The 115,343-nt window shown below is 71.3% G+C and carries 96 protein-coding genes, 1 rRNA gene and 1 riboswitch (1 of these 98 running past the window's edge); of the genes, 65 read left to right on the forward strand and 32 right to left on the reverse strand.

Translation table 11 applies throughout. From position 1 onward, the window contains the following. Positions 1-81 (forward strand): 5S ribosomal RNA (gene rrf, locus ACFVDP_RS28845); the annotation flags it as partial. 72 nt (positions 82-153) lie between these two features. Here the strand turns inward: rrf and ACFVDP_RS28850 are convergent. Next, complete coding sequence (locus tag ACFVDP_RS28850; RefSeq protein ID WP_383495745.1) at positions 154-759, reverse strand: TetR/AcrR family transcriptional regulator; 606 nt, start codon at positions 757-759, stop codon at positions 154-156. A gap of 168 nt (positions 760-927) precedes the next feature. On the opposite strand from ACFVDP_RS28850, the gene ACFVDP_RS28855 reads away from it, so the two are divergent. Continuing rightward, positions 928-2,640: an MFS transporter gene (locus ACFVDP_RS28855; protein WP_383495747.1), complete on the forward strand. Its 1,713-nt coding sequence runs from the start codon at positions 928-930 to the stop codon at positions 2,638-2,640. A 111-nt stretch (positions 2,641-2,751) separates the two neighbouring features. On the opposite strand, the gene ACFVDP_RS28860 is transcribed toward ACFVDP_RS28855, so the two are convergent. From ACFVDP_RS28860 to ACFVDP_RS28870, 3 genes are all read right to left on the reverse strand, one after another. Next, a complete protein-coding gene (locus tag ACFVDP_RS28860) occupies positions 2,752-3,549 on the reverse strand; it encodes a maleylpyruvate isomerase family mycothiol-dependent enzyme (protein WP_383495750.1) in 798 nt (265 codons plus the stop codon). A 29-nt stretch (positions 3,550-3,578) separates the two neighbouring features. Further along, positions 3,579-4,472: an effector binding domain-containing protein gene (locus tag ACFVDP_RS28865; RefSeq protein WP_383495752.1), complete on the reverse strand. Its 894-nt coding sequence runs from the start codon at positions 4,470-4,472 to the stop codon at positions 3,579-3,581. Between the two features lie 146 nt (positions 4,473-4,618). Further along, complete coding sequence (locus ACFVDP_RS28870; protein ID WP_383495755.1) at positions 4,619-5,374, reverse strand: DeoR/GlpR family DNA-binding transcription regulator; 756 nt, start codon at positions 5,372-5,374, stop codon at positions 4,619-4,621. A 49-nt stretch (positions 5,375-5,423) separates the two neighbouring features. On the opposite strand from ACFVDP_RS28870, the gene ACFVDP_RS28875 reads away from it, so the two are divergent. Beyond that, positions 5,424-5,837, forward strand: a complete 414-nt coding sequence (locus ACFVDP_RS28875; protein WP_383495757.1) for a DUF4406 domain-containing protein — start codon at positions 5,424-5,426, stop codon at positions 5,835-5,837. Further along, positions 5,834-6,511: an NUDIX domain-containing protein gene (locus ACFVDP_RS28880; protein ID WP_383495760.1), complete on the forward strand. Its 678-nt coding sequence runs from the start codon at positions 5,834-5,836 to the stop codon at positions 6,509-6,511. Before ACFVDP_RS28875 ends, ACFVDP_RS28880 begins: the two co-directional genes overlap by 4 nt. Here the strand turns inward: ACFVDP_RS28880 and ACFVDP_RS28885 are convergent. Beyond that, complete coding sequence (locus ACFVDP_RS28885; RefSeq protein WP_383495763.1) at positions 6,501-7,388, reverse strand: aldo/keto reductase; 888 nt, start codon at positions 7,386-7,388, stop codon at positions 6,501-6,503. The two genes, ACFVDP_RS28880 and ACFVDP_RS28885, sit on opposite strands and share 11 nt — an antisense overlap. Before the next feature lie 79 nt (positions 7,389-7,467). Here ACFVDP_RS28885 and ACFVDP_RS28890 point away from each other — a divergent pair, with 79 nt between their 5' ends. The 4 genes from ACFVDP_RS28890 to ACFVDP_RS28905 all read left to right on the forward strand — a co-directional run bounded on the left by ACFVDP_RS28890 (position 7,468) and on the right by ACFVDP_RS28905 (position 10,982). Then, positions 7,468-7,827, forward strand: a complete 360-nt coding sequence (locus ACFVDP_RS28890; protein ID WP_383495766.1) for a hypothetical protein — start codon at positions 7,468-7,470, stop codon at positions 7,825-7,827. Positions 7,828-7,888: 61 nt separating this feature from the next. Then, complete coding sequence (locus ACFVDP_RS28895) at positions 7,889-8,296, forward strand: MerR family transcriptional regulator (RefSeq protein WP_383495769.1); 408 nt, start codon at positions 7,889-7,891, stop codon at positions 8,294-8,296. A gap of 5 nt (positions 8,297-8,301) precedes the next feature. Further along, on the forward strand, positions 8,302-8,622 hold the full coding sequence (gene trxA, locus ACFVDP_RS28900) for a thioredoxin (protein WP_383495772.1): 321 nt from the start codon (positions 8,302-8,304) through the stop codon (positions 8,620-8,622). 110 nt (positions 8,623-8,732) lie between these two features. Further along, on the forward strand, positions 8,733-10,982 hold the full coding sequence (locus tag ACFVDP_RS28905) for a HelD family protein (protein ID WP_383495774.1): 2,250 nt from the start codon (positions 8,733-8,735) through the stop codon (positions 10,980-10,982). Here the strand turns inward: ACFVDP_RS28905 and ACFVDP_RS28910 are convergent. The 6 genes from ACFVDP_RS28910 to ACFVDP_RS28935 all read right to left on the reverse strand — a co-directional run bounded on the left by ACFVDP_RS28910 (position 10,979) and on the right by ACFVDP_RS28935 (position 21,627). Beyond that, positions 10,979-11,815, reverse strand: coding sequence for a hypothetical protein (locus ACFVDP_RS28910; protein ID WP_383495777.1), 837 nt, complete (start codon positions 11,813-11,815; stop codon positions 10,979-10,981). The genes ACFVDP_RS28905 and ACFVDP_RS28910 overlap by 4 nt on opposite strands. 78 nt (positions 11,816-11,893) lie before the next feature. Next, a complete protein-coding gene (gene glgB / locus ACFVDP_RS28915) occupies positions 11,894-14,107 on the reverse strand; it encodes a 1,4-alpha-glucan branching enzyme (RefSeq protein WP_383495780.1) in 2,214 nt (737 codons plus the stop codon). Between the two features lie 235 nt (positions 14,108-14,342). After that, positions 14,343-15,761, reverse strand: coding sequence for a phosphotransferase (locus tag ACFVDP_RS28920; RefSeq protein ID WP_383495782.1), 1,419 nt, complete (start codon positions 15,759-15,761; stop codon positions 14,343-14,345). Between the two features lie 374 nt (positions 15,762-16,135). After that, complete coding sequence (gene treS, locus ACFVDP_RS28925; protein WP_383495785.1) at positions 16,136-17,854, reverse strand: maltose alpha-D-glucosyltransferase; 1,719 nt, start codon at positions 17,852-17,854, stop codon at positions 16,136-16,138. A gap of 37 nt (positions 17,855-17,891) precedes the next feature. Then, the gene (locus tag ACFVDP_RS28930) at positions 17,892-20,213 is read right to left on the reverse strand and encodes a maltotransferase domain-containing protein (protein ID WP_383495789.1); all 2,322 of its coding nucleotides are present in this window, start codon (positions 20,211-20,213) and stop codon (positions 17,892-17,894) included. Between the two features lie 196 nt (positions 20,214-20,409). Then, positions 20,410-21,627, reverse strand: coding sequence for a S8 family peptidase (locus ACFVDP_RS28935; protein WP_383495792.1), 1,218 nt, complete (start codon positions 21,625-21,627; stop codon positions 20,410-20,412). A 201-nt stretch (positions 21,628-21,828) separates the two neighbouring features. Here ACFVDP_RS28935 and ACFVDP_RS28940 point away from each other — a divergent pair, with 201 nt between their 5' ends. The 3 genes from ACFVDP_RS28940 (at position 21,829) to glgP (ending at position 25,883) form a co-directional block, all read left to right on the forward strand. Continuing rightward, the gene (locus ACFVDP_RS28940; RefSeq protein ID WP_383495795.1) at positions 21,829-22,380 is read left to right on the forward strand and encodes a 1,4-alpha-glucan branching protein; all 552 of its coding nucleotides are present in this window, start codon (positions 21,829-21,831) and stop codon (positions 22,378-22,380) included. 148 nt (positions 22,381-22,528) lie between these two features. After that, positions 22,529-23,107 (forward strand): hypothetical protein, encoded by a 579-nt coding sequence (locus ACFVDP_RS28945; protein WP_383495798.1) that lies wholly within the window; start codon positions 22,529-22,531, stop codon positions 23,105-23,107. A 154-nt stretch (positions 23,108-23,261) separates the two neighbouring features. Next, complete coding sequence (glgP, locus tag ACFVDP_RS28950) at positions 23,262-25,883, forward strand: alpha-glucan family phosphorylase (RefSeq protein ID WP_383495801.1); 2,622 nt, start codon at positions 23,262-23,264, stop codon at positions 25,881-25,883. Here glgP and ACFVDP_RS28955 read toward each other — a convergent pair. The 4 genes from ACFVDP_RS28955 to ACFVDP_RS28970 form a co-directional block, all read right to left on the reverse strand. Beyond that, positions 25,769-27,508 (reverse strand): M4 family metallopeptidase, encoded by a 1,740-nt coding sequence (locus ACFVDP_RS28955; protein ID WP_383495804.1) that lies wholly within the window; start codon positions 27,506-27,508, stop codon positions 25,769-25,771. The two genes, glgP and ACFVDP_RS28955, sit on opposite strands and share 115 nt — an antisense overlap. Before the next feature lie 246 nt (positions 27,509-27,754). Further along, positions 27,755-29,827 (reverse strand): M4 family metallopeptidase, encoded by a 2,073-nt coding sequence (locus ACFVDP_RS28960; protein ID WP_383495806.1) that lies wholly within the window; start codon positions 29,825-29,827, stop codon positions 27,755-27,757. 528 nt (positions 29,828-30,355) lie between these two features. Beyond that, the gene (locus ACFVDP_RS28965; RefSeq protein ID WP_383495809.1) at positions 30,356-32,251 is read right to left on the reverse strand and encodes an ABC transporter ATP-binding protein; all 1,896 of its coding nucleotides are present in this window, start codon (positions 32,249-32,251) and stop codon (positions 30,356-30,358) included. Beyond that, positions 32,248-34,101 (reverse strand): ABC transporter ATP-binding protein, encoded by a 1,854-nt coding sequence (locus tag ACFVDP_RS28970; RefSeq protein WP_383495812.1) that lies wholly within the window; start codon positions 34,099-34,101, stop codon positions 32,248-32,250. Before ACFVDP_RS28970 ends, ACFVDP_RS28965 begins: the two co-directional genes overlap by 4 nt. Positions 34,102-34,450: 349 nt before the next feature. On the opposite strand from ACFVDP_RS28970, the gene ACFVDP_RS28975 reads away from it, so the two are divergent. From ACFVDP_RS28975 to ACFVDP_RS28995, 5 genes are all read left to right on the forward strand, one after another. After that, the gene (locus ACFVDP_RS28975; RefSeq protein ID WP_383495815.1) at positions 34,451-35,257 is read left to right on the forward strand and encodes a hypothetical protein; all 807 of its coding nucleotides are present in this window, start codon (positions 34,451-34,453) and stop codon (positions 35,255-35,257) included. A gap of 107 nt (positions 35,258-35,364) precedes the next feature. Continuing rightward, positions 35,365-36,300, forward strand: coding sequence for an ABC transporter ATP-binding protein (locus ACFVDP_RS28980; RefSeq protein ID WP_383495818.1), 936 nt, complete (start codon positions 35,365-35,367; stop codon positions 36,298-36,300). Then, positions 36,297-37,073, forward strand: a complete 777-nt coding sequence (locus ACFVDP_RS28985) for an ABC transporter permease (RefSeq protein ID WP_383495821.1) — start codon at positions 36,297-36,299, stop codon at positions 37,071-37,073. The genes ACFVDP_RS28980 and ACFVDP_RS28985 overlap by 4 nt, the downstream gene beginning before the upstream one ends. A gap of 35 nt (positions 37,074-37,108) precedes the next feature. Next, entirely contained in the window at positions 37,109-38,407 is a 1,299-nt protein-coding gene (locus ACFVDP_RS28990) for a sensor histidine kinase (protein WP_383495824.1), read from the forward strand. After that, positions 38,397-39,044, forward strand: coding sequence for a response regulator (locus tag ACFVDP_RS28995; protein ID WP_383495827.1), 648 nt, complete (start codon positions 38,397-38,399; stop codon positions 39,042-39,044). Before ACFVDP_RS28990 ends, ACFVDP_RS28995 begins: the two co-directional genes overlap by 11 nt. 24 nt (positions 39,045-39,068) lie before the next feature. Here the strand turns inward: ACFVDP_RS28995 and ACFVDP_RS29000 are convergent, their stop codons facing one another. Then, on the reverse strand, positions 39,069-40,106 hold the full coding sequence (locus tag ACFVDP_RS29000) for a haloacid dehalogenase-like hydrolase (protein ID WP_383495830.1): 1,038 nt from the start codon (positions 40,104-40,106) through the stop codon (positions 39,069-39,071). Between the two features lie 114 nt (positions 40,107-40,220). Between ACFVDP_RS29000 and ACFVDP_RS29005 the strand changes: the two genes are divergently transcribed. Next, entirely contained in the window at positions 40,221-41,426 is a 1,206-nt protein-coding gene (locus tag ACFVDP_RS29005) for a mannosyltransferase family protein (RefSeq protein ID WP_383496192.1), read from the forward strand. Between the two features lie 16 nt (positions 41,427-41,442). Here ACFVDP_RS29005 and ACFVDP_RS29010 read toward each other — a convergent pair whose 3' ends face one another. The 3 genes from ACFVDP_RS29010 to glgX all read right to left on the reverse strand — a co-directional run bounded on the left by ACFVDP_RS29010 (position 41,443) and on the right by glgX (position 45,860). Further along, positions 41,443-43,134 (reverse strand): hypothetical protein, encoded by a 1,692-nt coding sequence (locus tag ACFVDP_RS29010; RefSeq protein ID WP_383495832.1) that lies wholly within the window; start codon positions 43,132-43,134, stop codon positions 41,443-41,445. Between the two features lie 104 nt (positions 43,135-43,238). Continuing rightward, entirely contained in the window at positions 43,239-43,442 is a 204-nt protein-coding gene (locus ACFVDP_RS29015) for a hypothetical protein (protein WP_383495835.1), read from the reverse strand. Positions 43,443-43,568: 126 nt separating this feature from the next. Continuing rightward, positions 43,569-45,860, reverse strand: coding sequence for a glycogen debranching protein GlgX (gene glgX / locus ACFVDP_RS29020; protein WP_383495837.1), 2,292 nt, complete (start codon positions 45,858-45,860; stop codon positions 43,569-43,571). A 161-nt stretch (positions 45,861-46,021) separates the two neighbouring features. On the opposite strand from glgX, the gene ACFVDP_RS29025 reads away from it, so the two are divergent. The 10 genes from ACFVDP_RS29025 (at position 46,022) to ACFVDP_RS29070 (ending at position 57,876) form a co-directional block, all read left to right on the forward strand. Then, a complete protein-coding gene (locus ACFVDP_RS29025) occupies positions 46,022-47,230 on the forward strand; it encodes an Ig-like domain-containing protein (RefSeq protein ID WP_383495840.1) in 1,209 nt (402 codons plus the stop codon). Positions 47,231-47,428: 198 nt separating this feature from the next. Continuing rightward, positions 47,429-48,628, forward strand: a complete 1,200-nt coding sequence (locus tag ACFVDP_RS29030) for an Ig-like domain-containing protein (RefSeq protein WP_383495843.1) — start codon at positions 47,429-47,431, stop codon at positions 48,626-48,628. Between the two features lie 186 nt (positions 48,629-48,814). Next, positions 48,815-49,582 (forward strand): enoyl-CoA hydratase/isomerase family protein, encoded by a 768-nt coding sequence (locus tag ACFVDP_RS29035; protein ID WP_383495846.1) that lies wholly within the window; start codon positions 48,815-48,817, stop codon positions 49,580-49,582. A 284-nt stretch (positions 49,583-49,866) separates the two neighbouring features. Then, complete coding sequence (locus ACFVDP_RS29040; RefSeq protein ID WP_383495849.1) at positions 49,867-50,370, forward strand: ATP-binding protein; 504 nt, start codon at positions 49,867-49,869, stop codon at positions 50,368-50,370. 308 nt (positions 50,371-50,678) lie between these two features. After that, positions 50,679-51,470: a polysaccharide deacetylase family protein gene (locus ACFVDP_RS29045; protein WP_383496195.1), complete on the forward strand. Its 792-nt coding sequence runs from the start codon at positions 50,679-50,681 to the stop codon at positions 51,468-51,470. Further along, a complete protein-coding gene (locus ACFVDP_RS29050; protein WP_383495852.1) occupies positions 51,467-52,642 on the forward strand; it encodes a YncE family protein in 1,176 nt (391 codons plus the stop codon). Before ACFVDP_RS29045 ends, ACFVDP_RS29050 begins: the two co-directional genes overlap by 4 nt. A gap of 130 nt (positions 52,643-52,772) precedes the next feature. After that, complete coding sequence (locus tag ACFVDP_RS29055) at positions 52,773-53,690, forward strand: MerR family transcriptional regulator (protein ID WP_383495854.1); 918 nt, start codon at positions 52,773-52,775, stop codon at positions 53,688-53,690. Positions 53,691-53,745: 55 nt separating this feature from the next. After that, positions 53,746-53,961, forward strand: a complete 216-nt coding sequence (locus ACFVDP_RS29060; RefSeq protein WP_353944833.1) for an EF-hand domain-containing protein — start codon at positions 53,746-53,748, stop codon at positions 53,959-53,961. After that, positions 53,962-55,032, forward strand: a complete 1,071-nt coding sequence (locus ACFVDP_RS29065) for a helix-turn-helix transcriptional regulator (RefSeq protein WP_383495857.1) — start codon at positions 53,962-53,964, stop codon at positions 55,030-55,032. A gap of 132 nt (positions 55,033-55,164) precedes the next feature. After that, positions 55,165-57,876, forward strand: coding sequence for a M4 family metallopeptidase (locus tag ACFVDP_RS29070; protein WP_383495860.1), 2,712 nt, complete (start codon positions 55,165-55,167; stop codon positions 57,874-57,876). 1 nt (position 57,877) lies between these two features. Here the strand turns inward: ACFVDP_RS29070 and leuA are convergent, their stop codons facing one another. After that, positions 57,878-59,578 carry a 2-isopropylmalate synthase gene (leuA, locus tag ACFVDP_RS29075; RefSeq protein WP_383495863.1) on the reverse strand — a complete coding sequence of 567 codons (1,701 nt, stop codon included), beginning with the start codon at positions 59,576-59,578 and terminating at the stop codon, positions 57,878-57,880. Positions 59,579-59,771: 193 nt separating this feature from the next. On the opposite strand from leuA, the gene ACFVDP_RS29080 reads away from it, so the two are divergent. Together ACFVDP_RS29080 and ACFVDP_RS29085 are read left to right on the forward strand one after the other, a co-directional pair. Further along, entirely contained in the window at positions 59,772-60,461 is a 690-nt protein-coding gene (locus ACFVDP_RS29080; protein WP_383495866.1) for a FadR/GntR family transcriptional regulator, read from the forward strand. Positions 60,462-60,495: 34 nt separating this feature from the next. Then, positions 60,496-61,191: an NADPH-dependent F420 reductase gene (locus ACFVDP_RS29085; RefSeq protein ID WP_383495869.1), complete on the forward strand. Its 696-nt coding sequence runs from the start codon at positions 60,496-60,498 to the stop codon at positions 61,189-61,191. Positions 61,192-61,209: 18 nt separating this feature from the next. Here ACFVDP_RS29085 and ACFVDP_RS29090 read toward each other — a convergent pair whose 3' ends face one another. Then, positions 61,210-61,761 carry a glycoside hydrolase family 25 protein gene (locus tag ACFVDP_RS29090; RefSeq protein WP_383495872.1) on the reverse strand — a complete coding sequence of 184 codons (552 nt, stop codon included), beginning with the start codon at positions 61,759-61,761 and terminating at the stop codon, positions 61,210-61,212. Between the two features lie 236 nt (positions 61,762-61,997). Between ACFVDP_RS29090 and ACFVDP_RS29095 the strand changes: the two genes are divergently transcribed. Continuing rightward, complete coding sequence (locus tag ACFVDP_RS29095; RefSeq protein WP_383495875.1) at positions 61,998-62,987, forward strand: Ig-like domain-containing protein; 990 nt, start codon at positions 61,998-62,000, stop codon at positions 62,985-62,987. 33 nt (positions 62,988-63,020) lie between these two features. Here the strand turns inward: ACFVDP_RS29095 and ACFVDP_RS29100 are convergent, their stop codons facing one another. The 4 genes from ACFVDP_RS29100 to gcvT form a co-directional block, all read right to left on the reverse strand. Beyond that, the gene (locus ACFVDP_RS29100; protein ID WP_383495878.1) at positions 63,021-64,391 is read right to left on the reverse strand and encodes an L-serine ammonia-lyase; all 1,371 of its coding nucleotides are present in this window, start codon (positions 64,389-64,391) and stop codon (positions 63,021-63,023) included. 147 nt (positions 64,392-64,538) lie between these two features. After that, positions 64,539-65,816 (reverse strand): serine hydroxymethyltransferase, encoded by a 1,278-nt coding sequence (glyA, locus tag ACFVDP_RS29105; protein WP_383495880.1) that lies wholly within the window; start codon positions 65,814-65,816, stop codon positions 64,539-64,541. A gap of 7 nt (positions 65,817-65,823) precedes the next feature. Then, a complete protein-coding gene (gene gcvH / locus ACFVDP_RS29110) occupies positions 65,824-66,201 on the reverse strand; it encodes a glycine cleavage system protein GcvH (protein WP_383495883.1) in 378 nt (125 codons plus the stop codon). A gap of 67 nt (positions 66,202-66,268) precedes the next feature. Beyond that, complete coding sequence (gene gcvT, locus ACFVDP_RS29115) at positions 66,269-67,396, reverse strand: glycine cleavage system aminomethyltransferase GcvT (RefSeq protein WP_383495886.1); 1,128 nt, start codon at positions 67,394-67,396, stop codon at positions 66,269-66,271. Between the two features lie 138 nt (positions 67,397-67,534). Beyond that, positions 67,535-67,631: riboswitch (glycine riboswitch) on the reverse strand. 105 nt (positions 67,632-67,736) lie between these two features. On the opposite strand from gcvT, the gene ACFVDP_RS29120 reads away from it, so the two are divergent. The 12 genes from ACFVDP_RS29120 to ACFVDP_RS29175 all read left to right on the forward strand — a co-directional run bounded on the left by ACFVDP_RS29120 (position 67,737) and on the right by ACFVDP_RS29175 (position 81,556). Then, a complete protein-coding gene (locus ACFVDP_RS29120; protein WP_383495888.1) occupies positions 67,737-68,411 on the forward strand; it encodes an AAA family ATPase in 675 nt (224 codons plus the stop codon). A gap of 104 nt (positions 68,412-68,515) precedes the next feature. After that, a complete protein-coding gene (locus tag ACFVDP_RS29125) occupies positions 68,516-69,340 on the forward strand; it encodes an enhanced serine sensitivity protein SseB (RefSeq protein WP_383495891.1) in 825 nt (274 codons plus the stop codon). Between the two features lie 144 nt (positions 69,341-69,484). After that, positions 69,485-70,285 carry an enhanced serine sensitivity protein SseB C-terminal domain-containing protein gene (locus ACFVDP_RS29130; protein WP_383495894.1) on the forward strand — a complete coding sequence of 267 codons (801 nt, stop codon included), beginning with the start codon at positions 69,485-69,487 and terminating at the stop codon, positions 70,283-70,285. 399 nt (positions 70,286-70,684) lie between these two features. Beyond that, positions 70,685-71,689 (forward strand): ABC transporter permease, encoded by a 1,005-nt coding sequence (locus ACFVDP_RS29135; protein WP_383495896.1) that lies wholly within the window; start codon positions 70,685-70,687, stop codon positions 71,687-71,689. 107 nt (positions 71,690-71,796) lie between these two features. Beyond that, on the forward strand, positions 71,797-73,566 hold the full coding sequence (locus ACFVDP_RS29140) for an ABC transporter substrate-binding protein (protein ID WP_383495899.1): 1,770 nt from the start codon (positions 71,797-71,799) through the stop codon (positions 73,564-73,566). Positions 73,567-73,702: 136 nt separating this feature from the next. Beyond that, positions 73,703-74,704, forward strand: coding sequence for an ABC transporter permease (locus ACFVDP_RS29145; RefSeq protein WP_383495902.1), 1,002 nt, complete (start codon positions 73,703-73,705; stop codon positions 74,702-74,704). Next, positions 74,701-75,798, forward strand: a complete 1,098-nt coding sequence (locus ACFVDP_RS29150; protein WP_383495905.1) for an ABC transporter ATP-binding protein — start codon at positions 74,701-74,703, stop codon at positions 75,796-75,798. Before ACFVDP_RS29145 ends, ACFVDP_RS29150 begins: the two co-directional genes overlap by 4 nt. 26 nt (positions 75,799-75,824) lie before the next feature. After that, complete coding sequence (locus ACFVDP_RS29155) at positions 75,825-76,988, forward strand: ABC transporter ATP-binding protein (protein WP_383495908.1); 1,164 nt, start codon at positions 75,825-75,827, stop codon at positions 76,986-76,988. A gap of 231 nt (positions 76,989-77,219) precedes the next feature. Continuing rightward, a complete protein-coding gene (locus tag ACFVDP_RS29160) occupies positions 77,220-78,614 on the forward strand; it encodes a M1 family metallopeptidase (protein ID WP_383495911.1) in 1,395 nt (464 codons plus the stop codon). Positions 78,615-78,642: 28 nt separating this feature from the next. Then, positions 78,643-79,314 carry a trimeric intracellular cation channel family protein gene (locus ACFVDP_RS29165; protein ID WP_383495915.1) on the forward strand — a complete coding sequence of 224 codons (672 nt, stop codon included), beginning with the start codon at positions 78,643-78,645 and terminating at the stop codon, positions 79,312-79,314. Positions 79,315-79,376: 62 nt separating this feature from the next. After that, positions 79,377-80,273, forward strand: coding sequence for a thioesterase family protein (locus ACFVDP_RS29170; RefSeq protein ID WP_383495918.1), 897 nt, complete (start codon positions 79,377-79,379; stop codon positions 80,271-80,273). A 305-nt stretch (positions 80,274-80,578) separates the two neighbouring features. Then, positions 80,579-81,556 carry a helix-turn-helix transcriptional regulator gene (locus ACFVDP_RS29175; RefSeq protein ID WP_383495921.1) on the forward strand — a complete coding sequence of 326 codons (978 nt, stop codon included), beginning with the start codon at positions 80,579-80,581 and terminating at the stop codon, positions 81,554-81,556. Here the strand turns inward: ACFVDP_RS29175 and ACFVDP_RS29180 are convergent. After that, positions 81,516-82,367 (reverse strand): alpha/beta fold hydrolase, encoded by an 852-nt coding sequence (locus ACFVDP_RS29180; RefSeq protein ID WP_383495924.1) that lies wholly within the window; start codon positions 82,365-82,367, stop codon positions 81,516-81,518. The two genes, ACFVDP_RS29175 and ACFVDP_RS29180, sit on opposite strands and share 41 nt — an antisense overlap. Positions 82,368-82,385: 18 nt before the next feature. Beyond that, positions 82,386-83,009, reverse strand: coding sequence for a TetR family transcriptional regulator (locus ACFVDP_RS29185; protein WP_383495927.1), 624 nt, complete (start codon positions 83,007-83,009; stop codon positions 82,386-82,388). Between the two features lie 99 nt (positions 83,010-83,108). On the opposite strand from ACFVDP_RS29185, the gene ACFVDP_RS29190 reads away from it, so the two are divergent. The 3 genes from ACFVDP_RS29190 to ACFVDP_RS29200 all read left to right on the forward strand — a co-directional run bounded on the left by ACFVDP_RS29190 (position 83,109) and on the right by ACFVDP_RS29200 (position 84,843). Continuing rightward, entirely contained in the window at positions 83,109-83,264 is a 156-nt protein-coding gene (locus ACFVDP_RS29190; protein ID WP_383495930.1) for a hypothetical protein, read from the forward strand. A 32-nt stretch (positions 83,265-83,296) separates the two neighbouring features. Beyond that, positions 83,297-83,590 (forward strand): hypothetical protein, encoded by a 294-nt coding sequence (locus tag ACFVDP_RS29195; RefSeq protein WP_383495933.1) that lies wholly within the window; start codon positions 83,297-83,299, stop codon positions 83,588-83,590. Between the two features lie 83 nt (positions 83,591-83,673). Beyond that, positions 83,674-84,843, forward strand: coding sequence for a cysteine desulfurase family protein (locus ACFVDP_RS29200; protein ID WP_383495936.1), 1,170 nt, complete (start codon positions 83,674-83,676; stop codon positions 84,841-84,843). Positions 84,844-84,870: 27 nt separating this feature from the next. On the opposite strand, the gene ACFVDP_RS29205 is transcribed toward ACFVDP_RS29200, so the two are convergent. Continuing rightward, positions 84,871-85,608: an N-acetylmuramoyl-L-alanine amidase gene (locus tag ACFVDP_RS29205; protein WP_383495939.1), complete on the reverse strand. Its 738-nt coding sequence runs from the start codon at positions 85,606-85,608 to the stop codon at positions 84,871-84,873. 51 nt (positions 85,609-85,659) lie between these two features. Here ACFVDP_RS29205 and mnmA point away from each other — a divergent pair, with 51 nt between their 5' ends. Beyond that, positions 85,660-86,805, forward strand: coding sequence for a tRNA 2-thiouridine(34) synthase MnmA (gene mnmA, locus ACFVDP_RS29210; protein WP_383495942.1), 1,146 nt, complete (start codon positions 85,660-85,662; stop codon positions 86,803-86,805). Positions 86,806-86,809: 4 nt separating this feature from the next. Here the strand turns inward: mnmA and ACFVDP_RS29215 are convergent, their stop codons facing one another. Both ACFVDP_RS29215 and ACFVDP_RS29220 read right to left on the reverse strand, forming a co-directional pair. Continuing rightward, positions 86,810-87,226 carry a hypothetical protein gene (locus ACFVDP_RS29215; RefSeq protein ID WP_383495945.1) on the reverse strand — a complete coding sequence of 139 codons (417 nt, stop codon included), beginning with the start codon at positions 87,224-87,226 and terminating at the stop codon, positions 86,810-86,812. A gap of 75 nt (positions 87,227-87,301) precedes the next feature. Continuing rightward, positions 87,302-87,631, reverse strand: coding sequence for a DUF427 domain-containing protein (locus ACFVDP_RS29220; protein WP_383496198.1), 330 nt, complete (start codon positions 87,629-87,631; stop codon positions 87,302-87,304). Between the two features lie 75 nt (positions 87,632-87,706). On the opposite strand from ACFVDP_RS29220, the gene ACFVDP_RS29225 reads away from it, so the two are divergent. The 16 genes from ACFVDP_RS29225 (at position 87,707) to ACFVDP_RS29300 (ending at position 107,459) form a co-directional block, all read left to right on the forward strand. Further along, entirely contained in the window at positions 87,707-88,252 is a 546-nt protein-coding gene (locus ACFVDP_RS29225) for a TIGR00730 family Rossman fold protein (protein WP_383495948.1), read from the forward strand. A gap of 27 nt (positions 88,253-88,279) precedes the next feature. Then, on the forward strand, positions 88,280-88,978 hold the full coding sequence (locus tag ACFVDP_RS29230) for an SDR family oxidoreductase (protein ID WP_383495951.1): 699 nt from the start codon (positions 88,280-88,282) through the stop codon (positions 88,976-88,978). A gap of 37 nt (positions 88,979-89,015) precedes the next feature. Beyond that, on the forward strand, positions 89,016-90,023 hold the full coding sequence (locus ACFVDP_RS29235; RefSeq protein ID WP_383495953.1) for a methionine synthase: 1,008 nt from the start codon (positions 89,016-89,018) through the stop codon (positions 90,021-90,023). Between the two features lie 32 nt (positions 90,024-90,055). Further along, positions 90,056-92,272: an NAD-dependent DNA ligase LigA gene (ligA, locus tag ACFVDP_RS29240; RefSeq protein WP_383495956.1), complete on the forward strand. Its 2,217-nt coding sequence runs from the start codon at positions 90,056-90,058 to the stop codon at positions 92,270-92,272. Between the two features lie 229 nt (positions 92,273-92,501). Further along, positions 92,502-94,850, forward strand: a complete 2,349-nt coding sequence (locus ACFVDP_RS29245; RefSeq protein ID WP_383495959.1) for a putative bifunctional diguanylate cyclase/phosphodiesterase — start codon at positions 92,502-92,504, stop codon at positions 94,848-94,850. Between the two features lie 207 nt (positions 94,851-95,057). Continuing rightward, positions 95,058-95,354 carry an Asp-tRNA(Asn)/Glu-tRNA(Gln) amidotransferase subunit GatC gene (gene gatC / locus ACFVDP_RS29250; protein ID WP_018531282.1) on the forward strand — a complete coding sequence of 99 codons (297 nt, stop codon included), beginning with the start codon at positions 95,058-95,060 and terminating at the stop codon, positions 95,352-95,354. Positions 95,355-95,360: 6 nt separating this feature from the next. Beyond that, entirely contained in the window at positions 95,361-96,866 is a 1,506-nt protein-coding gene (gatA, locus tag ACFVDP_RS29255) for an Asp-tRNA(Asn)/Glu-tRNA(Gln) amidotransferase subunit GatA (protein WP_383495962.1), read from the forward strand. 5 nt (positions 96,867-96,871) lie between these two features. Then, positions 96,872-97,105 carry a hypothetical protein gene (locus ACFVDP_RS29260; RefSeq protein WP_018531284.1) on the forward strand — a complete coding sequence of 78 codons (234 nt, stop codon included), beginning with the start codon at positions 96,872-96,874 and terminating at the stop codon, positions 97,103-97,105. 16 nt (positions 97,106-97,121) lie between these two features. Continuing rightward, a complete protein-coding gene (gene gatB, locus ACFVDP_RS29265; protein ID WP_383495965.1) occupies positions 97,122-98,636 on the forward strand; it encodes an Asp-tRNA(Asn)/Glu-tRNA(Gln) amidotransferase subunit GatB in 1,515 nt (504 codons plus the stop codon). 117 nt (positions 98,637-98,753) lie between these two features. After that, positions 98,754-100,025: an SLC13 family permease gene (locus ACFVDP_RS29270; protein WP_383495967.1), complete on the forward strand. Its 1,272-nt coding sequence runs from the start codon at positions 98,754-98,756 to the stop codon at positions 100,023-100,025. A 172-nt stretch (positions 100,026-100,197) separates the two neighbouring features. Continuing rightward, positions 100,198-102,417 (forward strand): MMPL family transporter, encoded by a 2,220-nt coding sequence (locus ACFVDP_RS29275; protein ID WP_383495970.1) that lies wholly within the window; start codon positions 100,198-100,200, stop codon positions 102,415-102,417. Beyond that, a complete protein-coding gene (locus ACFVDP_RS29280; protein WP_383495973.1) occupies positions 102,395-102,964 on the forward strand; it encodes a GNAT family N-acetyltransferase in 570 nt (189 codons plus the stop codon). Before ACFVDP_RS29275 ends, ACFVDP_RS29280 begins: the two co-directional genes overlap by 23 nt. A gap of 35 nt (positions 102,965-102,999) precedes the next feature. Continuing rightward, positions 103,000-103,596: a hypothetical protein gene (locus ACFVDP_RS29285; RefSeq protein ID WP_383495976.1), complete on the forward strand. Its 597-nt coding sequence runs from the start codon at positions 103,000-103,002 to the stop codon at positions 103,594-103,596. 174 nt (positions 103,597-103,770) lie between these two features. Further along, entirely contained in the window at positions 103,771-103,962 is a 192-nt protein-coding gene (locus tag ACFVDP_RS29290) for a hypothetical protein (protein WP_383495979.1), read from the forward strand. 158 nt (positions 103,963-104,120) lie between these two features. Beyond that, positions 104,121-107,183, forward strand: a complete 3,063-nt coding sequence (locus ACFVDP_RS29295) for an AAA family ATPase (RefSeq protein WP_383495982.1) — start codon at positions 104,121-104,123, stop codon at positions 107,181-107,183. Between the two features lie 75 nt (positions 107,184-107,258). After that, on the forward strand, positions 107,259-107,459 hold the full coding sequence (locus tag ACFVDP_RS29300) for a DUF6191 domain-containing protein (protein ID WP_383496201.1): 201 nt from the start codon (positions 107,259-107,261) through the stop codon (positions 107,457-107,459). Here ACFVDP_RS29300 and ACFVDP_RS29305 read toward each other — a convergent pair. Together ACFVDP_RS29305 and ACFVDP_RS29310 are read right to left on the reverse strand one after the other, a co-directional pair. Next, positions 107,452-108,618 (reverse strand): PQQ-dependent sugar dehydrogenase, encoded by a 1,167-nt coding sequence (locus tag ACFVDP_RS29305; RefSeq protein ID WP_383495984.1) that lies wholly within the window; start codon positions 108,616-108,618, stop codon positions 107,452-107,454. The genes ACFVDP_RS29300 and ACFVDP_RS29305 overlap by 8 nt on opposite strands. A 129-nt stretch (positions 108,619-108,747) precedes the next feature. After that, on the reverse strand, positions 108,748-109,713 hold the full coding sequence (locus ACFVDP_RS29310) for an aldo/keto reductase (protein WP_383496204.1): 966 nt from the start codon (positions 109,711-109,713) through the stop codon (positions 108,748-108,750). Between the two features lie 124 nt (positions 109,714-109,837). Between ACFVDP_RS29310 and ACFVDP_RS29315 the strand changes: the two genes are divergently transcribed. The 3 genes from ACFVDP_RS29315 to ACFVDP_RS29325 all read left to right on the forward strand — a co-directional run. Next, complete coding sequence (locus tag ACFVDP_RS29315) at positions 109,838-110,776, forward strand: 2-hydroxyacid dehydrogenase (RefSeq protein WP_383495987.1); 939 nt, start codon at positions 109,838-109,840, stop codon at positions 110,774-110,776. Between the two features lie 510 nt (positions 110,777-111,286). Further along, complete coding sequence (locus ACFVDP_RS29320) at positions 111,287-114,085, forward strand: putative bifunctional diguanylate cyclase/phosphodiesterase (RefSeq protein WP_383496207.1); 2,799 nt, start codon at positions 111,287-111,289, stop codon at positions 114,083-114,085. A gap of 254 nt (positions 114,086-114,339) precedes the next feature. Continuing rightward, positions 114,340-115,343 carry the 5' portion of an acetolactate synthase large subunit gene (locus ACFVDP_RS29325; RefSeq protein ID WP_383495990.1) on the forward strand. Its footprint extends 862 nt past the window's final position, so 1,004 of the gene's 1,866 nt are visible here — the first part of the coding sequence; the start codon lies at positions 114,340-114,342; its stop codon lies beyond the right edge, outside the window.

The following is a 115,343-nucleotide window of genomic DNA, read 5'->3' on the forward strand; positions in this document are numbered from 1 at the left end:
ATTCCGAACCCGGAAGCTAAGCCTTATAGCGCCGATGGTACTGCAGGGGGGACCCTGTGGGAGAGTAGGACGCCGCCGAACAAATTTTGAGAAAAGCCCGGACCGGGAACGGTCCGGGCTTTTCTGCGTTTAAAGGGCCTTGCGGCCAAGACCTCAGGCCGTCGCCGCCAGGCGCTTCGCGTCCTTCGCCGGGTAGCCGGCCGAGGACAGCACCGCCACTACCGCCGCGCGGCCCGCATCCTCTGCCGGGAGGACTCCCTCGTTGACCGCTTCCATCAGGCCGAACAGGACCTGCTCATGAACATGGGCCAGAGCCTCGGCCGGTAGGGGTGAGTCGAACTCGCCGGTCTCCAGAGCCTGTTGGAGAAGTTCCGTGCACGCCTCGCGGACCGGGGTCAGGCGGGCCCTGATGCCCTCCATCGTGACGCTGCGCTGAGCGAGATGGACCAGGAGGCGGTAGCGGTCCGCGATCGGCCAGATCGCCAGGATCGAACGGGCCACCGCCTCCGCCGGGTCGGCGACGCCCTCGCGGCCGGCCCGATGCGCCTCGGCCACCGCCTGCGCCGCGTCGTCCACCAAGGCCTCGATCAGCGCGTCCCGGCTCGGGAAATGACCGTAGACCGTGCGGCGCACGACCCCCGCGGCTCGGGCGATCTGATCCATCGACGCGTCCGGATCACGCAACAGCTCCACCAGCGCGTCGTCCAGGATGCGGCGGCGGTTGGCGTCGGCTCGTACGGAGGCGGAAGCGGGAGTCACGCGTTCATTGTGCCTGGGCGCGGGAGCGGTGCGGCATGCGGCCGTCTCGGCCCCGCCATTTTGCACAGTGGTGTGCAACCACGTAGATTGCACACCACTGTGTAATTGCACAGGCGTGTGCAAGCTGCGCGTGTCTGTGCTGTCCTGCCTCTGGAGGGGTTCCGCGTCATGCGCCTCGTCATGAACGAGCCGGTCGACACCATGGACCGGCCGTACGCCCGCCGCTGGTGGGCGCTGCTCGTGCTCTGCCTGAGCCTGTTGATCATCGTGATGGCCAACACGGCGCTCACGGTCGCGGCGCCCGACATGACCCAGGACCTGGGTCTGAGCAGCGCCGATCTGCAATGGGTCATCGACGGCTACACCGTGCCGTACGCGGCCTTGATGTTGTTGCTCGGTGCGATCGGCGACAAGTACAGCCGGCGCGGGGCGCTGCTGCTGGGGCTCGTCGTGTTCGGGGGCGGGGCCGTCGCCGGGTCGCTCGTCGGCAGCTCCACCGGGGTCATCGCAGCGCGCGCCGTCATGGGCGTCGGCGCCGCGATGATCATGCCGGCGACGCTGTCACTGCTTGCCGCCACGTTCCCCCGGGCCGAGCGGGCCAAGGCGATCGTGCTGTGGACGGCGACCGCCGGACTCGCCATCGCCGCCGGGCCGTTGGTCGCCGGTGCGCTGCTGCGGGACCACGGCTGGGCGTCCACGTTCCTGATCAACGTGCCGGTCGCCGCCGTCGCGATCGTCGGTGCGCTCGTGCTCGTACCGCCGTCGAAGGCCGAGCGGCACGGGCGGATCGACTACGTGGGCGGCGTGCTGTCCGTGGTCTGGGTCGGGGCGCTCGTGTACATGATCATCGAGGGGCCGCACTTCGGCTGGGGCGTCAAGGCCGTGGGCGCCGCCGTGGTGGCGGGTGTGGCGCTGGTGGCGTTCGTGCTGTGGGAGCTGCGGCATCCGCGGCCGGTGCTGGACGTACGGCGGTTCACGAACCGTCGGTTCGCCGGGTCGAACCTCGCTGTCGCGCTGTTCTTCCTCGCGGTCTTCGGGGCCTTCTACTTCCTCACCCAGGATCTGCAGTTCGTGCTCGGGTACGACGCCTGGGAGACCGGGGTGCGGATGCTGCCGCTGGCCGGTGCCGTGTTCGTCGGGTCGGCGCTGACCGGGTATCTCACGCCGCGCATCGGGATGCGGGTCACCGTGACGGCCGGGATGGTCGGGGGGACGGCGGCTCTGGCGCTGCTGACGCGCGTCGACGCCGGGTCCACGTACGGGGACTTCGTGCTGCCGCTCGTCATCCTCGGGCTCGCCATCGGGCTCGCGCTGTCGCCCTGCACGGACGCGATCATGGGGGCGTTCCCGGAGAGCGAGCTGGGGGTCGGCGGGGCCGTGAACGACACCTCGCTGGAGCTGGGCGGGTCGCTCGGGATCGCCCTTCTCGGGTCGGTGCTCGCCGGGTCGTACTCGTCGCATCTCGCCGATGCCGCCGGGGGGACCCGGCTGCCCGGGGGCGCGCTGTCCACCGCGCAGGACTCCGTCGGTGCCGGGTATGCCGTCGCGCAGCGGATCGGGGAGCAGGCTCAGCAGCTTGCCGAGCGGGCGCAGGGGGCCGGTGATCCGGAGCAGGCCGCGCAGTGGAAGGCGCAGGCCGGTCAACTCGCCGACGGGGCGCGGGAGATGGCTGATGCCGTGGGGGCTTCGTTCTCCGATGCGGTGGCGCACACGAGTGTCGTGGGCGCGGTGATTCTCGGGGTCGGGACCGTGGTGGTCGGGGTGTTGCTGCCCGGGCGTGGCGCGGGCGTGGAGCCGGGCTCCACGGGTGAGGGCGATGTCGGCCTTCCGGCCGGGACCGGCGGCGAGGTGGGCTCCGCCGCCGGTGCCGGGAGGAGGTGAGCGGTTGGTCGGGTGCGGCTTTCGTCGTGGCTGGGCGCGCAGTTCCCCGCGCCCCTGGCGGGGCGCTTCCGCGGCGGGGCGTCATGCTCTGGTAGGGAGTGGGCCGGTGCGTTACTGCGTTGCGATCGTGAGGCAGGCGCGGAGTTCGGTCGTGGCGGCCTCGGGGCCGGTGACCGTGACTCGGGTTGCTTCGCCGGGGGTTCGGCGGTTCCACAGGTCCTGCAGGAGTGCGCTCGGTGGGGCGGAGAGGGTGAGGTCGGCGGGGGTGTCGCCGGGGCCGTCCTCCACCGTGAAGCGGGCCGGGCCCGTGCTGATCCGCCAGGCCGCCGCCTTGGTGCCGAGGGCATGGATCTCGACGGTGCGGCCGGGGGACCCCGCGAGGGTGTCCGTGAAGTAGTCCGGCCATCCCGACACCGCGTACTGCGTGAACACCTTCAGGAGTTCGTCGATGCCGTCGATCGCCAGGTCCTCCGGGACCGGGGCGACCTGCTGTCCGGCGGCCAGCTCGGCGTCGATCCGGTGGATCACCGTCTCCTGCGCCATCCGGCGGATCCAGAAGCCGACGGTCCGGTCCGGCGCGTACCAGCCGCCCGCCGGGTCCCCGGGATCCCGGGTCGTCAACTCCTCGCGCAGATCGGCGTACGCGCGGTCGAGGAGCGCGAAGGGCTCCGCGTCCTGCGTGCCCTTCGGCGGCCACTCGGTCTCCGCGCCCTCGCGGATCGCGTGCGTCTTGTCCACGTAGACCTGCCCGACATGGCGCACCAGGTCGGCGACGGTCCAGTCGGGGCAGGTCGGCACCGCCGCGCCGGGGTCGGCGGCGGTGGCGACGGAGCGCAGTCGGTCGAAGTCGGCGGCCAGACAGTCGAGATACCGCGCCGTGGACAGGGGAACGCGTACGTCGTGAGTCATGGCGCCAACCTAGCGGCCCCCACCGACAATCAGCCCCCGGAGCGTTCGCGCTCCACCGGCAGCCAGAGTTCGGCCTCCGCCGTCGGGCCGTCCGGGGACCGCGAGACGCGGGTGCGCAGCAGTTCGGGGCCGGGCCGGGTGCGGTACGGGTTCGACGGGAACCACTCCGTGTAGACGTCGCTCCACAGGCGCTGCACGGCCTCCGGCGCCGGGCCCGATGTCGTGAACACCGCCCAGGTTCCGGCGGGGACCGTCAGCGTGGGCAGGTTCTCGGGAAGCGGGGTGTCCGTGGGGACGGCCACCGCCTGGTAGTAGTCGAGTTCGCTGCCCTCGGCGCGGCCGGGGTCGAGGTCGTCGCAGACCGCGAGGACGCCCCGCGGCTCCGCACCGGAACGCTGCGACAGCTTTTCCAGCTCGTCCAGGACCCCGCGGTCGATGCCGCGGACGAACTCCTCGATCGCCGTGTTCGGCCCCAAGTACACCAGCGGTACCCGGGCCCTGGGCCCGACGACCGTGAACTCCGGGCGGTCCACCACTCGGTATCGCATGCTGCTGCTCCCTTCGACGGTGAGACGGAAGGTGAGGCGGGGCTGGGAGACGAGCGCGGCGCCCGTCCTGCGGGCCTCGCCGGGACCGATCCCGTGCAGGACGCGGAACGCGCGGGCGAACGCCTCGCCCGAGCCGTACCCGTAGCGCACGGCGATCGTCAGCAGCGGCTCCCGGGCCGCGAGCACCTCGGCGCCCGCGACGGTGAGCCGGCGCCGACGCACGTACTCCGACAGCGGCATTCCGGCGAGCGCCGAGAACATCCGCCGCAGGTGGTACTCCGACGTGGCCGCGATCCGGGCCAGTTCCGCGACGTCGAGGTCCTGGTCGAGGCGCTGCTCGATGCGGTCCATGGCCTGGTTGAGGCGGTCCAGCACCCCGGGCTCCTTCCCTTCCTGTCTTCACCGATGTGTTGTCGACGGCCGCGCCCCTCCCGGGCCGGCCTGCTCGATCCCCACGCTAGGAGTGGGCGAGGACGCCGGGCCCGACATCCTGTGCCCGTTCCTGTCCGGTCGTCGGGGCGTCAGGCCGTCACGACCTCCACCCCGTGCGCCGTCAGCCGCTCGATCACCGGGTGCGCGGGGTCGGCGTCCGTGATCAGGGCCGTGATGTCCTCCCAGGGCAGCACCCGGTACCGGGACGCCGTGCCGATCTTCTCGGACGAGGCGAGGACGTACGTGTCCGCCGCCCGGGCCGCCAGGGCGCGCTTCATCGCGGCCTCCTCGGCGTCGCCCGTGGTCAGACCCGCCTCCGGGTGGACACCGGTGACACCGATCAGGCACAGGTCCGCCGACACGTTCTGCGCCGCCTCCACCGCGGCCGCGCCGCAGGCCACCGCCGAGTGCTTGAAGATGCGGCCGCCCAGGAGGAACAGCTCCGCCCGGGGATGGTCGAGCAGGGCAGCCGCGATCGTCGGGCTGTGCGTGATCACCGTGCACGGCAGGTCCGGCGGGAGGTGGCGGGCGACCGCGAGCGCCGTCGTGCCGCCGTCCAGGATCAGGGCGCTGCCGGGCCGCACCAGCGCCGCGGCCGCCGCGGCGACCTTCTGCTTGCCGCCTGGCGCGACGGTCGTGCGGGTGGCGTAGTCCGCGACCGCGGGGGAGACGGGCAGGGCTCCGCCGTAGACCCGCTGGCACAGTCCTTCGGCGGCCAGGTCGCGGAGGTCGCGGCGCACGCTGTCCTCGGAGATGCCCAGGTCGGCGGCGACGTCCTTGGCCACGATCTTGCCCTCGCGGGCGAGCAGTTCCAGCAGGTGGTCGCGCCGTTCGGCAGCCAGCATCCGTAGTATCTCCTGTTCTTGCACGATTCTGCATGTATCGTAGCGCGACATGAACGATCAGCACTCCGAGCCGACCGACTCCTCCCGGCGTCCTCTGCTCGTCCTCATCGCCGGTCCCTACCGCTCGGGTACCGGCGGCGACCCCCGCGCCATGGCCGCGAACCTCGCCCGGCTCGAAGAGGCCGCCTGGCCCGTCTTCGCCGCCGGCCACATCCCGATGATCGGCGAGTGGGTCGCGCTGCCCGTGCTCCGCTCCGCCGGTGCCGGGCCCACCGACCCCCTCGCCGACCAGGTGCTGTACCCGACCGCCGAGCGGCTGCTCGCCCGGTGCGACGCCGTGCTGCGGCTCCCCGGGGAGTCGGCCGGCGCCGATCAGGACGTGGCCATCGCCCGCCGCCGCGGCCTGCCCGTCTTCCACGACGTCGCCGAGATACCGTGCCTGGCCCCGCGGGAGACCGCGTGAGCGCGGCCCCCGCACGCCCCGGCGTCGACGTCCCCGACCACCGCGGCCGCACCGGCCTCGACCAGGCCGGACGTGACCTGGACCGCAACCCCGATGTCGTCGTCCGTGACGTGGAGCTGACCTCGCGGGGCTGGCACGTGCTGCGTCGCACGACCTTCGACCACCGGCGCCGCGACGGGCGTTGGGAGACCCAGCAGCGCGAGACGTACGACCGGGGCAACGGTGCGGTCGTCCTGCCGTACGACGTCGAGCGCGGGTGCGTCCTGCTGACCCGGCAGTTCCGCTACCCGGCCTACGTCAACGGCCACCCCGACGGCATGCTCGTCGAGGCGGCGGCCGGGCTGCTCGACGGTGACGATCCGCTCTCCGCGATCCGGCGCGAGAGCGCCGAGGAGCTCGGGGTCGAGCTCGGCCCCCTCACGCCCGTCGCCGAGATCTACATGAGCCCCGGCTCGGTCACCGAGCGGCTGCACTTCTACGCGGCGCCCTACACGCCGGCCGACCGCACCGGCGCCGGTGGCGGCCTCGCCGAGGAGGGCGAGGACATCGAGGTGCTGGAACTGCCCTTCGCCGAGGCCCTCGCCATGGTCCGTGACGGGCGCATCGCCGACGGCAAGACGGTCCTGCTGCTGCAATGGGCCGCGCTGGACGGCCCGTTCGCCGTCAGCCGGTGACGGTGCCCAGGGCCCGTACCTCCTGCGGCGTGAGCCGGATCGTGCCCGCCGCCACGTTCTGGTCGACGTGGTCCGGGTCGCCGGTGCCGGGGATGGCCAGGACGTTCGGGCCCTGGTGAAGGGTCCAGGCGAGGCGGATCTGGGCCGGACTCGCACCGTGGGCTGCGGCGATCTCCGCGAGCGCGGCGGTGGCCGGGTTGCCCTCCGCGCCCTCGTGCCCGGCGCCGCCCGCGATCGCGAAGAACGGCACGAAGGCGATGCCCTCGGCCGTGCACGTGCGCAGGAGCTCCGCGTCCCCGGGCCGCGTCCGGCCCAGGCCGAACGGGTTCTGCACGCACACGATCGGCGCCTCCTTCCGCGCCGCGGCGAGGGCGGCCGCGTCCACGCCCGACACCCCGATGTGCCGGATCAGGCCCGCGTCCCGCAACCGCGCCAGCTCACCCACGTACTCCGCGATGTGCGGTGAACTCACCTCGTTCACCCGCATGTTGACGACGTCCAGCCGGTCGCGGCCCAGCTGGCGCAGGTTCTCCTCGACGTCGCCGCGCAGCTCGTCGGGGCGGGCCCAGGTCGCCCAGTCGCCGGCGCGGTCGCGGCGCGGGCCGACCTTGGTGGCGATGACCAGGTCGTCGGGGTAGGGGGCGAGGGCCGCGCCGATCAGTTCGTTGGCCGAGCGGCGGGCGGAGAAGTAGAAGGCGGCCGTGTCGATGTGGTTCACGCCGAGGTCGACGGCGCGGCGCAGCACGCGGATCGACCGGTCGCGGTCGGAGACGGACGAGTTGTCGAAGGCGACGCGGCCCGGGAGCCGCATCGCGCCGAGCCCGACGCGGCGGACCGGGAGGTCGCCGAGGAGCCAGGTGCCGGTGGTGCTGTTCATCCTTCTTCTCCTTGCTGAGTACGGAACGTGAGTAGGGATGCTCAGGTGCGGACATCCCCGGGCGGGGTTGGCTGAGGCCATGACCCAGGAACTCGCCGCCGCCCCCGCCGAGCCGCCCTCCCGGCAGTGGATCGCGCCGCTGCTCTCGACGCTGGCCACGCTGCCGGGCGCGTTCTTCGCCTACGTCTTCGCCGGCCTGTCGGGGATGGCCTGTGACTCCTGCACCGACGCCCAGGCCGACCGGTTCGACCCGAGCTTCGACCGGGCGTTCACCGTCTTCGGGTGGGGCCTCGTGGTGTCGCTGCTCGTGCTCGCGACGGCGTGGCTGCTGCCGTGGCAGCGGCGGTTCGCCGGGTGGCGGATCGGCCTCGCGGTGGCCGCGCCGTTCGTCGTGGTGTTCTCCGGCATCGCGTTCGGCGGACTCGTCGACTGGCCCTGAGCCGGATTCCGGGACGCCGGGGCTGGCCCTGACGTCAGGGTCAACGTTTACCGTCGTAGGCATGCGCATCGGAGAGCTCGCTGACCGCGCCGGGGTGACCCCGCGGACGCTCAGGTACTACGAGTCACGCGGGCTGCTGCCCGCGCGGCGCGGGGGGAACGGCTACCGGACCTACGACGAGGACGACCTGCGGGCCCTGCGGCAGATCCGCACGCTCCAGGACTTCGGGTTCGACCTGGAGGAGACCCGGCCGTTCGTGGAGTGCCTGCGGGCCGGGCACCCCGAGGGCGACTCGTGTCCCGCGTCGCTCGCCGTGTACCGCAGCAAGCTCGCCGAACTCGACGCGCTGATCGGCGAGTTGAGCGCCGTAAGGAACACGGTCGGTGCGCAGTTGGCGCGCGCCGAACAGGCGATGCAGGCGCTGGCGACGGAGGACGACTCCGCGCCGCGCTGCGAACTGAGGGAGTGATCACGATGGCGTTCCGGGACGTGACCGACGCGGACTTCGACGAGCAGGTGGTCAAGGCGGAGCGGCCGGTGCTCGTGGAGTTCACCGCCGAGTGGTGCGGGCCGTGCAAGCAGCTGGCGCCCGTGCTGCGGGCCGTGGCCGAGGAGGAGCGGGAGCGGCTCGACGTCGTCGCGATCGACGTCGACGCCAATCCGGAGACGGCCGTGAAGTACGGCGTGCTGTCCATGCCGACGCTGATGGTCTTCAAGGACGGGGAGCCCGTGTGGTCGCGGGTCGGAGCCCGGCCGAAGCGGCGCCTGCTGGAGGAATTGTCCGAGGCGCTCTGAAGAATTGGAATGAAGCCCCGCCCGGGGGTATATTCGGTGTTTCTGTGTGCCCACAGAAAAGGCCCCTCACTGGGGGCCAGTAAACACACCGTACCGGGCAGGGAGCAGTTTTGTCAAGCCGGGAATCCGCCGTATCCGAGAAGGAACTCCAAAAGGAACAGGAATTCATCGACCGGCTCTATGCGCGCGTCGACGCGCTGCGCGGCGAGGCCGCGGACTCGGTCACGAACGCCCTGACGCCGGTCGGCACCGGCCAGCAGGCCCGCCTGGAGCGGGACCTGCTGGTCGTGGAGCGCTCCGGTCTGCTCGCCGCGCTGAACGCGGTGGACGGCTCGCTCTGTTTCGGCCGGATCGATCTCACGAACGGCGTCGCGCACCACATCGGGCGTCTCGGAATTCGTGAGGACGACACCGAACTCACGCCGATTCTCATCGACTGGCGTGCGCCGGTGGCGCGCCCCTTCTATCTCGCCACCGGGCACACACCGATGGGTCTGCGCAGGCGCCGGCATCTCACCACCGAGGGCCGGACCGTCACCGAACTGCACGACGAGATCCTCGATCTCGGTGACGACGAGCGCACCGGTTTCGAGGACCCGTCCGGTGACGCCGTGCTGCTGGCCGCGCTGAACTCCGCGCGCACCGGCCGCATGGGCGACATCGTGCAGACCATCCAGGCCGAGCAGGACCGGATCATCCGCCACGACCACCGGGGTGTGCTGGTGGTCGAGGGCGGTCCGGGCACCGGCAAGACCGCCGTGGCCCTGCACCGTGCCGCGTTCCTGCTGTACGAGCACCGGGAGCTGCTCGCCAAGCGGGCGGTGCTGATCGTCGGCCCCAACCCGGCGTTCCTCTCCTACATCTCCGAGGTGCTGCCCGCGCTCGGCGAGACCGGCGTGCTGCTCGCGACCGTCGGCGAGCTGTTCCCGGGCGTCCACGCGACCGCCGTCGACACGCCCCGGGCCGCCGCCGCGAAGGGCGCCCGCGAGATGTCCGACGCGCTGGCCCTCGCGGTGCGCGACCGCCAGCAGCTCCCGGAGCCCGGCGCGCCCCTGGTGATCCGGCACGACGACGGGGACCTGATCCTCGACTGGGAGATCGCCTACGAGGCGCGGCAGGCCGCCCGGGACACCCTGCTCCCGCACAACCTCGCCCGCCCGACCTTCGCGTTCCACATCCTCGACGCGCTCACCGCGCAGCTCGCCGAGCGGATCGGCGCCGACCCGTACGGCGGGCCGAACTTCCTGGGCGCCGACGACCTCGCCCAGCTCGGCAAGGGCGTCGCCGCGAGCGCCGACGTGCACGCCGCGATCGCGGACCTGTGGCCGAAGCTCACGCCGGAGGAGTTCGTCGCGGACTTCCTGGCCGACCCCGTCCACCTGCCCGACGACGCGGCCGCCGCGATCCGCCGCGAGGTCACCGGGCCCGCCGACTGGACCCCCGGCGACGTGCCGCTGCTCGACGAGGCCGCCGAACTCCTCGGCTACGACGACTCCGCCGAGCGGGCCGCCGCCGAGGCCGCCCGCCAGGAGCGGACCGCCTACGCGCAGGGCGTCCTCGACCTGTCCAAGGGCTCGGAGTCCTACGAGTTCGAGGACGAGGACGAGTCCGAGGTGCTCGCCGCGCACGACATCGTCGACGCGGACCGGGTCGCCGACTGGTACGAGGAGGAGGACCACCGCAGCGCCGCCGAGCGGGCCGCCGCCGACCGGACCTGGGCGTTCGGCCACATCATCGTCGACGAGGCGCAGGAGCTGAGCCCGATGGCGTGGCGGCTGCTGATGCGCCGCTCGCCCACCCGCTCCATGACGCTGGTCGGCGACCCCGTGCAGACCAGCGAGGAGGCCGGCGTCGGCTCGTGGGCGGACATCCTCGCCCCCTACGTCGAGGACCGCTTCGAGCACACCCGGCTCGGCGTCAACTACCGCACGCCGAGCGAGATCATGGAGCTCGCGGCGGCCGTGATCCGCGCCGAGCATCCCGGTTTCGAGCCGCCGTCGTCCGTCCGCTCGACGGGCGTACGCCCCTGGGTGCGGGCCACCGACGACCTGCCCGCGGCCGTCGCCGCCGCGGTCGCCGAACTCACCCCCGAGGAGGGCCGCCTCGCCGTGATCGCCCCGCGCGACCTGCACGCCGACATCGCGGCGCAGGTGCCCGGGGTGACGGCGGGCGGGGCCCCCGACCTGACGCACACGGTCGTGCTGCTCGACCCGCGCCAGGCCAAGGGCCTCGAGTTCGACTCCGTACTCGTCGTCGAGCCGGGCCGGTACGGGACCAGCGACCTGTACGTGGCGCTGACCCGGGCCACCCAGCGGCTCGGTGTGCTGCACACCGGTGAACTGCCGCAGGCGCTGCGTTAGTTCACCGGGGGCAGGCCGGAGCACAAGGCGGACGGGAAGGCCGGTTCGACGCGGTGCACGTCGGTGCAGCCGCTCTTCGTGGAGCGGACGATGGGTACCCAGCCGGCCTTCTCGGCGCGGAAGAACCAGCGGTCGCCCCGGCTCGCCCCGCAGCCGGGGGCCTCGCCCTCGGCGCAGGCGGGGCCCATCCGCGAGGAGATGTCGAACACCAGCCACTTCTCGTCGCAGTGCTCGTCGCCGCGCCGGGTGTGGTTCGGGACGTCGAGTGCCATCACCGCCTGGTTGTACGAGGCGGGGGTGCAGCCGGTGGGGGCCGGGTGGCAGCCGCGCTCGCCGCACAGCCGCAGCTCCGGCAGGTCGGCCCCGTCCGCCGTGAACGTCGTGTGGACGTCCGTGGCCAGATTGCGGTGGCCGAGCGCGGACGGCAGCCGGACCTCGGCCGTGCCGGTCGTGGTCCCGGCGCAGTCGGCATGCGGGTCGCCCGTCAGGTGCGCGTACGACACCTGCACCCACACCGTGCGGTCCGAGGTGGAGGTGACGACCGCCTTGAGGTCGCGTACGCACGTCTTCCCGCCGTGGGGGATCTCGGCGACGACGCTGAGCGTGCGCCCGTCGTCCGCGAGCCGGGCGGCCGTCACCCCGAACGGCGCGTACGTCTGCCAGTGCGGCGTCTCCACCGGCGTCGGCGGGATGGCGCCCGACCCGGCGCTCAGCGTCCCGCAGGCGCCGAGCAGCAGCACGGCGACGGCGCTCAGCAGGACGGCGGCCAGTGATCTCCTGGACCGTGATCTCTTGGACTGCGATCTCTTGGAGCGCGATCTAAAGGACTGCATCGGTTCCGGACCCCCCGTGGATGATCGACCGGGCCGACTATAGGGAACGGCCCGGCCGTGGGGGAGCGGTGTTTCGCGTCAGGCCGGGCGGAACCACACCGTGGCGAGCGGGGGCAGCGTCAGGCGCACGCTCGCCGGGCGGCCGTGCGCGGGGACGTCGTCCGGTTTCACCGGCTCGGGGTTCGTGACGTCACCGCCGCCGTAGCGGCCCCGGTCGGTGTTGAGCACCTCCTGCCAGGCCGGCACCGCGTCCGGCACGCCGAGCCGGTACTCGGGCCGCACCACCGGCGAGAAGTTGGACACCGCGAGCAGCGGCGAGCCGTCGGCCGCGCGCCGCAGGAACGCGAAGACGTTGTCCTCCGCCGCGTCACCGGCCACCCACTCGAACCCCGCCGGATCGGTGTCCCGCTCCCACAGCGCGGGCGCCTCCCGGTAGACGGTGTTCAGGTCCCGTACGAGGTCGCGCACTCCGCGATGGTCGGCCTCGGCCCCGTACGCCGGATCGAGCAGCCACCAGTCCGGGCCGTGCGCCTCCGACCACTCGGCGCCCTGCGCGAACTCCTGGCCCATGAAGAGGAGCTGCTTGCCGGGGTGCGCCCACATGTAGCCCAAGTAGGCCCGGTGGGTGGCGCGTTGCTGCCACCAGTCGCCCGGCATCTTGGAGACCAGGGACTTCTTGCCGTGCACGACCTCGTCGTGCGAGATGGGCAGCACGTAGTTCTCGCTGTACGCGTACACCATCGAGAACGTCATCTCGTTGTGGTGGTACTTGCGGTGCACCGGCTCGTGGCTCACGTACTCCAGGGAGTCGTGCATCCAGCCCATGTTCCACTTCAGGCCGAAGCCCAGGCCGCCGTGACCGCCCGGCCCGGTGTGGTGGGTGGCGCGGGTGACGCCGTCCCAGGCCGTGGACTCCTCGGCGATCGTCACGACGCCGGGGACCCGCCGGTACAGGGTGGCGTTCATCTCCTGGAGGAAGGCGACGGCGTCGAGGTTCTCCCGGCCGCCGAACTCGTTCGGCGTCCACTGCCCCTCCTCGCGCGAGTAGTCGAGGTAGAGCATCGAGGCGACGGCGTCGACGCGGAGTCCGTCGATGTGGAACTCCTCGCACCAGTAAAGGGCGTTCGCCACAAGGAAGTTGCGGACCTCCTTGCGGCCGTAGTCGAACTCCAGGGTGCCCCAGTCCGGGTGCGCCGAGCGCAGCGGATCCTCGTGCTCGTACAGCGGCCGTCCGTCGAACTCCGCCAACGCCCAGTCGTCGCGCGGGAAATGGGCCGGGACCCAGTCCATGAGGACGCCGATGCCGGCCTGGTGCAGGGTGTCGACCAGGTATTTGAAGTCGTCGGGGGTGCCGAGTCGCGCGGTGGGGGCGTAGAAGCCGGTGACCTGGTAGCCCCAGGAGCCGCCGAAGGGGTGCTCGGCCACGGGCAGCAGTTCTACGTGCGTGAAGCCCAGGTCTCTTACGTAGGCGGGCAGTTGGTCGGCGAGCTGGCGGTAGGTGAGGCCGGGGCGCCAGGACGCCAGGTGAATCTCGTAGACCGAGAAGGGGGACTCGTGCGCGGGGCGGCCGGCGCGGTGCTCCAGCCAGTGTCCGTCCTGCCAGGTGTGGTGCGAGGCGTGGACGATCGAGGAGTTCGCCGGGGGGATCTCGGTGCGGGTGGCGAGCGGGTCGGCGCGCAGCGTCTTGCTGCCGTCGGGGCGGGTGATCTCGAACTTGTACAGCTCGCCCTCGCCGACGCCGGGCACGAACAGCTCCCAGATGCCGGACGAGCCGAGGGAGCGCATGCTGTGGGCCGCGCCGTCCCAGAAGTTGAAGCCGCCGACGACCCGGATGCCGCGGGCGTTCGGCGCCCAGACCGTGAAGCGGGTGCCCTCGATGTCCTGGTGGGTCATGGGGCGGGCGCCGAGCGCGGTCCACAGCTGTTCGTGGCGGCCCTCGGCGATGAGGTGCAGGTCGAGTTCGCCGAGCGCGGGGAGCAGGGAGTAGGCGTCCGCGATCGTCTGGACCGTGTCGCCGTAGGTGATCTCCAGCTCGTAGGAGGGCGGGACCTCGTCGAGGGGGAGCAGAGCGGAGAAGAACCCGTCGCCGTCGTCGTGGAGTTCGGCGCGCTTGCCCTGCGGGGTGCGGACGGCTACCTGCTGGGCGTAGGGGCGCCAGGCGCGGAAGGCTGTGCCGCCGTCGACCGGGTGGGCGCCGAGCACTCCGTGGGGGTTGTGGTGGGTCGCGCTGAGGAGCCGTGCGCGGTCTCCCTCGGGGACGGGGGCCGGGGTCGTGGCGGGGCGGGGGGTCACGGGGTGCGCCTCCTTGAGGGGCTTCGCGTGTGCCGGGCTGGCGTGCGGGGGCGTGTGCGGCTCTCGTTGTGGCTGGTCGCGCAGTTCCCCGCGCCCCTGGCGGGGCTGGGGGGCGGTGGCCGGTGCGGGTCTCGTCGTGGCTGGTCGCGCAGTTCCTCGCGCCCCTTGCGGGGCGATTTCGGTGGGCTTGTCGCGCTCACGCGGCGGAGCCGCATTTCGATACAGCCTCGCGCCCCTATCGGGGCACTTCTTCTGCCAGCCTTGCCAAGGCCGCCATCGGGACCGGGAGCCAGTCCGGGCGGTGGCGGGCCTCGTACAGGGCCTCGTAGACGGCCTTGTCCGTTTCGTAGGCGCGCAGCAGGACCGGGTCGGTGCGCGGGTCGGTGCCGGAGACCTCCGCGTAGCCGGCGCAGTACGCGGCGCGGCAGGCCTGTGACCAGGCCGCGTTCCAGGGGCGGGCGCTGCGGGCCGCGTAGTCGAAGGAGCGGAGCATGCCGGCGATGTCGCGGTGCGGGGGGTGCGGCATCCGGCGTTCCGCGAGGGGGCGGGACGGTTCGCCCTCGAAGTCGATGAGCCGCCAGGCGCCGCTCGCCTCGCGCAGGCACTGGCCGAGGTGCAGGTCGCCGTGGATGCGCTGGGCCTGCCGGGTGCGGCCGTCGGCGGCGAGGTCGTGGAGGGCGGCGAAGGCGGTGCGCAGTGCGGGGACGTGCGGGAGCAGGGCCGGGACCTGCTGGGCCGTCGTCTCCAGGCGGCGGATCATGGTCCCGGCGAGCTGTTCCGTCTGCGCGCGGCTGTACGTGACCGTGGGCAGGGCGCGGGCCAGGGCCGTGTGGACCTCCGCCGTGGCGCGGCCCAACTGTTGTGCCTCGTAGGTGAAGTCCTCTTCGTTGGTGAGGTGTTTCAGCGCCAGGTCCCAGCCGTCGGCCGCCCCCTTGAGGAACGGCTGGAGGACGCCCAGGGTGGTGGTCTCCTCCGTGTCCCCGCTGTCACCGGTGCGCGTCTCGAACCAGGCCACCGGCGCGGGCACCCGGTCGCAGCCCTCGCGGGCCAGGGCGAGGGGGAGTTCGAGGTCGGGGTTGACGCCCGCGACGACCCGGCGGAAGAACTTGGCGATGAGCCGGTCCCCGTACACGACCGACGAGTTGGACTGTTCCGCCTGCAAGGGGCGGGGGACCAGGCCGCGCGGCACCTGGCCGTGCGGGCCGCGGTGGAAGCGGAGGGCGCCGAGGGCGCCGGGTATCCGGAGCCGCTCCAGCAGCACGGACGCCTGGCGGGGATCCTGGAGGGCCTCGTAGGCGGTGCGGCCGGCCAGCGGGCCGCGGGTGATCGCGCCGATCGTCGCGGGCGCGAGCTGCTGGGGCAGCAACCCGGCGGTGCCGATGAGGAGTTGGTAGCGGTCCCCGGGGCCTTCGTCGTCGGCGGGCGGCTGGTGCGCGCGCACCAGCAGGTGCAGCAGGGCGGCGCCGGGCAGCAGCGGGGTGACGGAGTCGAGGGTGAAGCCGGTGACGGGCCGGCCCTTGCCGGCGAACCAGCGCTGGCGTGGCAGCCATTCGCGCAGCAGTGGCTCCAGGGACAGGAGGAGGCCGGAGGGGTCGTCCGCCGCGACTGCGGTGGGGTGGGCGGGAGCGGCGGGGCGGCCTGCGGCTTCCGACATGGCGTCGCGTCCTTTCCCCGGGCCGGGAACGCTCGACGACGGTGTGCGCGGTCCCGGATGCCGAGATGCTGTCCAGAGCTGTCCAGAGGGGACGTGCCGAGTGTGCGTGATCGGTGTGCGTGCGCCCTGGCACGGGCCGGGACGGTACGCGGCGGCGCCTGTCCCGCACGGTATTGGTGGAGAGTGCCCAGGGGGAGGGGACGGAAACCGGGATTGGCGGGTTCTTGGACATTCCCGGTGACGTGAGCGAGGCGCGCGGTCACCGGTCACCGGCGCCGGGACGCGCCGCGGGACCGGCCGGCGGGGCGCCTTTCGCGCACCGCCGGCCGCACCCCTCAGGAGGACGGGGCCACCTGCCGTTCAGAAGGACGGGGTCACATACCGTCCTTCCGCAGCCTGAACCAGTAGAACCCGTGCCCCGCCAGCGTGAGCAGGTACGGCAGCTCCCCGATCGCGGGGAAGCGGACCCCGCCGATCAGTTCCACCGGGTGCCGGCCGCTGAACGACTGGAGGTCCAGCTCGGTGGGCTGGGCGAAGCGGGAGAAGTTGTGGACGCACAGGACCAGGTCGTCCCCCTCCTCCCCGGTCGACGGCAGCTCGCGCAGGAACGCGATCACCGCCGGGTTCGACGACGACAGCTCCGTGTACGAGCCGAGGCCGAACGCCGGGTTCTGCTTGCGGATCTCGATCATCCGGCGCGTCCAGTGCAGCAGGGACGACGGGGACGACATCGACGCCTCGACGTTCGTGACCTGGTAGCCGTAGACCGGATCCATGATCGTGGGGAGGAACAGCCGGCCGGGGTCGCACGACGAGAAGCCGGCGTTGCGGTCGGGCGTCCACTGCATCGGCGTACGGACCGCGTCGCGGTCGCCGAGCCAGATGTTGTCGCCCATGCCGATCTCGTCGCCGTAATAGAGGATCGGAGAGCCGGGCAGCGACAGGAGCAGGGCGGTGAACAGCTCGATCTGGTTGCGGTCGTTGTCCAGGAGCGTGGCCAGGCGGCGCCGGATGCCGATGTTCGCCCGCATCCGGGGATCCTTGGCGTACTCCGCGTACATGTAGTCGCGTTCCTCGTCCGTGACCATTTCGAGGGTGAGCTCGTCGTGGTTGCGCAGGAAGATGCCCCACTGGCAGCCCGAGGGGATCGCGGGAGTCTTGGCGAGGATCTCCGAGACGGGATAGCGGGATTCGCGGCGTACCGCCATGAAGATGCGCGGCATGACGGGGAAGTGGAACGCCATGTGGCATTCGTCGCCGCCGGTCTGGTAGTCGCCGAAGTAGTCGACGACGTCCTCCGGCCACTGGTTGGCCTCGGCGAGGATCACCACGTCCGGGTACTGGGCGTCGATCTCCTTGCGGACCCGGCGCAGGAACTCGTGGGTCGCCGGGAGGTTCTCGCAGTTGGTGCCCTCCTCGGCGTAGAGGTAGGGCACCGCGTCGAGACGGAATCCGTCGATGCCGAGGTCGAGCCAGAAGCGCAGGGCGGCGAGGATCTCCTCCTGGACGGCCGGGTTCTCGTAGTTGAGGTCCGGCTGGTGGGAGAAGAAGCGGTGCCAGAAGTACTGCTTGCGGACCGGGTCGAAGGTCCAGTTGGAGGCCTCGGTGTCGACGAAGATGATGCGGGCGTCCTGGTACTGCTTGTCGTCGTCCGCCCAGACGTAGTAGTCGCCGTACGGTCCCTCGGGGTCCGAGCGGGACTGCTGGAACCACTCGTGCTGGTCGCTCGTGTGGTTCATGACGAAGTCGATGATGACGCGCATCCCGCGCTGGTGCGCGGCATCCACGAACTCCACGAAGTCGGCCAGGTCGCCGAATTCGGGGAGCACCGAGGTGTAGTCCGAGACGTCGTAACCGCCGTCACGGAGCGGGGACTTGAAGAAGGGAGGCAGCCAGAGGCAGTCCACTCCCAGCCACTGGAGGTAATCCAGTTTCGCCGTGATGCCCTTGAGGTCGCCGACGCCGTCGCCGTTGCTGTCCTGGAAGGAGCGGACCAGGACCTCGTAGAAGACGGCGCGCTTGAACCAATCCGGGTCCCGGTCCTTCTGTGGAGTGTCCTCGAAGGTGTCCGGGACGGGCTCATTCATGATCATGGTGTGGGTGACCCTCCGAATTCCTCTTCCAGAGAATTCATCGCGGCGTGGACGGTCGCAGGACGGTGAGAATGTGCGCGGGTGAACGGCCCGGATCGAGACGCACGTAGTTCGCCCTGCCCCAGTGGTAGCTGTCGCCGGTGAGCTCGTCACGCACCGCCAGGAACTCGTGCCAGCCGAGCCCCAGTTGTGGCATGTCCAACGAGACCGTCGCCTCCTGGGTGTGGTGCGGGTCGAGGTTCACGACGACCAGAACCGTGTTCGAGCCGCTGCGTTTCGAGTACACGAGTACCGCGTCCTGATCGGCGTGGTGGAAGTGCACGTCGCGCAGTTGCCGTAGTGCCGGGCTGCGGCGCCGGATGTCGTTGAGCGCGGTGATCAGCGGAGCGATCGTCCGTCCCTCCCGCACGGCCGACTCCCAGTCCCGCGGCCGTAGTTCGTACTTCTCGGAGTGCAGATACTCCTCGCTGCCGGGGCGTAGCGGAGTGTTTTCGCACAGCTCGTATCCGCTGTAGACACCCCAGGCGGGGGAGAGCGTCGCGGCGAGCACCGCGCGCAGTTCGAAGGCGGGACGGCCGCCGTGCTGGAGAAACTCATGGAGGATGTCCGGCGTGTTCGTGAAAAAGTTCGGCCGCATGGAGGCCGCTTTCTCGCCCGCCAACTCCTCGATGTACTCGGTCAGTTCCTGCTTCGAATTGCGCCAGGTGAAGTAGGTGTACGACTGCTGGAAGCCGACCTCGGCCAGAGCACTCATCATCGCGGGGCGGGTGAACGCCTCCGCCAGAAAGATGACATCGGGGTCGGTGCGGTTGATGTCCGCGATGACGTGTTCCCAGAAGACGACCGGCTTCGTGTGCGGGTTGTCCACGCGGAAGATGCGTACGCCGTGCTCCATCCAGTGGCGCAGGACGCGGGTCGTCTCCGCGATCAGGCCGGGCAGGTCCGCGTCGAAGGCCAGGGGGCAGATGTCCTGGTACTTCTTCGGCGGGTTCTCGGCGTACGCGATCGTGCCGTCGGGCCGGTGGTGGAACCAGTCCGGGTACTTCTCCACCCACGGGTGGTCGGGGGAGCACTGGAGCGCGAAGTCGAGAGCCACCTCCAGGTCCAGCTCCCGCGCCTGCGCGACGAACCGGTCGAAGTCCTCCAGGGTGCCCAGGTCCGGGTGGATCGCGTCGTGGCCGCCCTCGGGCGAGCCGATCGCCCAGGGGACGCCGACGTCGTGCGGGCCGGGGGACAGGGAGTTGTCGGGCCCCTTGCGGAACGTGGTCCCGATCGGGTGGATCGGCGGGAGGTACACCACGTCGAAGCCCATCTCCGCGATGGCCGGCAGACGGCGGGCGGCGGTGGCGAAGGTGCCGCTCACGGGTGGCTTTCCGGGTTCGACGACCGCGCCCTCGGAGCGCGGGAAGAACTCGTACCAGGAGCCGTACAGCGCTCGCTCCCGCTCCACGAGCAGCGGCAACTCCGCGCTGACGGTCAGCAGTTCGCGTAGAGGATGGCGGGCGAGGACCTCGTCCACGTCCGGGGCGAGGGCGGCGGCGAGGCGGGCCGCGGGCGGGCGGGCGGTGTCGCGCAGCGCGGCGACGGCCTCCTGTACGGGGGCGCCGAGCGGCCCTGGTATACCGGCGGCAGCCCGTTCGTACAGCAACGCGCCTTCCTCCAGTACGAGTTCGGTGTCGATGCCCGCCGGTACCTTGATCCGGGCCGTGTGCCGCCAGGTCGTCACCGGGTCGCCCCAGGCCTCCACGCGGAACGTCCAGGAGCCCGTCGCGTCGGCGGTGACCTCGGCGCCCCAGCGGTCGGTGCCGGGGGCCAGCTCGTGCATCGGCGTCCAGGGGCCCTCCTGGCCGTCCGGGCCGCTCAGCACGACATTGGCGGCGACCGCGTCGTGGCCCTCCCGGAACACGGTGGCCGTGACCCGAAAGGTTTCTCCCACCACGGACTTGGCGGGCCGTGCGCCTCCGGCGATCAGCGGGCGGACGTCCCGGATGGGGATGCGGCCCGTGCTGACCTGGACGGGGGGTGCGGGTGCCTCGGCCGGCAGGGGGGCCGGAGCAGGGACTCTCCGGGTGGTCCGGGTCACCGGCTTGGCGGTGGTCCCTTCCGGTGCGGCTTCGACCGGTGCGGCTTTGGCCGTGGCGGCCTTCTTCTGGGCCGCCTTCTTCTGCGGGGCCTTCTTCGCGGCCGCCTTCTTCCGTGCCGGGGCCGTCTTCGCAGGTGCCTTCTTCGCGGCCGCCTTCTTCGCGGGTGTCTTCTTCTGGGTCGGCTTCTGTGGTTCGGGGGCCTGGTGTTCAGGATCCGGCTGGGCCGGCTTTCGCTGTTCGGGGTTCGGCTGGGGGGACGAGCGCTTGGCGGGCATGACCGCTCCTGTCCGCGGAGGATTCGGGGGTTGCGGAGGCGCAATTCTGGTCAGAGGGCCGTGCGGGGTACCGGGTGAGCCTTCCACGGCCGATGGGTGGGCAATCCGGTGCTTTGTTAACTACTCGCGCGTAAGGGCACACACAAGACCGGTCCCGCCGTGAGCGACGGGACCGGCTCATGAACTCACCTTCCGCCTAAGGGTTGTTGACCTGCAACAGCTTGTTCGGTGAGCCGGGTCCGGCGCCGGTGATCCGACCCGAATCCGCCCGGCCCACGAGCGCCTTGCTCACATCCGCGGGGGTCGCCCACGCATGATCGGCGAGATACAGCGCGGCGGCGCCCGCGGCGTGCGGAGACGCCATGGACGTTCCGGAGTAGGTGGCTTTGCCTGTGTCGCTCGCGAACGACGCGGACGTGATGTCGACGCCGGGCGCGAACAGGTCTACACGAGTACCCCAATTCGAGAAACTCGCACGCGCGTCTTTCTTGTCCGTCGCACCGACCGTGATCGCCTCCTTGACACGGGCGGGGGAGTACAGGTTCGCCGGCAGCCCGTCGTTGCCCGCCGCGACGGTGTACGTGACGCCCGAGGCGATGGAATTGCGGACCGCTTGGTCGAGTTGCTCATTGGCGTAGCCGCCCAGACTCATATTGGCGACCGCCGGCTTCCGCGCATGCTTGGTCACCCAGTCGATACCGGCGATGACCTGCGCCGTAGTACCGGATCCTGCGTCGTCGAGCACACGCACTGCGACCACGTTAGCCTTCTTCGCGACCCCGTACTTCGTGCCCGCGACGGTTCCGGCCACATGGGTTCCGTGCCCGTTTCCGTCCTGGGCGACCGCGTCGTTGTCGACGAAGTCCCAGCCGGAACTCGCCCGTCCGCCGAAGTCCTTGTGCGTGGTGCGGATGCCCGTGTCGATCACGTACACGGTCACGCCCGCGCCCGCCGATTTCGGCCAGGTGTAGGACTTGTCGAGCGGCAGATCCTTCTGGTCGATGCGGTCCAGGCCCCACGAGGGCGGGTTCTTCTGGGTGTGGTCGTAGGTGACGGCGGTGTCCTGCACGACGGACGCCACACTCGGATCGGCCGCGAGCCGCTCGGCCCGCGCGTCGTCGGCCTTCACCGCGTACCCGTTGAGCGCGTTGCTGTAGGTGTGGCGTATTTTCGCCCCGTATTTCGCGGCAAGGTCCTTGCCCGCCTCGGACGGGGCCCTGGTTCCCCCCTTCAGCGTCACTATGTAGCTGCCCGCCACGGCGCCGGGTTCCCCGGCGCCCAGTATCCGTCCCTGCGCGGGGGCGGCCTGTGCGGGTGGCGTGACGGCCGAAAGCACCGCGACTGCCGCGAGCACGGTGAGTCCACCGGCTCCGCGCAGCCTTCGCTTCCGCGTCACTGGCACGGTCACTGCCATGTGTGAGTTCCCCTCCTCAACTCGGCGCAGAATCACGCCAGTTGGCAGCCTCTCGTGTGGTGTGAAGTGCCACAAGGTTGTACGAGGGGGCGGAATCGGCCATATCGCCCGTGGAGGTGGGGTGCCGGGCCGCGAGGGTTGCGGCGAAATCCGGCCGAAGGGGCCCGGGTCCGATCCGGCCGACTGCGGCAGGATGACCGCATGTCCATCATTCACCGCACCACCATCACGCCCACCAAGCTCGAACTGCTCACCGAGTGGCTGCCGAAGCAGTCCTGGTACCGGGGCGCGGGCACCCCCGAACTCGCCAAGGCCGGCGGCTTCCGCCTCGACGACCCGGCCGGAGAGGTCGGCCTCGAGTTCCTCGCGACGACCGACACCTCGGGGCCCGAGCCGGTGACGTACCACGTGCCGATGACCTACCGCGGCGCCCCGCTGCCGGGCGCCGATGCCGCGCTGATCGGGACGGTCGTGCACGGCGTGCTCGGCGAGCGCTGGGTGTACGACGGGGCCCAGGACCCGGTGCTCGTGGCCGAGTTGACCGCGCTGATGAAGGGCGAGGTGCCCGCGCACGCGCAGAGCGTCGACGGCGAGCTCGACCCGACCGTGCACGCCGCGCCCGGCGACGGGCGGCCGGAGATCGTGCGCGTACTGGAGCCCGGTTCCACCGCCCCGAGCGGCGTCAGCGCCGAGTGGGGGACGGTCGACGGGGACCGGGTGCGCGGCACTTTCGTGGTCGTGCGCGCCGACTGACCGGCGCCCCTTGCCGACGGGCCGCGCGGCCGGGATGTCGGACACCGCCGGGGCCCGCGGTGTCTGACATCGTGGCCACGTCACCGGAGATCACCTTCGGTGACGTGTCGTCACGCCGAGTGGGGGAGAAGCAGGGATGAGTTCACGGATGCGAGCACGGACGGACACCACCGCACGCGACGCCGGGCGCCCGAGGCGGCCCGGAGGCGGATGGCGGCGGGCCGCCCTCGCCGCGGCCGCGCTCCTGTCGACGGCGGCCGCGCCGGCCGTCACCGCCGCGCCCGCCCACGCGTACAGCCCCAATCCCGAGGTCCGCGCCGTCTACCGCGACACGGACAGCTGCCCGTGCGGCGGCGGCGCCCTCAGCGACCCCTACGGCGGCACCTCCTTCGCGCGCGACCCGGGCGGCTACGCGGTCAAGCTCGAGCTGAAACAGGGGAGTTCGTTCGTCGGCAAGGTCGAGTTCCACCCGAAGAGCGAGCAGCTGCGGGTGTACGACACGAAGAACGACGGCGACACCTTCTACGTACACATCACGTACACCTCGGGCCGCACCACCCACGATCTCGGCACCTACGCCGCGCCCGCCACTCCCGCCGCCGTCGACCACGTGACCAAGGACTTCGACATCCCGGAGGGCGCCGGTGTCGACATCTCCGTCTACGACGACGCACGACTGACCGACTACATCGGCGGCGCGCGCGGCACCGGCGGGGCCGTCGCCTAGGGCCTGGATCAGGTCGGGGGCAAGGGCGGATTCCGGGCGCCCCGCCGTGCGCCGTGGCTAGCGGCGTGGCCGCGCACTACCGTCGGAGGCCGGGCCGCACGTCGATGTGCCGGCCCGGTCCGCTGTGTCCCTGCGTACTTGTCGAGGTGATCACGTGAAGGCCATCCGTCGATTCACCGTACGTCCGGTCCTGCCCGAACCCCTCGCCCCACTGCACGAGTTGGCACGCAATCTGCGCTGGTCCTGGCATCCCGGGACCCGCGATCTGTTCGCCCTGGTCGACCCGGCGCGCTGGGCCGCGTCCGACGGCGATCCGATGCGGCTGCTCGGTGACGTGCCACCCTCCCGGCTCGCCCAACTCAGTACCGACGAAGCCTTTCTGGCACGGTTGAGCGAGGTCGCCGGCGATCTGCGCGGCTATCTCCACGACGACCGCTGGTATCAGAGCCAGAGCGGCGGCCCGGCGCGGCTGCCGTCCTGCATCGCCTACTTCTCGCCCGAGTTCGGCATCACCGCCGCACTGCCGCAGTACTCGGGAGGTCTCGGCATCCTCGCCGGTGACCATCTCAAGGCCGCGAGCGATCTCGGGGTCCCGCTGATCGGCGTAGGACTCCTCTACCGGCACGGATACTTCCGGCAGTCGCTGTCCCGGGACGGCTGGCAGCAGGAGACGTATCCGGTCACCGATCCCAACGAACTGCCGCTGTCCCTGCTGCGCGAGCCCGACGGCACTCCCGCGCACATCGCTCTGGCCCTGCCGGGCGGGCGCAGCCTCCTGGCGCGGATCTGGCAGGCCCAGGTCGGCCGGGTGCCGCTGCTCCTGCTGGACTCCGACGTCGAGCAGAACGACGTCCACGAACGCGAGGTGACCGACCGGCTCTACGGCGGCGGCAGCGAGCACCGGCTCCTCCAGGAGATGCTGCTCGGCATCGGCGGGGTGCGCGCGGTGCGCCTGTACTGCCGGCTGACCGGGCACGCGCCGCCCGAGGTCTTCCACACCAACGAGGGCCACGCGGGCTTTCTCGGCGTGGAGCGCATCGCCGAACTCGGCGCGCACGGGCTCGACTTCGACGCCGCGACCGAGGCGGTCCGGGCCGGCGCCGTCTTCACCACGCACACCCCGGTCCCGGCCGGCATCGACCGCTTCGACCGCGAACTGGTCGCCCGGCACTTCGGGGACGGGGCCGAACTCCCGTCGCTGGACGTGGAACGCATCCTCGGCCTCGGCATGGAGACGTACCCGGGCGGCGACCCCAACGTCTTCAACATGGCCGTGATGGGCCTCCGACTCGCGCAGCGCGCGAACGGCGTCTCGACGCTGCACGGCGCCGTCAGCCGGGGGATGTTCTCGGGGCTCTGGCCGGGGTTCGACCCGGAGGAGGTCCCCATCACCTCGGTGACGAACGGGGTGCACGCCCCGACCTGGGTCGCCCCCGAGGTGTTCCGGCTCGGCGCCCGCCGGATCGGCGAGCGGCGCACCGAGGACGCCCTGTCGGTCGGCGGCTCGGACCGCTGGGACGCCGTCGGCGACATCGCTGACCGGGACATCTGGGAGCTGCGCAGGTCGCTGCGGGGCCAGCTGGTGGACGAGGTGCGCGCGCGGCTCGCCGCGTCGTGGCGGCAGCGCGGCGCGGGCTCGGCCGAACTCGGCTGGATCGACGGCGTCCTCGACCCGGACGTCCTGACCATCGGGTTCGCGCGCCGCGTCCCCTCGTACAAGCGCCTCACCCTGATGCTGCGCGACCCGGACCGGCTGATGCGGCTGCTGCTCGACGAGGAGCGCCCCGTCCAGATCGTCGTCGCGGGCAAGGCCCACCCGGCCGACGACGGCGGGAAGCGGCTGGTCCAGGAACTGGTCCGCTTCACCGACGACCCGCGCGTGCGCCACCGCATCGTGTTCCTGCCCGACTACGGCATGGCGATGGCGCAGAAGCTCTACCCCGGCTGCGACATCTGGCTCAACAATCCGCTGCGCCCGCTGGAGGCCTGCGGCACGTCCGGGATGAAGGCGGCCCTGAACGGCTGCCTCAACCTCTCGGTCCTGGACGGCTGGTGGGACGAATGGTTCGAGCCGGACTTCGGCTGGGCGATCCCGACGGCCGACGGCACCGCCACCGACGAGAACCGCCGCGACGACCTGGAGGCGAACGCCCTCTACGAACTCCTGGAGAACCGGGTGACGCCCCGCTTCTACGAGCGCGGCCCGGAGGACCTGCCCGACCGCTGGATCGAGATGGTCCGCCAGACCCTCACCCACCTCGGCCCCAAGGTGCTGGCCGGCCGCATGGTGCGCGAGTACGTCGAGAAGCTGTACGCGCCCGCCGCCCGCGCCGACCGGGCGCTCACCCCGGACGCCGCCCGGGAGCTGGCCGCCTGGAAGTCCCGGATCCGCGCGGCCTGGCCACGGGTCGCCGTCGACCACGTGGAGGCGTCCACGACCTCGGCCGAACTGGGCGCCACCCTCGCCCTCCACGTCCGCGTCGCCCTCGGCGAGCTGGGCCCCGACGACGTCGAGGTCCAGGTAGTCGCCGGCCGCGTCGACGCCGAGGACAGCATCGCGGAGGCGGCGACGGCCCCGCTGAAGCCGGTCACGGGCCCGGACGAGGACGGCCGCTGGTCCTACGAGGGCCCCCTCTCCCTCGACCACCCGGGCCCCTACGGCTACACGGTCCGCATCCTCCCGGTCCACCGCCTGCTGGCGTCCCCGGCGGAGACGGGGTTGGTGACGGTGCCTTCGGAGGCGCTGGGGGAAGGGGCCGGAGTCCTCATGAGGTGACACGGCGAGGGGGCCCCCCCAGTCCGGGGTGGCGCCCCCCACACCCGTGAGCCCGCGCCCTCCCTTACGTTCCCGCCCGCCCAGGCCGCGTCCACGGCCTTGTACTCGGCCGAGTCCGCCCCGTACAGGTCGGTGGCCGCGCTCAGGGTCGCGGTGCGGGCCTTCGCGTAGTTGGTGCTCGACGTGAAGTACGTCGTCAGGGCCTTGAACCAGATCTGCTCCGCCTTGTCGCGGCCGATGCCGGTGACCGTCGAGCCGTCGGAGGTCGGGGAGTCGTAGTCGACGCCGTTGATGGTCTTCTTGCCGCTGCCCTCGCTGAGCAGGTAGAAGAAGTGGTTGGCGATGCCCGAGGAGTAGTGGACGTCGACGTTGCCGGCGCCCGACTTCCATGCGTCCAGGGACGCGCCGTCCTTGCTCGGCTTGTCCATGTAGCGCAGCGGCGAGCCGTCGCCGTTGATGTCGATCTCTTCGCCGATGAGGTAGTCGCCGACGTCCTCGCTGTTGTTCGCGTAGAACTCGACCGAGGTGCCGAAGATGTCGGAGGTGGCCTCGTTCAGGCCGCCGGACTCGCCGCTGTAGATCAGGCCGGCGGTCGCCGCGGTGACGCCGTGGCTCATCTCGTGCGCGGCCACGTCGAGGGCGGTGAGCGGGTTCTTGTTGCCCTCGCCGTCGCCGTACGTCATGCAGAAGCAGCTGTCGTCCCAGAACGCGTTGACGTACGCGTTGCCGTAGTGGACGCGGGAGTAGGCGCCCTTGCCGTCGCCGTTGATGCCGCTGCGGCCGAAGACTTCCTTGTAGTAGTCCCAGGTCTCCTGGGCGCCGTAGGCGGCGTCGACACCGGCGGTCGCGGGGTCGTTGACGGTGCCGTCGCCCCACTTGTCGTCGGCGTCGGTGAACAGCGTGCCCTTGCCGGACGAGCCGTTCTTGAGGTCGTACGTGGAGTGGCCGCCGCGGGTCGCGTCCGTGAGGGAGTACGACGAGCCCGACTGGGTCGTGCCGATCTCGACGCTGCCGCTGTACTCGGACTCGCCGGTGCCGGTCTTGATCTCGTCGAACTGCGTGATCTTCTTGCCGCTCGCGGCGTCCGTGACGACGTGCAAGCGGCTCGGCGTGCCGTCCTTCTTGGTGGACTTCACGACCTTCTCGTACGCGAGTCTCGGCGTGCCGGTCGCCGCCCAGACGATCTTGCGGGCGCCGGACGGGGCCGCCGAGAGGGAGGCGCCGGTGGTCGCGACCTCGATCGACTTCGAGGTCGCCTTGGTGACGCCCTCGCGCTTGCCGGACTTCGACTCGTGGACGACCAGGTCGCCGCCGATGACCGGGAGGCCGTCGTAGGTGCGCTCGTAGCGGGTGTGCGTGGTGCCGTCGCGGTCCTTGACCACGTCGCGGACGGCCAGCTTCTCCTTCGAGCCGAGCTTCAGCTCCTTCGCCGTGTCGGCGGTCTGTGCGCTCGCGTCCTTGATCAGGTCCGCCCGGGCGTTCGCGCTGAGAGCCAGTGGGGTGGCTCCGGAGGCGGACGGCTGGGCCGCGGCGCCGGTGGCGGTGAACGTACCGGCGATCAGCGCGCCGGCGGCGACGGCCGTGGCGATGGACAGGGAGGTGCGACGCGATATGTGCGGAGTCACGAAGAAAGCTCCTCAAGTGAAGTGGGGGGATGAGCTTTGCCGTGCGGGTCTGGCGGGGAAAACTCTGACAGTTGAGGACCGGAAGTGTCATGTACGCGATCGCAGGTTGGCCGGAATTCGTCCGTTGAGCGATAACTGACGTACGGATTGCGAACAGCCCGTGACCTCTCCATGACGCGAACGGGCGCGCCGCACCGGGGAGTTGAACCGCCGGTGCGACGCGCCCAGTTCGGGGAAGGGCGGTGCCTACGGGAACGTCAGCTTGAAGCTGTTGATGTAGCCCGTGTCCTGCGCGCCGAGGTCCTGGACCTTCAGCTTCCAGACGCCGTTCGCGGTCTCCGTCGAGGCGTTGACCGTGTACGTGGCCTGAATGTTGGGGGTCGGGTCGTACACCGACGAGTGCAGCCGGTACGTCTTCCCGCTCGGGCCGACCAGGTCGACCTGGAGGTCACCGCTCCAGGTGTGCACGATGTCCACGCCCACGGAGAGGTTCGTCGGCGCCTTCCCCGTGATGCCGGAGACGGTCACGGACGAAGTGACCGCGGCCCCCGGGTAGTCGGGGACGTTCACGTTGGCGTCGTTGGTGAACGTCTTGCCGGTCGGCGTGCCGCCGCCCGAGCGGGCGCCCACGTTGATCGCGGCGAACGCGTCCTGCACCGCCTTGTACTCGGTGGACGTCGTCCCGTACAGCTCACCGGCCGCCGCCAGCGCACCGGTGCGCGCACCCGCGTAGTTGGTCGTCGACGTGAACTTGGTGGTCAGCGCCTTGAACCAGATCAGCGCGGCCTTGTCGCGGCCGATGCCGGTGACGGGCAGGCCGTCGGAGGTCGGCGAGTTGTAGGTGACCCCGTTGATCGTCTTCGTCCCGCTGCCCTCGCTGAGCAGGTAGAAGAGGTGGTTGGCCGGACCGGACGAGTAGTGCACGTCGACCGAGCCGATCCCGGAGTACCAGGAGTCCTTGGACGCGCCGTCCTTGCTGGGCTTGTCCATGTAGCGCAGCGGGGTGCCGTCGCCGTTGATGTTGATCCGCTCGCCGATGAGGTAGTCGCCCACGTCGGAGGAGTTGGCGGCGTAGAACTCGACGGCCGTCGCGAAGATGTCGGAGGTCGCCTCGTTGAGGCCGCCCGACTCACCGCTGTAGTTCAGGCCCGCGGTGTTGGAGGTGACGCCGTGCGTCATCTCGTGCGCGGCCACGTCGATCGAGGTGAGCGGCGCCGCGTTCCCGGAGCCGTCGCCGTACGTCATGCAGAAGCAGCTGTCGTCCCAGAACGCGTTGACGTAGTTGTTGCCGTAGTGGACGCGGGAGTACGCGCCCACACCGTCGCCGCGGATACCGGTCCTGCCCTGGACGTTCTTGTAGTAGTCCCAGGTCAGCGCGGCACCGTAGTGGGCGTCGGCGGCGGCCGTCTCGGTGTTGGAGGCGGCGCCGTTGCCCCACACGTCGTCGCTGCCGGAGTACAGGGTGCCGGTGCCGGACGTGCCGTGGTTGAGGTTGTACGTCTTGTGGGCGCCGCGTGCCGCGTCGTTGAGGGTGTACGACGATCCGGACTGCGAGGTGCCGAGGGTGACGGTGCCGCTGTACTCGGTGTTGCCCGTGCCCGTCTCGATCGCCTGCCACTCGTGCAGCTTCTTGCCGGTGGTGGCGTCGGTGATCACATGGAGGGCGTTCGGGGTGCCGTCCTCCTGGAGCCCGCCGACCACGGTCTCGTACGCGAGTGTGGGCTGCCCCTTCTTCGCTCCCTGGCCGAGCCAGACCACCTTGCGCGGCGCCTTGTCGGCCTCGGTCTTCTTCGACCCGTCGGCCTTCGCGAGGCTCAGGGCCTGCGTCTCGGCGGTGGACGCCTTCACGTCCGCCGTCGTGTCCACGCTCTTGAGCTGGGCCTTCGACGCCTTCGTCACGCCCTTCTCGGCGCCGGACTTGGCGGTGTCGACGATCAGGTCGCCGCCGAGGACGGGCAGCCCGTCGTAGGTGCGCTCGTAACGGGTGTGCGTCGTCCCGTCCTTGTCCTGGAGCACGTCACGCACGACGAGCTTCTCCGCGCTGCCGAGACCGAGGTCCTTCGCGGTGTCGGCCTTGCCGGCGTTCGCCTCGCGCAGCAGCTCGGCCCGCTTGGCGGGGGAGAGCTTCGCGGGCAGTGCGCCCGGGTCGGCGCCGCGGGTGGCGTTCGCCGTGATGCCGGCCGCGGCCGACGCGGTGCTCTGGGTTGCGTCGGCGGAGGCCGGGCCCGACTGGACGGCGACGGCCAGCAGCGCGGCGACGGCGCCGGCGGCGGCTGCCGCGGTGGCGCGGCGTCTGTGGGAGGTGGAAGAGCTTCTCAACGCTGAACTCCTTCTGCATGACCGCGGATTGCGCGGCCAGTGGGGTACGGGCGGCGGGTGGCCGTCCGGGCAGAACGCAGTGCAGGCGGTGCGGGTGGAGCACATGGAGCACATGGAGCAGGTGAAGCGGCCGGAACGCCCGGATGCTGTGAAGCAGTTGTGCGGCGGCCGATGGGAAGAGTGGCAGCAGCAAGCGCCGACTGTCAGGAGCGCATCAAGAGGTTGGCCGGATTTGGTTCGGTGGGCGGGTGAGGCCGTCCGTTATACGGAGTGCGGGGCGGGGGTGAAGAGACGGTGAATTTGCGGTCCGTACCTGTCCGCCGGCCCGCCGCCGCACCCGTGCCGGGCGGTCACCGCTGAGGCCCACGGGGCCGGCCGCCGTCCCGTTCGGGGCGGCGGCCGGCCGAACGTGCCGTTCCGCTTCGCGTTCGCGGCGAGCACATCGCCGGTTCCCCGCGCCGGGATCGTCCGGCGACCGCATTCACGCCGTGGCTGCTTTTCGTCCCGGAGGCAAGCGGTGAAGATCGTTCAGCCCACCAGCGACTCCCGCCAGGCTCGGTGCAGCCCCGCGAACACCCCGCTCCCGGCGATGAGTTCACCCGGCGATCCGTCCTCCACGACCCGCCCGTGCTCCATGACGAGCACCCGGTCGGCGATCTCCACCGTGGACAGCCGGTGCGCGATCACCACGGCCGTCCGGCCGCGCAGCACCGTCCCCATCGCGCGCTGCACCGCCCGCTCCCCGGGGATGTCCAGGGAGCTCGTCGCCTCGTCGAGGATCAGCACCGCGGGGTCCGCGAGCAGCGCCCGCGCGAACGCCACCAACTGGCGCTGCCCCGCCGAGATCCGCCCGCCCCGCTTGCGCACATCGGTGTCGTACCCGTCGGGCAGCGCGACGATGAAGTCGTGCGCGCCGATCGCCTTCGCGGCCCGCTCGATCTCCTCCCGGCTCGCCCCGGGCCGCCCGATCGCGATGTTCTCGGCGACCGTCCCGGAGAACAGGAACGCCTCCTGCGTCACCATCACCACGCCCCGCCGCAGCTCGGCGGTGGACAGCTCGCGCAGGTCGACGCCGTCGAGCAGGACCCGCCCGTGGGAGGGGTCGTAGAAGCGTGAGAGCAGCTTCGCCAGCGTCGACTTGCCCGCGCCCGTCGAACCGACGACCGCCACCGTCTGCCCCGCGGGAAGCGTCAGGTCGAAGCGGGGCAGCACCTCGCCGCCGGTCCGGTAACCGAACGACACGTCGTCGAAGACGACCTCGCGGCCCGGCCGCCCGTCCGTGTCCGACCCGGCCGCGGGCAGCTCGCGCGGCGCCACCGGCTCCGGGACGGACGGCGTCTGCGCGAGCAGCCCCGCGATCTTCTTCAGCGAAGCGGCCGCGCTTTCATACGAGTTGAGGAACATCGCGAGCCGGTCGATGGGGTCGTACAGGCGGCGGATGAACAGCACCGCCGCGGCCAGCACGCCCAGCGCCAGCGTGCCGCCGGCCACCCGGTACGCGCCCCACAGCACCATGCCCGCCACCGCCGTGTTCGCGATGAGCCGGGAGCCGACGACGTAGCGGGCCATCTCGAGGAGCGCCGTGCCGTTGGCCCGCTCGTGCCGGCCGTTCAGCTCCGCGAAGTGCGCGTCGTTCGCGGCCTCGCGGCGGAACGCCCGCACCGGCCGGATCCCGTTCATCGTCTCCACGAACTTCACGATGACCGTCGCGATCGCCGAGGACCGCTCCCCGTACGCCTTCGCGGCCCGCCGCCGGTACGCCCGGATCAGCACGTACAGCGGCACGAACGACGCGGCGGCCAGCGCCCCGATGCCGAGGTCGAGCCAGAGCAGGCTCACCGTGATGTAGACCGACGCCAGAATGACGTTGACCAGTTCCTGGAGGCCCTCGCTGAGCAGCTCCCGCAGCGACTCCACGTCCGTCGTCGCCCGCGAGATGACCCGCCCCGACGTGTACCGGTCGTGGAAGTCGACACTGAGCGCCTGAGAGTGCCGGAAGATGCGGCCGCGCAGGTCCACCAGCACGTTCTGACTGACGCGGGCCGACAGCTGGATGTAGAGGTACTGGAACGCCGCCGACGCGCACGCGGTCAGCAGGAAGCCGATGCCGACCGCGATCAGCGGCCCGTAGGAGTGGTCGCGGAACGCCGGCACCGCGCTGTCGATCGCGTACGCGACGATCAGCGGCCCGGACTGCACGGCGCCCTGCTGGATCAGCAGGGCGAGCACCGTCAGACAGGCCGTACGCCGATGGGGCGCGAGCAGCGACCGCAGCAGCGCGCCCGTCGCGCCCTTCGGCGTGGGCAGGTCGTCCTGGTCGTACGGGTCGCCGGACCTGGCGGGCCGCGAATCCTCGTCCGGTGCGCCGACCTCGGGGGCCGACCGCCCCGAGGTCTCCTGTGCCGTCGTCTGTGCCGTCGTCATGCGCGCGCAGCCTCCCCCGCCTCGGCGGCGTCGTGTTCGTCGTCCCCCGACATCAGATGCCGGTACTCGGCACTGGTCCGCAGCAGCTCCTGGTGCGTGCCGACCGCCGTGATCCGCCCGTCCGAAAGCAGCGCCACCCGGTCCGCGAGCAGCACCGTGGACGGCCGGTGCGCGACCACCAGGGCCGTGCTGTCCGCGAGGACGCGCCGCAGCGCCGCCTCCACCGCGGCCTCCGTGTGCACGTCGAGGGCGGACAACGGGTCGTCCAGGACGAGGAACCGGGGCCCGCCCACGACGGTGCGGGCCAGCGCGAGCCGCTGCCGCTGTCCGCCGGACAGGCTCAGACCCTGCTCGCCGACCTCCGTGCCGGCCCCCTCCGGAAGCCGCCGCACGAAGTCGGCCTGGGCGATCCCGAGCGCCCGCTCCACGTCGTCCGCCGTCGCGTCCGGGGCGCCCATCAGCACGTTCGCCTCCACGGACGCCGAGAACAGCGTGGGCTCCTCGAACGCCACCGACACCAGCGTGCGCAGCTCCTCGCGTGGCATCGATGTCACGTCCCGCCCGTCCAGCGTGATCCGCCCGGCCGTGACGTCGTACAGGCGCGGCACGAGCGCGGTCAGCGTGGTCTTGCCGCTGCCGGTCGCGCCGACCAGCGCCATCGTCTCGCCGGAGCGGATGTGCAGATCGATCCGGGCCAGCGTCGGAACGGAGCCGGGGGCCGCGTCCGGGTAGCGGAACCCGACGCCCTCGAAGCGCAGTCCGCTGCCGCCCTGAGCGCCGACCCGCGCGCCCTGCTCGTGCACGCGCGGATCCTCCTCCTTCTCGTCCATCACCTCGAAGTAGCGCCGCGTCGCGGTCGCCGCCTCCTGGCTCATCGCGAGCAGGAACCCGATGGACTCGATGGGCCAGCGCAGCGCGAGCGCCGTCGACAGGAACGCCACCAGCGTCCCCGCCGACAGATCGCCGTCCGCGACCCGCACCGTGCCGAGCACCAGCGCCGCGCCGAGCGCCAGTTCGGGCAGCAGGGTGATGACGAACAGGATCCCGGCGAGCAGCCGCGCCTTGGTCAGCTCGGTGCCGCGCACGGTCTGCGACAGCTCCCGGAACGCCCGCGCCTGGCTGCGGTGCCGCCCGAACCCCTTGATGATCCGGATGCCGAGCACCGACTCCTCGACGACCGTGGTCAGATCGCCGACCTGGTCCTGCGCCCGGCGCGACGCCTCCGCGTACCCGTGCTCGAACCGGTAACAGACCGCCATCAACGGCACGGCGGGCGCCAGCAGGACGAGCCCGAGCCCCCAGTCCTGCACCACCAGGACGCCGAGGCCCGCCACGATCGTCACCGTGTTGACGATGAGGAACGTCAGCGGGAACGCCAGGAACATCCGCACGACCATGAGATCGGTCGTGGCACGTGACAGCAGCTGCCCGGAGGCCCACTTGTCGTGGAACGCCACCGGCATCCGCTGAAGGTGCCGGTACAGATCGGCCCGCATCCCCGCCTCGACCCCGGCGAGCGGCCGCGCCACCAGCCAGCGCCGCAGCCCGAACAGCAGCGCCTCCGCGACACCGAGCGCGAGCAGCACCCCGGCGCCGAGCCACACCCCGGACGGGTCCCGGTCGGTCACCGGCCCGTCGACGATCCACTTCAGCACGAGCGGGAACACGAGCCCGAGACACGACGCGACCACGGCGGTCACGGCCGCCCCCGCCCAGCGGGCCCGCACGGGGCGTACGTACGGCCACAGCCGCGCCAGCGTGCGCACGGCCGACTGCCTTACGGGCGGAGCCGGTTGGGGCGTACCGTCACTCCGGTCAGGATCCGTGGTCGTTGCATCTGTAGTCGTCATCAGAGGTGAGACTACGGTTCGGCACCGACAACGCCCACCGGGTTTCGGGCTGGATCCCGACGTCTCACAGGCGGGGCACGGTGTGCGGGGTCCGGGCGTGGATCCCGGTGCCGTCGAGCAGCGAGGCGCCGCCCGGGCCGGGAGCCGCGCATCCTGCTGCCGGCCACGTGGAAGCTAAGATCATCCGGGCCATGCGCGACCGGGGGCAGAGCGCGACCGTGAGGTACCCGGCCGCTGGTTCCTGCCGGATCGGGCCCCGAGGCCGATCCGTTCTCCTGATCGTCGGCACCGGTCGTTCAGCATGACCGGACGACAATTCTCGTAGCTCATGACTCCTGAGGAGCATCGATTGAGAACAAGGCTCGGCTTCGGGCTGCTGTCCGGAGCGATAGGGCTGGGCCTCGTCGGCACCACCGCCCTGACCGCTGAAGCCGCCACCTACGAGGGCGGCGTCTCCTTCTCGAAGGTCGTCTTCAACGACGGGAACCCGATCGTCGTCGGCACGACGAACGCGGTGACCGTGCCGCTGACGTTCACCGTGAAGAGCACGTCGACGCTCGACGCGTGGGAGGTGTTCGCCTACCGCGGCACGCTCGGCAAGAGCGATTACACGCTGGCCGGCAGCGAGACGGAGTGGAGCTGCTCGAAGTCGACGAGCGGCGGGGTGACGACCCGCGCCTGCAAGTGGTCGATCGACATCGACCCGCGCCACATGCCCAGCGGCAACGGCGGCTCGCTCGTCAACAGCGACGCCACCGCCTGGAAGACCGCCGGCACCGGCATCAAGCCGAACGGCAGCTGGGACACCGACGGCCTCTCCGGCACCGTGGCCCTCCAGCGGTACTCCCGGCTGACCGCCAACGCCTCGCCCGAACCCGCCGTCAAGGGCAAGAAGATCACCGTCACCGGTGTCGTCTCCCGCGCCGACTGGTCCGCGCACAAGTACGTGAACTACGGCGGCCGCAAGGTGTACCTGCAGTTCAAGCCCGCCGGTTCGGACACCTACACCTCGGTGAAGGCCGTCACCGCGAGCAGCACCGGGAAGCTGTCCACGACCGTCACCGCCGACAAGAGCGGCACCTGGCGCTGGAAGTACTACGGGAACTCCACCACCGGGGTCAGCACCTCCCCGGGGGACTCCGTCACGGTCGGCTAGCGACCGTCGGCGCCCCGAGTCGTACCGGCCCATCAACCGATCGGTTGATGGGCCTTCGAGCGTGATGGGCGATGTCCGGACCCCGGCCGCGCCGGGAGTCTTGAGGCATGACGACAGGGACCAGTACCACCGCCACGGCACCGCTCATCGAGGTGAGCGGGCTGCGCAAGGCCTACGACGGGCGGGCCGTCGTCGACGGGGTGTCCTTCTCCGTCGACGAAGGGGAGATCTTCGGGATCCTCGGGCCCAACGGGGCCGGGAAGACCACCACCGTCGAGTGCGTCGAAGGGCTGCGCACCCCCGACGCGGGGCAGGTCCGCGTCGCCGGGCTCGACCCGGTGCGCGAACACGCCGCCGTCACCCGCATCCTGGGCGCCCAGCTCCAGGAGAGCGAGATCCAGCCCAAGCTCACCGTGAAGGAAGCCCTGGAGCTGTACTCGGCGATCTACCCCGACCCCGTCGACTGGCGGCCGCTGGCCGAGCGGCTGCGGCTGACCGAGAAGCTCGGCACCCGGTTCGCCAAGCTCAGCGGTGGCCAGAAACAGCGGCTGTTCATCGCCCTCGCGCTCGTCGGCAACCCGCGCATCGTCGTCCTCGACGAACTGACCACCGGCCTCGACCCGCGCGCCCGCCGTGACACCTGGGCGCTGATCGAGGACGTACGGGACAGCGGCGTCACCGTGCTGCTCGTCACGCACTTCATGGAGGAGGCGCAGCGGCTCTGCGACCGCATCGCCGTCATCGACAAGGGGCAGGTCGCCGCGCTCGACACCCCGGCCGGACTGATCCGGCAGGCCGCGGGCGCGACCGTCATCTCCTTCACCCCCTCGGGCCCGCTGCCCGAAGGTGACCTGGCAGAACTGCCGGGCCTCGCCTCCACCGGCCACCGCGACGGCCGGATCACGCTCACCGGCAGCGACGAGACCGTCAACGCGGTGATCAGCCTGCTCGCCCGGCACCACATCACCGCCCACCAGCTGCGGGTCTCCGACGCCACGTTGGACGACGCGTTCCTCGACCTGACGGGAGTCGGCCAGTCATGAGCACCGCCGTCGTCACCAACACCATCGTCACCAACGCCCCGAACAAAGCCGTCCTGAAGGCCGAGTTCACCCTCTTCCGGCGCGAGGCCGGCAGCCTCATCGGCATCCTGCTGTTCCCCGTCGTCCTGCTGGTGATCCTCGGCTCCATCCCCTCCTTCCGGGAGGCCGACGCCGGACTCGGCGGGATCCGCCTCGTCGACGCGTACGTGCCCGTCACCGTGCTGCTCGCCATGATCGCGGGCGGCATCCAGTCCATGCCGCCGATCATCACCGGGTACCGCGAGCGCGGCATCCTGCGCCGGATGTCGACGACGCCGGTCCGCCCGTCCACGCTGCTCAGCGCCCAGATGGGGATCCACGGGGCCGCCGTCCTCGTCGGCGTCGCGCTCTGCCTCGCCGTCGGCCGCGCGGCCTTCGACGTCGCCCTGCCGCGCCAGATCCCCGGGTATCTCCTCGCCCTCGTGCTGTCCGTCGTCGTCGCCCTCGCCCTGGGCGCCCTGATCGCCTCCCGGGCCCGTACGACGAAGATCTCCAACGCGATCGGCACCGTCGTCTTCTTCCCCGCGATGTTCTGCGCGGGCGTGTGGGTCCCGGTCCAGGCGATGCCGGACGCGCTCGCGCACATCGTCGAGCTGACCCCGTTCGGCGCCGCCGCCCAGGCCCTGAACCAGGCGATGGCGGGGGACTGGCCGGGCTGGTCGCACCTGCTGGTGCTCGCCGTGTGGGCCGTCGGCCTGTCCGGCGCCGCCGCCCGCTGGTTCCGCTGGGAGTGAGCATGACGCACGGCGCGACCCGGCACACTGACGGCATGTCCCAAGGATCCGTACGCGACGCCACGGCCGCCGCCGAACTCGCCGACGCCGTCGCCACCGTCGAGAGCCCCTGGCGCGTCGTGCACCGTTACGGCGCGTACGTGCTGCTCGCGGTCGGGGTCGTGCTGGTGGCCGCCACCTCCGACGTGATCGGCATGAGCCGCACCGACTGGTACGTCGCGGGCGGCCTGTCCGCCCTGGCGCTCGTGCTCCAGCTGGCCTGGACCGTGGTGGAGCCGGAGCCGATGCGGGTGTCGGCCCTGAGCGCGGGCCTCTACTGGACGCGGTGGGCGATCGCGTTCGTCGTCACCATGGTCAACCCGTTCTTCGCGTTCTTCGCCGCGACCGGCTACTACGACGCCGACCGGTTGCTGCCGCGCTGGCAGCAGCGGCCCGGCATCCTCGCCTCGGTCGTCGTCGTGGCGGGCTCCCAGTCCGGCGGGCTGTGGCCCGACGGGCCGCTCGGCTGGGCCGTGTTCGGCGCGCTCGTCGTCGCCAACATGGCCTTCGTCGTCATCACCGGCCACCTCCAGGAGAAGGAGCAGGAGCGGGCCCGCGTCCAGGTCCGCACGATCCACGAGCTGGCCGAGACCAACGCGGCCCTCCAGGCGGCCCTCGACGAGAACGCCCAGCTTGCCTCCCAGCTCCTCGTCCAGGCGCGGGAGGCGGGCGTCGCCGACGAGCGCCGCCGGCTGGCCGCCGAGATCCACGACACCATCGCGCAGGGCCTGACCGGCATCATCGCCCAGATCCAGGTCGTCAAGAACGCCCCGACCCTGGAGAAGGCCCGCGAGCACCTGGACCGCGCCGACGCCCTCGCCCGGCACAGCCTCGGCGAGGCCCGCCGCTCCGTGCACAACCTCTCGCCCGCGGCCCTCGCCGACGCCAGCCTGCCCGAGGCCCTGAAGAAGACGGTCGCCGACTGGGGCGGACGCACCGGCGTGCGCGCCGAGTTCACCCTCACCGGCACCGCCCAGCCGCTCCACGACGAGATCGAGGCGACCCTGCTCCGGATCACCGAGGAGGCCCTGTCCAACGCCGCCCGGCACGCCCACGCCACCCGGCTCGGCGTCACCCTGTCCTTCATGGCGGGCGAGGTCACCCTCGACGTGCGCGACGACGGCCGCGGCTTCGACCCGCTCGCCCTGCCCGCCAGGACCGGCAGCGCGGGCTTCGGCCTCGACGGCATGCGGGCCCGCGCGGAACGCCTCGCGGGCGACGTCACGATCGAGTCGGAGCCGGGCAGCGGCACGGCGATCTCCGCTCGCGTACCTTTGGTGCCCCATGACCAGTGACAGCAGCGCCATCACCCTCCTGATCGTCGACGACCACCCGGTCGTGCGCGACGGCGTCCGCGGCATGTTCGAGTCCGCGCCCGGCTTCACGGTCCTCGGCGAGGCGGCGAACGGGGTGGAGGCGGTCGCCCGCACGGCCGAACTCGACCCGGACGTCGTCCTGATGGACCTGCGCATGCCGGGCGGCGGCGGTGTCGACGCCATCAGGGAACTGGCCCGTCGCGGGGCCCGCGCCCGCGTCCTGGTCCTGACGACGTACGACACGGACTCCGACACCCTGCCCGCGATCGAGGCGGGCGCCACCGGCTACCTCCTCAAGGACGCCCCGCGCGAGGAACTCTTCGCGGCGGTCCGCGCGGCGGCCGAGGGCCGCACCGTGCTCTCCCCGGCGGTCGCCTCCCGCCTGGTCACCGCGGTCCGCACGCCCGCCGCCCCCGCCGACGAGGCCCTCTCCGCCCGCGAGCGCGAAGTCCTCGTCCTGGTCGCCCGGGGCACTTCGAACAAGGAGATCGCGCGCGAGCTGTTCATCAGCGAGGCCACGGTCAAGACCCATCTCACCCACATCTACGGCAAGTTGGGCGTCAAGGACCGCGCGGCGGCGGTCGCGGTGGCGTACGACCGCAAGATCCTGGGCTGAGGCCCCCGGCCCCGGCCCCGCTCCTCAGGCGATCTGCTCCGGCGTCACCGTCACCCACCCGCGGTCGGCCGTCACCGGCAGCCCCAGCTCGCGCTGGCGCCGCGCCGCATCCGCCGTCAGCCGCGCCAGCTCCGCGCGCGAACTCGCACCCCGGTCGACCCACACCCGTACGCCCCCGCGCTCGACGTCCACCGACCGCAGCAGCATCGGACCGTCGCTCGCGGGCGTGTCCCCGGCGGCGAGCACCGGTCCGCGCCACGCGTCGATGTACGTACGGATGGCGGCCGGTTTCCCCTCGCACCAGGTCAGCGGGGCCAGCAGCGTCGACGTCAACTCCCTTTCAGCCAGCGCCTCCTGGTCGTAGGTGCCGGCCGCGAACTCCTTGCGGGAGCTCGTCACGTCGCCGGTCGCGGGGTCCCTGAGCAGAGCCCCGGCCCCGATCACGTTCTGCGGCGGCACGTCGTAGCCGTAGCGCGGATCGGCCAGCAGCATCCGTACGAGCTCCTCGGACGCGGCGCTCACCACGTACACCTCGATGCCGTGCGAGCGCAGCGCGCGGTACAGCTCCCGCATGCCGCGCGACAGCCGCGGCGGCCCGCCCCCGCCGGGCAGAGTGCCCTCGAACGCCATCAGCTCGTCGACGTACTCCTTGAGGCGGCCCAGTGTGAACCCGGAGAAGATCTGCGCGGACCACGGGTAGGCGACCAGGTCGTCGATGGCGCAGAGCCGGTCGTAGTACTCGGTCAGCGTCTCCCGGCGGTCCGCCGTGTCGCGGAACGGGACGACCGTGAGCGAGGGGTCCATCGTGTCCCGCGTCAGCACGCCCCGCAGCTCCAGGAAGGGCAGCAGCGACTCCTCCAGATCACCGCGGTACGTGGTGTTGTCCGCGTCGAACGTCGCGTACGCCCCCTGGTGTTCATGGGCCGCGATGACCCGGGCCAGTTCCTTGGCCTGCGGGCGCGGCCAGTGCGGCAGTTCGGCGGCGATCTCTTCCACGGCCGTGCCGGCGGCGGGGCGTACGGGATCGGCGGGGTGCGAGGTGCGGGAATCTATGCGGGTCACGCCGGGACATCGTAGGGCGCCGCCTCCCGGCGGCTCTTACCGGCCTTCTCCTGATGGAGCCGGATTCCCCGTTGTTCCGCCGCGCCCGGCGGCGACACGCTGACCGGCGTGGGTATGTCCTCCGTCACCGGGCGTCCCGACGACGTCCCGGCCCTGCGGCCGCCGCCGTCCACCTCGGTCCCGGCCTGGCGCCGGCGGCCGCGGCCCGCGGGGGTGCTGCGCGCGCTCGCCGTGTTCGCCGCCGTCCGCCTCACCGGCATCGTCCTCGTCGTCCTCCTCGACCGTTCCGTGGGGCGCTCGCCGGGCAGAACGCTGACGCATTCCTGGGACTCCAAGTGGTACTTGAGCATCGCCCGGCACGGATACGACTACCACTGGCGGGAGTCCGCGGCCGGGCTGATCCAGACCGACCGGGCGTTCTTCCCGCTGTACCCGGCGCTGATCAGAGCCGTCTCCACGGTGCTGCCGCTGTCGACCGATCAGGCGGCGCTGCTGATCGCGTGGAGCGCGGCGCTCGCGGCGGCCTACGGCGTGTACGCGGTCGTCCACCGGATCCACGGGGTCGCCGTCGCCACCGTCACCGTCGCGCTGTGGGCGATGCTGCCGCACTCGGTCGTCCTCACCCTCGCCTACACCGAGCCGCTGTTCTGCGCGCTCGCAGCCTGGGCGCTCTACGCGGTGCTCACCTCCCGCATGCTGCTCGCGGGCCTGCTGTCCGCGCTCGCGGGCCTGACACGGCCGAGCGGTTTCGCGATCGCCGCGGCCGTCCTGGCCGTGGCCGTCCACGAAGCCGTACGCCACCGGGGCCGGATCCCCCCGTCCCTGTGGGCCGGGGCGCTGCTGGCGCCCGCGGGCTGGGCCGGCTACGTGCTGTGGGTCGGCGCCCGCACCGGTGACCTGCTGCACGGCTACTTCACCGTGCAGGCCGCCTGGAACTCCCGGATCGACTTCGGCCTCCAGGAACTGCGCTTCCTGCGCGCGCTGTTCCTGCACGGCGGCAAGGTCGGCTATCCGTTGGCGCTGGTCATCGTCGCGGCGGCGCTGCTGCTCTTCGCCCTGCTGTGCCTGGACCGCCCGCCGCTGGTGCTCCTGGTGTACACGGGCGCGCTGGTGGCCCTGGTGGTGCTCGCGTCCGGCCCGTTCGGCTCCAAGCCGCGCTTCCTGCTGCCCGCGTTCCCGCTGCTGATCCCGATGGCCCGGGCCATGGTCCGCGGCTGGTGGGCGCGCCGGGCCCAGGTGGTCGCGGTGGCGACGGCGCTGGGCGCGGTGTCCCTCTGGTACGGGGCGTATCTGGTGGTGCTGGCCAAGCAGCCGCTGTGAGCTTTCGCCACACGTCCTACGACCCGGCTGAGGGCGGGCCCGAGCCGCGGCCGGTCGGGGAGAGGCCGGGGGACGCCGTCGCCGACCGGCTCGGGGAGGGTGCGTCCGACACCGAGGGGGACGCGCCGGGCGCCGGGGCCCCGGAGGCCGACGCGGACACCCGTGGCGCGGGCCGCCCGGCGGGCCGGTGCGGGGACGCCGTCGGTGTCTTCGGGTGCGGGGTGTGCCGGGCGACCCGCGCGGGCCGGGGCGCCGGTACCTCCCTCGGCGCGGGGGAGGGGCCGCGGGTCACCGGCGGCGCGTGGGGCACGGGACGCCGGTGCGCGGTCTGCGTCGCGTGCCGCACCCGCACGGCGTGCCCGAACAGCGGTGCGGACGTGTGCGGGGGAAGCGGCTCCGGGGTCCGCCCCGCCAGCCAGCCGGATCCGGTGCTGATCACCCCGGCCAGCGCGATCGAGCACACCGCCACCCGCAGGGGGCGGCGGCGGGCGGTCGCGGTGAGCGCCACCCGCCCGAGCCGGCGCAGCACCCGCGCCAGCAGCACGGCGATCCCGACCAGCGGAAGCAGCAGCAGGAACAGGCCGATCGCCGGGACCGCGCACGCGGCCGGATGCCCGCCGGAGGCGGCCGCCACGGCGGCTGCGTACTGGGCGGTGAGCGAGCGGGTGGCCGTCGCGGCGATCCGCGGCAGGTTCCACAGGCTGTAGCCGAGGTCGGTGACGACCAGCGGCACCAGCACCAGCGCCCACAGCCCGATCAGGGTGCGGGCACCGCGGGTGAGCGCCAGCGCGCCCGCCGCGCCGTGCGCTTTTCGGCGCCGGGGCAGCAGTCCGCGCAGCACCGGGCCGATCTGCCCGTACAGGTCGGGCACCCCGGCGACGTCGGCCAGGATGTAGTAGCCGTCGAGCCGGGCCGCCGGCATCAGCTGCTCGAAGATCTCGAAGTGCCCCAGATAGACGGCGGCCAGCAGGAAGTTCCAGCCCGTCGCGCCGTAGAGGCCGACGAGGCCGAGCATGAAGACGACGTTGAAGTACACCCCGCCCAGATCGGTGCGCAGCCGTCCGGCGCGGCCCGCCCGGTACACATCCGTCACGTCCGTGTACAGGGAGGGCCACGCCAGATAGAGCGCGCAGCCGATGCGGCCCGGGGTCGCGCCCGCGTACCGGCAGGCGGAGGCGTGGCCGAACTCGTGGAACACCAGCGAGGCCACCACCAGCCCGAACACCCCCAGGAGAGGGAGGGGTTCGTCGAGGGCGGTGAGCAGTGCGGGCACCGCGCCGTGCACGAGGAACAGCCAGCCGTCCATCGCGGCCGCGGCCAGCAGCACGGCCGCGACGACGAGCGGCCGGTGCACCGGGGCCAGGACGCGCGCCGCCGCCCGGACCGCCGGGGCGGGCACGAGTGTGCGCCGGCCCATCAGTCCGAGCAGCAGGTCGGAGCGCGGGGCGTCGGCGGGCAGCGCCGCGGACACGGCGTCGGGCGGTGCCGTCACTCCCAGGGGCTGGAGTTTGTGCTCCACCAGAAACCGGATGTTGTCCGCGCTGTCCTCTTTCCCGAATTCCCTGCCGACCCGTTCGGCAATCGCCTCACCATCACTTCTGCCGTCGATCTCGGACGCGGTGAGATACAGCAGATACGAGAGCCTGATCATCTGGCCGTCGGCGCGGCGGGCCAGATATACGGGTTCGGTGAGCCGCACCACCTCCATTTCTGGGCGGGCCTTTCTCTTTTGTTTCGATTTCTTTTCCTCATGACCGGTGCGGTCCCTGCCAGGAGCCGGGAAGAGACCGCACCGGCCGTCTGAGGCGGAGGTCAGCGGCGGCCGGGCTCGCCGTGGTGCACCGGCTGGTGGTGCACGGGCTCGTGGTGCGCCGGCGGGCCGTGGTGCGGCGGCTGCGGCAGGCAGCCGACGGAGTGCCGCACGGGGGTGCCGCAATGGAACTTCAGGACGCCGAGCGCCTCACGGCTCGGCAGCAGGCCGACGGACTGGCCCTCGAGCTCAGCTTCGCTGAGCATATCTTTCTCTTTCTCTTCGATGCCCGGAATATCCACCCCGAAAGAAAAGGCAAAGCGCTGCACTTGTGCCGGTGAATAAGATCGAAGTAAGTCAAGAATCGAGTAAGGGAATTCCGAAGAAAAGCCCTAGGCTCGTACTTGGAGGAGCAATACCGTGCGCGCCCCCACCATGACCGCGCTGCCCGCCGGATGCCGCACGCCGGGCGCCGCCGCCTGCGCCTCCTGCCCGGTGTCGACGACGACCTCGTACTCCCTGGCCCACGGCTCGCCGGGCAGCACGAAGCTCTCCGCGCGGTCGCCCGCGTGCAGCACCGCGAGGAAGCTGTCGTCCTCGACCGGCTCGCCGCGGGCGTCCCGGCCCGGGATGTCGCGCCCGGAGAGGTACATGCCGAGCGTCGCCGCCGGCGCGTACCAGTCCCGCTCCGTCATCTCCGTACCCCGGGACGTGAACCAGGCCAGGTCCCGCAGCCCGTCCGCCGAGTGCGCGCGCCCCGAGAAGAACGCCCGGCGGCGCAGCACCGGGTGCTTGTGGCGCAGCGCGATCAGCCGGGACGCCAGGTCGAACAGCGCCCGCCAGCCCGGCTCTTCGAGGAGGCTCCAGTCCACCCAGCTGATCTCGTTGTCCTGGCAGTAGGCGTTGTTGTTGCCGCGCTGGGTGCGCCCGAACTCGTCGCCCGCGACCAGCATCGGCACGCCCGTCGACAGCAGCAGCGTCGTCAGCAGGTTCCGCAGCTGCCGCCTGCGCAGGACCGCCACCGACGGCTCGGCCGGCTCGCCCTCGGCGCCGCAGTTCCACGAACGGTTGTCGTTCGACCCGTCGCGGTTGCCCTCGCCGTTGGCCTCGTTGTGCTTGCGCTCGTAACTCACCAGGTCGCGCAGGGTGAAACCGTCGTGCGCGGTGATGAAGTTGACCGACGCGTACGGCCTGCGCCCGCCCCACGCGTACAGGTCGCTCGACCCGGACAGGCGGTAGCCGAGATCCCGTACGTCGGGCAGCGCGCCGCGCCAGAAGTCCCGTACGGCATTGCGGTAGCGGTCGTTCCACTCCGTCCACAGCGGCGGGAACGCCCCCACCTGATAGCCGCCCGACCCCACGTCCCACGGCTCCGCGATCAGCTTCACGCGCCGCAGGACGGGGTCCTGGGCGATGACGGCGAGGAACGGGGAGAGCATGTCCACGTCGTGCATCGAGCGGGCGAGGGCCGCCGCCAGATCGAAACGGAAGCCGTCGACGCCCATCTCCGTCACCCAGTAGCGCAGCGAGTCGGTGATGAGCCGCAGCACGTGCGGCTGGACGACGTGCAGGGTGTTGCCGCAGCCCGTGTAGTCGGCGTAGTGCCGGGCGTCGTTCTGGAGACGGTAGTAGCCGCGGTTGTCGATGCCCTTGAGGGACAGCATCGGGCCCAGCTCGCCGGCCTCCGCCGTGTGGTTGTAGACGACGTCGAGGATGACCTCGATCCCCGCGTCGTGCAGCGCCCGCACCATCCGCTTGAACTCGCCCACCTGCTGCCCGCCCGTGCCGGCGGCCGCGTACGCCGCGTGCGGGGCGAAGTAACCGATCGAGTTGTAGCCCCAGTAGTTCTTCAGGCCACGGCGCAGCAGATGGTCCTCGTGGGCGAACTGGTGCACCGGCAGCAGCTCCACCGCCGTCACGCCCAGCTTCACCAGGTGCTCGATCGCGGCCGGGTGCGCGAGACCCGCGTACGTGCCCCGCAACTCCTCCGGTATCCCCGGATGTTGCCGCGTGAAGCCGCGTACGTGCAGCTCATAGATGACCGAGTCCGCCCACGGCGTCTTCGGCCGCCGGTCGTCCGCCCACTCGTCGTCGGGCGCGTCGTCGTGCACCACCACGCCCTTGGGGACGTACGGCGCCGAGTCCCGGTCGTCGCGCACGGTGTCCGCGACCTGCTGGTCCGGCCAGTCCCGTACGTGCCCGTAGACCTCCGGCGGCAGCCCGAACTCGCCGTCCACCGCGCGCGCGTACGGATCGAGGAGCAGCTTCGCCGGGTTCCAGCGGGCGCCCGTCCACGGGTCCCAGCGGCCGTGCACCCGGAAGCCGTAGCGCTGCCCCGGGCGCACCCCGGGCACGAAGCCGTGCCAGATCTCGTGCGTCAACTCGGCCAGCGTCGAACGGCTTTCGCGGCCCTCCTCGTCGAACAGGCACAGCTCCACCCGCTCCGCGCCGCCCGCCCACAGCGCGAAGTTGGTGCCCGCGACCCCGTCGGGGCCGACCCGGAACCGGGCCCCGAGCGGCATCGACGTCCCCGGCCACACCGGGCCCACCGGGGGTGTGAACTCCCGGTCCCGGCCCCGCCCGACCAGCGCGGACGGCACCGGCCGCCCCTGACCCGCCCGGCCGTCCGGCACGGCTGTTCCCGTGCCGGACGGCAGCGTCTCCTGTTCGGGTGCGCTCGACACCTGTCAGCCTCCCGCGGCTCCACGACTGGCGGGCCGGAGCCGGGCGTGCGGCGTCCCGGCCGCGCTCCCCTCAAGCCCTCCCCACTGTTCTGCCCAGAGCTTGGCTCGCACTCACGTTTCCCCAGCGGGGTGCCCGTCGTTGGCCTGGCGTGAAAACTGCTGTGAGGCGCGCGCGGCGCGCAGGGGCGACACTGGGCGCCGTACTGGCATGGGCAGGACTCGTCGGCGTAACCGCCGGCTGCGACTCGAACGAGGTGCTCGGCAAGCCGCGCTCACCCGAGGACATGATCCGGGTGACACCGGACGACGCGAGCAAGAACGTGAAGGGTGACGGGAGACTCCAAGTCGAGGTCCCCGAGGGCCGGTTGCAGTCCGTCAAGGTCGTCCGGATCCAGGACGCGCAGGAGGAGACGGTGCCCGGCCGGCTCGACGAGGACGGCACCCGCTGGCGGCCGACGGGACGGGACGCCGACGGGCTCGCGCTCGCCGCGCAGTACACGGTCGACGCGGTGGCGGTCGACGACGACGGGCGGCGGATGGCCCGCCACACCACCTTCGCCACCGCCGTCCCCGACGAGCGCTTCATCGGCTACGTCACGCCGGAGAACCGGGCCACGGTCGGCACCGGCATGATCGTGAAGCTGGCGTTCAACCGGGAGATCGAGAACCGGGCCGCCGTCGAGCGCGCCGTCCGCGTCACGTCCCGGCCCGCCGTCCCGGTCGCCGCGCACTGGTTCGGCAAGGAGCGGCTCGACATCCGGCCGCAGAAGTACTGGAAGCCCGGCACGAAGGTCACCGTCGATCTGAACCTGCGCGACGTGGAGGGGGCGTCCGGGGTCTACGGACTCCAGCACAAGACGTTCACCTTCACCATCGGGCGCAGTCAGGTCTCCACCGTCGACGCCGCCGCGCACACCATGAAGGTCGTCAGGGACGGCGAGCTGATCGACACCCTGCCCATCACCGCGGGGGCGCCGAGCTCGACCACGTACAACGGAAGGATGGTGGTGACCGAGATGCACGAGGTCACCCGTATGAACAGCCGCACCGTCGGGTTCGGCGGCGAGTACGACATCCCGGACGTGCCGCACGCGATCCGGCTCACCGACTCCGGCACCTTCCTGCACGGCAACTACTGGTCGGGCGGCGCCTTCGGGTCCACGAACGTCAGCCACGGCTGTGTCGGCCTGCGCGACGTCAAGGGCGGCAGCTCGCTCACCCCCGCCGGCTGGTTCTTCGACCACACGCTGATCGGCGACGTCGTCGAGGTGCGCAACAGCGCTGACAAGAAAGTGGCTCCTGACAACGGGCTCGGCGGCTGGAACATGGACTGGGGAACGTGGAAGGCCGGGGGCGCCGCGCGTTCGTAGCGACCGAGACGGAGAGCCGGTGCCCGGACGGCAGGAGTACGGCGGTCCGAAAGGGGCGCCGGGCACCGGTGGTTGGGACTAAACGGTGACATAGTTCGGGGCTCCGTTTTCCCAGGTCGTGTGGTTATCTTTCGCAGTGCGCGCGCGGACGCGCAGGGGTGCAGGCCCTGGACCCGGGCCTGGCGAGGGGAGAACATCTTGAACGGGCGACGGCCGATATCGGCGGCTCTGCTGGGCGCGGCACTGCTGCTGGTCACCGCTTGCGGTGGCGGGGGTGGTTCGGACGCGGGGAACGACGGCAAGGGGAAATCCGACAAGGCGGGTGAGGACACCAAGGCGTCGGCCGCCGTGGTGACCGTGGCGCCCAAGGACGGCGCGAAGAGCGTGGCCACGAGCGGCGCGCTCGAGGTCACGGCGGCGAAGGGCAAGCTGACCGCGGTCGAGGTCGCGGACAGCAAGGGCAACAAGGTCGACGGCAAGATCGCGGGGACCGGCACGTCCTGGGCCCCCGATCACCACTTGGCCGCCTCCACCACGTACAAGGTGCACGCGGTGGCGAAGGACAAGGACGGCCGGGAGTCGGCCAAGGACACCAGCTTCACCACGCTCACGCCGAAGAACACCTTCATCGGGACCTTCACTCCGGAGGACGGCTCGAAGGTCGGCGTGGGCATGCCGTTCTCGGTGCGCTTCACGCGGGGCATCACGCACCCCGAGGACGTCGAGAAGGCCATCTCGGTCACCACCGAGCCCGCCGTCGACGTCGAGGGCCACTGGTTCGGCAACGACCGCCTGGACTTCCGCCCTGAGAAGTACTGGGCGGCCGGCACCAAGGTCACCGTCAAGCTGAACCTCGACGGGGTCGAGGGCCGCGAGGGCGTCTACGGCAAGCAGGTCCGCACGGTGAAGTTCACCGTCGGGCGCAGCCAGGTCTCCACGGTCGACGTGAAGACGCACATGATGACCGTCAAGCGCGACGGCAAGACCATCAAGAAGATCCCGGTGACCACCGGCAAGCCCGGTTACGACACCTGGAACGGCCAGATGGTCATCAGCGAGCGCCTCAAGGTGACCCGCATGAACGGCGAGACGGTCGGTTACGGCGGCGAGTACGACATCAAGGACGTCCCGCACGCCCAGCGCCTCACCGACTCCGGCACCTTCATCCACGGCAACTACTGGGGCGGCGACGCCTTCGGCAACTACAACGCCAGCCACGGGTGCATCGGGCTGCGCGATGTGCGGGGCGGGTACGACGGCAAGATCGCGGCCGCCTGGTTCTTCGACCAGTCGATCACCGGTGACGTCGTGATCGTCAAGCACTCGAAGGACAAGACGGTGGCCCCGGAGAACGGCCTGAACGGCTGGAACATGTCCTGGGCGGACTGGAAGAAGTAGCCGGCTAGGCCCCGCGCCCCTGGGCGAGCGAAGCTCGCTCCCAGGGGCGCGGGGAACTGCGCGACCAGCCACGACGGTGCGTGAGCCGCGAATGGATCGCAACCGGCAACGGCGCTGAGGCCCGGGGCTCTGCCCCGGACCCCGCTCCTCAATCGCCGGAGGGGCTTGATGGGTACTGTGCGGAGCATGACCGCAACCCTCGAAATCGCCGACGGCGTAGGCACCATCACCCTGACCCGCCCCCCGATGAACGCCCTGGACATCACCACCCAGGACCGCATCAAGGAACTCGCAGAACAAGCCACGGCCCGCGACGACATCCGGGCCGTGGTCGTGCGCGGCAGCGAGAAGGTGTTCGCGGCCGGCGCCGACATCAAGGAGATGCAGGCCATGGACCACGCGGCCATGGTCGCCCGGTCCCGCGCTCTCCAGGACTCGTTCACGGCGGTGGCCCGCATCCCCAAGCCCGTGGTCGCCGCGATCACCGGCTACGCCCTGGGCGGCGGCTGCGAGTTGGCCCTGTGCGCCGACTACCGGATCGCGGGCGAGAACGCCAAGCTGGGCCAGCCCGAGATCCTGCTCGGCCTGATCCCGGGCGCGGGCGGCACCCAGCGCCTGGCCCGCCTGGTCGGCCCGTCCCGGGCCAAGGACCTGATCTTCACGGGCCGCCATGTGAGGGCCGACGAGGCGCTGCGGATCGGCCTCGTCGACCAGGTCGTCCCGGCGGACGAGGTGTTCACCGCCGCCCACGCCTGGGCCGCGAAGCTCGCGCAGGGCCCGGCGATCGCGCTGCGCGCCGCGAAGGAGTCCATCGACGCGGGTCTCGAGACGGATCTGGAGACGGGCCTCGCCCTCGAACGGAGCTGGTTCGCGGGCCTGTTCGCCACCGCCGACCGGGAGACCGGTATGCGCAGTTTCGTGGAGGAAGGTCCGGGCAAGGCGAAGTTCGCCTGACGGCCTGCGCGGACGGTGCGTCAACTCCCTTACAGGCAAGCAGAGTTGATCACGTCCCCCGTTGGGGCGCATTATCCCCGCCTTAAGGGAACCTTAAGCGATCTGCGCCGGTGACGATCAACGACCGCCCACGCACGGTAAGTCATCGCAGGTCAGTAGGGCTGTAACGGGCCTCCATCTGCCAGGAGCATATGCCAAAAGAGCCCTCCGGAATGAGGCGTTCCGGGGGGCTTATTCAGCCGGAACGGTCCCAAGAGCCCCGCTGTGCAGCCATCATGGTGGGCATGGCGGGGCTTGAGGGTGTCGAACAGCCGCGGAGGCACGGCGCTGCGACCGCGGCGCGCTGGTCTCCCGCGGTGGAGGACGAGCACGCGCTGCGGGCGCTGGAGCTGTTCGGAAATCCGACTGAGGCGGAGGTGCCGCTGCCGTCGCGTCCGGAATCGGCGGCGACCGCGCGGCGGCTCGCCCAGGTCGTCATCCTGCGGCACTGGGGCCTGTCCCCGAAGATGACCGAGGACGCGGTCCTGCTCGTCTCCGAACTCGTCGGCAACGCGGTGCGGCACACCGGAGCGCGCGTCTTCGGCCTGCGCATGCTGCGCCGTCGCGGCTGGATCCGGGTCGAGGTCCGCGACCCGTCCCGCGGTCTGCCCTGCCTCATGCCGGTCCATGAACTCGACGTCTCCGGACGCGGCCTCTTCCTCGTCGACAAGATCTCCGACCGCTGGGGCGTGGATCTGCTGCCGCGCGGCAAGACGACCTGGTTCGAGATGCGGGTCGCCGACCGCTGAGCCGCCCCGCCTCCGGATGTCCCGGAGACGCACGAAAGCCCCCGTTCTCGCCGTCGTGCGGCGCCGCGGGGGCTTTCGTGTGGTGCGCCGCGGACATGGGGGGTGAGTTCCGCGGCGGCTGTGGACGACCTGGCCCGGGTCAATGGGGGTCGATGTACCGATCATGGCAGATGACACCAGGAAGGACCAAATGAATCATTGGTGACGAGGGTCATCGACCTCGCAAATGAAGGAAATGTGCAGACGGTGTTCAGCAATCATTAAGGCCCCCGGGTCGGTAGGAGGCTTTCGCCCCGGATCGCCCTTAAATAAGGCGGGTGACTCAGGCAGAACCGATCCGACGCCGCTCGGCCCTGCGCGCGGGAGCCGGACTCACCGCCGCTCTCGCCGCCGGCTGCGCCCCAGCCGAGCAGGACGCCACCACCACCGCCCCGGCCCCGAAGCCCCACCGCACGGGCATCACGACCCGCGCCGCTCCCGGCCCCCGCCGCTTCCCCGGGCAGCCCGCCCAGATCGACCACGGCCCGCGCTCCGGCGATCAGGTCGCCCTCACCTTCCACGGGCAGGGCGACCCGGCCATCGCCCTCGCGCTCCTGAAGCAGGCGGAGCGGGCCCGCGCCCACCTCACCGTCCTCGCCGTCGGCACCTGGCTCGACCAACACCCCGAGCTGGCCCGGCGCATCGTCGACGGCGGCCACGACCTCGGCAACCACACCATGCACCACATCGGCATCAGCGAGCTGCCCGAGGCCGAGGCCCGCGCCGAGATCACCGGCTGCGCGGACCGCATCCGCCGGCTGACCGGCTCCATCGGCAGCTGGTTCCGGCCCTCGCGCACCAGGACCGCCACCCCGCTCGTCGCCCGCCTCGCCCGCGGCGCCGGCTACCCGCACGTCCTCAGCTACGACGTCGACTCCCTCGACTACACCTCGCCGGGACAGGAGGCCGTCGTCCAGAACGTCGTCTCGGCCGTGCGGCCCGGCTCGATCGTCAGCCTCCACTTCGGCTACCCGGACACGGTCAAGGCCCTGCCCTCCCTCCTCGAACACCTCGACCGCCGCGGCCTGTCCGCGGTCACCTGCACGGAGCTGCTCTCGTGAACCTCACCCGCCGTACCGGCCTCCTGCTGACCGCAGCCGTCCTCGCCGCGCTGACCGGCTGCGGCACCGAGACCACCGGGCACACCACCCAGGACGCGATCAAGCCGGTCAAGCCGGCCGTGCCACAGCGCCAGGCGGTGTACGGGCTGCCCGGCATGCCGCCCGTCCTCGACACCAAGGACGTCTACGCCGCCGACCGCCCGAACAAGCTGTCCCCGGTGGTCAAGGGCTTCCCCTCCCGGGTCTACGTCCCCAACACCGAGTCCGACACGGTCACCGTCATCGACCCGAAGACGTTCCGGGTGACCGAGACGATCAAGGTCGGCCGGCAGCCCCAGCACGTCGTCCCGTCCTGGGACCTGAAGACGCTCTGGGTCAACAACGACAAGGGCAACACCCTCACCCCGATCGATCCGAGAACCGGGAAGGCGGGCGCCCCGGTCGACGTCCACGACCCGTACAACCTCTACTTCACCCCCGACGGCAAGCACGCCGTCGTGATGGCCTCGCTCGACCGCGAACTGGTCTTCCGCGACCCGCACACCATGAAGATCCAGCACACCGAACCGGTCTCCTGCTACGGCGTCAACCACGCCGACTTCTCCCTCGACGGCCGCTACTTCATCGTGAGCTGCGAGTTCAGCGGCGAGCTGCTGAAGGTCGACACCGCGAAGATGAAGGTGGTCGCCCACCAGAAGCTCCCGTTCAACGGGGCGATGCCGCAGGACGTCAAGATCTCCCCGGACGGCAAGCGTTTCTACGTCGCCGACATGATGGCCAACGGCATGTGGGTGCTCGACGGCGACACCTTCACCACCCCGAAGCTGCTGCCCACCGGCAAGGGCACGCACGGCCTCTACGTCAGCCGCGACTCCAAGGAGATGTACATCTCCAACCGCGGCGAGGGCACCATCTCCGTCTTCGATTTCCCGCAGAACAAACTGACCAAGAAGTGGAAGCTCCCCCAGGGCGGCAGCCCCGACATGGGCGGCGTCTCGGCGGACGGCAACACCCTCTGGCTGTCCGGTCGCTACGACTCCGAGGTCTACGCGATCGACACCCGCACCGGCGTCCAGGTGGCCCGCATCCCGGTGGGCAACGGCCCCCACGGCCTCGCGGTCTACCCCCAACCGGGCCGCTACTCCTTGGGCCACACCGGAATCTTCCGCTGAGTAGCGCCCCGCCAGGGGCGCGAGGAACTGCGCGACCAGCCACGTACAAGCGGCACATGGCAGACGCGCCGGCAGCACCCCTCCGTGCCCGCTTGAGTCTCCACCCACTGGAGGGCCCAGACTCCCTGGCATGACCGACGACAGCCCCGAACTGCTCACGATCGGCCAGCTGGCCACCCGCACCGCCCTCACGGTCCGCACCATTCGCTACTGGTCCGACGAGGGCGTCCTGCACCCGGTGACCCGCAGCGACGGCGGCTACCGGCTCTACGACGCCGAGTCCGTGGCCCGCCTGGAGCTGATCCGCACCCTGCGCGAACTGGGCCTCGGCCTGGACGACGTACGCACCGTCCTGGCCGGGGAGCGGGACATCGCCTCGGTGGCCGCCGCCCACGTGACGGCCCTCGACGCGCAGATCCGGGTGCTGCGGCTGAACCGCGCGGTGCTGTCGACGGTCGCCAAGCGCAATTCGAGCGCCGAGGAGATGGCTCTGATGAACAGACTGGCACGGCAGTCCACCGCCGAACGCAAGCGGATCATGGACGAGTTCGCCGAGGAGATGCTGCACGGCCTGGACACCGTCGACCCCGCGATTCAGGAGCGGGTGCGCGGGATGAGCGAGGGACTCCCCGACGACCCGACACCCGAACAGGTCGACGCCTGGGTGGAACTGGTCGAGCTGTACCAGGACCCGGACTTCAAGGCGAGGATGCGCCGGGCCTACGCGTACAACGCGGCCGACCGCTCCCGCGAGGACGTCGCGGGCGCGTCCATGGAGTTCCTGGGCAGGCTGATCGGCGCGGCCGGTGCCGCCGTGCGCGACGGCGTCGCGCCGGACAGCCCCGAGGCGGACGCGGTCCTGCGCGAACTGCTCGGCGACGACGCCCACCGCCCGACGGTCCTCGACCGGCTGACGGCCTCGATGGACGACAAGGTCAACCGGTCCCGCGAACTGCTCTGCGTCGTCAAGGGCGGTCAGGCACCCTCCGCGTACCGCCCGGAGTTCGCGTGGGTGGTCGCCGCACTGCGCGCCCACCCGGCCGGTTAATCTGACCTCCGTCAATACGGCAGTACGAGCAGTACGTAAACGAGGGGTGGTCCCGGTGGCGAGCATCGAGGAAGCACGCAAGGCGTTCGACCGGTTCGACGCGGACGGCGACGGCTTCATCACGGCGGCCGAGTACAAGAGCGCCATGGCGCAGATGGGCGACTTCAACGTCACCGAGTCGGTGGCCGAGGTGCTCATCGCCCGGCAGGACACCAACGGTGACAAGGTGCTGTCCTTCGACGAGTTCTGGGCCAACCTGAACAAGGCCTGAGTGCTGAGAGACGAACCGCGTCCGCCGGGGGGGGACCGCACGGGTCCCGCCCCGGCGGACGCGTCGCTGCTCACCCTGCTCGGACTCGGACCCGAGGAGGACGCCGTCTACCGGCTCCTCGTCGACCGGCCGGACAGCGAACCGGACGACCTGGTCGGCCCGTTGACCCCGTACGAGGTGGCCCGCGCGCTCGACGTCCTGGTCGAGCGGGGCCTCGTCAGCGCCCGGCTCGGCGCCGCGGGAGCCGCCCCGCGCTATCGCTCCGCCTCCCCGATCCTCGCGCTCGGCCCGCTCCTCGAAGCCCGCCGCGGCGCCCTCCACCAGGTCGAGCACCTGGTCACCGAGCTGTCCGAACGGCATCGCGCCGCGCAGGTCCGGGCCTCCGGCGCCCCCGTCGAAGTACTCTCCGGAGCCGCCGCGATCCGGCGCAGGCTGCTCGCGATGGGCCGGGAGGCACAGACCGAGGTCTGCTCGCTGATGCCCACGCGCAGAGCGGCCGTGGCGCTCTCCGTCGAGGAGGGCATCGAGGAGGTCGAGCGCGAGTCCATCAGGCGGGGCGTCCTGCTGCGCTCGGTCATCGAGCGCGGCTGGTTCGACCGTCCCGACACCGCCGCCTCCGTCGCCCAGGTCGTGGCGCAGGGGCAGAGCGTCGCCGTCGCCGAGCGGGTCCCGATCAAGCTGGTCGTCGTGGACCGGCGCACGGCCCTGCTGCCGCTGGACCCCGAGCGCGACGAGACCGAGCCGATCGCGCTCGTCGTGCACCGCAGCGGCCTGCTCATCGCGCTCCAGTCCCTCTTCGACCAGTGCTACGCGCAGGCCACCCCGCTCCAGGTGGGCCGGGGGGAGGCGCCCCGTGCCGACGACCCCCTCGACGGACTCGACCGGAACATCCTCGCCCTGCTGCACGTCGGCCTGACCGACGCCGCCATCGCCCGCCAGCTGGGCCTCGGGCACCGCACCGTGCAGCGGCGGCTCCAGGCCCTGATGACCCGGGCGGACGCGGCGACCCGCTTCCAGCTCGGCTGGCACGCGGCGCGGGCCGGCTGGCTGGAGCAGGACGACTCCGGCTGAGGCGTGTTTACGCCAGGGCACGTATGCGCCACCGGTGATCCCTTGTAGCGGACACCTCGGGTGGCGAACCATCAACGCACCGATCGCGTGGGGCTCTTGGGCCCCACGTTTGTGTGTGATGGGGAGGACGTTGTGGCTAAGAGACCGATACGCCGGGTCGTGGCCGCGGGAGTGGTGGCCGCCGCCACCGGCTCCGCGCTGCTGACCGGGCCCGCCTGGGCCGCCGACGGGACGCCCGCGCCCGGGGCGGCCGCAGGCAGCCCGGTCCCGGTGGCGCCCGCCATGACCCAGGGCCTCGACAAGGCGGCCAGGAGCGGCACCCCCGCCCAGGCCGCCCGCGCCCACATCGCGGACCACGAGGACACCTACAAGGTGCCCGTGTCCGATCTGAAGACGGTCCGCACCACCCAGGACGGCGGCCAGACCACCGTCCGCTTCCGCCAGGAGCACGACGGCGTCCCGGTGTTCGGCGCCGAGTACGCCGTGCAGACCCAGAAGTCGGGCGACGACCGGCAGGTCACCTCCGCCACCGGCACCCTCTACACGGACCTCACGGTGTCCACGTCGCCCAAGGTCGACGAGGACACCGCGAAGCGACGGCTCTCCGTACTCGACGCCAACCTGCGGGGCGTGCAGGGCGCGAAGACCGCCTCCCACGGTCTGACCGTGCTGCCCGACGCCCAGGGCGGCCGCCTCGCCTGGCACTTCACCGTCACCGGCGCCAAGAAGGACGGCAGCCCGGTCCGCCAGGAGACGTACATCGACGCCCGCGTCGGCGGCCTCGCCCTCTCCTACAACAACGTCGACGCCGCCGACGCCTCGCCCGCGCAGGCCACCGGCGTCCGCGTCGACGGCAGCGAGGCGAAGCTGGAGGCCGACAAGGCGGCGGACGGCTCGTACACGCTGGTCGACTCGACGCGCGCCATGTACGCGACGGCCGGCGGCCAGATCCGTACCTACGACGCCCAGCGCAAGAGCTACCTCGACGTCCAGGGCGGCCCGGTCACCGACGACGTACCGCTGGTGAACTCGGCGACCGACCGCTTCGACGGCGCGAACACCTCGTCCGGCGCCGTCGACGCGCACGTCAACGCCGCCAAGGTCTACGAGTTCTACAAGGACGAGATCGGCCGTGACGGCATCGACGGCAAGGGCGGCACGATCACTTCCGTCGTCAACGTCGCCAGCAACGGCAAGGACTACGCCAACGCCTTCTGGGACGGCTCGAAGATGGTCTACGGCCACATGGACGGCGTACCGCTGTCCGTGGGCCTGGACGTCGTCGGCCACGAGATGACCCACGGCGTCACCGAACACAGCGCGGGCCTCGTCTACCTGAACCAGTCTGGCGCGCTCAACGAGGCGATATCCGACTACTTCGGCAACGCCATGGAGACCGCCGACAAGGGCATCGCCATGGACGACCCGACCTCCGGACTCATCGGCGAGTACCTCTGCAACGGCACCAAGCCGCTCGACGAGTGCGCGCTGCGCGACCTCAACGACGGCCGCAACGCCCAGAAGGACTACGAGCCGGTCCCGCTCGACATCGACAACGGCGGAGTGCACTACAACTCCACCATCGTCGGCGGCGCCCTGTGGGACCTGCGCAAGACGATCGACACGAAGCTCGCCGACCGGATCATCTACCGCGCCGCGCAGAACTACCTCACCCCGCTGTCCGGCTTCACCGAGATGCGCACCGCGGTGACGCTCGCGGCCAAGTCCCTGAAGGTCTCCAAGGGCGACCAGGCGAAGATCGCCGCCGCCTTCGACGCGCACGGCATCGAGAACGGCTGGGAGCAGAAGGGCGGCACCCACGACGGCACCACCATCGGCGCCGACGTCCTGCCCGCCTACGAGGTGTACAGCGGCATCGACGAGCAGGCCGCCCAGATCAGCGGTGACGTCTACGCCATCGGCCACGGCGACGCGGTCGCCTGGGACCGGGGCTCGGCCGCGTTCGGCATCACGGTGGGCCGGTTCAGCAAGCAGCACGGCAACTCCGAGCACGAACTCGCCCAGCGCGACGCCTACTTGATCGACCCCTCGCTCGACAAGAAGCGCATCGTCTTCACCCGGATCACCGCCGACGGCATCGGGATCTACGGCGCCGGCGACAAGGGCCAGGGCGCGATCAGGAAGATCGTCGACACCCCCGGCGCCGACGAGACCGAGCCGGTCACCGAGAACGGCGCTCTCGCCTACGTCTCCACCACCGCAGACGGCGAGCAGGACGTCATGCTGCGCAAGGCCGACGGCACGACGGTGAACGTGACGCCGGAGACCGGCACCCACGCCTCCCGCCTCGCCATGAAGAACGGCACGATCGCCTGGGCGGGCGGCGACGGCACCTGGCTCTACGTCTACGACATCGCCACCGGCACCACCCAGAGCAAGCGCATGGGCGGCTTCCTGTTCGGGCAGATCACCGACGTCCAGCTCACCTCGGACCGGGTCTTCTACCGCGGCACGCAGTCCTTCCTGATCTCCAGCGACTCCGTCGTGACGGCGCCGGTCGCCGACCTGACGCAGGCGAAGACCCTGAAGGACCCGTCGTCGACGTACCTCGGCCAGTTCTCGGTCACCGACGCGTACTTCGCGTACTCCTCGACGGACCTGTGGGGCGGCCTCGGTGCCTGGAGCGGCCCGTGGAAGGCGAAGGCGGCCCCGACCGCCGACGTCGTGAACGGCACCGCGGCCTTCAGCCGGATCTCCTGCTCCTCCGGCACCCAGCTGGCCCCGTCCCTCGGTGACGGCCAGCGCGTCGCCTGGCTGGACACCACGTCCGCCGCGACGGACGTGGTGACCCGCGAGACCTTCGCCGGTACCTGCGAGAACTAGCTCAACCGCGTTCCACAGCGGCCCGGTTCACCGCGGACAGCACCGCCTCCACGGAGGCGGCGAGCACCGAGGTGTGCCGGGCCGCACCCCATGCGCGTGCCTCGCCCACCCGGCAGCGTGCGAAGGCGACGGCCTCCCCGGTTGAGCCCCCGGCGAGCCCGTGCTGGGCGAAGGACTCGATGTCGACGTCGACGCCCGCGGCGCGCAGCGCGTCCCCGAACGCGGCCAGCGGACCGTTGCCCTTGCCCTCCCACTCCATCCGCTCGCCGTCGGCCTCGATCGTGCAGGTGAAGCGGTGCACCTCGGGCCCCTCCTGCCGGGCGGTCCAGTCGACGAGGACGACCGGTCCGCGGGCGTCCAGATAGACGTCCCGGAACAGCGCGTACAGCTCGTCCGGGCCCGCCTCGCGCCCGCTCGCGTCGGTCGCCTCCTGCACGGTCCGCGCGTACTCGGGCCGCATCTCGCGCGGCAGGTCGATGCCGTGGTGCTCTCTCAGCAGATACGCCATCCCGCCCTTGCCCGACTGGGAGTTGACGCGGATGACGGCCTCGTACGACCGCCCCAGATCGGCCGGGTCGATCGGCAGGTACGGGACCTCCCACGGCCCGTCCGGATGCGCGGCGCGGTGCGCGAAACCCTTGCTGATCGCGTCCTGGTGGGTGCCGGAGAACGCCGTGTGGACGAGGTCGCCGGCGTACGGGTGGCGGGGGTGCACGGGCAGCCGGTTGCAGTGCTCGACCGTCGCGCGCACCGCGTCGATGTCGGAGAGGTCGAGCTTCGGGTCGACGCCCTGCGTGTACAGGTTCAGGGCCAGGGTCACCAGGTCGACGTTGCCGGTGCGCTCGCCGTTGCCGAACAGACAGCCCTCGACCCGCTGCGCGCCCGCCAGCACGGCCAGTTCGGCGCAGGCGACGCCGGTGCCGCGGTCGTTGTGCGGGTGCACGGAGAGGATCACGGAGTCGCGCCGCTCCAGATGGCGGTGCATGTACTCGATCTGATCGGCGTAGACGTTCGGGGTCGCGATCTCGACCGTCGTCGGCAGATTGTGGGTGACCGGCCGGTCCGGGCTCGCGTCCCACAGCTCGGTCAGCCCGTTGCAGAGCTCCAGGGCGAAGTCCGGCTCGGTCAGGTTGAAGGTCTCCGGCGCGAACTGGAAACGGATGTGCGCGTCCCCGCGGGCGTCCGCGAGCCGGGCCATGTGCGTGGCGGCCTCCCGCACCAGGTCGAGGATCTCCGCGCGCGTCCTGCCCAGCACCACGTCGCGCCAGACCGGTGACGTCGCGATGTAGAGATGGACGACCGCGCGGGGCAGGCCCTCGACGGCCTCGAAGGTGCGCTCGATCAGGTCCGGCCTGGCGGGCGTGAAGACGACCGGGGTCACGTCGTCCGGGACGATGCCGCTCGTGACGAGGTGGCGTACGAAGTCGAAGTCCGTCCGGCTGGCCGACGGATAGCCGACCTCGATCTCCTTGAATCCCGTACGCACCATCAGCTCGAAGAAGCGCCGCTTGCGCGCACTGTCCATCGGCTCGGCCAGCGCCTGGTTGCCGTCGCGCAGATCGACGGGCACCCAGAGCGGCGCCTCGGTGATCCGCCGCTCCGGCCAGCTCCGGCCGCGCACCGGCACCTCGACGCGTTCGTGGTGGGGGCGGTAGCGGTGGAACGGCATGGGGGAGGGGGTCTGTGGATTCCAGCGGTACATCGGTGGGGTCCTTCTCGGCCGACGGTGACGACCGGCAGCACGGCACCCCGCGGCGGGGTGCCGGTCGCGTCAGGCCCCGCCGCGGCTGCCGAGAAGAAGGAGTCCGCGGGTCATGACCGGTAGACTAGCCACACCTCAGCTCCTCAGACAAGTACTCCTCAGACAAGTTCACTCAGTCAGGCAGGTGTCATCGGTGTCGTCCGTGGGTCCGCTCCGCCCCAGCCCCCTCGTCGAACAGGCCGCCGAGCGGCTGCGCGCCCAGATCGCCGACGGCACCTGGCCCGTCGGCACCCGGCTGCCCGGCGAGACCACCCTGGCCAAGGACCTCGGTGTCGGCCGCTCCACGGTCCGGGAGGCGCTGCGCGCGCTCGCCGGGGCCGGGATGGTGCGCCCGCGGCAGGGCGCCGGTGTCTTCGTGACGGCGACCCACCCGGCGGAGGACTTCCCGGCCCGGCTGCGCAGGGCGGCCGTCGCGGACGTGTACGAGGTGCGCACGCTCCTGGAGGTCCAGGCGGCGCGGCTCGCGGCCGGGCGGCGCACCGACGACGACATCGCCGCGATGCGGGCGGCGCTCGACGCGCGGCGGGCGGCCGTCGGCGGCCCCGGCGACGCCTTCATCGACGCCGACATCGCGCTGCACGCCACGGTCGTCGCCGCCGCCCACAACCCCGTACTGACCGATCTGTTCGCGGAGTTCGCCCCGGCCCTGCGGCAGGGCCTGATCGACCTGCTCGGACTCGTCGACGTGGCGGGGGCCGAGCGCGACCACGGCGACGCGGCGCACGCGGACCTGGTGGCGGCGGTCGCGGCGGGCGACGCGGAGACGGCGGGACGGGTGGCGCAGACCGAGCTGGAAGCCGTTCGGGGGAAGCTGGTGTCCTGAGGAATAGCCGCTCCGTCGCCCGGGTTCGCAATCGATGCACACGCATGAATCTCCGGAAGGACGAGACATGAAGATCGGCATCATCGGCGCGGGCAACATCGGCGGGAACGTCACCCGGCGTCTCACCGCCGTCGGCCACGACGTCCACGTAGCGAACTCGCGCGGCCCGCACACCCTCGGCGCCCTCGCCGAGGAGACCGGCGCCACCCCCGCGACCATCGAGGACGCGGTCCGCGGCGCCCAGGTCGTCGTGGTCACCATCCCGCTGAAGGCGGTCCCGAACCTGCCCGCCGGGCTCCTGGACACGGCCGCACCCGACGTCACCGTCATCGACACCGGCAACTACTACCCGCAGCAGCGCGACGGGAAGATCGCCGGGATCGAGGACGAGGGCCTGACCGAGAGCCGCTGGACCGAGCGCCAGATCGGCCACGAGGTCGTGAAGGTGTTCAACGGCACGTACGCGGCCGACATCGTCGACAAGGCCCGCCCCGCCGGCGCCCCGGACCGCATCGCCTTGCCGATCGCCGGCGACGACGCGAAGGCGAAGCAGGCGGTCACGGCCCTGCTGGACGAGATCGGCTTCGACACCGTCGACGCGGGCGGCCAGGACGAGTCGTGGCGCCAGCAGCCCGGCACCCCGGTCTACGGCCTCGCCGCCGACGCCGCGGCCGTCCGCAAGGCGCTGGACGCGGCGTCCCCGGAGCGCACGGCGGAGTGGCGCGCTTAAGGCGCGCCCGCACTCCCGTCAGGGCGTCGCCCAGTCGCGCAGCGTGCTCTCGCTCGTGAACGCGGCGACGTTCTTGTCGTGGGGGCTCGACGTGTACTGGTGGATCGTCCACTTCGCCTTGATGCGCGGCTTCCCGGCCGTCACGTAGTCGGCGATCCACAGACCGTCACCGGCGTACGACGTCGTGTCGACGTTGAGCCAAAAATCGCGGTTGCAGTACAGCAGGACCCGGTGGTTCGGCCGCAGTCTCTTCACCTCGCGGATGAAGTGGTCCTTGTCCGCGTTGCTCGCGCGGGTGCCGTCGCCGGTCGTCTCCCAGTCGACCGCGAGGAGGTCGCCGGCCTTTTCGGGGGCCTTGCCCACGAAGTACGCGGCCTGGGCGGCGATGTTCCCCGGCCACAGGAAGTGGTAGAAGCCCACGGTGCACTCGCCGTCGCGCGCCAGTTTCGTCTGGCTTGTCAGGCGCGGGTTGACGTAGCTGCGCCCTTCTGTGGCCTTTATGAAGACGAACGATTGGCCGTCCGTGTCGAAAGTGGACTGGTAGGAGCTGACGTCGATGCCGTGGAGCATGCGTGGGCCTCCGGTCGGTGGGGGCGACGAGGTTGAACTGTCATGGTCCCCGCATGCTCCCTGATCCGAACCTGCCTGCGGGCGGGTTTACGGGGAAGGCTCGGTCAGGAGGAGCCCGCGCAATCTTGGAACACGCTTTACGCGGGCGCATGCAACTAGGTCCACCGAAACCGAGGTCTGACACAGGGCCGGGCCCCGACTTCGGAGGGCGCGGATCGAGGAGAGTGGGGCAGGTCGTGGGACGGCGCAAGGGCAGCGGAATAGGGATCGCGCTCATGACGGTCGCGGTGCTCGTGGGCGCGAGTGCCTGTGGCGGGAGCGGCAGTGACCAGGCGGACGGGAGCGACGGGAAGGCGCCGGGGAAGCCGAGCGCGAGCGCCTCGCCGTCACCGACGAAGCCCAAGGGCCCGCCGATGCTGCTCGAGACGATAATGCCGCAGACCGGCGCCACGGTCGGCGTGGCCATGCCCGTCTCGGTGGTGTTCACCAACCCGGTCGCGGCCAAGGCCCGCGCGTCCGTGGAGAAGCACATGAAGGTCAGCGCCTCGCAGCCGGTGGAGGGCGCCTGGCACTGGTTCGGCGACAAGCGCGCCGACTGGCGCCCGAAGGACTACTGGCCCTCGGGGACGAAGGTGAAGGTCGTCGCCGACATGGAGGGCGTCAGCAACGGCAACGGGCGGTACGGCACGCACAGTTACACCCACACCTTCAAGGTCGGCGACGACGTCCGCGCCGACGTCTCCGTCACCGGCCACACCATGAAGGTCACGAAGAACGGGGCGACGGTACGCACCCTGTCCATCAACGCGGGCAGCGCCGAGTACCCGACCTGGAACGGCACGATGGCCGTCATCGACAAGCAGGAGAAGGTCCACATGACCTCCTGCAGCGTCGGCATCAGCTGCGACAAGGGCAACCCCAACTACTACGACCTGACGCTGCCCTGGGACGTGCATCTGACGCAGTCCGGTACGTACGTGCACTACTCGACCGGCGACCCGAACCCGGGCAGCGGCAGCGCCCGCGGCTCGCACGGCTGCGTCCACCTGTCCATGTCCGACGCCAAGTGGTTCTACGGCCAGGTCAAGCAGGGCGACCCCATCACCATCACCGGTTCACCGCGCGCCAAGGCCCCGGCCGACAACGGCTACGCGGCCTTCAACCTGAGCTGGGACCAGTGGCTCCAGGGCAGCGGGACCGGCGAGGGGACGACGGCGTCCCTGTGACCGCCGTCCCGGGTGCGCCCCTCGGGGCGACTCTCAGCACTCGATGATGTTGACGGCGAGGCCGCCCCTCGCCGTCTCCTTGTACTTCACCGACATGTCCGCACCGGTGTCCCGCATGGTCTTGATGACCTTGTCCAGGGACACCTTGTGCGAGCCGTCGCCGCGCATCGCCATCTTGGCCGCGGTGACCGCCTTCACGGCCGCCATGCCGTTGCGCTCGATGCACGGGATCTGGACCAGACCGCCGACCGGGTCGCAGGTCAGTCCGAGGTTGTGCTCCATGCCGATCTCCGCCGCGTTCTCCACCTGCTCCGGGGAGCCGCCGAGCACCTCGGCGAGCGCGCCCGCCGCCATCGAGCAGGCCGAGCCGACCTCGCCCTGGCAGCCGACCTCGGCGCCGGAGATCGAGGCGTTCTCCTTGAAGAGCATGCCGATCGCGCCGGCGGAGAGCAGGAAGCGGACCACGCCCTCCTCGTCGGCGCCGGGCACGAAGTTCATGTAGTAGTGCAGGACCGACGGGATGATGCCCGCCGCACCGTTGGTCGGAGCGGTGACGACGCGGCCGCCCGCCGCGTTCTCCTCGTTCACCGCCATCGCGTACAGGGTGATCCACTCCATGGCGTGGGCCAGCGGGTCACCCTCGGCGCGCAGCTTGCGGGCCGAACTCGCGGCCCGGCGGCGGACCTTGAGGCCGCCCGGCAGGATGCCCTCGCGGGCCATGCCGCGCGACACACAGGCCTGCATGACCCGCCAGATCTCCAGCAGGCCCGCGCGGATCTCGTCCTCGGTGCGCCAGGCCTTCTCGTTCTCCAGCATCAGCGCCGGGATGGACAGGCCGGTCTCGTGGGTGAGGCGGAGCAGTTCGTCACCGGTGCGGAAGGGGTACTTCAGGACCGTGTCGTCGGGCACGATCGGGTTATCGCCCGCGACGGCATCTTCATCGACGACGAAGCCGCCGCCCACCGAGTAGTACGTCTTGGTGAGCAGCTCGGTGCCGTCGGCGTCGAACGCCCACAGGCTCATGCCGTTCGCGTGGTACGGCAGGGCCTTGCGGCGGTGCAGGACCAGGTCGGCGTCGGCGTCGAAGCCGATCTCGTGCACGCCGAGGACGCTGAGCCGCCCGGACGTCCTGATCTCCTCGACACGCAGGTCGGCGTGCTCGACGTCGACGGTGCGCGGGGACTCGCCCTCCAGGCCGAGCAGCACCGCCTTCGGGGTGCCGTGCCCGTGGCCGGTCGCGCCCAGGGAGCCGTACAGCTCGGCGCGTATCGAGGCGGTGTGGGCCAGCAGGCCCTCGTTCTTCAGGCGCCGGGCGAACATCCGCGCCGCGCGCATGGGACCGACCGTGTGGGAGCTGGACGGGCCGATGCCGACCGAGAAGAGGTCGAAGACCGAGATGGCCACGGGGGACTCCAATGGTGGTGGCAGACGCCGTTGTCTGCCGGGACGGGCGGGGCAGGAAAGAGGTGGACGTGACTCGGGGCACCCCTGCTCACTTTCCAGTGTGCGGGGTGCCCCGAAAATTCGTACGTCTCAAAGCGTACGTAATTACTACAGGCCGGGGTACAGCGGGTGCTTCTCCGCGAGAGCGGTCACCCGGGCCTTCAGCGCGTCGGCGTCGTAGGACGGCTTGAGGGTCTCGGCGATGATGTCGGCGACCTCACGGAAGTCGTCGGCGTCGAAGCCGCGGGTGGCCAGCGCCGGCGTGCCGATGCGCAGGCCGGAGGTGGTCATCGGGGGACGCGGGTCGTTCGGGACCGCGTTGCGGTTGACCGTGATGCCGACCTCGTGGAGCCGGTCCTCGGCCTGCCGGCCGTCCAGCTCCGAGTCGCGCAGGTCGACCAGGACCAGGTGCACGTCGGTGCCGCCGGACGCCACGTTCACGCCGTGCGCGCGGGTGTCCTCGGAGGTCAGCCGCTCGGCGAGGATCTTGGCGCCCTCGATCGTGCGCTGCTGGCGCTCCTTGAAGCCCTCGCTCGCCGCGACCTTGAAGGAGACGGCCTTGGCCGCGATCACGTGCTCCAGGGGGCCGCCCTGGAAGCCCGGGAAGACCGCCGAGTTCAGCTTCTTCGCGAAGTCCTTGTTGCGGGCGAGGATGATGCCGCCGCGCGGGCCGCCGAGCGTCTTGTGCGTCGTGGACGTGACGACGTCGGCGTACGGCACGGGGTTGGGGTGCAGCCCCGCGGCCACCAGGCCCGCGAAGTGGGCCATGTCGACCCACAGGTACGCCTCGACCTCGTCGGCGATGCGGCGGAACTCGGCGAAGTCCAGCTGGCGCGGGTACGCCGACCAGCCCGCGATGATGACCTTGGGGCGGTGCTCCTTGGCCAGGCGCTCCACCTCGGCCATGTCGACCAGGCCGGCCTCGTCCACGTGGTACGCGACCACGTCGAACTGCTTGCCGGAGAAGTTCAGGCGCATGCCGTGGGTGAGGTGGCCGCCGTGCGCCAGGTCCAGGCCGAGGATCGTGTCGCCGGGCTGGGCGATGGCGAACAGGGCGGCCTGGTTCGCGGAGGCGCCCGAGTGCGGCTGCACGTTGGCGTACTCGGCGCCGAACAGCTCCTTCACGCGGTCGATCGCGATCTGCTCGGTGACGTCGACGTGCTCGCAGCCGCCGTAGTAGCGGCGGCCGGGGTAGCCCTCCGCGTACTTGTTGGTGAGGACCGAGCCCTGGGCCTCCATGACGGCGACCGGGGCGAAGTTCTCCGACGCGATCATTTCCAGGGTCGACTGCTGCCGCTTCAGCTCGGCGTCGACGGCCTGGGCCACCTCGGGGTCGAGAGCGTGCAGCGACTCGTTCAGTACGGACTTGTCGGTCTTCTCGGACATAAAGGTGTCAGCTCCCGGAGAACTCGGTGTACTCGTCGGCGGAGAGCAGGTCCTTCGGCTCCTCCGCGATACGGACCTTGAACAGCCAGCCGCCCTCGAAGGGGGCCGAGTTGACGAGGGCCGGGTCGTCGACGACGTCCTGGTTGGCCTCGACGACCTCGCCGGTCACGGGGGAGTACAGGTCGGAGACCGACTTGGTGGACTCCAGCTCACCGCAGGTCTCGCCCGCCGTGATGGTGTCGCCGACCTCGGGAAGCTGGACGAACACGATGTCACCGAGCGCGTTGGCCGCGTGCTCCGTGATGCCGACCGTCGCCACGCCGTCCTCGACGGCCGACAGCCACTCGTGCTCCTTGCTGTAACGCAGGTGCTGGGGGTTGCTCATGATGCGAATTCTCCTGTACGGGGGAAGGTGCTGATGACGGAGGGGGACGGCGTCGCTGGTACGAGCGTCACTTCTGGCGCTTGTAGAACGGCAGAGCCACGACCTCGTACGGCTCGTGGGTGCCGCGGATGTCGACCCCGACGCCGGCCGTGCCGGGCTCGGCGTGCCCGGCGTCCACGTACGCGATCGCGAGCGGCTTGCCCAGGGTGGGGGAGGGGGCGCCGGAGGTGACCTCGCCGATCACCTTGCCGTCGGCGACGACGGCCATCCCGGCGCGCGGCACCCGGCGGCCCTCGGCGATCAGGCCGACGAGCCTGCGCGGCGGGGCGGTCTCGGCGCGCTCGGCTGCGGCGACGAGCGCGTCGTGCCCGACGAAGTCCTCGCCGTGGGACGTCTTGTCGAACTTCACGACGCGGCCCAGACCGGCGTCGAACGGGCTCAGCTCCGTGGTCAGCTCGTGCCCGTACAGCGGCATGCCCGCCTCCAGGCGCAGCGTGTCCCGGCAGGACAGGCCGCACGGGACGAGGCCGTACGCGGCGCCCGCCTCGGTCAGCGCCTGCCACAGCTTCTCCGCGTCGGCCGGGGCGACGAACAGCTCGAAGCCGTCCTCGCCGGTGTAGCCGGTGCGCGCGATGAGCGCCTCGACGCCCGCGACGGTGCCGGGCAGACCGGCGTAGTACTTCAGGCCGTCCAGGTCGGCGTCCGTGACGGACTTCACGATGGCGGGGGAGTGCGGGCCCTGCACGGCGATCAGCGCGTACGCCTCCCGGTCGTCGCGGACCTCGGCGTCGAAGCCCTCGGCGCGCTCGGTCAGCGCGTCGAGGACGACCTGCGCGTTGCCCGCGTTGGCGACGACCATGTACTCCGTCTCCGCCAGCCGGTAGACGATCAGGTCGTCGAGGATGCCGCCGTCCGCGCGGCAGATCATCGTGTAGCGGGCGCGGCCGACGCCGACGGAGCCGATGTTGCCGACCAGCGCGAAGTTGAGCAGGTCCACGGCCCCGGCGCCGGAAACGGTGATCTCGCCCATGTGGGACAGGTCGAAGAGCCCGGCCTTCGTGCGCACGGCGGTGTGCTCGTCACGCTCGCTGCCGTAGCGCAGCGGCATGTCCCAGCCGGCGAAGTCGGTCATCGTGGCACCGAGGGAACGGTGCACGGCATCAAGTGCGGTCAGGCGGGAAGGCGTAGGGCTCATTGCTGGTGCTCCAGGGCATGACGGCGATGGCGAAGTGTCCTCCCCATCTGTCATCGGAACCTGAGAGGTTCGCCCCGAGGGGCTTGCACCTTGGGTGGAGCCGCCGTACGAGACGGGCGGCCCGCTTTTCAGATGTGCCTCGCCCGCGCGGTTCGGGGCCTGAGAGATTCAAGGGAGGGACTTGCTCCTTCGGCGTCCGGGCAGCGTGTGCCTGGAACTCTCCCGCGCGGATTCAAGCGGCCGGTATGCAGTTGGCGCGCACATCATTGCATGCCCGGGGAACGGGAAAACAGATCGGAGGGCATTACCTACTCTTTACACTTGGCGGGCAGGAAGTGGCGTGACCGGAACGGGGAGGACGATCACGGTGCACAAAGAGCTTGCGGGGGCGTACGCGACCACGGCGCCGGCGGTGGCGGGGGTACGGATTCCCCGGCAGCGCTCGGTGCGGGACCTGCGGGGGCGCGGCGGCCGCACCCCGCACCGGATCGGCTTCGCGGCGGGTGACCTGGTCGTGCTGTCGGGGCTGCCGGGCAGCGGCAAGTCCACGCTGATGCGGCGCGTGGTCACCGTGGTGCGGATCGACTCCCAGGACACCCGGGAGCGCTGGGCCGCGCGGATGCCGCGCCGACTGCCGTACGCGCTCTACCGGCCGCTGGTCCGCCTCGCGCACTACGCGGGCCTGCGCCGGGCGATCCGCTCCGGCGCCAGCGTCGTCGTGCACGACTGCGGCACCCAGGCCTGGGTGCGCCACTGGGTGACGCGGATGGCCGGGCGGCGCGGCGCGGCCGTCCATCTGATCCTGCTCGACGTGCCGGCGGACCTGGCCCTGGAAGGCATGCGCGACCGCGGCCGCGGCGTCTCGCGGTACGCCTTCGCCCGGCACCGCAGGGCGGTCACCGCGCTCGTCACGTCGACGGAGGCCGGTGATCTGCCGGCCGGCATCGAGTCGGCGGTGCTGCTCGACCGCGCGGCGTCCGACGCACTCGGCGGAATCACGTTCCTGGAGAGCTGAGCCCGCGAGGAGCGCCTTCGGCGCTGCCGCCGAACGGGTTATCGTCGGCCCGGACGACAGGCGCCGCGCGCGGTACAGCGGCAGAGCAGAGGTTGAAGGCAGCTATGGAGACGCCGGGCATCCCGGAGCAGGGGCACGAGCACTACGCGCAGGGTGAGGGCGGCGCACACGCCCACCCCCAGCCGCAGCACAGCTGGCCGGCCAACGAGCTGGAGGAGGTCCTCTCCGCGGCGCTCGGCCGCCCCGAGGCCGGCGGCCGCATCGTCGAGGTCCTCGGCCGCAGCCACCTGTGGATCCCGCTGCCCAAGGGCGGCGGTCCGGCCAGCCGCGACCTCGACCTGCCCACGATGGAGATCCAGGGCCAGGCGTACGTCCCGGTCTTCAGCTCCGAGCACGAGTTCATGCAGGTCACCGGCGGCCGGATGGACTGCACGGTGGCCCCGGCCGTGGAGTTCGCGCGCGGACTGCCACCGCAGGTCGGCCTCGCCGTGAATCCGGACGGCACGATAGGCGTCCCGCTCCCGCCCCCGGCCGTCGCCCAGCTGGCCCGCGGCGGCCGCACCCCGCTGGACGGACCGGCGAGCGGCGGCCGGGTCGTGCTGTCCGAGCCGGACTGGCAGGACGATCCGGTCGACTTCCTGACGGCGGTGCGCGAGGAGTTCGACGCGGCCGGCATCGTCCGCACGGCCCGCCGCTGTCTCGCGGTCGTCGAGGACGGCGCCCCGTCGCTGTTCATCGGCGTGGAGCTGACGGAGCATGAGGCGGCGGCGGGTCCGGCGCGGGACGTGTCCCTGGACGCGCTCGGCCGCGCGCTGGGCCGGACGCCGGTCGCCTGGCCGGTGAATCTCGTCTTCCTCGACGTCACCCAGGACCCGGTCGCCGACTGGCTGCGGGGCCAAGTTCGTCCGTTCTATGCACGAGAGGTATGACACCGTCCGTCAAGTCGGTGTCAGTAACGCCGCTTAAGCTGGTTTCATGACCTGACCGGGCGGTGTCACACCCACCGGTGAGGGGCCGATCGGGCGGATCGGCGAATCACAGACTGGCAGAAGTTCACGAAGGGGCGGTTACGGGTGAGTGCGTCGGGCACGGCCGCGGCCGGACAGGTCGAGCACATGCTGCGCCAGGTGACTCCCGGGCGCTACGACGCGTACGAGGCGCTGCTCAAGGCGCTCGCCGACCCCGCGGCGGGCCAGGTCTGGATGCTGCTCTGGCACGGCCAGGCCGGCTCCCCCGACGCCCAGTACGGGAACATGGAGGTCGACGGGTTCGGTTACGCCCCCTGCGTCACCTCCGCCCAGGAGCTCTCCGCCTCCGGCTGGTCGCGTGCGTACGAGGTGGTCGGCGGTGTCGACGCGGCCCGCACCCTCTACCCCGACCACTACGGCCTCTGGCTCAATCCGCACGCGCCGGGCGGCGGCGTCGGCATCCCCTGGCTCGACCTGCGCCGGATCGCGGGCGGCCTCGACCGCCAGCCGGCCGGTCCGCTGCGGCTGTCCGAGCCGACGATCGACCTCCCGCAGTTCTACGCCGTCCTCGCGCAGAACGCGCACCGCACCACCGCCGTGCGCGCCCTGCGCCGCGCCTGGGTGCAGCCCGCGCTCGGCGCTCCGTACCTCGCCATCGGCCTCGATGTGTACGACACGTCGCCCGCGTCGGTGGACTCGGTGCGCGCGATGATGCAGCAGTCCATCACGGCCGTGCCGGACGGTCTGCCGGTGTCCACGGTCGCGATGTCCGACGAGTACGACCCGGTGGCGATGTGGCTGCGGGCGAACGCCCGGGCGTTCTACGACCGCGAGGCGCACGCCGCTCCTGCCGGGCAGGCCGGTGGGGGCTACGGCTACCCGCCGCCGTACGGCGCGTCGTACTGACCGCTTTGTCCTCAAACGCCGGACGGGCTTGACCACCCGGCCCGAACCTCAAGTCCTCCTCAACTCCGCGTGTGCAGCGGTCATTTCGGGAAGGGACGGGTTGGGGGTAGAGAAGCAGGCTTGTGGCCCCAATGTCCACTATGCCGCCCCTTCGGCCCCAACTGCCCACTGTCCGCCCGTCGTTGACCGCCGTCCGGATAACGGAACCCCCCAGACAGCATCACGTTTAGGCATCCTTTCCCCGTCAAGTCTGGCAACAGATCGCACACAGGTTGAAGACTCCCGCTCCAAGGGGTTCGGCCTTGTGTACGAGCCCTCCGAGTACGACGGACTGAATCACGCCGCCACCAGCGGCAAGTGCGGGCCGGTCACCGCCGGTTGAGAGGGGTCCCTGCCACGATGACGGCACCATTGCACGACACGACCGCGGAGGCGGAGCCGACCGCGTCGGTCGACGCTGCCGCGAGCCAGTCAGGCGGCAAGGTCGAAGGACGGTCGCTGAAGCAGATCGCCTGGAACCGCCTCAAGCGGGACAAGGTCGCCCTGGCCGGTGGCATCGTTGTCGTCCTTTTGATCCTGGTGGCGGTCTTCGCTCCGCTGATCGTGGGCCTGCTCGGCCACCCGCCGAACGACTTCCACCAGGACAAGCTCGACCCGCTGACGAACCTGCCCACCGGTTCGCTGGGCGGCGTCAGCGGCGACTACCTGTTCGGCGTCGAGCCCAACAAGGGCCGGGACGTCTTCAGCCGCGTCGTCTACGGCGCCCGGATCTCGCTGCTCGTCGCGTTCCTCGCGGCCATCGTCGCCGTCGTGCTCGGCACGGTCTTCGGCGTGATCGCGGGCTACTTCGGCGGCTGGATCGACTCGATCATCAGCCGGGTCATGGACGTGCTGCTCGCCTTCCCCCAGCTGCTCTTCATCATCTCGCTGGTCTCGGTGCTCCCCGACGACATGCTCGGGCTGACCGGAACCGGTGTCCGCGTCGCCATCCTCGTGCTGGTCATCGGCTTCTTCGGCTGGCCCTACGTCGGCCGGATCGTCCGGGGCCAGACCCTCTCGCTGCGCGAACGGGAGTACGTCGAGGCGGCCCGCTCGCTGGGCGGCGGCAGCCGGCACATCCTGCTGCGCGAACTGCTGCCCAACCTGGTGGCCCCGATCGTCGTCTACATGACGCTGATGATCCCCACCAACATCCTCACCGAGGCCGCCCTGAGCTTCCTCGGCGCGGGTGTCCGCCCGCCGACCGCCTCCTGGGGCGGCATGCTCCGCGACGCGCTCGCGACGTACGAGCACGACCCGATGTTCATGGTCTTCCCCGGCGTGACGATCTTCATCACCGTCCTCGCGTTCAACCTCTTCGGGGACGGGCTGCGTGACGCACTCGACCCCAAGGGCACCCGCTAGGTCCCCAACAGCCCTCTTTTACAAGGCCCCTGTCGCATCGTCAGGCGGCGCACCCCACTGGTTCCCCGGCGACTTGCCCGGACCGCGATCTCGGAGGATACGAGAAAATGCCCACAGGTATTCCCAAGCGACGGCTCGCCGCGTGCGCGGCCCTCGTCGTCGGGGCGCTGGCGGCCACTACGGCGTGCGGTGGCGGCGACGGCGACAGCAAGGACGACGCCAAGGCTCCCGGCTTCAACGCCGCGCTGAACAAGGTCGTCAACGCGTCCGCCAAGAAGGGCGGGACGCTGAAGTTCGTCGGCAAGCAGGACTTCGACTCCCTCGACCCGCAGCGCTCGTACTACGGCATGACCTGGGACTTCATGCGGTACTACACCCGCACCCTGGTCACGTACGACACCAAGCCGGGCAACGGCTCCAACAAGCTGGTCGGCGACCTCGCCACCGGCCCCGGTGAGGTCTCTTCCGACGGCAAGACCTACACGTACAAGCTGCGTGACGGTCTGACCTGGGAGGACGGCTCCAAGCTGACCTCCAAGGACGTCAAGTACGGCATCGAGCGCATCTGGGCCACCGACGTCATCACCGGCGGCCCCGGCTACCTGCGCTCCACCCTCGACCCCAAGGGCGAGTACAAGGGCCCGTACAAGGACAAGTCGAAGGACAAGCTGGGCCTGAAGGCGATCGAGACGCCGGACGACCAGACCATCGTCTTCCACCTGCCCAAGGCCAACGGCGACTTCGAGCAGATGCTCGCCATGCCGACCGGCGCCCCGGTGCCGCAGGCCAAGGACACCAAGGAGAAGTACACCCAGAAGCCGGTGTCCTCGGGCCCGTACAAGGTCGCGAGCTACAAGGCGGGCAAGAGCCTGACGCTGGTGCGCAACACGGCCTGGAAGAAGTCGTCCGACCCGCTGCGCCCGGCCCTGCCCAACAGGATCACGGTCACCATCTCCTCGAACCTCGAGGAGAACGACAAGCGCCTGATGGCCGGCGACTACGACGTCGACGTCAACGGCACCGGCATGACGCAGTCCGGCCGCGTCTCGGCGGTCCAGGACCACCGCGGCAACGTCGACAACGTCCAGACCTCCTTCGTGCGCTACGTGGCCCTGGTTACCGCCACCAAGCCGCTGGACAACGTCGAGTGCCGCAAGGCCGTCTTCTACGGCACCGACTTCGCGAGCATCCAACAGTCGCGCGGCGGCAAGGTGGCCGGTGGCGAGATCGCCAACTCCACCTTCCCGACGTCCATCCCGGGCTACAGCGACTACGACCCGTACGGCATCCTGTCCCGCAAGGGCAAGCCGGACGTGGCCAAGGCCAAGGACGCGCTGAAGGCGTGCGGCAAGCCGAGCGGCTTCTCCACCAAGATCTCCGCCCGCAGCAACAACCCGGGTGAGGTCGACGCGGCCGAGGCGCTCCAGGCGTCCCTCGCCAAGGTCGGCATCAAGCTGACGATCGACTCGATCGACGGCGCCCAGGCCTCCTCGATCACCGGCTCGCCGAAGGTCGTCAAGTCCCGTGGCTACGGCATGACGATGAGCGGCTGGGGCCCCGACTTCAACTCCGGCCAGGGATACGCGCAGCCGCTGTTCGACAGCCGCTTCATCTTCCCGACCGGTAACTACAACGAGTCGCAGATCAAGGACAAGAAGGTCGACAAGTTCTTCGACGACGCCATCGGCACCACCGACCCGGCGAAGGCGAAGCAGATCTACACCGACCTCGACCACCGCATCCTGGACGAGGCGTACTGGATGCCGTTCATCTACGAGAAGAACATCTCGTGGCGCAGCACCCGCCTGACCAACGTGTACTCGTCCGCGGCCTACAGCGGTCGCTACGACTACGTGATGCTCGGCGTCAACAAGTAGTCGTAGTCCTTCCGGTCGATGAGCTGATCCCGCTCATGCCGTCGAAACCCGCCAGTCCGAAGGGCAGGTGATGGCCTCGGGGGGGGGGGGGGGGGGAAAGGACCCCCCCCCCCCCCCCCCCCCCGGGCCGCGCACAGTGCTTGCTTATCTCATCCGGCGCCTGTTCGCCGTCGTCATCATGGTGCTGATCGTGTTGTTCGCGACCTTCACCATCTTCTTCATGCTGCCCAAATGGGCGGGTCAGGACGTCGCCGTCCTCTTCGCCGGCAAGGCCACCAGCCCCGAGGCGCTGGACGGCATCCGCATCAAGCTGGGCCTCAACGACCCCCTGCTCGTGCAGTTCTGGGACTTCGTCCGGGGCATCCCGCTCGGCCGCGACTACACCAACGGCGGCGACATCACCCACTGCCCCGCCCCCTGCTTCGGGTACTCCTTCCGCACGGAGGAGCCCGTCTGGAACACGCTCAAGGGCGACGCGCCCATCACCGGCGCCCTGGCGCTCGGCGCCTGCGTCCTGTGGCTGGTCGGCGGTGTCGCCACCGGCGTGACCTCCGCCCTCAAGCGCGGCACCTTCTGGGACCGCGCCGCGATGACCACCGCCCTCGGCGGCGTCTCGCTCCCCGTCTTCTTCACCGGCATGGTCGCGATGGGCATCTTCGTCCACACCCTGGGCTGGGTGCACATCGCCGACTCGCTGTCCACGGACGACTCGATCGGCACCTGGCTCCAGACGCTGATCCTGCCGTGGATCGTGCTCGCCTTCCTCAACGCCGCGATGTACGCGAGACTCACCCGCGCCACCATGCTGGAGATCCTCGGCGAGGACTACATCCGCACCGCGCGCGCCAAGGGCCTCGGCGAGTCCGCCGTCATCACCAGACACGCGCTGCGCTCGGCGATGACCCCGATCCTCACCGTCTTCGGACTCGACCTCGGTGTGCTGCTCGGCGGCGCCGTGCTCACCGAGTCCACGTTCAACCTGCCCGGTCTCGGTCTCGAAGCGGTCCAGGCCATCAGCAACAAGGACCTGCCGTTGATCCTCGGCGTGACGCTGTTCGCGGCTCTCGCGATCGCCGTCGCCAACCTCGTCGTGGACCTTCTGTACGCCGTCATCGACCCGCGAGTGAGGCTGGGATGACCGACCTGCACAAGACCGGAGCGGCGGTCGGCGAACCCGTCACCGCCTCCGGGGCCCCCAGCGCCTTCCTGGAGGTCCGCGACCTCAAGGTGCACTTCCCGACCGACGACGGCGTGGTCAAGTCCGTCGACGGGCTCTCCTTCACCCTGGAGAAGGGCCGCACCCTCGGCATCGTCGGCGAGTCCGGATCGGGCAAGTCCGTCACGTCGCTCGGCATCATGGGCCTGCACACCGCGGGCCAGTACGGCCGGCGCAAGGCGCAGATCAGCGGTGAGATCTGGCTGGACGGCACCGAGCTGCTCTCCGGCGACCAGAACGCCGTACGCCGGCTCCGCGGCCGCGACATGGCGATGATCTTCCAGGACCCGCTCTCCGCGCTGCACCCGTACTACACGATCGGCAAGCAGATCGTGGAGGCGTACCGCGTCCACCACAAGGTGGACAAGAAGACCGCGCGCAAGCGGGCGATCGAGATGCTCGACCGGGTCGGCATCCCGCAGCCCGACAAGCGGGTCGACGCCTACCCGCACGAGTTCTCCGGCGGTATGCGCCAGCGCGCGATGATCGCCATGGCGCTGGTCAACAACCCCGAACTGCTCATCGCCGACGAGCCGACCACGGCCCTCGACGTGACCGTGCAGGCGCAGATCCTCGACCTGATCCGCGACCTCCAGAAGGAGTTCGGCTCCGCGGTCATCATGATCACGCACGACCTCGGGGTCGTCGCGGAGATGGCCGACGAACTGCTCGTCATGTACGGCGGCCGGTGCGTGGAGCGCGGCAGTGCCACCCAGGTCTTCACCGAGCCCCAGCACCCCTACACCTGGGGCCTGCTGGGCTCGATGCCGCGCATCGACCGGGAGCAGACCGAACGGCTCACGCCGGTCAAGGGCTCCCCGCCCAGCCTGATCAACCTGCCGACCGGCTGCGCCTTCAACCCGCGCTGCCCGTACGCGGACATCCCCGAGGACAACATCACCCGCACCGAGCGCCCCGAACTGCGCGAGGTCGGCTCCGGCCACTTCTCCGCCTGCCACATGTCGGCCGGGGAGCGGGAGCGGATCTGGACCGAAGAGATTGCGCCGAAGCTGTGACGGACGCCAAAGGACCCGAGACCGAGATGACGATCCCCCCGCAGGCGGACGGTTCCGTGACGACCTCCGCGGACCCGGCGCCCGGCGAACCGCTGCTCAAGGTCGAGAACCTGGTCAAGCACTTCCCGATCAAGAAGGGCCTGCTCAAGCGGCAGGTCGCCGCGGTCCAGGCCGTCGACGGGCTGACCTTCGACGTCCGCGCGGGGGAGACCCTGGGCGTCGTCGGTGAGTCCGGCTGCGGCAAGTCGACGATGGGCCGGCTCATCACCCGGCTGCTCGAACCGACGGCCGGCCGCGTCGAGTTCGAGGGCAAGGACATCACGCACCTGGGCACGGGCGCGATGCGACCGCTGCGCCGCGATGTGCAGATGATCTTCCAGGACCCGTACTCCTCGCTGAACCCGCGCCACAACATCGGCACGATCGTCGGCGCCCCGTACAAGCTCCAGGGCGTCAACCCCGAGGGCGGCGTGCGCAAGACGGTCCAGGAACTCCTGGAGCGGGTCGGGCTCAACCCCGAGCACTACAACCGCTACCCGCACGAGTTCTCCGGCGGTCAGCGCCAGCGCATCGGCATCGCCCGCGCGCTCGCGCTGCGCCCGAAGCTCGTGGTCGCCGACGAGCCGGTCTCGGCCCTCGACGTCTCCATCCAGGCCCAGGTCGTCAACCTCCTCGACGACCTCCAGAGCGAGCTCGGCCTGACGTACGTGATCATCGCGCACGACCTCTCGGTCATCCGGCACGTCTCGGACCGGATCGCGGTGATGTACCTCGGCAAGATCGTGGAACTCGCGGACCGCGACGATCTCTACGCGACGCCGATGCACCCGTACACCAAGGCGCTGCTGTCCGCGGTGCCGGTGCCGGATCCGCGGCGGCGCGGGGTCAAGAGCGAGCGGATCCTGCTGCGCGGTGACGTCCCGTCGCCGATCGACCCGCCCACCGGGTGCCGTTTCCACACGCGGTGCTGGAAGGCGACGGAGCTGTGTGCCACGAAGGAGCCGCCGCTGCTTCAGCTGGCCTCCGGGCACCAGGTCGCCTGCCACCACCCGGAGAACGCCCCCGACCAGGCGCCCGAGGACACCAAGCTGCTCGCGGTGGCCAAGGAGGCGATCGACGTGGTGACGGTGCCGGCGCCGGCGGACGCCGTCGACGACAAGCCGTCGCCGGAGGCCCCGGCGGGGGAGTAGTCCCGCTCGCTGTCGGCTGCGGGCCGGTGGGGCTTCTCGCGCAGTTCCCCGCGCCCCTGAGATGCGCACTCCGTGCGCCACCTCAGGGGCGAGCCCCGCCGCCGGGCAGGCGCTCCCAGCCGACGCCCACCACAGCCCCCACATGACCCAAACGGGGCATGTACATGTCGCTCCCTTCAGGACAGAGTCCTGCGTGTCCAGCACACAGGATCACGCTCGAAGGGACGCCACATGCTCTCCCGTTCGGCAAAGCTGGCCGCGCTCACCGTCGCGGCAGCCTCCTTCACCCTGATCGCCGCCGCCCCGGCCCCCACCCCCGGCTCCGCCGGCATCGGTGACCCGTACTTCCCCGAGCTCGGCAACGGCGGCTTCGACGCCCGCCACTACGACCTCGACGTCGCCTACAACCCCGACACCGACCGCCTCGACGGCCGTACGACCCTCACCGCGCGCGCCACCCAGAACCTCTCGTCCTTCGACCTCGACCTGCAGAAGCTCACGGTCACCCGCATAGAAGTGAACGGCAGACGCGCCGACTTCACCCGCACCGGCGACGAGATCGTCATCACCCCGCGCACCCCGGTCCGCAGGGGCCACACCTTCACCACGACCGTCACCTACAACGGCGTTCCCGAAGCCCTCAGCGGCCCCATCGTCTTCGGCTCCGACTACGGCTGGATGAAGACCGCCGACGGCGTCTTCGTCGCCTGCGAGCCGAACGCCGCGTCCACCTGGTTCCCCTCCAGCGACCACCCCGCCGACAAGGCGACGTACGACATCCGCATCAAGGCCCCCAAGGGCCTCACCGGTGTCTCGAACGGGCGGCTCGTCGGCACGTACGACACCGACAAGGGCACGCAGACCGTCCACCACTGGCGCGAGTCGAAGCCGATGGCGACCTACCTCGCGACCGCCAGCATCGGGAAGTTCGACGTCAAGAGCGGCCGCACCCCCGCCGGCACCCCCATCTACGTCGCCATCGACCCGGTCCTCGCGAACAGCAACAGCGTCGACGTGTACGCCGTTACCGCGGAGGCCACCGACTACTGGTCGCAGATCTTCGGCCCCTACCCCTTCGAGGAGACCGGCGCCGTCGTCGACGACATGCCCGAGGCCGGCTTCTCCCTGGAGACCCAGTCCAAGCCCAGCTACTCCGCCGTCCGCAACGAATCGACGATCGTCCACGAACTGGCCCATCAGTGGTTCGGCGACTCCGTCTCCGTCGAGCAGTGGAAGAACATCTGGCTCAACGAGGGCTTCGCCACCTACGCCCAGTGGCTGTGGACCGAGCACAAGGGCGGCGCCTCCGCCCACGACTCGTTCCTCGCGGGCTACAACTCCCGCCCGGAGACCTCCGCCTTCTGGCAGACGAAGCCCGGCGACCCGCAGCGCGACACCATGTTCGCCTCCGCCGTCTACCAGCGCGGCGCGATGACCCTCCAGGTGCTGCGCGAGCGCATCGGCGACAAGGCGTTCTTCAAGCTGCTGCCGCAGTGGACCAAGCTCCACCGGTACGGGAACGCCCAGACATCCGACTTCATCGCCCTCGCCGAGCGGGTCTCGGGGCGGCAGTTGGACGACCTGTTCGACACGTGGCTGTTCACGACGGGCAAGCCGACGCTGTAGGCGCGTACCCGACAGGTAAAAATATCGGGTGATCCAGGAACTGTTCACCCCCTCCGTCCAGCACTGGCTCGACCTCGTCGGCATCTTCGTGTTCGCCATCTCCGGCGCTCTGATGGCCGTACGCAAGAACTGGGACGTCTTCGGCATCGGCGCCCTGGCCGAGGTCACCGCGCTGGGCGGGGGGCTGTTCCGCGATCTGGTCATCGGGGCCGTGCCGCCGTCCGCCTTCACCGACCTCGGCTACTTCATCACCCCGCTGTTCGCCGCCGGCCTCGTCTTCTTCCTGCACCCCGAGGTCGAACGCACCCAGGTCGCGGTGAACGTCTTCGACGCGGCCGGCCTCGGCCTGTTCTGCGTCACCGGCACCACCAAGGCCTACGACTACGGGCTCGGCCTCACCGCGTCCGCCGCGCTCGGCCTCGCCACGGCGGTCGGCGGCGGCGTGCTGCGCGACATCATCGCCAACGAGGTGCCGTCGCTGGTGCGCTGGGACCGCGACCTGTACGCCGTTCCCGCGATCGTCGGTGCCGTCATTGTCGTGCTCTGCATCCGCTTCGACGCCCTCAACGGGCTCACCAGCGGCGTCGCCGTGGTGACGGCCTTCATCCTGCGGCTGCTCGCGATGCGCTACCACTGGCGGGCGCCGCGCGCGTGGAACCGCAGGTCCACGGCGGTGGAGGTGCCGGAGGAGACACCGTGAGCCGTGGGTGAGGCGGATCTCTAAAGCTACCGCTTAGTAATGAGCTGTCGTACCCTGCCTGCATGGCAGACGCAGCATCCACGCACGCACCCACCGGCGCACGTACCGGCACGGCGACGATCGGCGACAGCGAGTTCGACCGCGACACCGCCGTCACGCGGCGCGATCCCGCCGTCCCCGGGGTCTACGACATCGAGCTCTCCGCCGGCTGGACGATCATCAACGCCGTCAACGGCGGCTATCTGCTCGCCGTGCTGGGCCGCGCGCTCGCCGACACCCTGCCGCACGCCGACCCGTTCACGATCTCGGCGCACTATCTGACGGCGTCCGTCGCGGGCCCCGCGGTGGTCCGCACGGACGTGGTCCGCACCGGCCGCACCCTGTCCACCGGGCAGGCCTCGCTCTTCCAGTACGCGGAGGACGGCACCGAGGTCGAGCGGATCCGCGTCCTCGCCTCGTACGGGGACCTGGACGCACTCCCCGACGATGTCCGCACCAGCGCCAAGCCGCCCGCCATCCCGCCGATCGAGCAGTGCTTCGGCGCCGACGACGCGCCCAGTGACGGCCCGCGCATCCCGGGCAGCTCGGCCATCACCGACCGGCTCGCCGTCAAGCTGGACCCGGCGACCCTGGGCTGGGCCCTCGGCGCGCCGTCGGGCAAGGGAGAGATGCGGGGCTGGTTCGGCCTGGCCGACGGCCGCGATGCCGATCCGCTCTCGCTTCTCCTCACCGTGGACGCGCTGCCGCCGACCGCCTTCGAGATGGGCCTCAAGGGCTGGGTCCCGACGGTGGAACTGACCGCCCACATCCGCTGCCGCCCGGCCCCCGGCCCGCTCCGGGTCTCCATCACGACCCGCAACCTCGCGGGTGGCTTCCTGGAAGAGGACGCCGAAATCTGGGACACCCAGGACCGCCTGGTGGCCCAGTCCCGCCAACTGGCCCGCGTGCGCCTGCCGTAGCGCCTGTTTCTTCGTCTGCGGGCCCGGTGGGGGCTGGTCGCGCAGTTCCCCGCGCCCCTGAGGCAGGCGCTTCGCGCCGCCTCCCACTGAGGCTGCGCTTCGCGCGCCTCCACCCTGGGTGGGTGGCGCGCCTCTGATGGAGATGGCGCACGAAGTGCGCATCTCCAGGGGCGCGGGGAACTGCGCGAGAAGCGGCCACCGGCCCGCACCCGACCGACAACCCGATAAGGGGCGCGGGGAACTGCGCGACCAGCCCCAACGGACCGGCACCCGACAACGGTCCCGATCTGCGGCACGCTGACCCCGTGAAGTCCGACCGTCTGCTCTCCATCCTCCTGCTCCTACAGACCCGCGGCCGCGTCCCCGCCCACACCCTCGCCACCCGCCTGGAAGTCTCCCTCCGCACGATCTACCGAGACATCGAGGCCCTGTCCGCCGCGGGCGTCCCGGTCTACACGGAGCGCGGCCGCCACGGCGGCATCGCGCTCCTCCCCGGCTACCGCACCGACGTCACCGGCCTGACCGCCGACGAGTCCCGCGCCCTGTTCATCCTCGCGTCCCAGGGCGCCCACACCGCCCTGGGCCTCGACGCGGCCCTGGGATCGGCCCTGCGCAAGGTGATGGCGGCGCTGTCCGAACCCCACCGCCCCGCGGCGGAGCTGACGAGCCGCCGGATCCTCGTCGAGTCGTCCCGCTGGATGGGCCCACCGCCCCGCGAGGTCGACGTCGGCGCCGTGCAGGACGCGGTGTTCACCGACCGCCGCCTGCGGATCCGCTACCGGCACAGCGGCACCGACACACCCCGCACGTACACCGTCGACCCGTACGGCCTCGTCTCCAAGGCGGGCGTCTGGTACCTGGTGGCCGACCGCCGGGCGGTGCCCCGCCTCTTCCGCGTGGACCGCACCCGCTCGGTGACCGTCACGGACGCGCCCGTGAAACGCCGCCCCGGAATCGAACTCGCCGAGGTATGGGCCCTGTTGAAACGCCAGGTGGAGCAGCGCCCGGGCGGCATCACAGTGACCGCACGCGTCCACCGCAGCCGCTACGACCTCTTCCTGCGGATGGCCGGCAACTCCCTGATCGAGCACCCGGAGCCGGCCGAGGACGACGAGTGGATCAGGGTCCGCCTCGGCTACGAGGTGCTGGCGGCCACCCGCACCCTCCTGCCGTTCGCCGCGCACCTGGAGGTGCTCGAACCGCCCGAGGTGCGCGCGGAGTTGGCCCGGTGCGCGGCCGACGTCACCCGCCTCTACGCAGAAACTCCAGCAGCGCGGCCGTGAGCTCGGCCGGCGCGTCCTCCTGGACGAGATGTCCGGCGCCCTCGATGATCCGCAGCCCGGCGCCCGGGACCAGCGCGGCCAGCTCGTGCCCGCGGGCGACCGGGAGCCAGGTGTCCTCGGCGCCCCAGCACACCAGGACGGGCAGGTCCAACTCCCCGTAACGGCCCTGGATGTCGTCCGTGAACCGCTGGTCGTTCTGCTCGATCTGCCGGTAGAAGGCGTCCCGCCCGGCCTCGGTCAGCCAGGGGGCGACCAGCCGCGCGTGGGTGTCGGGGTGCAGGCCGGGACGGCTGCACGAGGCGATGTAGCGGTGCACGAGCGCTTCGTGCAGCTCGGCGGGCAACTGCCGGAACACGTCGGCGTGTTCGGCGAGCAGGCGGTACGTGGGTGAGCCCCAGGGCGCGAGCGCCACCGGGTCCACGAGCGCGAGCCGCGAGTAGGCGGCCCCGTGCAGCAGGTGGGCGCGCAGGGCGACGGCCCCGCCGACGTCGTGGGCGACGACTGCGGGCGCCCGGCCTCCGGGGCCCGGGCCCCAGTGGTCCAGCAGCTCGGTGAGCACGCGGGCCTGGCTGTCGAGGTCGACGCGCTGCCCGGGGCGCATCTCGGAGGCGCCGAAGCCGGGCAGGTCCCAGACGTACACGCGGTACCGGGAGGCGAGCGCCCGTGCGGGAGCGCGCCAGACGTAGGACGAGAACGGGGTGCCGTGGACGAGGACGACGGGCGGTGCGTCCGGGGCGCCGAGCGCGCTCCAGCGGACCTCACCGGACGAGCTGCGGAAGCCGCGATCGAGTTTCCAGCCGACGGTTGTCATGACCGTAAGGCTAGTAGCTCATGACGCGTCCAGCCAGTGTCTGCGCCCGAGACTCACCAGCCGCAACTGCCGCTCGGCGAGGGCCGCGACGCGGGGGGAGTCGGCCGGCGGCGCGGTGAGGAAGGCGGCGGCCGCCATCATCATGTGGTCCACGTACAGCCCGGCCAGCATCAGCAGGTCCTCCTCGCTCCAGCCCGCCGACTCGGGGTCCCGGCGCAGGGCCGCGCGCACCTCCTCGGCGAACTGCCCGAACTGGGCGGCGATCGCCTCGCGCACCCGCTGCACCCCGCCGTGCCGCTCCCGCGCGATGAAGCGCACATGGGCCGGGTGGGCCCGCACGTGCGCGGCGATCAACTCGACGGTGCGCGCGATGCGTTCGTCACTGTCCCAGGTCGCCGTCAGCAGCTCGGAGACGACCGCGTGCAGGCTGCCGACCGCCTCCTCGACCAGGGCCGCGCCGAGATCGGGGATGGAGTCGAAGTGCCGGTAGAACGCGGTCGGCGCCACACCCACGGCCCGGGTGACCTCGCGCAGCCCCAGGCTGCTGAGGCTCTGCTCCTCCAGCAGCTCCAGCGCCGCGTCGAGCAGCGCCTGCCGGGTCTTCTGTTTCTGTGCCTGACGGCTGCCGAGGGTGTGACTCATGTCATCCAGTTAACAACTGTTCTCCGTAATTGAACACCCGCGTGCACGCTAGACTCATCAGTCAGTGAACAGTTGTAACCCAACTCTGAGAGGTTTCCCGTGCTGTTCCTCGTAGCGGCCCTTCTGCTCCTGGGCTTCGCCCTCGGCACCGTCGCCCACGCACCGCTGTCCTTCACGCTCGTCGCCGCCGCCGTCATCGGTGTCTGGCTGACCGTCTTCGCCGTGCGCGAGCGCACCCGCCGTCACCAGCACTGAGCACGCATCCGTCGATTCAGGGGGTACCAACCATGCAGCTCACCGCAGAAGCACCGACCCGGACCCAGGCCCGTACCCGGCCCGTCGGTCGTCGTGACACCGACGGCATGGCCGTCGCCTCGTTCGTCCTCGGCCTCGTCGGCCTGCTTGTCCTGAACGTCTTCCTCGGCCCCGTCGCGATCGTCCTCGCGAGCCTCTCCCTGTGGCGCGGCACCGCCCGGCGCGGCCGTGCCCTGCTGGGTCTCGGCCTCGGTGTCGCCGACCTCGTCGTGCTCGGCGCCCTCGTCGCGGCCGACGGCACGTTCTCCTGGAGCATCACGGGCTGAGGCCCCTGAAGAGGCCACGTGTGGGAACGGGACCCCATGCGGCGGCCGAAGGGCTCCGGCGGGCTCGTAGAATCGTGCCCACCATGGCTTACCTCGACCACGCCGCGACCACCCCGATGCTTCCGGAGGCGGTCGAGGTGCTGACCGCCCAGCTCGCCGTCACCGGCAACGCCTCGTCCCTGCACGCCGCCGGACGCCGCGCCCGCCGCACGGTCGAGGAGTCCCGCGAGACCCTCGCCGAGTCGCTCGGCGCCCGCCCCAGCGAGGTCGTCTTCACCTCGGGCGGCACCGAGGCCGACAACCTCGCCGTCAAGGGCCTGTACTGGTCCCGCCGCGCCGCCGACCCGGCGCGCACCCGCGTCCTCGCCAGCCCCGTCGAGCACCACGCCGTCCTCGACGCCGTGCACTGGCTCGCCGAGCACGAGGGCGCCACCGTCGAGTACCTCCCGGTCGACGCGCACGGCCGCGTCCACGCCGAAGCCCTCCGGGAGGCCATCGAGCGCAACCCGGCCGATGTCGCCCTGGCCACCGTCATGTGGGCCAACAACGAGATCGGCACGATCCAGCCGGTACGCGAACTCGCCGACGTGGCGCACGAGTTCGACATCCCGCTGCACGCCGACGCGGTCCAGGCCTACGGCCAGATCCCGGTCGACTTCGCGGCCTCGGGGCTCGCGGCGATGACGGTGTCGGGCCACAAGATCGGCGGCCCGTACGGCATCGGCGCGCTGCTGCTCGGCCGCGAGCACACCCCCGTCCCCGTCCTGCACGGCGGCGGGCAGGAGCGCCACGTCCGCTCCGGCACCCTCGACGTCCCCGCCATCGCCTCCTTCGCGACGGCCGGCCGCCTGGCGCACGAGCACCGTGACCGGTTCGCCCGCGAGATCGGCGCCCTGCGGGACGACCTGGTCACGGCGGTCCGGACCGCGGTCCCCGAGGCGATCCTCGGCGGCGACCCGGCCCCCGACGGCCGCCTCCCCGCCAACGCCCACTTCACCTTCCCCGGCTGCGAGGGCGACTCGCTGCTCCTCCTCCTGGACGCCCAGGGCATCGAGTGCTCCACCGGCTCGGCCTGCACGGCCGGCATCGCCCAGCCCAGCCATGTCCTCCTCGCCACCGGCACCGACCCCGACCTGGCCCGCGGCACACTCCGCTTCTCCCTCGGCCACACGTCGACGAGGGCCGACGTCGAGGCGGTCGCGAAGGCGATCGGCCCGGCGGTGGAACGGGCCCGCACGGCCGGCCTGACCTGACCCGGCCCGAGCCGACCCGGCGGGGCCTCAGGCCTTGGCCGACCCGGGCCGCTTGGTCGGCTTGTTCGCCTTGTACGCCGCCCGTACGAGCTTCATGTACCGGTCCCAGTCCCAGTTCGGCCCCGGGTCCGTGTGGTCGGTGCCCGGCACCTCCACGTGCCCGATGATGTGCTTGCGGTCCACGGGTATGTCGTACCGTCTGCAGATCCCGGCGGTCAGCTTCGCGGAGGCCGCGTACATCGCGCCGGTGAAGTCCTCGGGCCGGTCCACGAACCCTTCGTGCTCGATGCCGATGCTGCGCTGGTTGTAGTCCTTGTTCCCCGCGTGGAACGCGACGTCCAGCTCCCGGATCATCTGTGCGATGTGGCCGTCCTGGCGCACGACATAGTGCGCGGACGCCCCGTGCCAGGGGTCCTTGAACACCTGCAGTGTGCCGCTGTAACTGCCCTGCGTGACGTGGACGACGACCATGTCGATGGGATAGTCCGAGGGCCGGTCCGCCCGCCGCCAGTTCGCCGAGGCCGCCGCCACCCACTCCGCGCCCTTGAAGTCCACCGCACCCGCGGTGCGCGGCTTGTCCACACCGGGCATCTGCCACCACATGCGGGCGAGGTCACCGCGTGCGAGCAGGCCCACACCGACGGCCGACGCCATTCCGCCGACGATCAAGGTCCGTCGGCTGATGCCCCGGTCGCGATCCTTGCCGCCCGACCCCTGCTTTCCCACGCGACGCCCCCCGTCCCGCCTTTCGCGTACATGTTCCATAACGGATATCGGAGCGATTCGGTTCCCGGCTCCCCGTACTCTGTTAGTGCTATGACTTCCCAGACCTCGCATGCCGCGCGCCCCGCCCAGGACCGTCCCCTCCGTGTTCTCGCCGCCATGTCCGGCGGCGTCGACTCCGCCGTCGCGGCGGCCCGCGCCGCGGAAGCCGGCCACGACGTGACAGGCGTCCACCTGGCCCTGTCGGCGAACCCGCAGTCGTTCCGCACCGGTGCCCGTGGCTGTTGCACCATCGAGGACTCCCGCGACGCGCGCCGCGCGGCGGACGTCATCGGCATCCCCTTCTACGTCTGGGACCTCGCCGACCGCTTCCGCGAGGACGTCGTGGAGGACTTCGTCGCCGAGTACGAGGCCGGGCGCACCCCGAACCCCTGCCTGCGCTGCAACGAGAAGATCAAGTTCGCCGCGCTGCTCGACAAGGCGCTGGCCCTCGGCTTCGACGCGGTCTGCACGGGCCACTACGCCCAGGTCCTGGTCAACGACGCGGGCGACCGGGAGCTGCACCGCGCCACCGACATGGCCAAGGACCAGAGCTACGTCCTCGGCGTCCTGGACGACCGCCAGCTCGCCCACGCGATGTTCCCGCTCGGCGACACGGAGACGACGAAGGACGAGATCCGCGCGGAGGCCGAGCGCCGCGGTCTCGCCGTCGCCAAGAAGCCCGACTCCCACGACATCTGCTTCATCGCCGACGGCGACACCCAGGGCTTCCTGGCCTCCCGTCTCGGCAAGGCCGAGGGCGACATCGTCGACGAGTCGGGTGCCAAGCTCGGCACCCACGAGGGCGCCTTCGGCTACACCATCGGCCAGCGCAAGGGCCTGCGCATCGGCACCCCCGCCGCCGACGGCAAGCCCCGCTACGTCCTGGACATCTCCCCGGTGGACAACACGGTGACGGTGGGCCCGGCGGCGGCCCTCGACGTGTCCGCCCTGACCGCGATCAAGCCCCGCTGGTGCGGCGCGGCCCCCACGGGCCCGGGCACCTACACGGCCCAGCTCCGCGCCCACGGCGGCGAGACCGAGGTGACCGCCGAGCTGGTCGACGACGAACTCCGCGTCTCCTTCGACGAGCCGGTCCGCGGCGTCGCCCCCGGCCAGGCGATCGTGCTGTACGCCGGCACGCGCGTGGTGGGCTCGGCGACGATCGCGACCACCGACCGCGCCACCGCGGTGGCCTGACCGACTAGCCCCGGCCCGCCAGATAGTGGTGGAGCACCGCCGTGAGATCGGTGCCCCACTGCGTCGCCAGGGAGCGGCGGCGGGCCCGGACCCGGCACTCGTAGACCGGGCCGTCCGTCATCACCGCGGTCACGTACAGGCCGTCCGGCACGGGCTGGAACCGCACCGTGCGCAGGTACGCCCACGGGAGGTCGATGGCGTGCGGCCCCTGCTCGAAGTGGACGCCGTCGGAGTCGACCACCAGGCCGTTGCGCTCGTCGGCGGCGATGAACTCGGGGCCCGGTCCGGGCCCGGGAACCGCCGCCGGGGGCACGGACGGCGGCGGAGGGAACACCGGCGGGTGGGCGGGCGGTGGCGGGACGGACGGGGGCGGGCCGAAGCCGCCCGTGGGAACGCCTTGCTGCCCGTCTCCGTGAGTCATGGCCGCCTCACCCTCCGCCTCGCGCTGTGTCTCCCCGTATCCCGTATTCGACCACGCCCGCGGGAGCGGTTTCGGCTAGGCGCCGTCGACCTCGGTCTCGTAGAAGCACAAGTGGTCCTTGACGGCGGCCACGTCGGCCTTCGGCTCCCGGTACGCCCACACCAGGTCCTGCGCGCCGGGCACCGACCAGTAGGAGGCGTGTCCCTTGAAGGGGCAGTACGTGGTGGTGTCCGACGGGGTCAACAGCTCGGTCCGCACGTCCTCCGGAGGGATGTAGTACCGCGCCGGACAGCCGGTTTCCTTCAGCAGCAGCGCCCGCGTGCTCTCGGCCAGCACCTCGCCGTCCCGGACGACGCGCACGCGCCGTGCATCCTGCTCGATCGTGATCGTGTGTCCTTGAGTCATGACTGTGTCAGCGCTCACACAGGGCGGGTTCTTCCCGGGACGGCCGCGCGATCGCGGGCCCGTACCGTGGTTCCCATGAACATCTGCGTCTTCCTCTCCGCCGCCGACCTCGACGACCGCTACACCGCACCCGCCCGCGAATTCGCCGAACTGCTCGGCAAGGGCGGGCACACGCTGGTGTGGGGCGGCAGCGAGAGCGGGCTGATGAAGGTCGTCGCCGACGGGGTGCACGAGGCCGGCGGGGGACTGGTCGGGGTGTCCGTGGAGTTCCTCGCCGCCAAGGCCCGCGCCGTGACCGCGCCCGACGAGATGGTCGTCGCCGCCGACCTCGCCGAGCGCAAGCGGCTGCTCATGGAGAAGGCCGACGCCGTCGTGGTCATGGTGGGCGGTACGGGAACGCTCGACGAGGCCACCGAGATCCTGGAGCTGAAGAAGCACGGGAAGACCGACAAGCCGATCGTGCTGCTCAACTCGGCGGGGTTCTACGACGGCCTGAAGGAGCAGTTCCGGCGCATGGAGGACGAGGGCTTCCTGCCCATCCCCCTCACCGACCTGGTGTTCTTCGCTGAGGAGCCGGTCGGCGCCCTCGCCTACCTGGAGGAGTCCCTCGGCCAGCAGTAGGCCGGACGGTAGTGCGAGCATGAGGCCATGACCAGCACAGCCACTCATGTGATCACCGGCGCCGGTTCCGGCATCGGCGCCGCCGTAGCCCGTCGTCTGCACGCGCGCGGGGACGAACTCGTCCTCCACGCGCGCGACGCGGGCCGCGCCAAGGAACTCGCCGCCGAGTTCCCCGGCGCCCGCACCCTGGTCGGTGACCTGGCCGACCCCGAAAAGCTGTCGTGGGCGTTCTCCCACCAGGCGCTGCCCGACCGGGTCGACTCGCTGCTGCACATCGCCGGCGTCGTCGACCTGGGACCGGTGGGCGAGCTGACCCCGAAGGCCTGGCGCCACCAGCTCAACGTCAACCTCATCGCCCCGGCCGAGCTGACCCGCCACTTCCTGCCCCAACTCCGCCTCGCCCAGGGCCACGTGGTGTTCGTGAACTCCGGCGCCGGACTGAACGCGGGCCCCGACTGGTCCGCGTACGCCGCCTCCAAGCACGGCCTGAAGGCACTCGCCGACTCGCTGCGCCAGGAGGAGCACGGCAACGGCGTGCGGGTCACGTCCGTCTACCCCGGCCGCACCGCCAGCCCCATGCAGGCCAAGGTGCACCACCAGGAGGGCAAGGAGTACGACGCGGCCCGCTGGATCGACCCCGAGTCCGTCGCCACCACGATCGTGATGGCCCTGGACCTCCCCCGGGACGCCGAGGTGAACGACCTGACGGTCCGCCCGGGACGCTGAGGACGGGGGCCCCGGCCCCGTTACGTACTCTTCCTGAGTGAGCGAAAAGAGCGACTTCAAGTGGGCCCCGGCCACCGGCGTCGGGTCGATGCCCGGCGGCGACGCCAGAGAGGCCGCCAAGACCGTCACCGGCAGCTTCGAGGACTTCCCGTTCCTCGCCGAGCTGCCCGCGCGCGGGCCGGGCGCCGACATGATCGGCAGGACCGCGGGACTGCTCGTCGACGTGTACGCGCGCGTGGAGCCCAGCGGCTGGCGGATCGGCGACCGGCCCGGCCGCGACACCAAGCGCGCCAGGTCGTGGCTGGGCGAGGACCTCGACGCGCTGGAGGAGTTCACCCAGGGCTACGAGGGACCGCTCAAGGTGCAGGCCGTCGGACCCTGGACCCTGGCCGCCGCGCTGGAGCTGAGGAACGGCGAGGCCGCGCTCTCCGACCCGGGCGCCTGCCGCGACCTCGCGGGCTCGCTCGCCGAGGGCCTGCGCACCCACCTCGCCGACCTGCGGCGCCGTGTCCCCGGCGCCCGGCTGGTCCTCCAGCTCGACGAGCCCTCCCTCATCGCCGTCCTGCGCGGGCACGTCAAGACCGCGAGCGAGTACCGCACCCACCGCGCCGTCGACCGGCAGGTCGTGGAGAGCGCCCTGCGCGACGTCATCGGCGTCCACGCCGACGGACCCGCCGTCGTCCACTCCTGCGCCCCCGACGTCCCGTTCGCGCTGCTGCGCCGGGCCGGCGCCGACGCGATCTCCTTCGACTTCTCGCTCCTCACCGAGCGTGACGACGACGCGATCGGCGAGGCCGTCGAAGGAGGCACCACACTCTTCGCCGGTGTCGTGCCCGGCGTGGACGCCGCGTTGTCGGACCCTGCCGGTAGCGTCATGGGTGTCAGGTCGCTGTGGCGCAGGCTGGGGCTGAATCCGGGGTCGCTCGCGGAGTCGGTCGTGGTCACGCCGTCGTGCGGACTCGCGGGCGCCTCGCCCGCGTACGCCCGCGCGGCGCTCGCCCACTGCGCCCGGGCGGCGAGATCACTCGCGGACAACCCTGAGTGACCGGGGACGAAGGTAAACGGGAGGACGAGAAGGTGGCTGCCGCAAGCGCTGGAAAGAAGGCGGAGACCGAGAGCTCCGTGCCCGCGACGGCGCGGGACGAGCACGCCAAGCTGGCCGAGCAGATCGAAGAGCACCGCTTCCGGTACTACGTGAAGGACGCGCCGGTCGTCTCCGACGCCGAGTTCGACAAGCTGCTGCGTTCCCTCGAAGCGCTGGAGGACACGTACCCCGAGCTGCGCACCCCCGACTCGCCGACCCAGAAGGTGGCGGGGAACTACGCGACGGAATTCACGTCCGTGGAGCACCGCGAGCGCCTGCTCTCGCTCGACAACGCCTTCGACGACCTGGAGTTGGCGGCCTGGGCCGAGCGCGTCCACAAGGACGTGGGCGCGTCCGGCTACCACTTCCTGTGCGAGCTGAAGATCGACGGCCTCGCGGTCAACCTGACGTACGAGCACGGGCGGCTGACGCGCGCGGCCACCCGGGGCGACGGCCGCGTCGGCGAGGACATCACGCCCAACGTCCGCACGATCGCCGAGATCCCCGACCGCCTCCAGGGTGAGCGCATCCCGGACCTCGTCGAGATCCGCGGCGAGGTCTTCTTCCCGATGGAGAAGTTCGAGGAGCTGAACGCACGGCTGGTCGAGGCCGGCGACAAGCCCTTCGCCAACCCGCGCAACGCGGCGGCGGGTTCGCTGCGCCAGAAGGACCCCCGGGTCACCGCGTCCCGCCCGCTGCACATGGTCGTGCACGGCATCGGCGCCCGCGAGGGCTTCGACATCGCCCGCCTGTCGGAGGCGTACGACCTGCTGCACGAGTGGGGCCTGCCCACCGCGAAGCACAACAGAGTGGTCGACGACCTCGACGGCGTACGGGAGTTCATCGCGTACTTCGGGGAGAACCGGCACTCGGTCGAGCACGAGATCGACGGCGCCGTCATCAAGCTCGACGAGATCCCGCTCCAGGGCCGCCTCGGCTCCACCGCGCGCGCCCCGCGCTGGGCCATCGCCTGGAAGTTCCCGCCCGAAGAGGTCAACACCAAGCTGGTCAATATCCGGGTCGGCGTGGGCCGCACCGGCCGCGTCACCCCGTACGCGCAGGTGGAGCCGGTGACCGTCGCGGGCTCCGAGGTCGAGTTCGCGACGCTGCACAACCAGGAGATCGTCAAGAAGAAGGGCGTCCTCATCGGGGACACCGTCGTCATCCGCAAGGCCGGTGACGTCATCCCCGAGATCCTCGGGCCGGTCGTCGACCTGCGCGACGGCAGCGAGTACGAGTTCGTGATGCCCGCGGAATGCCCCGAGTGCGGCACGCCGCTGCGGGCCATGAAAGAGGGCGACATCGACCTGCGGTGTCCCAACGCCCGCACGTGCCCCGCCCAGTTGCGGGAGCGGCTGTTCTACCTGGGCGGCCGTCAGTGCCTGGACATCGAGAACTTCGGGTCGGTCGCCGCCGCCGCGCTCACCGCCCCGCTGGAGCCCGCCGAGCCGCCGCTGACCGACGAGGGCGACCTGTTCGACCTCACCATCGAGCAGCTGCTGCCCATCAAGGCGTACGTCCTCGACCCCGACAGCGGTCTGCCCAAGCGGGACCCGAAGACCGGTGAGGACAAGGTCGTCACGGTCTTCGCCAACCAGAAGGGCGAGCCCCGGAAGAACGCGGTGTCGATGCTGGAGAACATCGCCGCCGCCAAGACCCGGCCGCTCGCCCGCGTCATCAACGGGCTGTCGATCCGGCACGTGGGACCGGTCGCGGCCGAGGCGCTGGCCCGCGAGTTCCGCTCCATCGACCGCATCGACCGGGCCACCGAGGAGGAGCTGGCCGCCACCGACGGCGTAGGCGGCATCATCGCGACCTCCGTGAAGCAGTGGTTCGCCGAGGACTGGCATCGGGAGATTCTGCGGAAATGGCGTGATGCCGGTGTGCGCATGGAGGAGGAGGGGACGGGTGAGGACGAGGGGCCGCGGCCGCTCGAAGGCCTCACCGTCGTCGTCACCGGCACGCTGGAGAACTACACCCGGGACGGAGCGAAGGACGCCCTGCAGAGCAGAGGCGCCAAGGTGACAGGTTCCGTTTCCAAGAAGACGTCCTTCGTCGTTGTCGGGGACAACCCGGGATCCAAATACGACAAGGCCATGCAGGTGAAGGTTCCGGTTCTGGACGAGGCCGGGTTCGCCGTGCTGCTCGACCAAGGGCCCGACGCCGCCGCGGAGCGGGCGCTTCCCGCCGAGGAACCGACTGAGCAGTAGCGGTTGAAGGCCACCCGTTCAGCGCATACCAGATGCATACGGATGGCCGGGTCGCATTCGGGTATCCACGGTCGGGCGCGTCCGTCTGGTGCCCGTGGAAGCCTTCTGCGGCCTACTGTTGAGGGTGTGCGCCTGCCGTGTCCTGCTGCGGATGGGGCAACCTCCGCTCCGCAGAAGCCAAGGGAGCGGGCTGCGGACACGGGCACCGCCGGCTGTGAGAGGGACGGGAATGGAACCGACCGAGAGCGCCGCCCCGGACTCACGGCTGAGCCCGCGCCGACGGCTGCGGCGCGGCACGGCCCGACGCCCCGACCAAGGCGCCGGGGACAGTGAGAGCGGTCACGGGGAGAGCGAACGCGGTGGTGCGGTGAACTGGCGCAATTGGTGGCGTGAGAGCGGGCTGGGTCTCGCCCGGCTCCGGAGCGGGCAGGCGGGATTCGGTATCCAGAGCCCGCCGGCCGCGCTGCCCGCCGGAGGCCACGTCGGCGTGGCCACCCCGGCCCGCAATCACCACGGCGGCCCGGCCGACCCCGCACGCGCGACGGCGCTCCCGCTGCTGCCCGGCGCGGTCGTCGCGCTCGCCGCCGTGGTCCTGGGCGCCGGGTTCTACCGGGCGTTCACCGGGAACCACGCGCTCTTCCCGTCCGGCGTCGTCGGCTGGTCCCTCGCGATCCTGGCCGGCATCGTCGTCGGTCATCTGGTCGCCCTCGGCCGCGACCGCTGGTGGGGCGGCACCGGTTCCGGCGCGGCCCTCACCCTCGCCGTCCTGCTGCTGTACGGCTGGGTGCCCGCCGGGATGGTCAGCCTCACCGTCGTCGTGCTCGTCGGCGCCGCCCGCAGACACCGCTGGCGCCAAGGCGTGCTGCACGGCGCCATCGACATCCTCGGCATCGGGGCGGGCGCCCTCGTCCTGGCCGCGTTCGGCCGCGTACCGTCCGTCGAGTCCCCGTGGAAACCGGAGACCTGGAATCTCTACGCGGCGCCCGAGGTCGTCCTGGTGGCAGCCGCGTATCTGCTGGTCACCCGGCTTCTTCTCTACTACGTGCACAATCCGCGCAGCTCCGGCCTGCCCACCGTCGCCCGCACCGCGCTCGTCCGCCAGGGCCTGGTCGGTGTCGCGCTGCTCGGCATCGCGCCGCTGGTGTGCGTCGTCGCCATCGCGATGCCCGTGCTGCTGCCGCTGTTCTCCATCCCGCTGATCGCGCTCGACTCCACGCTCTGGATCGCCCGCGCCCGCGCCGAGGAGCAGCTGCGCGACCCGCTCACCGGACTGCCCAACCGGCAGTGGCTCCTCGAGCGCACCTGGACCGCGCTCGACGACGCGGAGCGGATCGGGGCGCGCAGCGCCCTCATGCTGATCGACCTCGACCGGTTCCGCTCCGTCAACGACACACTCGGTCATCTCGCCGGTGACCGGCTCCTGTTGCAGATCGCGGACCGGCTGAGAGCCGCACTGCCGCGCGGGGCGGAGGCCGCGCGGCTCGGCGGTGACGAGTTCGCCGTGCTGCTGCCGGTCGCCGACTCGACGACGTCCGCGTCCCGGGTGGCCCGCAGCCTGGTGGCCGCTCTCGGCTCGCCGCTGGATCTCGACGGGCTCACGCTGGTCCTCGAAGCGAGCGCCGGCCTCGCCGTCTTCCCCGACCACGCCCTCGACGCCGAGGGGCTGCTGCGCCGGGCCGACGTCGCGATGTACCAGGCGAAGCGGGACCGTACCGGGGTCGAGGTCTACGAGTCGAAGCGGGACTCCAACACCCCCGACCGCCTCGGCCTGTTGGGCGATCTGCGGCGCGCGCTCGACGCGGGCGACGTGGAGCTGCACTACCAGCCGAAGGTGCGCTTCGACGGGCAGGTGGCCGGTCTTGAGGCGCTGGTGCGGTGGGTGCATCCCGAGCGCGGGAAGGTTCCTCCGGACGAGTTCATCGCCATCGCCGAGTCGTCCGGCCTGATGCCGCATCTGACCGAGTACGTCCTGGAGACGGCGCTGGCCCAGGTCGCGCGCTGGCGTGCCCAGGGACTGTTCGTCCCGGTCGCGGTGAACGTGTCGCCGCGCGATGTGCACACCCCCGGCTTCGCGGGCGCGGTCGCGGCGCGGCTGGCCCGGCACGGGGTCCCGGCCGGGTCGCTCCAGCTGGAGATAACGGAGCACGTGCTCCTCGAGGACCCGCAGCGGGCCGCCGACACCCTGGCCGGGCTCACCGGGCACGGGGTGAAGATGTCGCTCGACGACTTCGGCACCGGGTACTCCTCGCTGGTGCACCTGCGGCGCCTGCCGGTCAGCGAGCTGAAGATCGACCGGTCCTTCGTGGCGCGGCTCGCGGTGGACAACGAGGACGCGGAGATCGTGCGCTGCACCGTCGACCTGGCGCACTCGCTCGGGCTGCTCGTCGTCGCCGAGGGCGTGGAGGACGACGAGACGTGGGAGCGGCTGCGGGATCTCGGGTGTGACGCGGTGCAGGGGTGGCTGGTCGCCGCCGCCATGCCGCCCGACGAGACCACCGCGTGGTTGCGTGCCCGGGGTGACCGGGGGTGGCAGCGGGCCGCCACCGCGGTGCTGCCTGCGGCCGCTGATGATGCCTGATCGGTTGTCGTCCGGCTGACGGCCGGTGGGGCTTCTCGCGCAGTTCCCCGCGCCCCTGAGGCATGCGCTTCGCGCATCTCAGGGGCGCGGGGAACTGCGCGACCAGCCACGACGAGAGCCGCACGGGATAACCGTTTACCAGGCACAGGCTCCGGCCCCATAGGATTGGGCCCAAACCACACACACTCCACCCCAGAGGATCGCTGCATGCCTGGCATCACGCGCGAGGAGGTCGCCCACCTCGCCCGGCTGGCGCGTCTGGAGCTGAAGCCCGAAGAGCTCGACCACTTCGCAGGCCAGCTCGACGACATCATCGGCGCGGTCGCCCGCGTCAGCGAGGTCGCCGACCAAGACGTACCGCCGACCTCCCACCCGCTGCCGCTGACGAACGTCATGCGCGCGGACGAGGTCCGTCCGTCGCTCACCCCCGAGCAGGCGCTCTCCGGCGCCCCGGCCCAGGAGCAGCAGCGTTTCAAGGTGCCGCAGATCCTGGGGGAGGACTAAACCGTCATGACGGACAACAACGTCAACATCATCAAGCTCACCGCTGCCGAGATCGCCGCGAAGATCGCTTCCGGTGACCTCACGGCCGTCGAGGTCACCGAGGCCCACCTGGCCCGGATCGAGGCCGTCGACGAGAAGGTGCACGCCTTCCTGCACGTCGACCGCGAGGGCGCCCTGAAGCAGGCCGCCGCCGTGGACGCCAAGCGCGCCGCCGGCGAGAAGCTCGGCCCGCTGGCCGGTGTGCCCCTCGCGCTGAAGGACATCTTCACCACCGAGGGCATCCCGACCACGGTCGGCTCCAAGATCCTCGAGGGCTGGATCCCGCCGTACGACGCCACGCTGGTCAAGAAGCTGAAGGCCGCCGACGTCGTGGTCCTCGGCAAGACCAACATGGACGAGTTCGCCATGGGGTCGTCGACGGAGAACAGCGCGTACGGGCCCACCGGCAACCCGTGGGACCTGACCCGCATCCCCGGCGGCTCCGGCGGCGGCTCGTCCGCCGCGCTCGCCGCGTACCAGGCCCCGCTGGCCATCGGCACGGACACCGGCGGCTCCATCCGCCAGCCCGCCGCCGTCACCGGCACCGTCGGCGTGAAGCCCACGTACGGCGGCGTCTCGCGCTTCGGCATGGTCGCGTTCTCGTCCTCCCTCGACCAGGGCGGGCCCTGCGCCCGTACGGTCCTGGACGCGGCGCTGCTGCACGAGGCGATCGCCGGTCACGACCCGCTCGACTCCACGTCCATCGACGCCCCGGTCCCGCCGGTCGTCGAGGCCGCGAGGAACGGCTCGGTCCAGGGCATGCGCGTCGGCATCGTCAAGCAGTTCCGTGGCGAGGGCTACCAGGCCGGTGTCGTGCAGCGCTTCGACGAGTCCGTCGAGCTGCTGAAGTCGCTCGGCGCCGAGATCGTCGAGCTGGACTGCCCGTCGTTCGACCTGGCCCTGTCGGCGTACTACCTGATCGCGCCGTCCGAGTGCTCCTCGAACCTCGCCCGGTTCGACGCCATGCGCTACGGCCTGCGGGTCGGCGACGACGGCACGCACTCCGCCGAGGAGGTCACCGCGCTGACCCGCGAGGCCGGCTTCGGCGACGAGGTGAAGCGCCGCATCATCCTGGGCACGTACGCACTGAGCTCCGGCTACTACGACGCGTACTACGGCAGTGCCCAGAAGGTCCGTACCCTCATCACCCGCGAGTTCGAGGCGGCCTTCGAGACCGTGGACGTCATCGTCTCCCCGACGACGCCGACCACCGCCTTCCCGATCGGCGAGCGCGCCGACGACCCGATGGCGATGTATCTCGCGGACCTGTGCACGATCCCGACCAACCTGGCCGGCAACTCCGCCATGTCGCTGCCCTGCGGCCTCGCGCCGGAGGACGGACTGCCGGTCGGCCTGCAGATCATCGCCCCCGCCATGAAGGACGACCGGCTGTACAAGGTCGGCGCCGCCGTAGAGGCCGCCTTCGTGGAAAAGTGGGGGCACCCGCTGCTTGAGGAGGCTCCGTCGCTGTGAGTGCCATGGCAAAGAAGGCCAAGAACTTCAAGAAGTCCAAGACCGGCGTGTACGTTTCGGCCGCCAGCACCGCCTTCGGCGCGATCAGCGTCGCGAAGCAGGCGAAGATGGCCCGCAACGACAACGACACGCTGCGGCTGATCGACGCCGCCGTGTCCGCCGCCGCCATCGTTACCGGCCTGGCGATCCTCTACCGGGAGCTCAAGCGCCTGGGCGACGACGACGTCCTGCTGGGCTGAGAGGGAAAGTTTCACCGTGACTGCCACGACTGACCTGGTGTCGTACGAGGAAGCCCTCGCGACGTACGACCCCGTCATGGGCCTGGAGGTCCATGTCGAACTCGGCACGAAGACGAAGATGTTCTGCGGCTGCTCCACCGAGCTGAAGCAGGACGCCAACAGTCAGACCTGCCCGACCTGTCTCGGACTGCCCGGCGCCCTGCCGGTCGTCAACGAGATCGGCGTCGAGTCGGCCATCAAGATCGGCCTCGCGCTGCACTGCGAGATCGCCGAATGGTGCCGGTTCGCCCGGAAGAACTACTTCTATCCGGACATGCCGAAGAACTTCCAGACCTCCCAGTACGACGAGCCGATCGCCTTCAACGGCTACCTCGACGTGCAGCTGGAGGACGGCGAGGTCTTCCGCGTGGAGATCGAGCGCGCCCACATGGAGGAGGACACCGGCAAGTCGACGCACGTCGGCGGTGCCACCGGCCGCATCCAGGGCGCCTCGCACTCGCTGCTCGACTACAACCGCGCGGGTATCCCGCTCATCGAGATCGTCACCAAGCCGATCGAGGGCGCGGGCGAGCGGGCCCCCGAGGTCGCCAAGGCGTACGTCGCCGAGCTGCGCGAGGTCATCAAGGCGCTGGACGTCTCCGAGGCCCGGATGGACAAGGGCCAGATGCGCTGCGACGTGAACCTGTCGCTGCGCCCGCACGGGCGCGAGGAGTTCGGTACGCGCTCCGAGACGAAGAACGTCAACTCGCTCCGTTCCGTGGAGCGTGCGGCGCGCTTCGAGATCCAGCGCCACGCGGCCGTCCTGAACGACGGCGGCACGATCATCCAGGAGACCCGTCACTTCCACGAGGAGGACGGCTCCACCACGTCGGGCCGCATCAAGGACAACGCCGAGGACTACCGGTACTTCCCGGAGCCCGACCTGGTCCCGGTCGCCCCGGCCCGCGAGTGGGTCGAGGCGCTGCGTGCCGAACTCCCCGAACTGCCGCTCGCCCAGCGCAACCGGCTGATCGAGGAGTGGGGCATCACCGCCCACGACATGCAGTCGATCCGCAACGCCGGTGCCGTCGGCCCGATCGTCGCGACGATCAACGCCGGTGCCGACTCGACGTCCGCCCGCAAGTGGTGGATGGGCGAGCTGGCGCGCAACGCGAACGAGCAGGGCGTCGAGCTCGGCGAACTGCCCATCACGCCCGAGTACGTGGCCCGGGTGTCGGAGCTGGTCGCCAAGGGCGACCTCAACGACAAGCTCGCCCGTCAGGTCATCGACGGTGTCCTCAAGGGCGAGGGCACCCCGGACGAGGTCGTCGACAAGCGCGGCCTGAAGGTCGTCTCGGACGAGGGCGCGCTGAACACGGCCGTGGACGAGGCGATCGCGGGCAACGCCGGCATCGTCGCCAAGATCCAGTCCGGCAAGCTCGCCGCCGCCGGTGCCCTCGTGGGCGCCGTCATGAAGGCCACCCGGGGCCAGGCCGACGCGGCCCGCGTCAAGGAACTGATCCTGGAGAAGCTGGGCGTCAGCGAGGGCTGATTTCCCTGGTTGTGAGGAGGGGCTGGATATATCCAGCCCCTCCGGCATGTATCCAGCTCCTCCGGCACATATCCAGCCCCTCCGGCGTTTGAGGAGCGGGGTCCGGGGCGGAGCCCCGTGGAACGGAGCAGCACACTGAGCACGACGTCGGCCGAGATCCTGGCCATCCTTCTCCTGCTGGCCACACTGGCCTTCGCGGTCGCCCGCCCCCGCAACTGGCCGGAGGCCGTCGCCGCCGTCCCCGCGGCCGGAATCGTCGTGCTCGTCGGCGCCGTCAGCCCCGCTCATGCCTGGTCCGAGACCAAGGACCTGCTCCCCGTCGTCGGCTTCCTCGCCGCGATCCTGCTGCTGGCCCAACTCTGCGCCGACGAAGGCCTGTTCAAGGCGGCCGGAGACGCCGTGGCCCGGGCCTGCCACGGCAGTCCGAAACGCATGCTCGGCGGCGTCTTCGCGGTCGCCGCCGCCATCACCGCCGTACTGAGCCTGGACGCCACCGTCGTCCTGCTCACCCCGGTCGTCTTCGCCACCGCCGCCCGGATCGGCGCCCGCCCGCGCCCGCACGTCTACGCGAGCGCCCACCTGGCCAACTCGGCGTCGCTCCTGCTCCCGGTCTCCAACCTGACCAATCTGCTGGCCCTCACCGCGAGCGGCCTCACCTTCACGCGCTTCGCCGGGCTCATGGCACTGCCCTGGCTGGTCGCGATCGGTGTCGAGTACCTGGTCTTCCGCCGGTACTTCGCCGACGACCTGGCCGCCCCCGCGCACGCCCCGGACGAGGCGGAGCGGCCCGGCGTCCCGGTGTTCACGCTGGCCGTGCTCGCGCTGACGCTGGCCGGATTCGCCGTCACCTCCTTCGCCGGGATCGAACCGGTGTGGGCCGCCCTCGCCGGGGCCGTCGTGCTCGGCGCGCGGGCCCTCGCCCGGCGGGACTCCACCCCGGGCGCCCTGCTGAAGGCGGCGAACCTGCCGTTCTGCCTGTTCGTCCTCGCGCTCGGCATCGTGGTGAAGGCGGTCGTCGACAACGGGCTCGGCGATGTCATCGGCCACGTCCTGCCCGACGGCTCCGGGCTGCCCGCGCTGCTCGCCGTCACCGCCGTCGCGGCGCTCCTCGCGAACCTGATCAACAACCTGCCCGCGACCCTGGCCCTGCTTCCGGTCGTCGCCCCGGCGGGCCCCGGGCCGGTCCTGGCTGCGCTCATCGGCGTCAACGTCGGCCCCAATCTGACGTACGTCGGCTCGCTCGCCACCCTGCTGTGGCGGCGCATCGTGCACGCCCACGGCACCGAGCCGGAGCTGGGCGACTTCACCCGGCTCGGGCTGCTCACGGTCCCCGCGACGCTCGTCCTGTCCACCACGGCGCTGTGGGCGGGGCTCCAACTCCTCGGCTGAGAGGGACCTGTGGGTCCGTCCGGCACCCCTGTGAGTAAGGACACGAAAGCGACAAACGATCACGTTTGCCTGTAAGAGTGACTGGCCACTGCTCACGTGTTCTTTGCGGGTTCGTCCTTTTTGTACGGCTGCTCCCTGACAAAGATCCATGAACCACCCTGGGAGCACGCCTGTGGCTACCCTCGCCCGCTGGTGCGTACGGCACCGGCTCGTCGTCCTCCTGCTGTGGTTGCTGGCGCTCGGCGGTACCAGCGCGGCCGCCGCGGTCGCCGGGTCCGCGTACTCGAACGACTACGAGGCGCCCGGCACCGAGTCCGGCCGCGCCACCCAGCTCCTCGACGAGAACTTCTCCGGGCTCGGCGGTGACAGCGACACCGTCGTCTGGCACATCGAGGGCTCGACCGTGCGGGCCGCCGACGTCGAGAAGACCATGAGCAACACCCTCGACGAGATCGCCGGGCTGCCCGGGGTCTCCTCCGTCGTCTCGCCGTACGACAGCGGCGGCACGGGCCTGATCAGCGCCGACGGTCACACCGCGTACGCGACCGTCACCTTCGACGAGCAGTCCGGCGACATCCCGGTCTCCCAGGCCCGGGCCGTCGTCGACACCGCGAAGGACGCCGCGACCCACGGACCGGACGGCCTGGAGGTGCAGCTCGGCGGCAGTGCCGTAGCCCTCACCGAGTCGACCTCCGCGCACCTGTCCGAGGTGATCGGTGTCGTGGTCGCCGCCGTCGTCCTCTTCCTCGCCTTCGGCTCCCTCGCCGCCGCCGCGCTGCCCATCGCCACCGCCCTGGTCAGCGTGGGAACCGCGTACGCCGGGATCGTGCTGCTCGGGCACGCCATGACCGTCGCCGACTTCGCCCCGATGCTCGGCATGCTGGTCGGACTCGGCGTCGGCATCGACTATGCGCTGTTCATCGTGACCCGGCACAGAAAGGGCCTCAAACGGGGCCTGCCGGTGGCGGTCGCCGCCGAACGGGCCGTCGCCACCACCGGGCGCGCCGTCGTCTTCGCGGGCGCGACCGTCTGCATCGCCCTGCTCGGCATGCTGCTGCTGAACCTGAGTTTCCTCAACGGCGTCGCCATCGCCGCCTCCGTCACCGTGCTGCTCACCGTCGCCGCGTCCGTGACCCTGCTGCCCGCGCTGCTGTCGTTCATCGGGACGCGCGCCCTCTCCCGGCGCGAGCGCCGCCGCCTCGCCGAGCACGGGCCCGAGCCGGAGCTGCCGACAGGGCTCGCCGCGCGCTGGGCCGCGTTCGTCGAGCGCCACCCCAAGCTGCTCGGCGGGATCGCCCTCGCCGTGATCACGGTCCTCGCGCTGCCCACCCTCTCCCTCCACCTCGGCACCTCCGACCAGGGGAACAACCCGAAGACCTCGACGACCCGGCAGGCGTACGACCTGCTGGCCGACGGCTTCGGCCCCGGGGTCAACGGGCCGCTCACCCTCGTCACCGGGGTCGACGGCGCCCAGGACAAGGCCGCCGTCCAGGCGCTGGCCGGCGAGCTGCGGAGCACCGACGGCGTCGCGGCCGTCTCCCCGATCACGTACAACGGCGACGACTCCGCCGTGTACCTCACCGTCGTGCCGACCTCGGCCCCGCAGTCGCGGGCGACCAGCGACCTCGTCGACGAACTGCGCACGGACGTCGTGCCGCGCTCCGGACTCGACGTCCAGGTCGGTGGGGTCACCGCCAGCTACGACGACTTCGCCGAGGTCATCGTCGGCAAGCTGCCGCTGTTCGTGGGCGCCGTCGTCTCGCTCGGCTGCGTCCTGCTGCTGCTCGCGTTCCGCTCCATCGGCATCCCGCTGAAGGCCGCGGCCATGAACATCGCGGCCGTCTGCGCCGCCTTCGGTGTCGTGGTCGCGATCTTCCAGTGGGGCTGGGGGAGCGACCTGCTGGGGCTCGGCGCGGCCGGGCCGATCGAACCCTTCCTGCCCGTGATCATGGTGTCGGTCCTCTTCGGGCTCTCCATGGACTACCAGGTCTTCCTGGTCAGCCGGATGTACGAGGAATGGCTGGAGACCGGCGACAGCAGGCGTGCCGTCCGGGTCGGCCTCGCCGAGACCAGCCGCGTGATCAACTCGGCCGCGGTGATCATGATCTCGGTCTTCCTGGCCTTCGTGCTCAGCGGCGACCGGGTGATCGCGATGTTCGGCATCGCGCTCGCGGTGGCCGTCGCCGTGGACGCCTTCATCCTGCGCACGCTCCTGGTACCGGCCCTGATGCACCTCCTCGGCGGCGCCAACTGGTGGCTGCCCAAGTGGCTCGGCCGGATCCTTCCGCGCATCAGCATCGAGCCACCGGAGTGCCGCGCGGCCCATGAGAGGCTGAACATCCCCAGGCAACTGCAGGTGAAGGAGTCCGATGTACGCGATCCCGCTCGGTGACGGCGGCGCCGAACTGCGCCCCCTGGAGACCTGGCACGCCGAGGATTTCCTCGCGAACCTGGAGCGCGGGCGGGAGTTCATCGGGGAGTTCATCCCGTTCGGCTCCCAGGTCACCGACGTGGACTCGGCGCGGAGCACCCTTCAGCGCTACACCGACATGCGGGCCGCGGACACGGGCTCGTACCACGGCATCTGGCTGGACGGCCGGCTGGTCGGCGGGGTGCTCGCGCTCAACTTCGACGCCGCTACGGGCAACGCCGAGGTGGGCTGCTGGCTGGAGCCGGCGGCGACCGGCCGCGGCCTGATCACGCGGGCGATGCGCGTCCTGCTGGAGTGGACCGTCGAGGAGCGCGGCATCCACCGGGTGGAATGGGTGGCCGCGTCCGGAAATGTCGCGAGTCTGAAGGTCGCCCAGCGGCTCGGTTTCCGCAAGGACGGGGTGCGACGCGAGGCACATGAATGGCGCGGAAAACGCCATGACCTGGAGGTCTGGTCGCTCCTCGCCCCGGAGTGGCGCAGCGCACGCGACGCGCACAAGAAACGTTAAGAGACCTCTCAGACAGCGTCCGTACGGTGCGCAGCATGACTACGAAGACTGACGCACAGCGCGATGCAGAGATCCGGGAGGAGGACGCCCTCTCCCAGGAGACCGCCGACGCCACCGAGGCCGAGGCCACCGAGACCGGGACCATCGAGGCCGGCACCACCGATGACGACGCGGCGGAGGCGGCCGCCGAGGCCGAACTCGCCCGGCTGGCCAAGGAGAACGCCGAGGCGGACCGTCCCACCGGGGTCGGGCAGGGCGCGGCGGCCATCGTCTCCGTCGCCCTCGGTGTCATCGCGATGAGCGGCAGCTGGTTCGGCACCGTCGCCTCGGCGCGTGAGTCCCTCATCGGCCAGCTCAACACCTCGCAGTCCGCCAGCGTCGCCACGCAGGTCTCCGAGGTCTACGGGGACTCCTGGCACGCCGCCGCCCTGGTGGGTGGCGTCTTCTCCCTCATCGCCCTCCTTGTCGGCGCGTTCGTGCTGGTCAGGCCCGCCTTCGGGGCGCCCGGCCGGCCGCAGGCGATCTGGGTCAAGTCCGTGGCGTGGGCCGGCGTCTCGCTCGGCATCCTGGGCCTGCTGCTCGCCGTCGCCAAGTACTCGGACCTCCTCCTCGGGCTGCCCAAGACCAGCTGAGGCACGCCCTAAGGTCCTTACGGGACGCCTAAGGCCCCTGAGGAGCCGGATAAGGCATCCCGCGGCCCGGACATGCGGCACTCTCCCGATGTGCCGCACCCCCCTGGGAAACGAGAGTTGAGGCATCGCGGAAAACACCGCGAGAGTCACAGCGATCGTCACCAGGGAGACGAGATGTTCGAGTACGAGATGCACCAGGTCCGCTCCGCCGAACTCATCCGGCAGGCCGACGAGTACCGGCAGGCGCGTGCCGCCCGCACGGCCCGCAAGGCCGTCAAGGCGCAGCGGAGTTCCGGTACCCAGGACGCCGAGGGGCCGGTGAGTACCGGCGGTCCGCGTCGCTCGCGCTTCGCCCGTACGGCGTGAACACGGCGCCCCGCCCCGAAGACAGCGGGAACAGCGGGGACAGGGTGAGAGGGGAGGACGGCACAGCGGCCGTCCTCCCCTTCTCATCGTCCGGGCCGCTCGGGACGGATGCTCTGCTCAAGGCGGAAACCGGTCCCGGGCTGTCAGACGTGTGTGCGATGCTCGGCGATGTGGAGACCAGGTCCGTCAGCCCGGTGTTCGTCGGCCGCGCCGACGAACTGGGCATATTGCACACCGCCCTCGGCCGCGCCGCCGCCGGCGAGCCGCAGGCCCTGCTGCTCGGCGGGGAGGCCGGCGTCGGCAAGACCCGGCTCGTCGAGGAGTTCGCCGCGAGCGCCTGCGCGCGCGGCGCCGTCGTCGTCACCGGCGGCTGCGTCGAGATCGGCGCCGACGGCCTGCCGTTCGCCCCCTTCTCCACCGCCCTGCGCGCCCTGCGCCGCACGCTTCCCGAGGAGCTGGACCGGGCCGCGGCCGGACGCGAGGAAGAACTGGCACGCGTCCTGCCGGAGTTGGGCGACGGCCTGCCCCGTCAACGTGACGGACGCGACGGACGCGGCGACGAGAGCGCCACCGCCCTGCTCTTCGAACTGACCGCGCGCCTGCTCGAACAGGTCGCCGCCGAGCGCACCGTCGTGGTCGTCCTGGAGGACCTGCACTGGGCGGACGCCTCCACCCGCCACCTGCTCTCCTACCTCTTCCGCACGCTGCGCAGCGGCCGTCTCGCCGTCGTCGCCACCTACCGCGCCGACGACGTGCACCGCCGCCACCCGCTGCGCCCCCTGCTCGCCGAGCTCGACCGGCTGCGCACCGTCACCCGGATCGAACTGGGCCGGCTCAGCCGTGACGAGGTGGCCCGCCAGATCGCCGGGATCATCGCCGCCGAACCCGAGCGCTCGGTCGTCGACGACATCTTCCGCCGCTCCGACGGCAACGCCTTCTTCGTCGAGGAACTCGCCGTCTCCGTCGCCGAGGGCTGCGCCACCGGCCTCACCGACTCCCTGCGCGACGTCCTGCTCGTCCGCGTCGAATCACTGCCCGAGTCCGCCCAGCGCGTCGCCCGGATCTGCGCCGAGGGCGGCTCCACCGTCGAGTACCCGCTGCTCGAAGCCGTCGCGGGCCTCGGCGCCGACGAACTCATTGAGGCGCTGCGCGCCACCGTCGGCGCCAACATCCTGCACGCCGCCCCGGACAGCGACGGCTACCGCTTCCGCCACTCCCTGGTCCGCGAGGCGGTCAGCGACGATCTGCTGCCCGGCGAGCGCTCCCGCATCAACCGCCGCTACGCCGAAGCCCTGGAGGCCGACCCCACGCTGGTCCCCGCCGACTCCCGCGTGACGCGCCTGGCCAGCTACTGGTACCACGCCCATGACGCGGCCAAGGCGCTGCCCGCCGTCCTCGACGCCTCCGTCGAGGCCCGCCGCAGGCACGCCTACTCCGAGCAACTGCGGCTCCTGGAGCGGGCGATGGAGCTGTGGGACGGGACGCCCGAGGAGATCCGCGGCGCGCTGCGGATGGGCGACTACTCCTCGGCCTACCGCTCCTGCGACTGCGAACCGGGCGAGACCCGGCTCGACTTCCTCGACCTGATGGCCGAGGCCGCCGACGCGGGCCGGCTGTGCGGGGAGCGGGAGCGCGCCCTGAAGATCGGCAAGCGCGCGATCCGCATCCTGGAGGACGCCGCGGCCGACGGCGCGGGCGACCCGCTGCTCGCCGCCTGGTTCTGGCTCCAGCGCTCGCGGATCATCTCCCACATCGCCCGCGGCAACGGCTGGGACGAGATCGCCAAGGCGCAGGAGCTGGTCCGCGGCCTGCCTCCGTCCGCCGTGCACGCCGAGGTCCTCGCGCACGCCGCCGCCTGGGGCATGCTGCACAGCCCGGGCGCCGAGACCCTCGCCGCCGCCGAGCGGGCCGTGGAGTACGCCCGCATGGTCGGCGACCAGGAGGTCGAGCTGCACGCCCGCCTCGTGCGCGGCGGCCTCCTCGTCGACGCGGGCTCCGTCGACCAGGGCTTCGCCGAGCTGTACGAGGTGCGCGACCGGTCCATGGAGCTGGGTCTGATGGCCCGGATCAACAACGTGAACGTCAACCTGCCCTCCGCCCTGGAGGCCGCGGGCCGCTCCGCCGAGTCCGTACGCATCTGCGTCGACGGCATCGCCTTCTACCACCGGCACGGCCTCACCGACACCAAGGGCTGGATCGTCTCCAACAAGGCCGAGTCCCTCGTCTCCCTGGGGCGCTGGGACGAGGCCGTCGACGCGGCCGGGTGGGCGCACGACTTCTGCCTGAGCGACAAGCCGCGCGCCACGTCCCTGACCCAGCTGGCCGCCGTCGCCCTCGGACGCGGCGCCCTCCAGGAGGCGGCCGGGCACGTCGCCGCCGCACAGCGCTACATCGGCACGCACGACCCCCAGCCCCAGTACGACCTGCCGCTCGCCCATCGCGTCATCGAACTGGCCGCCTCCGAGGGCCGCCTGCTCGACGCCCGTACCGAACTGGCGCGGCTCGTCGACGCCGGACTGCCGCCCTCCAGCCAGCGCTACCTGTGGCCCCTGCTGCGCACCGCCGCCGAGGCCGAGGCCGACGCCCGGGGGCTGCCCGCCGCCGACGCCGGCCGCGCCGAGGCCGTCGCCCGGATCCGGGCCGCCGCCAAGCAGCAGGCCACCCCCGTCCCGGTCTGGCTCGCCCACGACCAGTGGGTCCGCACCGAGCTGCTGCGCGCCGAGGGCCGCGACACCCCCGACGACTGGTCCGCCACCGTCACCGCCCTGGAACCCCTCGACCGTCCCTACGACCTGGCCCGCGTCCGGCACCGGCTCGCCGAGTCCCTGGTGGCGCGCGCGCAGGACGACGACCGGGACCGTGCCACCGAGCTGCTCCGGCTCGCCGCGGCGGTCGCGGGCCACCTCGGCGCCCGCCCGCTCGCGGAGTCCGTCGCCCTGCTCGCCCAGCGCGCCCGCATCGGCCTCACCCGTGACATGCCGCGGCGGGACGCCCCCGCCGACCCCGCCGAGGAGCTGGGCCTGACCAGCCGCGAGCGCGACGTGCTGCGCCTGGTCACCGCGGGCCGCAGCAACCGTCAGATCGCCGAGGAGCTGTTCATCTCGCCGAAGACCGCCAGCGTCCACGTCTCCAACATCCTGGCCAAGCTGGGCGTGGCGGGCCGCGGCGAGGCGGCCGCGCTCGCCCACCGGCTGCGGCTCTTCCCGGTCGTCCGGGGCTGAGGCCGTCGCCCGGCTCTCCCGTACGCTGGACGGGAGAGCCCGGCGGTACGAGCCAGGGGAGGCACCGTGTTCAACATGTTCGAGGAGCTCTTCTCGCCCGGCCGCAAGCACACCAATGACGAGCGCAAGCGGCTGGAGCTGACCCGGGTCGACCTGAACGACGGGGATCCCGGCCGCGGCCCGATAGACCTCAGCTCGGGCAAGGTCGTCGTCCGCCCGCCGCACCCGGAGCCGCCCGCCACGGCCGAGGACGCCGACGACGAAGCGGTCAGCTGACCTTCAGCTCCAGGATCCGGTCGTCCCCCTTGCCGGGCGTGCCCCGGCTGTCCGTCTCGCTCGTCACCAGCCACAGCTTGTCGCCGCCCGCCGCGACCACGGTGCGCAGCCGCCCGTACTTGCCCTTGAGGAACGCCTGAGGGTCGTGCGCCGCTTTGGTGCCGTCCAGCGGGACGCGCCACAGCCGCTCGCCCTTGAGGCCCGCCATCCAGATCGACCCCTTCGCGTACGCGATGCCGCTGGGCGAGGCGTCCGAGGTGTGCCACTGGGCGATCGGGTCGTGGTACTTGGAGTCGTCGCTCCTGCCCTCGGCGTTCGGCCAGCCGTAGTCGTCGCCCGCCACGATGTTGTTCAGCTCGTCCCAGGTGTCCTGGCCGAACTCGGACGCCCACAGCCGTTTGTCCGTGTCCCAGGCGAGACCCTGCACATTGCGGTGCCCGTAGGAGTAGACGGGGGAGTCGCCGAAGGGATTGCCCGGTGCCGGCTGCCCCTCCGGGGTCAGCCGCAGGATCTTGCCGCCCGTGGACTTCCTGTCCTGCGCCAGCTCGGTGTGGTAGGTCTCGCCCGTACCGACGTAGAGCAGGCCGTCGGGGCCGAACGCGATCCGGCCGCCGTTGTGGTTCGTGCCCTTGGGGATGCCCTTGAACACCGTGTCCGGCGCTCCGAGCTGCTCACCGGCGGGCTTCTTCTCGTCGTAGATCATGCGTGCGATGCGGTTGTCGGACGCCGTCGTGAAGTACGCGTAGACCATGTGGTCCGAGGCGTAGTCGGGGGAGAGCGCGAGGCCGAGGAGGCCGCCCTCGCCGGCCGGGGCCACCCCGGGCACCGAGCCGGCCTCCGTCTTCTTCCCGGTGTCCGTGTCCACCCGGGTGATCGTCCCCTCGTCACGGGACGAGACGAGCAGACCGCCCTCGGGCAGCGGGGCGAGCCCCCACGGTGACTTCAGGTTCTCGGTGACCGTGCGCACCACCCGCACCGAGCCCTCGGCCGGGGGCACGGCGCCCGACGACCCGGAGGAGCTCGCACCGGACGACTCCTGCCCGGACGGCGTTTTCTCGGTGGCCGGCTGGTTGTCCTCGCCGGACGAGCAGCCGGCCGTGAGCAGGAGTGCGGCGCAGGCGGCCAGGGCGAGTGCGGGCCGGACAGCTTGACGTGGCACGGTCGGGTCCCTTCGACGCGGGATGCGCGGGATACGCGCGGTTCTCCTGTTCATACACCGCGCGCGCCGCCCGGGTTCCCGATCTCCGCGCACGGAACCGGGTCGGGTCGCCGCCGGATCCCGTGCCGGTCAGTCCCAGGAGCCCCGCGCCGGGGGCAGCCCCGCGATCTCCGCCAGATCGGCGTCCGTCAGAGACAGGTGCGCCGCCGCCGCGTTCTCGGCCGCCCACCGCGCGTGCTTCGTGCCCGGTACGGGGATCACGCTCCGCCCGCACGCCAGCACCCAGGCCAGTGCGACCTGGGCGGGCGTCACGTCCGCGCCGTGCCGCGCCGCGATCCGGCGCAGCCCCGCCACGACGGGCTGGTTCGCGGCCATCATCTCCGCGGTGAACCGCGGGTGCCGGGCCCGTACGTCGTCGGGCTCGAAGCCCTCGCCCGGGGTGAGCGTCCCGCTCAGGAAGCCGTTGCCCAGCGGCATCGCCGCCAGGAACCCCACGCCGCGCGCCGTGCACCACGGCAGCAGCGCCGCGAGCGCCTGCGGCGACCACACGGACAGCTCGGCCATCACCGCGCTCACCGGGAACACCTGCTGGACCCGCTCCAACTGCCGGATCGTTTCGGCATGCAGCCCGTCACGGCTGCCGCGGCGCGTGGCCCGCGCCCCCACCGCGCACAGGCCGAGCGCGCGCACCTTGCCCGCGCCCACCAGTTCCGCCATCGCGCCCCAGGTCTCCTCGACGGGCACCTCGGGGTCGGCGCGGTGCAGTTGGTACAGGTCGATGTGGTCCGTCTGGAGGCGGCGCAGTGACGCGTCGCAGGCCCGCCGCACGTACCCCGGGCGGCCGTTGGCGACGATGTGCTGCTCGCCGACGAGCAGTCCCACCTTGGTCGACACGAACGCGTCCGCGCGCCGCTCCTTGAGCACCCGGCCGAGCAGCAGCTCATTGGTGAAGGGCCCGTACATGTCCGCCGTGTCGAGCAGCGAGCACCCCCGGTCCAACGCCGTGTGCACCGCCCGCAGGGACTCCTCCATACGCCGCCGCGAGCCGGTGTACGCCCAACTCATCGGCATGCAGCCGAGTCCGACCGCGCCCACATCGAGCGCCGCGGCGCCGATCGCCCGGCGCGCACCTCCTGGCTCCACGTGCCCGTGACCCTCCCTCTCTGTGGCCACCAACCTAACCTCTGCACCTGCGGCGCTCTGACATAGCCTCCTGACCATGACTGGTGATGTATGGCTCCCGTTCCCCGCCGACGAGGTACCCGGGCTTCCGGAAGGGCTCGACTACCGCTTCTGGGACGGTGATTCCGACTTCCCGGCGGATCCCGCCGCGTGCGCGTTCTACGTCGTCCCCTACGCGAAGAGCGCCGAGGTCTGCGTACGCCCGCTGCCGCGGATGAGTTCCGTCCACACCGTCCAGACCCTCACCGCGGGCGTGGACCACGTGCAGGCCGGGCTCAAGTACCTGCGCCCCGGTGTGCAGTTGTGCAACGCGCGTGGAGTGCACGACGCCAGCACCGCCGAGCTCGCGCTCACCCTGACCCTCGCCTCGCTGCGCGGCATCCCCGACTTCGTCCGCGGCCAGGAGCGCGGCGAGTGGCGGTCCGGATTCCGTCCGGCGCTCGCCGACAAGACCGTGCTCATCCTCGGATACGGCGCCATCGGCGGCGCCATCGAGGACCGGCTCGTCCCCTTCGAGGTCGCGCGGGTGGTGCGCGTCGCACGCTCCGCCCGCACCACGGAGCGCGGCCCGGTGCACGCACTCGCCGACCTTCCCTCCCTGCTGCCCGAGGCCGACGTGGTCATCGTCGTCACCCCGCTCACCGAGGACACCCGGGGTCTCGTCGACGCGGACTTCCTGGCCCGCCTCAAGGACGGCGCGCTCCTGGTGAACGTCGGGCGCGGCCCGGTCGTCGACACCAAGGCGCTGCTCGCGGAGGTCGACAGTGGCCGGATCCTCGCCGCCCTGGACGTCACCGATCCCGAACCGCTGCCGCGGGAGCACCCGTTGTGGCAGGCTCCCGGAGTGCTCATCTCGCCGCACGTCGGCGGACCCACGTCCGCCTTCCTGCCCCGCGCCAAGCGGCTGATCGCCGCTCAGCTGGGCCGGTTCGCGGCGGGGAAGCCCCTCGACAACATCGTCCACACCGTCGGCTGACAGCAGTCGACCGGTGTCCCGGCAGTCCCACGGACCACTTCCGTGCGACCGTCCGCCCCCGGGTGCTGACGCTCCGCGCCCGCCCGGCTGCACCCCGTGCCGCCATCGTCGCTGGTCGTCACGGAGAGTAGAGGAACTATGTCCCTGAGTGACGAGACTGGTGTATCGTCCCGACTGGGGCAGCGCCGCTCGACACCATGCGGCGCCGGGGACTTGTGACGGACTGCGAGGGGGGCGACGGGCGATGCACGGCCTATGGGCACACAATCCGACGCGGCGGGGCCGACGGCTGGTCTGCCGGTCCTCACGTACGCCCGTGCACGGGCGAAGTACCGGCTGCCGCAGGAGTCATACGTACCGGAGCGGACCGCGCGGCGGCCGCAGAAAGCATCCGCAGACCGGGCAGGGCAAGACAGACGTGGGGGCGGCCCGACGGACCGAGGCGGGACGGTGACCGCCAAGGCGGCGCCGGCCGCGGCACTCGGCACCCCGCTGCGTACCGGCGGGCCGATGCCCGCCCGGACCCCCGACCACCGGATCGGCGCGGGACCGCAAGCGCTGCTCGTCGTGGTCTGCGCGGGGTACGCCGTCGGTTCCGCGCTCGGCTGGGGCTCCGACCGGATCGCCCTGTTCATGGGTGACTTCGGACTGAGCGTCGCCGCCACCACCGCGGCCGTCTCCAATTTCCTGTACGCCCGCAGCCGGCGCAGCCGTTTTCGACCCGCGTGGCTGCTTTTCGCCTTCTCCTCGCTCATGGCCGCGCTGGGCAACGGGGTGTGGGGGTGGTACGAGTTCGTCCTCCACGAGCCCGTGCCCAGCCCCAGCCTCGCCGATCTGTTCTTCCTCTGCTTCGCGCCGCCCGCCATCATCGGCCTGCTCGTTCTCGCCAAGCGGCCCATGACGAAGGCCGGCTGGATCTGTCTCGCGCTCGACGCCTGGCTGATCGCCGGCTCCCTGATCACGCTCTCCTGGAGCCTCGCCCTCGCGCACACCGCCGAGTTCGAGGGGCAGAGCGTCAGCAGGACCGCGCTCTCGCTCGCCTATCCGCTGCTCGACATCGCGCTCGTCAGCATGGTCCTCGCCCTGCACTTCCGGCGCTCGCCCGGCAACCGCACGGCGGTGAACACGGCGATCGGCGCGCTCGCCCTCACCGTGATGTGCGACGCCCTGTTCACCTCGCCGCTGCTGCACGCCACGTACCGCTCGGGCGAGATCCTCGACGCGGGCTGGTTCGCCGGTTCGCTGCTGATGGCGTACGCGCCCTGGGTGGGGGGCGGTGCCCTGACGCCCCAGGAGGAGCACCCCGCGAGCCCGGGCCGGCGCTACCAGGTCAGCTACACCCGGCCCATCTCCGGCTCGCTGGCCGCGCTCACGCCGTATCTGGCCGCCGCCGTCTGCACCCTGGGAATCCTCTACAACGTCCTGAACGGCCACAGCGTCGACCGGATCGTCCTCTTCACCGCCTGCACGGTCGTCCTGGCCCTCGTCGTGCGCCAGGGCATCATGCTGCTCGACAACATCACGCTCACCCAGGAACTGGCCCAGAAGGAGAACCACTTCAGGTCCCTGGTGCAGGGCTCCAGCGACGTCATCATGATCGCCGCGCCGAACGGGGTGCTGAGATACGTCAGCCCCGCCGCCGCCGGGGTCTACGGCCGCGACGCGGAGGAACTCGTCGGGTCCGAGCTGGCCTCGATCATCCACCCTGAGGACCTGGGGCGGGTGGTGCACGAGGTGCGCAGGTTCCTCGCCGCGAGCCAGGTCGAGGAGCCCACCACCCGTATCGAGTGCCGCTTCCGCTCCGGCACCGGCTCCTGGCTGAACGTGGAGTCCACGATCAACCGCCACCACGGCGGCCTGATCCTCAACAGCAGAGACGTCACCGAACGGGTGCGCCTCCAGGCGCAGTTGCAGCACAACGCCGAGCACGACCCGCTCACCGACCTGCCCAACCGGGCGCTGTTCACCAAGCGGGTCAGCCAGGCCCTGAGCGGGCGGCGGGCCACGGACCGCGGCACCGCCGTGCTCTTCATCGACCTCGACGGCTTCAAACAGGTCAACGACACGATCGGCCACCAGGCGGGCGACGAACTGCTCGTGCAGGCGGCAAGAAGGCTGGCCGACTCCGTACGTGCCTCAGACACCGCGGCTCGTCTCGGCGGTGACGAGTTCGCGGCACTGATCGTCGGCGACGGAAGCCGCGACCACACCGCCAGGGAGCAGCACATCTACGAGCTGGCCGACCGGCTGAGAATCAGGCTCTCCCAGCCGTACTCGATCGACGGGCACGACAATGTGCGCGTCGCCGCCTCCATCGGTGTCGCGTTCGCCGAGCCCGAGATCACGGCGGGCGAGCTGCTGCGCAACGCCGACCTGGCCATGTACCGGGCCAAGGCGGCCGGCAAGGGGCGCGTGGAGCTGTACGCACCGCAGATGCAGGCCGATGTCGTACGCAAGGCGGAGCTGGCGACCAGGCTGCGCACGGCGCTGCACGACGGCGAGTTCGCGCTGCTGCACCAGCCGATCGTGTCGCTCGACGACGGCCGGATCACGGCGGTCGCCGCGCAGGCCCGATGGCGCTCCGCGCAGGGCATCCTGTTCACCCCCGCCGAGTTCCTGCGGGTGGCCGACGACGGCGACCGCACCGCCGAACTGGGGCGCTGGATGCTGGAGGAGGCCGTCGAGCAGGCCGCCGAGCGCGGGCACACCGGCCACGCCGTCCCGGTCGCCGTGCGGATCACGGCACGCAGACTGCTCGACCGCTCCATGCCGCTCGGCTCCATCGAGGCGCTGCTGACCCGGCACGGGCTGCCCTCCGGCGCGCTCATCATCGAACTCGCCGACAGCGACCCCAGAGTCCCGCTGGACGAGCTGGAGCGGCGGCTCACGGCGCTGCGCAGGCTCGGTGTCCGGATCGCGCTGGACGGATTCGGCAGCGGCTATGCGGCCATCACGGCGCTGCGCCGACTCCCCGTCGACGTACTGAAACTGGACCGCTCGCTCGTCGAGGGCGTCGTCGAGTCCGCCCGGCTCCACAAGATCACCAGCGGGCTGCTCAGGATCGCCGGAGACCTCGGCCTGACCTCCGTGGCCGACGGCGTCGACCTGCCCGAACAGGTCGTGGCGCTGCGGTCGATGGGGTGCACGCACGGGCAGGGCATGGCGTTCTCCGGGCCGCTCGACGAGTACCGGCTGCGCCGTGCGCTGGTCTCGGGGGAGTACCCGGTTCCGCTGGGTCCGATCGAGCCGGTCTTCGTGGGCGGACCGCCCCCGCGCTCACATAATGAGACTCCCGTCCCACCCACTTGACAGTGACTGGGCGCCGGGGGGAGGGTCAGTGCCATGCGCACCCGAATTCTCGTACTTGGAAAGCGCGTCGGCTGAAGCTGGGACCACCGGTTCGGACATCGGAATCCCCAGCGACCGCACCCGGCGCGCTCCCCTCGCTTGCCTCACGGCACGAGGGGTTTTTTGTTGCACCGGCACAGGACGCACTTCCAGGACAACTCGCAACACCCTGCACAAACCTCGCAAAAACCCTCAGCATCGAGAAGAGAATGCCGATGACCGAGCAGGCCACCGGGGCCCACCATCCGCAGCCGCGGCCCCGTTCCGGAGGACAGCAGTCCGCCCCCGTCGAGCACGTCACGGGTGCGAAGTCCCTCATTCGCTCGCTTGAGGAGGTCGGGGTCGACACCGTATTCGGGATCCCCGGCGGCACGATCCTTCCCGCGTACGACCCGATGATGGACTCCAGCCGGGTCCGCCACGTGCTCGTCCGCCACGAGCAGGGCGCGGGGCACGCGGCCACCGGATACGCGCAGGCCACCGGCAAGGTCGGGGTGTGCATGGCCACCTCGGGTCCGGGTGCCACCAACCTGGTGACGCCGATCGCGGACGCGATGATGGACTCCGTCCCGCTGGTCGCGATCACCGGCCAGGTCGTCTCCAAGGCGATCGGCACGGACGCCTTCCAGGAGGCGGACATCGTCGGCATCACCATGCCGATCACCAAGCACAGCTTCCTGGTCACCAAGGCCGAGGACATCCCCAAGGCGATCGCCGAGGCGTTCCACATCGCCTCCACCGGCCGCCCGGGCCCGGTCCTCGTGGACATCCCGAAGGACATCCTCCAGGCGAAGACGACGTTCACCTGGCCGCCGCAGCAGGACCTGCCCGGCTACCGCCCGGTGACCAAGCCGCACGCCAAGCAGATCCGCGAGGCCGCGAAGCTGATCGCGACTGCGAAGCGGCCCGTCCTGTACGTGGGTGGCGGCGTCATGAAGGCGCGCGCCACCGCCGAGCTCAAGGTCCTCGCCGAGCTCACCGGAGCGCCCGTCACCACCACCCTGATGGCGCTCGGTTCGTTCCCCGACAGCCACCCGCTGCACGTGGGAATGCCGGGCATGCACGGTGCGGTCACCGCCGTCACCGCGCTGCAGAAGGCCGACCTGATCGTCGCCCTCGGAGCCCGCTTCGACGACCGCGTCACCGGCAACCTGGACAGCTTCGCGCCGTTCGCCAAGATCGTGCACGCGGACATCGACCCCGCGGAGATCGGCAAGAA

Source organism: Streptomyces sp. NPDC057694 (assembly GCF_042799415.1).
Classification (GTDB): domain Bacteria; phylum Actinomycetota; class Actinomycetes; order Streptomycetales; family Streptomycetaceae; genus Streptomyces.

What these genes read in the sequence shown, in the direction of transcription:
- ACFVDP_RS28855 (WP_383495747.1), top strand. Translation starts at nt 928, where the DNA reads ATGCGCCTCGTCATGAACGAGCCGGTCGACACCATGGACCGGCCGTAC.
- ACFVDP_RS28860 (WP_383495750.1), bottom strand. Translation starts at nt 3,549, where the DNA reads ATGACTCACGACGTACGCGTTCCCCTGTCCACGGCGCGGTATCTCGAC.
- ACFVDP_RS28870 (WP_383495755.1), bottom strand. Translation starts at nt 5,374, where the DNA reads ATGCTGGCTGCCGAACGGCGCGACCACCTGCTGGAACTGCTCGCCCGC.
- ACFVDP_RS28875 (WP_383495757.1), top strand. Translation starts at nt 5,424, where the DNA reads ATGAACGATCAGCACTCCGAGCCGACCGACTCCTCCCGGCGTCCTCTG.
- ACFVDP_RS28885 (WP_383495763.1), bottom strand. Translation starts at nt 7,388, where the DNA reads ATGAACAGCACCACCGGCACCTGGCTCCTCGGCGACCTCCCGGTCCGC.
- ACFVDP_RS28890 (WP_383495766.1), top strand. Translation starts at nt 7,468, where the DNA reads ATGACCCAGGAACTCGCCGCCGCCCCCGCCGAGCCGCCCTCCCGGCAG.
- ACFVDP_RS28895 (WP_383495769.1), top strand. Translation starts at nt 7,889, where the DNA reads ATGCGCATCGGAGAGCTCGCTGACCGCGCCGGGGTGACCCCGCGGACG.
- trxA (WP_383495772.1), top strand. Translation starts at nt 8,302, where the DNA reads ATGGCGTTCCGGGACGTGACCGACGCGGACTTCGACGAGCAGGTGGTC.
- ACFVDP_RS28910 (WP_383495777.1), bottom strand. Translation starts at nt 11,815, where the DNA reads ATGCAGTCCTTTAGATCGCGCTCCAAGAGATCGCAGTCCAAGAGATCA.
- ACFVDP_RS28920 (WP_383495782.1), bottom strand. Translation starts at nt 15,761, where the DNA reads ATGTCGGAAGCCGCAGGCCGCCCCGCCGCTCCCGCCCACCCCACCGCA.
- treS (WP_383495785.1), bottom strand. Translation starts at nt 17,854, where the DNA reads ATGATCATGAATGAGCCCGTCCCGGACACCTTCGAGGACACTCCACAG.
- ACFVDP_RS28930 (WP_383495789.1), bottom strand. Translation starts at nt 20,213, where the DNA reads ATGCCCGCCAAGCGCTCGTCCCCCCAGCCGAACCCCGAACAGCGAAAG.
- ACFVDP_RS28935 (WP_383495792.1), bottom strand. Translation starts at nt 21,627, where the DNA reads ATGGCAGTGACCGTGCCAGTGACGCGGAAGCGAAGGCTGCGCGGAGCC.
- ACFVDP_RS28940 (WP_383495795.1), top strand. Translation starts at nt 21,829, where the DNA reads ATGTCCATCATTCACCGCACCACCATCACGCCCACCAAGCTCGAACTG.
- ACFVDP_RS28945 (WP_383495798.1), top strand. Translation starts at nt 22,529, where the DNA reads ATGCGAGCACGGACGGACACCACCGCACGCGACGCCGGGCGCCCGAGG.
- ACFVDP_RS28965 (WP_383495809.1), bottom strand. Translation starts at nt 32,251, where the DNA reads ATGACGACGGCACAGACGACGGCACAGGAGACCTCGGGGCGGTCGGCC.
- ACFVDP_RS28970 (WP_383495812.1), bottom strand. Translation starts at nt 34,101, where the DNA reads ATGACGACTACAGATGCAACGACCACGGATCCTGACCGGAGTGACGGT.
- ACFVDP_RS28980 (WP_383495818.1), top strand. Translation starts at nt 35,365, where the DNA reads ATGACGACAGGGACCAGTACCACCGCCACGGCACCGCTCATCGAGGTG.
- ACFVDP_RS28985 (WP_383495821.1), top strand. Translation starts at nt 36,297, where the DNA reads ATGAGCACCGCCGTCGTCACCAACACCATCGTCACCAACGCCCCGAAC.
- ACFVDP_RS28990 (WP_383495824.1), top strand. Translation starts at nt 37,109, where the DNA reads ATGTCCCAAGGATCCGTACGCGACGCCACGGCCGCCGCCGAACTCGCC.
- ACFVDP_RS28995 (WP_383495827.1), top strand. Translation starts at nt 38,397, where the DNA reads ATGACCAGTGACAGCAGCGCCATCACCCTCCTGATCGTCGACGACCAC.
- ACFVDP_RS29005 (WP_383496192.1), top strand. Translation starts at nt 40,221, where the DNA reads ATGTCCTCCGTCACCGGGCGTCCCGACGACGTCCCGGCCCTGCGGCCG.
- ACFVDP_RS29010 (WP_383495832.1), bottom strand. Translation starts at nt 43,134, where the DNA reads ATGGAGGTGGTGCGGCTCACCGAACCCGTATATCTGGCCCGCCGCGCC.
- ACFVDP_RS29015 (WP_383495835.1), bottom strand. Translation starts at nt 43,442, where the DNA reads ATGCTCAGCGAAGCTGAGCTCGAGGGCCAGTCCGTCGGCCTGCTGCCG.
- ACFVDP_RS29035 (WP_383495846.1), top strand. Translation starts at nt 48,815, where the DNA reads ATGACCGCAACCCTCGAAATCGCCGACGGCGTAGGCACCATCACCCTG.
- ACFVDP_RS29040 (WP_383495849.1), top strand. Translation starts at nt 49,867, where the DNA reads ATGGCGGGGCTTGAGGGTGTCGAACAGCCGCGGAGGCACGGCGCTGCG.
- ACFVDP_RS29055 (WP_383495854.1), top strand. Translation starts at nt 52,773, where the DNA reads ATGACCGACGACAGCCCCGAACTGCTCACGATCGGCCAGCTGGCCACC.
- leuA (WP_383495863.1), bottom strand. Translation starts at nt 59,578, where the DNA reads ATGTACCGCTGGAATCCACAGACCCCCTCCCCCATGCCGTTCCACCGC.
- ACFVDP_RS29085 (WP_383495869.1), top strand. Translation starts at nt 60,496, where the DNA reads ATGCACACGCATGAATCTCCGGAAGGACGAGACATGAAGATCGGCATC.
- ACFVDP_RS29090 (WP_383495872.1), bottom strand. Translation starts at nt 61,761, where the DNA reads ATGCTCCACGGCATCGACGTCAGCTCCTACCAGTCCACTTTCGACACG.
- glyA (WP_383495880.1), bottom strand. Translation starts at nt 65,816, where the DNA reads ATGTCCGAGAAGACCGACAAGTCCGTACTGAACGAGTCGCTGCACGCT.
- gcvH (WP_383495883.1), bottom strand. Translation starts at nt 66,201, where the DNA reads ATGAGCAACCCCCAGCACCTGCGTTACAGCAAGGAGCACGAGTGGCTG.
- gcvT (WP_383495886.1), bottom strand. Translation starts at nt 67,396, where the DNA reads ATGAGCCCTACGCCTTCCCGCCTGACCGCACTTGATGCCGTGCACCGT.
- ACFVDP_RS29125 (WP_383495891.1), top strand. Translation starts at nt 68,516, where the DNA reads ATGGAGACGCCGGGCATCCCGGAGCAGGGGCACGAGCACTACGCGCAG.
- ACFVDP_RS29135 (WP_383495896.1), top strand. Translation starts at nt 70,685, where the DNA reads ATGACGGCACCATTGCACGACACGACCGCGGAGGCGGAGCCGACCGCG.
- ACFVDP_RS29140 (WP_383495899.1), top strand. Translation starts at nt 71,797, where the DNA reads ATGCCCACAGGTATTCCCAAGCGACGGCTCGCCGCGTGCGCGGCCCTC.
- ACFVDP_RS29150 (WP_383495905.1), top strand. Translation starts at nt 74,701, where the DNA reads ATGACCGACCTGCACAAGACCGGAGCGGCGGTCGGCGAACCCGTCACC.
- ACFVDP_RS29155 (WP_383495908.1), top strand. Translation starts at nt 75,825, where the DNA reads ATGACGATCCCCCCGCAGGCGGACGGTTCCGTGACGACCTCCGCGGAC.
- ACFVDP_RS29160 (WP_383495911.1), top strand. Translation starts at nt 77,220, where the DNA reads ATGCTCTCCCGTTCGGCAAAGCTGGCCGCGCTCACCGTCGCGGCAGCC.
- ACFVDP_RS29170 (WP_383495918.1), top strand. Translation starts at nt 79,377, where the DNA reads ATGGCAGACGCAGCATCCACGCACGCACCCACCGGCGCACGTACCGGC.
- ACFVDP_RS29180 (WP_383495924.1), bottom strand. Translation starts at nt 82,367, where the DNA reads ATGACAACCGTCGGCTGGAAACTCGATCGCGGCTTCCGCAGCTCGTCC.
- ACFVDP_RS29185 (WP_383495927.1), bottom strand. Translation starts at nt 83,009, where the DNA reads ATGAGTCACACCCTCGGCAGCCGTCAGGCACAGAAACAGAAGACCCGG.
- ACFVDP_RS29195 (WP_383495933.1), top strand. Translation starts at nt 83,297, where the DNA reads ATGCAGCTCACCGCAGAAGCACCGACCCGGACCCAGGCCCGTACCCGG.
- ACFVDP_RS29200 (WP_383495936.1), top strand. Translation starts at nt 83,674, where the DNA reads ATGGCTTACCTCGACCACGCCGCGACCACCCCGATGCTTCCGGAGGCG.
- ACFVDP_RS29205 (WP_383495939.1), bottom strand. Translation starts at nt 85,608, where the DNA reads ATGGAACATGTACGCGAAAGGCGGGACGGGGGGCGTCGCGTGGGAAAG.
- mnmA (WP_383495942.1), top strand. Translation starts at nt 85,660, where the DNA reads ATGACTTCCCAGACCTCGCATGCCGCGCGCCCCGCCCAGGACCGTCCC.
- ACFVDP_RS29215 (WP_383495945.1), bottom strand. Translation starts at nt 87,226, where the DNA reads ATGACTCACGGAGACGGGCAGCAAGGCGTTCCCACGGGCGGCTTCGGC.
- ACFVDP_RS29220 (WP_383496198.1), bottom strand. Translation starts at nt 87,631, where the DNA reads ATGACTCAAGGACACACGATCACGATCGAGCAGGATGCACGGCGCGTG.
- ACFVDP_RS29225 (WP_383495948.1), top strand. Translation starts at nt 87,707, where the DNA reads ATGAACATCTGCGTCTTCCTCTCCGCCGCCGACCTCGACGACCGCTAC.
- ACFVDP_RS29230 (WP_383495951.1), top strand. Translation starts at nt 88,280, where the DNA reads ATGACCAGCACAGCCACTCATGTGATCACCGGCGCCGGTTCCGGCATC.
- ACFVDP_RS29245 (WP_383495959.1), top strand. Translation starts at nt 92,502, where the DNA reads ATGGAACCGACCGAGAGCGCCGCCCCGGACTCACGGCTGAGCCCGCGC.
- gatC (WP_018531282.1), top strand. Translation starts at nt 95,058, where the DNA reads ATGCCTGGCATCACGCGCGAGGAGGTCGCCCACCTCGCCCGGCTGGCG.
- gatA (WP_383495962.1), top strand. Translation starts at nt 95,361, where the DNA reads ATGACGGACAACAACGTCAACATCATCAAGCTCACCGCTGCCGAGATC.
- ACFVDP_RS29260 (WP_018531284.1), top strand. Translation starts at nt 96,872, where the DNA reads ATGGCAAAGAAGGCCAAGAACTTCAAGAAGTCCAAGACCGGCGTGTAC.
- ACFVDP_RS29280 (WP_383495973.1), top strand. Translation starts at nt 102,395, where the DNA reads ATGTACGCGATCCCGCTCGGTGACGGCGGCGCCGAACTGCGCCCCCTG.
- ACFVDP_RS29285 (WP_383495976.1), top strand. Translation starts at nt 103,000, where the DNA reads ATGACTACGAAGACTGACGCACAGCGCGATGCAGAGATCCGGGAGGAG.
- ACFVDP_RS29290 (WP_383495979.1), top strand. Translation starts at nt 103,771, where the DNA reads ATGTTCGAGTACGAGATGCACCAGGTCCGCTCCGCCGAACTCATCCGG.
- ACFVDP_RS29295 (WP_383495982.1), top strand. Translation starts at nt 104,121, where the DNA reads ATGCTCGGCGATGTGGAGACCAGGTCCGTCAGCCCGGTGTTCGTCGGC.
- ACFVDP_RS29300 (WP_383496201.1), top strand. Translation starts at nt 107,259, where the DNA reads ATGTTCGAGGAGCTCTTCTCGCCCGGCCGCAAGCACACCAATGACGAG.
- ACFVDP_RS29315 (WP_383495987.1), top strand. Translation starts at nt 109,838, where the DNA reads ATGACTGGTGATGTATGGCTCCCGTTCCCCGCCGACGAGGTACCCGGG.
- ACFVDP_RS29320 (WP_383496207.1), top strand. Translation starts at nt 111,287, where the DNA reads ATGCCCGCCCGGACCCCCGACCACCGGATCGGCGCGGGACCGCAAGCG.